General features: G+C 61.9%; 83 protein-coding genes, 1 tRNA gene and 1 other RNA gene (1 of these 85 only partly in view). 41 read left to right on the forward strand and 44 right to left on the reverse strand.

Annotation, left to right across the window (positions count from 1 at the left end; genetic code table 11):
* From wecB (AACO21_RS08200) to AACO21_RS08325, 26 genes are all read right to left on the reverse strand, one after another.
* On the reverse strand, positions 1–282 hold the 5' portion of the coding sequence (gene wecB / locus AACO21_RS08200) for a UDP-N-acetylglucosamine 2-epimerase (non-hydrolyzing) (protein ID WP_346192027.1). The gene continues 849 nt to the left of window position 1, outside the view; 282 of the gene's 1131 nt are visible here — the first part of the coding sequence; the start codon lies at positions 280–282; its stop codon lies beyond the left edge, outside the window.
* Positions 275–1339, reverse strand: coding sequence for a polysaccharide biosynthesis protein (locus AACO21_RS08205; RefSeq protein WP_346192028.1), 1065 nt, complete (start codon positions 1337–1339; stop codon positions 275–277). The genes wecB (AACO21_RS08200) and AACO21_RS08205 overlap by 8 nt, the downstream gene beginning before the upstream one ends.
* Complete coding sequence (locus tag AACO21_RS08210; RefSeq protein WP_346192029.1) at positions 1300–2160, reverse strand: SDR family oxidoreductase; 861 nt, start codon at positions 2158–2160, stop codon at positions 1300–1302. Before AACO21_RS08210 ends, AACO21_RS08205 begins: the two co-directional genes overlap by 40 nt.
* The gene (locus AACO21_RS08215) at positions 2151–3377 is read right to left on the reverse strand and encodes a glycosyltransferase family 4 protein (protein ID WP_346192030.1); all 1227 of its coding nucleotides are present in this window, start codon (positions 3375–3377) and stop codon (positions 2151–2153) included. The genes AACO21_RS08210 and AACO21_RS08215 overlap by 10 nt, the downstream gene beginning before the upstream one ends.
* Positions 3374–4408, reverse strand: a complete 1035-nt coding sequence (locus tag AACO21_RS08220; protein WP_346192031.1) for a glycosyltransferase — start codon at positions 4406–4408, stop codon at positions 3374–3376. The genes AACO21_RS08215 and AACO21_RS08220 overlap by 4 nt, the downstream gene beginning before the upstream one ends.
* Complete coding sequence (locus AACO21_RS08225) at positions 4401–6131, reverse strand: ABC transporter ATP-binding protein (RefSeq protein WP_346192032.1); 1731 nt, start codon at positions 6129–6131, stop codon at positions 4401–4403. The genes AACO21_RS08220 and AACO21_RS08225 overlap by 8 nt, the downstream gene beginning before the upstream one ends.
* An 80-nt stretch (positions 6132–6211) precedes the next feature.
* Positions 6212–6943, reverse strand: coding sequence for a hypothetical protein (locus AACO21_RS08230; RefSeq protein ID WP_346192033.1), 732 nt, complete (start codon positions 6941–6943; stop codon positions 6212–6214).
* A 1-nt stretch (position 6944) separates the two neighbouring features.
* Complete coding sequence (locus AACO21_RS08235; RefSeq protein WP_346192034.1) at positions 6945–8498, reverse strand: hypothetical protein; 1554 nt, start codon at positions 8496–8498, stop codon at positions 6945–6947.
* Positions 8495–8869 (reverse strand): HAD-IIIC family phosphatase, encoded by a 375-nt coding sequence (locus AACO21_RS08240; RefSeq protein WP_346192035.1) that lies wholly within the window; start codon positions 8867–8869, stop codon positions 8495–8497. Before AACO21_RS08240 ends, AACO21_RS08235 begins: the two co-directional genes overlap by 4 nt.
* The gene (locus AACO21_RS08245) at positions 8869–9606 is read right to left on the reverse strand and encodes a hypothetical protein (RefSeq protein WP_346192036.1); all 738 of its coding nucleotides are present in this window, start codon (positions 9604–9606) and stop codon (positions 8869–8871) included. Before AACO21_RS08245 ends, AACO21_RS08240 begins: the two co-directional genes overlap by 1 nt.
* A 12-nt stretch (positions 9607–9618) precedes the next feature.
* Positions 9619–10641 carry an NAD-dependent epimerase/dehydratase family protein gene (locus AACO21_RS08250; RefSeq protein ID WP_346192037.1) on the reverse strand — a complete coding sequence of 341 codons (1023 nt, stop codon included), beginning with the start codon at positions 10639–10641 and terminating at the stop codon, positions 9619–9621.
* A 48-nt stretch (positions 10642–10689) separates the two neighbouring features.
* Positions 10690–11103, reverse strand: coding sequence for a GNAT family N-acetyltransferase (locus AACO21_RS08255; RefSeq protein WP_346192038.1), 414 nt, complete (start codon positions 11101–11103; stop codon positions 10690–10692).
* 8 nt (positions 11104–11111) lie between these two features.
* Positions 11112–12263 carry a UDP-N-acetylglucosamine 2-epimerase (non-hydrolyzing) gene (gene wecB / locus AACO21_RS08260; protein ID WP_346192039.1) on the reverse strand — a complete coding sequence of 384 codons (1152 nt, stop codon included), beginning with the start codon at positions 12261–12263 and terminating at the stop codon, positions 11112–11114.
* Between the two features lie 8 nt (positions 12264–12271).
* A complete protein-coding gene (locus tag AACO21_RS08265) occupies positions 12272–13204 on the reverse strand; it encodes a glycosyltransferase (protein WP_346192040.1) in 933 nt (310 codons plus the stop codon).
* Positions 13146–13988: a hypothetical protein gene (locus tag AACO21_RS08270; protein WP_346192041.1), complete on the reverse strand. Its 843-nt coding sequence runs from the start codon at positions 13986–13988 to the stop codon at positions 13146–13148. Before AACO21_RS08270 ends, AACO21_RS08265 begins: the two co-directional genes overlap by 59 nt.
* 11 nt (positions 13989–13999) lie before the next feature.
* Positions 14000–15577, reverse strand: a complete 1578-nt coding sequence (locus AACO21_RS08275) for a hypothetical protein (protein WP_346192042.1) — start codon at positions 15575–15577, stop codon at positions 14000–14002.
* Positions 15564–16826, reverse strand: a complete 1263-nt coding sequence (locus tag AACO21_RS08280) for a hypothetical protein (RefSeq protein ID WP_346192043.1) — start codon at positions 16824–16826, stop codon at positions 15564–15566. The genes AACO21_RS08275 and AACO21_RS08280 overlap by 14 nt, the downstream gene beginning before the upstream one ends.
* A 53-nt stretch (positions 16827–16879) precedes the next feature.
* Positions 16880–18037 (reverse strand): dTDP-4-amino-4,6-dideoxygalactose transaminase, encoded by a 1158-nt coding sequence (gene rffA / locus AACO21_RS08285; protein WP_346192044.1) that lies wholly within the window; start codon positions 18035–18037, stop codon positions 16880–16882.
* 17 nt (positions 18038–18054) lie between these two features.
* The gene (locus AACO21_RS08290) at positions 18055–19263 is read right to left on the reverse strand and encodes a hypothetical protein (protein WP_346192045.1); all 1209 of its coding nucleotides are present in this window, start codon (positions 19261–19263) and stop codon (positions 18055–18057) included.
* Between the two features lie 401 nt (positions 19264–19664).
* A tRNA-Ala gene (locus tag AACO21_RS08295) sits at positions 19665–19740 on the reverse strand.
* Positions 19741–19810: 70 nt separating this feature from the next.
* Positions 19811–20809, reverse strand: a complete 999-nt coding sequence (locus AACO21_RS08300) for an L-threonylcarbamoyladenylate synthase (protein WP_346192046.1) — start codon at positions 20807–20809, stop codon at positions 19811–19813.
* Positions 20809–21948, reverse strand: coding sequence for a 5-(carboxyamino)imidazole ribonucleotide synthase (locus AACO21_RS08305; RefSeq protein ID WP_346192047.1), 1140 nt, complete (start codon positions 21946–21948; stop codon positions 20809–20811). Before AACO21_RS08305 ends, AACO21_RS08300 begins: the two co-directional genes overlap by 1 nt.
* Positions 21949–22020: 72 nt before the next feature.
* A complete protein-coding gene (purE, locus tag AACO21_RS08310; RefSeq protein ID WP_346192048.1) occupies positions 22021–22518 on the reverse strand; it encodes a 5-(carboxyamino)imidazole ribonucleotide mutase in 498 nt (165 codons plus the stop codon).
* A complete protein-coding gene (folD, locus tag AACO21_RS08315; protein ID WP_346192049.1) occupies positions 22515–23375 on the reverse strand; it encodes a bifunctional methylenetetrahydrofolate dehydrogenase/methenyltetrahydrofolate cyclohydrolase FolD in 861 nt (286 codons plus the stop codon). Before folD ends, purE begins: the two co-directional genes overlap by 4 nt.
* Positions 23376–23447: 72 nt before the next feature.
* A complete protein-coding gene (locus AACO21_RS08320; RefSeq protein WP_346192050.1) occupies positions 23448–24077 on the reverse strand; it encodes an indolepyruvate oxidoreductase subunit beta in 630 nt (209 codons plus the stop codon).
* A complete protein-coding gene (locus AACO21_RS08325) occupies positions 24077–25960 on the reverse strand; it encodes a thiamine pyrophosphate-dependent enzyme (RefSeq protein WP_346192051.1) in 1884 nt (627 codons plus the stop codon). The genes AACO21_RS08320 and AACO21_RS08325 overlap by 1 nt, the downstream gene beginning before the upstream one ends.
* A 263-nt stretch (positions 25961–26223) precedes the next feature.
* On the opposite strand from AACO21_RS08325, the gene aceE reads away from it, so the two are divergent.
* From aceE to lpdA, 3 genes are read left to right on the forward strand one after another with little or no spacing between them, the layout of a single operon-like run.
* Complete coding sequence (aceE, locus tag AACO21_RS08330; RefSeq protein ID WP_346192052.1) at positions 26224–28899, forward strand: pyruvate dehydrogenase (acetyl-transferring), homodimeric type; 2676 nt, start codon at positions 26224–26226, stop codon at positions 28897–28899.
* Positions 28900–28914: 15 nt separating this feature from the next.
* Positions 28915–30561: a dihydrolipoyllysine-residue acetyltransferase gene (gene aceF / locus AACO21_RS08335; RefSeq protein ID WP_346192053.1), complete on the forward strand. Its 1647-nt coding sequence runs from the start codon at positions 28915–28917 to the stop codon at positions 30559–30561.
* A gap of 12 nt (positions 30562–30573) precedes the next feature.
* Complete coding sequence (lpdA, locus tag AACO21_RS08340; RefSeq protein WP_346192054.1) at positions 30574–32355, forward strand: dihydrolipoyl dehydrogenase; 1782 nt, start codon at positions 30574–30576, stop codon at positions 32353–32355.
* 81 nt (positions 32356–32436) lie between these two features.
* On the opposite strand, the gene AACO21_RS08345 is transcribed toward lpdA, so the two are convergent.
* Positions 32437–33354: a LysR family transcriptional regulator gene (locus AACO21_RS08345; protein WP_346192055.1), complete on the reverse strand. Its 918-nt coding sequence runs from the start codon at positions 33352–33354 to the stop codon at positions 32437–32439.
* A 141-nt stretch (positions 33355–33495) separates the two neighbouring features.
* Between AACO21_RS08345 and nfsB the strand changes: the two genes are divergently transcribed.
* Complete coding sequence (gene nfsB / locus AACO21_RS08350) at positions 33496–34149, forward strand: oxygen-insensitive NAD(P)H nitroreductase (RefSeq protein WP_346192056.1); 654 nt, start codon at positions 33496–33498, stop codon at positions 34147–34149.
* A gap of 27 nt (positions 34150–34176) precedes the next feature.
* Entirely contained in the window at positions 34177–35259 is a 1083-nt protein-coding gene (locus tag AACO21_RS08355) for an L-dopachrome tautomerase-related protein (RefSeq protein ID WP_346192057.1), read from the forward strand.
* A gap of 47 nt (positions 35260–35306) precedes the next feature.
* Here the strand turns inward: AACO21_RS08355 and AACO21_RS08360 are convergent, their stop codons facing one another.
* Positions 35307–36239 (reverse strand): LysR family transcriptional regulator, encoded by a 933-nt coding sequence (locus AACO21_RS08360; protein WP_346192058.1) that lies wholly within the window; start codon positions 36237–36239, stop codon positions 35307–35309.
* Positions 36240–36343: 104 nt separating this feature from the next.
* Here AACO21_RS08360 and AACO21_RS08365 point away from each other — a divergent pair, with 104 nt between their 5' ends.
* Both AACO21_RS08365 and AACO21_RS08370 read left to right on the forward strand, forming a co-directional pair.
* Positions 36344–37276: a DMT family transporter gene (locus AACO21_RS08365; RefSeq protein ID WP_346192059.1), complete on the forward strand. Its 933-nt coding sequence runs from the start codon at positions 36344–36346 to the stop codon at positions 37274–37276.
* Between the two features lie 87 nt (positions 37277–37363).
* Positions 37364–37852 (forward strand): thioesterase family protein, encoded by a 489-nt coding sequence (locus AACO21_RS08370; protein ID WP_346192060.1) that lies wholly within the window; start codon positions 37364–37366, stop codon positions 37850–37852.
* Between the two features lie 3 nt (positions 37853–37855).
* On the opposite strand, the gene ppk2 is transcribed toward AACO21_RS08370, so the two are convergent.
* Positions 37856–38986 (reverse strand): polyphosphate kinase 2, encoded by a 1131-nt coding sequence (ppk2, locus tag AACO21_RS08375; RefSeq protein ID WP_346192061.1) that lies wholly within the window; start codon positions 38984–38986, stop codon positions 37856–37858.
* Positions 38987–39044: 58 nt separating this feature from the next.
* Positions 39045–39500 carry a histidine phosphatase family protein gene (locus AACO21_RS08380; RefSeq protein ID WP_346192062.1) on the reverse strand — a complete coding sequence of 152 codons (456 nt, stop codon included), beginning with the start codon at positions 39498–39500 and terminating at the stop codon, positions 39045–39047.
* A gap of 237 nt (positions 39501–39737) precedes the next feature.
* Here AACO21_RS08380 and AACO21_RS08385 point away from each other — a divergent pair, with 237 nt between their 5' ends.
* On the forward strand, positions 39738–42017 hold the full coding sequence (locus AACO21_RS08385) for a methyl-accepting chemotaxis protein (protein ID WP_346192063.1): 2280 nt from the start codon (positions 39738–39740) through the stop codon (positions 42015–42017).
* A gap of 51 nt (positions 42018–42068) precedes the next feature.
* Here the strand turns inward: AACO21_RS08385 and AACO21_RS08390 are convergent, their stop codons facing one another.
* The 3 genes from AACO21_RS08390 to rnpB all read right to left on the reverse strand — a co-directional run bounded on the left by AACO21_RS08390 (position 42069) and on the right by rnpB (position 44773).
* On the reverse strand, positions 42069–43121 hold the full coding sequence (locus tag AACO21_RS08390; protein ID WP_346192064.1) for a methyltransferase domain-containing protein: 1053 nt from the start codon (positions 43119–43121) through the stop codon (positions 42069–42071).
* 66 nt (positions 43122–43187) lie between these two features.
* On the reverse strand, positions 43188–44315 hold the full coding sequence (locus tag AACO21_RS08395; RefSeq protein WP_346192065.1) for a class I SAM-dependent methyltransferase: 1128 nt from the start codon (positions 44313–44315) through the stop codon (positions 43188–43190).
* Positions 44316–44379: 64 nt separating this feature from the next.
* Positions 44380–44773: RNase P RNA component class A (gene rnpB / locus AACO21_RS08400), an RNA gene on the reverse strand.
* 114 nt (positions 44774–44887) lie between these two features.
* Here rnpB and AACO21_RS08405 point away from each other — a divergent pair.
* The gene (locus AACO21_RS08405; protein WP_346192066.1) at positions 44888–45379 is read left to right on the forward strand and encodes an ankyrin repeat domain-containing protein; all 492 of its coding nucleotides are present in this window, start codon (positions 44888–44890) and stop codon (positions 45377–45379) included.
* 30 nt (positions 45380–45409) lie between these two features.
* On the opposite strand, the gene AACO21_RS08410 is transcribed toward AACO21_RS08405, so the two are convergent.
* Complete coding sequence (locus AACO21_RS08410) at positions 45410–45871, reverse strand: Lrp/AsnC family transcriptional regulator (protein WP_346192067.1); 462 nt, start codon at positions 45869–45871, stop codon at positions 45410–45412.
* Between the two features lie 131 nt (positions 45872–46002).
* Between AACO21_RS08410 and leuA the strand changes: the two genes are divergently transcribed.
* Positions 46003–47682, forward strand: a complete 1680-nt coding sequence (gene leuA / locus AACO21_RS08415; RefSeq protein ID WP_346192068.1) for a 2-isopropylmalate synthase — start codon at positions 46003–46005, stop codon at positions 47680–47682.
* A gap of 42 nt (positions 47683–47724) precedes the next feature.
* Positions 47725–48642 (forward strand): HDOD domain-containing protein, encoded by a 918-nt coding sequence (locus AACO21_RS08420; RefSeq protein ID WP_346192069.1) that lies wholly within the window; start codon positions 47725–47727, stop codon positions 48640–48642.
* On the opposite strand, the gene AACO21_RS08425 is transcribed toward AACO21_RS08420, so the two are convergent.
* Genes AACO21_RS08425 through rsmI form a run of 4 tightly spaced genes read right to left on the reverse strand, consistent with a single transcriptional unit; the run spans position 48643 to position 51787 of the window.
* Positions 48643–49440: a DUF3025 domain-containing protein gene (locus AACO21_RS08425; RefSeq protein ID WP_346192070.1), complete on the reverse strand. Its 798-nt coding sequence runs from the start codon at positions 49438–49440 to the stop codon at positions 48643–48645.
* Positions 49437–49880 (reverse strand): hypothetical protein, encoded by a 444-nt coding sequence (locus AACO21_RS08430; RefSeq protein ID WP_346192071.1) that lies wholly within the window; start codon positions 49878–49880, stop codon positions 49437–49439. The genes AACO21_RS08425 and AACO21_RS08430 overlap by 4 nt, the downstream gene beginning before the upstream one ends.
* 9 nt (positions 49881–49889) lie before the next feature.
* Positions 49890–50924, reverse strand: coding sequence for a dihydroorotase (gene pyrC / locus AACO21_RS08435; RefSeq protein ID WP_346192112.1), 1035 nt, complete (start codon positions 50922–50924; stop codon positions 49890–49892).
* A gap of 26 nt (positions 50925–50950) precedes the next feature.
* Entirely contained in the window at positions 50951–51787 is an 837-nt protein-coding gene (gene rsmI / locus AACO21_RS08440) for a 16S rRNA (cytidine(1402)-2'-O)-methyltransferase (protein WP_346192072.1), read from the reverse strand.
* Positions 51788–51798: 11 nt separating this feature from the next.
* Here rsmI and AACO21_RS08445 point away from each other — a divergent pair, with 11 nt between their 5' ends.
* The 5 genes from AACO21_RS08445 to rfaE2 are packed head-to-tail and all read left to right on the forward strand — an operon-like array spanning position 51799 to position 54346.
* Positions 51799–52161, forward strand: a complete 363-nt coding sequence (locus AACO21_RS08445) for a YraN family protein (protein WP_346192073.1) — start codon at positions 51799–51801, stop codon at positions 52159–52161.
* A complete protein-coding gene (locus AACO21_RS08450) occupies positions 52139–52501 on the forward strand; it encodes an HIRAN domain-containing protein (protein WP_346192074.1) in 363 nt (120 codons plus the stop codon). The genes AACO21_RS08445 and AACO21_RS08450 overlap by 23 nt, the downstream gene beginning before the upstream one ends.
* Positions 52502–52543: 42 nt before the next feature.
* Positions 52544–53134: a phosphoheptose isomerase gene (locus AACO21_RS08455; protein ID WP_346192075.1), complete on the forward strand. Its 591-nt coding sequence runs from the start codon at positions 52544–52546 to the stop codon at positions 53132–53134.
* Positions 53134–53799 (forward strand): BON domain-containing protein, encoded by a 666-nt coding sequence (locus tag AACO21_RS08460; RefSeq protein WP_346192076.1) that lies wholly within the window; start codon positions 53134–53136, stop codon positions 53797–53799. Before AACO21_RS08455 ends, AACO21_RS08460 begins: the two co-directional genes overlap by 1 nt.
* Before the next feature lie 58 nt (positions 53800–53857).
* Positions 53858–54346 carry a D-glycero-beta-D-manno-heptose 1-phosphate adenylyltransferase gene (rfaE2, locus tag AACO21_RS08465; RefSeq protein WP_346192077.1) on the forward strand — a complete coding sequence of 163 codons (489 nt, stop codon included), beginning with the start codon at positions 53858–53860 and terminating at the stop codon, positions 54344–54346.
* Between the two features lie 34 nt (positions 54347–54380).
* Here rfaE2 and AACO21_RS08470 read toward each other — a convergent pair whose 3' ends face one another.
* Complete coding sequence (locus AACO21_RS08470; RefSeq protein ID WP_346192078.1) at positions 54381–54974, reverse strand: hypothetical protein; 594 nt, start codon at positions 54972–54974, stop codon at positions 54381–54383.
* A 159-nt stretch (positions 54975–55133) separates the two neighbouring features.
* Between AACO21_RS08470 and AACO21_RS08475 the strand changes: the two genes are divergently transcribed.
* The 6 genes from AACO21_RS08475 (at position 55134) to AACO21_RS08500 (ending at position 62445) form a co-directional block, all read left to right on the forward strand.
* Positions 55134–56180, forward strand: coding sequence for a glyceraldehyde 3-phosphate dehydrogenase NAD-binding domain-containing protein (locus tag AACO21_RS08475; protein ID WP_346192079.1), 1047 nt, complete (start codon positions 55134–55136; stop codon positions 56178–56180).
* Positions 56181–56199: 19 nt separating this feature from the next.
* The gene (locus AACO21_RS08480) at positions 56200–57387 is read left to right on the forward strand and encodes a phosphoglycerate kinase (protein WP_346192080.1); all 1188 of its coding nucleotides are present in this window, start codon (positions 56200–56202) and stop codon (positions 57385–57387) included.
* Positions 57388–57469: 82 nt separating this feature from the next.
* Positions 57470–58903 carry a pyruvate kinase gene (gene pyk, locus AACO21_RS08485; RefSeq protein ID WP_346192081.1) on the forward strand — a complete coding sequence of 478 codons (1434 nt, stop codon included), beginning with the start codon at positions 57470–57472 and terminating at the stop codon, positions 58901–58903.
* A 41-nt stretch (positions 58904–58944) separates the two neighbouring features.
* Entirely contained in the window at positions 58945–60009 is a 1065-nt protein-coding gene (fba, locus tag AACO21_RS08490) for a class II fructose-bisphosphate aldolase (RefSeq protein ID WP_346192082.1), read from the forward strand.
* Positions 60010–60160: 151 nt separating this feature from the next.
* Entirely contained in the window at positions 60161–61474 is a 1314-nt protein-coding gene (locus AACO21_RS08495) for a DUF3422 domain-containing protein (protein WP_346192083.1), read from the forward strand.
* A gap of 38 nt (positions 61475–61512) precedes the next feature.
* Positions 61513–62445, forward strand: coding sequence for a phosphoribosylaminoimidazolesuccinocarboxamide synthase (locus AACO21_RS08500; RefSeq protein WP_346192084.1), 933 nt, complete (start codon positions 61513–61515; stop codon positions 62443–62445).
* A gap of 99 nt (positions 62446–62544) precedes the next feature.
* On the opposite strand, the gene AACO21_RS08505 is transcribed toward AACO21_RS08500, so the two are convergent.
* A complete protein-coding gene (locus AACO21_RS08505) occupies positions 62545–63399 on the reverse strand; it encodes a hypothetical protein (RefSeq protein WP_346192085.1) in 855 nt (284 codons plus the stop codon).
* Positions 63400–63541: 142 nt separating this feature from the next.
* Here AACO21_RS08505 and AACO21_RS08510 point away from each other — a divergent pair, with 142 nt between their 5' ends.
* The 7 genes from AACO21_RS08510 to AACO21_RS08540 all read left to right on the forward strand — a co-directional run bounded on the left by AACO21_RS08510 (position 63542) and on the right by AACO21_RS08540 (position 69267).
* Entirely contained in the window at positions 63542–64315 is a 774-nt protein-coding gene (locus tag AACO21_RS08510; protein ID WP_346192086.1) for a DUF2189 domain-containing protein, read from the forward strand.
* 58 nt (positions 64316–64373) lie between these two features.
* Positions 64374–66431, forward strand: coding sequence for a M3 family metallopeptidase (locus tag AACO21_RS08515; protein ID WP_346192087.1), 2058 nt, complete (start codon positions 64374–64376; stop codon positions 66429–66431).
* Positions 66432–66445: 14 nt separating this feature from the next.
* The gene (locus AACO21_RS08520; protein ID WP_346192088.1) at positions 66446–66904 is read left to right on the forward strand and encodes a glutaredoxin family protein; all 459 of its coding nucleotides are present in this window, start codon (positions 66446–66448) and stop codon (positions 66902–66904) included.
* Complete coding sequence (xth, locus tag AACO21_RS08525) at positions 66901–67665, forward strand: exodeoxyribonuclease III (RefSeq protein ID WP_346192089.1); 765 nt, start codon at positions 66901–66903, stop codon at positions 67663–67665. Before AACO21_RS08520 ends, xth begins: the two co-directional genes overlap by 4 nt.
* Before the next feature lie 7 nt (positions 67666–67672).
* Positions 67673–68341: a Crp/Fnr family transcriptional regulator gene (locus AACO21_RS08530; protein ID WP_346192090.1), complete on the forward strand. Its 669-nt coding sequence runs from the start codon at positions 67673–67675 to the stop codon at positions 68339–68341.
* A 72-nt stretch (positions 68342–68413) separates the two neighbouring features.
* A complete protein-coding gene (locus AACO21_RS08535) occupies positions 68414–68608 on the forward strand; it encodes a DUF2892 domain-containing protein (RefSeq protein ID WP_346192091.1) in 195 nt (64 codons plus the stop codon).
* Positions 68609–68889: 281 nt separating this feature from the next.
* Positions 68890–69267 (forward strand): hypothetical protein, encoded by a 378-nt coding sequence (locus tag AACO21_RS08540; RefSeq protein ID WP_346192092.1) that lies wholly within the window; start codon positions 68890–68892, stop codon positions 69265–69267.
* On the opposite strand, the gene rsmA is transcribed toward AACO21_RS08540, so the two are convergent.
* Genes rsmA through AACO21_RS08560 form a run of 4 tightly spaced genes read right to left on the reverse strand, consistent with a single transcriptional unit; the run spans position 69252 to position 74946 of the window.
* On the reverse strand, positions 69252–70040 hold the full coding sequence (gene rsmA / locus AACO21_RS08545) for a 16S rRNA (adenine(1518)-N(6)/adenine(1519)-N(6))-dimethyltransferase RsmA (protein ID WP_346192093.1): 789 nt from the start codon (positions 70038–70040) through the stop codon (positions 69252–69254). The genes AACO21_RS08540 and rsmA overlap by 16 nt on opposite strands.
* A gap of 12 nt (positions 70041–70052) precedes the next feature.
* Positions 70053–71060: a 4-hydroxythreonine-4-phosphate dehydrogenase PdxA gene (gene pdxA / locus AACO21_RS08550; RefSeq protein ID WP_346192113.1), complete on the reverse strand. Its 1008-nt coding sequence runs from the start codon at positions 71058–71060 to the stop codon at positions 70053–70055.
* A complete protein-coding gene (locus AACO21_RS08555; RefSeq protein ID WP_346192094.1) occupies positions 71060–72364 on the reverse strand; it encodes a peptidylprolyl isomerase in 1305 nt (434 codons plus the stop codon). The genes pdxA and AACO21_RS08555 overlap by 1 nt, the downstream gene beginning before the upstream one ends.
* A gap of 5 nt (positions 72365–72369) precedes the next feature.
* Complete coding sequence (locus AACO21_RS08560) at positions 72370–74946, reverse strand: LPS-assembly protein LptD (RefSeq protein ID WP_346192095.1); 2577 nt, start codon at positions 74944–74946, stop codon at positions 72370–72372.
* Positions 74947–75032: 86 nt separating this feature from the next.
* On the opposite strand from AACO21_RS08560, the gene AACO21_RS08565 reads away from it, so the two are divergent.
* From AACO21_RS08565 to purD, 12 genes are all read left to right on the forward strand, one after another.
* On the forward strand, positions 75033–76058 hold the full coding sequence (locus AACO21_RS08565; protein WP_346192096.1) for a phosphotransferase: 1026 nt from the start codon (positions 75033–75035) through the stop codon (positions 76056–76058).
* Positions 76059–76061: 3 nt separating this feature from the next.
* Positions 76062–76757 (forward strand): N-acetylmuramate alpha-1-phosphate uridylyltransferase MurU, encoded by a 696-nt coding sequence (murU, locus tag AACO21_RS08570; RefSeq protein WP_346192097.1) that lies wholly within the window; start codon positions 76062–76064, stop codon positions 76755–76757.
* Positions 76754–78061, forward strand: a complete 1308-nt coding sequence (locus AACO21_RS08575; RefSeq protein WP_346192098.1) for an aminopeptidase P N-terminal domain-containing protein — start codon at positions 76754–76756, stop codon at positions 78059–78061. The genes murU and AACO21_RS08575 overlap by 4 nt, the downstream gene beginning before the upstream one ends.
* Positions 78054–79199 carry an FAD-dependent monooxygenase gene (locus AACO21_RS08580; RefSeq protein ID WP_346192099.1) on the forward strand — a complete coding sequence of 382 codons (1146 nt, stop codon included), beginning with the start codon at positions 78054–78056 and terminating at the stop codon, positions 79197–79199. Before AACO21_RS08575 ends, AACO21_RS08580 begins: the two co-directional genes overlap by 8 nt.
* A 58-nt stretch (positions 79200–79257) precedes the next feature.
* Positions 79258–80133 carry a 1,4-dihydroxy-2-naphthoate polyprenyltransferase gene (locus AACO21_RS08585; RefSeq protein WP_346192100.1) on the forward strand — a complete coding sequence of 292 codons (876 nt, stop codon included), beginning with the start codon at positions 79258–79260 and terminating at the stop codon, positions 80131–80133.
* A gap of 63 nt (positions 80134–80196) precedes the next feature.
* A complete protein-coding gene (locus AACO21_RS08590) occupies positions 80197–81486 on the forward strand; it encodes an NCS2 family permease (protein ID WP_346192101.1) in 1290 nt (429 codons plus the stop codon).
* A 10-nt stretch (positions 81487–81496) separates the two neighbouring features.
* On the forward strand, positions 81497–82051 hold the full coding sequence (locus AACO21_RS08595) for an adenine phosphoribosyltransferase (RefSeq protein WP_346192102.1): 555 nt from the start codon (positions 81497–81499) through the stop codon (positions 82049–82051).
* A gap of 1 nt (position 82052) precedes the next feature.
* Positions 82053–82610 (forward strand): hypoxanthine-guanine phosphoribosyltransferase, encoded by a 558-nt coding sequence (locus tag AACO21_RS08600; protein WP_346192103.1) that lies wholly within the window; start codon positions 82053–82055, stop codon positions 82608–82610.
* 120 nt (positions 82611–82730) lie between these two features.
* Entirely contained in the window at positions 82731–83759 is a 1029-nt protein-coding gene (gene dusB, locus AACO21_RS08605) for a tRNA dihydrouridine synthase DusB (RefSeq protein ID WP_346192104.1), read from the forward strand.
* A complete protein-coding gene (locus tag AACO21_RS08610; protein ID WP_346192105.1) occupies positions 83756–83989 on the forward strand; it encodes a Fis family transcriptional regulator in 234 nt (77 codons plus the stop codon). Before dusB ends, AACO21_RS08610 begins: the two co-directional genes overlap by 4 nt.
* Positions 83990–84069: 80 nt before the next feature.
* A complete protein-coding gene (gene purH / locus AACO21_RS08615) occupies positions 84070–85662 on the forward strand; it encodes a bifunctional phosphoribosylaminoimidazolecarboxamide formyltransferase/IMP cyclohydrolase (RefSeq protein ID WP_346192106.1) in 1593 nt (530 codons plus the stop codon).
* Positions 85663–85743: 81 nt separating this feature from the next.
* Positions 85744–87021, forward strand: coding sequence for a phosphoribosylamine--glycine ligase (gene purD, locus AACO21_RS08620; RefSeq protein WP_346192107.1), 1278 nt, complete (start codon positions 85744–85746; stop codon positions 87019–87021).
* Positions 87022–87448: the final 427 nt, after the last annotated feature.

Consider the following 87448-nt stretch of genomic DNA (forward strand, 5'->3'; position numbering starts at 1 on the left):
GCCGTACAGCATGACCGCATCCGGCCGCTCGGCAGTCAACACCTCGTCAGCTTTCTCGATCACCCTTGCAATGGTCTGGGCTGCGTTGTCACCCACCGCTTCCAGAAAATAGTCGGGCTTGCGTATTTCAAGATCGTCGAAGAAGACCTGATTCAACTCGTAGTCATAGTTCTGACCACTATGCACCAGCACATGCCGGGTGTGGCGGTCGAATTCAGCGATCACCCGACTCATCTTGATGAGTTCTGGCCGGGTACCGACAATGGTCATGACCTTAAGCATGCAATGCATCCTGAATGTAATCGAGGGTCAGCAACAAGGATTTGACCTCATCAACGCCCAAACGGAGCGTGTTGTGCGAGGTGTAGTCATCCAGCTTGGAAATATCTGTCTCTCCCTCGCTGAAGTATTTGGCGTAGTTCAGATCTCGGTTATCTGCAGGAACGCGGTAGTAGTCGCCCATATCGATGGCATGCGCCATCTCCTCGCGGGATATCAGCGATTCATATAACTTTTCGCCATGTCGCGTGCCAATCACTTGCGTCTGCTTTTCAGGCTGACCAAACAGTTCTTTCACTGCCTGAGCGAGGTCCCCCACGGTAGAAGCAGGTGCTTTCTGTACAAAAATGTCGCCTTGCTGCCCGTGGGTAAAGGCGTACAGCACCAGATCGACCGAGTCCTCCAAAGACATCAGGAAGCGGGTCATGTTCGGGTCGGTGACGGTCAACGGCCGCCCTTCCTTGAGCTGGGACACGAACAGCGGAATGACAGACCCGCGAGAGGCCATGACGTTACCATAGCGCGTAGCGCAGAAAACCGTCTCACCCGGCTGTTGCAAACGGGCTTTGGCAACCATCACCTTTTCTGCCATCGCTTTGGAAATACCCATGGCGTTGATCGGGTAGACCGCTTTATCTGTAGATAACACCACCACACGCTCAACACCGGCGTCGGTTGCCGTGCTCAACACGTTTTCCGTACCGATCACATTGGTACGCAAGGCCTCCATCGGATAGAACTCACAGGATGGCACCTGCTTCAAGGCCGCAGCATGAAATACATAGTTTACGCCCTTCATGGCCTGGCGCAGGCTGGCCTCATCTCGGACATCGCCAATGTAAAAGCGCAACTTGGGATGATTGAGCGCAATACGCATGTCCTCTTGCTTTTTTTCATCCCGGCTGAAAATGCGGATTTCCTTCACTGCCGTATTCAGAAAGCGCTTCAGGACTGTTTGTCCAAACGAGCCGGTACCGCCGGTAATCATCAGGGTTTTGTTATTGAACACTGTTTTTCCTTTCACCGGAACGCATGCATTTGCGCGATGAGGTCCGGCCATGCAGGTGCCACATAACCCGTGGCTTGCTTGAACCGTGATGCATCAAGCGACCGGTTGATCTTCACCCGATCATCGGGCTCGATTTGAAGCGCCTTGGCGTAAACGAGGTTAACGACCTGGAGCAGATCGTGCTTGGATATAGGCTCAACGGCAACATGGTAAAGGCCATGCAGCGCGGCATTGGGTATGACGTAGTCACGCACTACCCGCGCCAACTCAACCGTCGGCAAACCGGAAAAGATGGCTTCGGTGTATCCCTTTACCCGCCCTTGCTGCGATAGAAACCAACCAATCAAGCCGCAGTCACGACCCAGTTCGTGGCCGATGATGGAGGTTCTCAAGGTGATTGCATGCCGATCACTGACCTCACCAAGCAACTTGGAACGACCATACACGTCTTCGGCATCGGGCATGTCTACTTCGCTGTACATGCCTTTGCGACCTGAAAAAACACAATCGGTACTGATATGGACAAGCCTGGCCTGGGTCAATTCACACAATCTTGCCAATCTGTGTGGCAGCAGGGCATTGATAGGAATCGCCTCCAGGGGATCCTCTGCGCTGGCTAATTGCTTGACCAGGCCCACACAGTTGATCACGACTTGCGGGCGGCTCTGTATAAAGGCAGCCAGCAGGCTATCAGGCTGGTCGGCATGAATACCGTGCAACAGTTGCGCTTTAGGTGCAAGCGCTTTCAAGACCGGGTTGGGAGAACGCAGCGTCCCATACACCGTCCAGTTGTCTTGCTCGCTCATGACTCTCAGCATGGCATTGCCAAGCATCCCGCTCGCGCCAAGCACTAAAACTCTCATCATCTGCATCCTTGTTGGCTGCGTACAGCGTGTTCGAAGTGCCCAATCAACGTATCCACAAGCTTGTCGTGGGCAAAATGCTCTTGGTAATAACGACGTCCCTGCGCGCCCATCTCGAATCTTTCACTTTCTGGCATCTTGTACAGCGTCTTAACTGCTTCCGCCAACGCTAATGCGTCCTCTGCCGGAACAGCCACACCGGCCCCCGCTTCCTCAACGATCTCTGCCCCGGCGCCATTCAAGCAGGCTATGATCGGACGACCTGCCGCCAAATATGCCTGAATCTTGCTTGGAATGGTCAGGCGGAAAATCTCCGTGTCTGCAAGTGTTACCAGCAGTGCAGCGGCTTTCTGCATCAAGGCAGGCATCGCCTCAACCGGATAACGTCCCGGGAAAATGAGATTGCTCAACCCCCGGTTTGCTGACTGTTGCATCAACCAATCACGCTGACTGCCATCTCCGACCATCACGAAGCGTACACCCTCAACATCCCTGAGCAGCGTTGCGGCTTCAAGAACCACTTCCACCGCCTGAGCACGGCCAATATTGCCAGCAAAAACAATCGGAAAATCACAGTCAAGGCCAGGGCAGACAATGGGTTCGACAGTACCTTCCGCTCTTTCGTCTATAAAAGAATTCGGGTAGTAAACAATCGGCGTGGAACCGGCAAGCGCCCTCACTTTAGGTGTGAATGCTCGCGACTGCACGAGCAGCAGGTCTACTTTTTGGTAGATCCATCTGACAACACGCGCCACCCCCTTGAGCAAGACGGGGTGGGTAACATGGCCCGTCGCAGAAAGACTCTCCGGCCACAAATCCTGCACCCAAAGGAGGGTGGGACATTGCTTGAGACGCCCGAGCCAAATTGCCGGAATTGCCTGGAGAATCGGCGAAGGCGCAAATACCAAAATCGCGTCGAATGGTCGTTTACGGAGTAAGTACGTGCCGAAAACCAACGCAGACAAAATGAATGACAGATAGTTGAGCGCAAGCCGGACAGCCCCTTTGCCACGAGGTGCGAGCGGCACGCGATGTACCGTCACCCCAAGACAGGTGTCGCGCACACAGCGCCATGCCCGATATCCCTTGAAAACAACGCCGCCAGGGTAGTTAGGCTGACCGGAGAGAACCTCGACTTCAACGCCCTTGGCATGCAATGCAGTGACCAGTTCGTTGATACGAAATCCTTCCGGCCAGAAATACTGACTCAGTACCAACACCCTCATTGCACATTCCTCTCCAGGACATGTGAGAGCAACACCCCCGCGCCGCCAGGTACGAAGATCGATGCCCCCCACTGGCGATGACGTTTGACTGCACGGGCAATGGAGAGGGGAGAACGCGGATCGAACGTCTCGTCCGGATCGGTAATATCACGCACATAGTCGAGTTCCGGTGCCAGCACCGGCAGACCGGCCTGACGCGCCTCAATCAAAGGCAGTCCGAATGACTCGAAACCGGATGGGTAAATCAACGCACCTGACATGCCATATAACGCCCGTAATTGATCGTATGGCAGGATGCCGAGGTTCTGAACATGCAGCCCTCGCGAGGCCACCTCCTGAGCAATGCGCTCGCAGAGTTCCGGTGCTGCCTGCGGGGAGAGCGTCAAGGCCAGGGACGGAAACAGTCCATCATCTGCCAACAATCCCCAGGCATCCAGAAGTGCCGCATGATTTTTATGTGGTTCGCCAGAGGCGACATAGAGAAAATCGAACTGCTGCTCAGTACCAGCACTTGCCTCGCCGCAATCGCTTGCCGGAACGAATGGCGCACAAATCACAGGCAATCCCAGTCGATTCTCGGTCAGCCTTTGCATGGATGGGGTCTGGACAACATATTGGCTGGCATTATGCCGGCACCGGCGAAGCCAGGCACGCTCAAGCCAGAGCCGGAGACGAGACTTGAGCGGCAGCGCCCCCAACGAGGCCCCCACATCGACAAGATAACGATTCTGCAAGAATACAATCGCTTTGCCGCGCAACCTGAACAGCGGTGGCAGATTGCCAAAACACAAGATCCGGTCATCGGGCCCGGCCATCCCCGCCAAGCGACGCTCAGCTCCAAATCGAGCACACAGCGTCGCGGCAACATACTCGACGTATACATGATCCGGCAGATCGACAGGCACCTGCATGCGTGCATCAACGTGCACGATGGCCTCGACATCCGGCGGGATAGCCCGTAGCAGATCGCACAGCAGGACCGCCCCGCCCCCCTGATGCACATTGATGGCGTGGATGAACAACCTAGGCATGATCGCGAACCCTGTGCGTCAGCCGGCCCTCGGGCAGGGTCAGAATCTTGTTGCAGTAGTCGAGCGTTTCAGAACGATGGGTAATCATCAGCACCGTACGCCCCTTCATGAAATCGGCAACGACATCCATGACACAGGCTTGCGTCTGCACATCCATTGCACTGGTCGCCTCATCCAGAATGAGCACCTGAGGGTTTCGATACAGCGCACGGGCAATCGCGAGTCTCTGCCGCTGGCCGCCGGACAGACGGGAGCCCCCTTCGCCAATGCTCTCGGTCGACGCCATGAGAATCTCTGGCAGTCCCAGCCGAGAGATAAGCTCACGAGCGAGCGCCGTGTCATCGGCCGAGTGAGTGGCACTGCCTAACATCACGTTCTCGATCGCACTTGCATCCATCAAGAAAGGCTCTTGAGGCACATAAGCCACACAGGACCACCAATCCAGCTCACGCCCGGCAAGCGGCGCTCCATTGAGTGCGACAAGCCCGCTCGTCGGGGGCAGCAGACCCAAAATCATGTTGATTAACGTACTCTTGCCCGATCCAGAGGCACCCACAATCGCAAGCGAATCTCCCGCATTGAGATCGAGGTCAAGCCGGTTGATGACCAGACACCCATCGTACGCAAAGCTGGCCTGTCGCAAAGACAAGGTCTCGAGAGCAGTCAGCCCGGCAGAAGCCTGCACGCTCGTCGTTCGTATCTCACTCGGCCCACACAATGCCGCTGTCACGACCTCCACTGCCGGCCGCGCGTGCTTCAAGGACTGAAGGTGGCTAACCACTTTGCTCACCGATGGCAGCAGGCGCATCGCAGCAGCACCAAAGACAGCAAACTCACCGATCACTTGCTTCAGTGGTATCCCCTGAAGCGCATAGACCAAGAAAACCAGACCCAGGCTTACGTAAATCGCCACTTCAAACACAAAGCGAGGAAGCAGGCTAATGAAAAGCGCTTCGTTGATTGCGCTACTGGATGCATCCGTAAAGGCCTCAAACCTTCTCTGAGCCCATCCCTGCAGACTGTATATCGTCAATTCCCGAAGGCCTTGAAAAGCCTGCTGAGCAGACTGAACGATGTGGCCTTCGGCCGTTTGCTGCGTCTGCCCCAAAAGGACCATACGTCGATGCGTAGCAAGGAAAACCGATACGCCAACCACTGCGAAAACCGAAATAGCCACAAAGAATGCAATTGCATTCACAAACAACAGCACACCGCATACACAGAGTGCCGGAATGATTTCACCGAGCAAAACGAGCACAGGCATTAAAAAACGCCCCTCGACCGCATTGCAATCAACAGTAATGCTCCGAACCCAGTCCGCAGAACGCTTCCCTGCCTGTTCCTCAAAGGGAGAATGAAGGAAACGCTGAAAAAGGCGGTCCTGAAAATATTTCTTCGCCGCAATCGCCGTACGATACGAATGTCGGCCAACGACAAGAATGATGCCCGCCTTTATGACAAAGACCGCAAGTGCCGCACCAAGCAGGATGCTTCCGGGCGAGACCGAGTCAAGCCCGCCCAGGTGATCACGCAGCGCCACCCAGCGCCCATCCACGACATCATTCAGGCCCACGCTGAAGAAAGCCAGCAGCGCCGACAGGGAAAACACTTCAAGCACACCGACCGTACCAACCAGAAGGACAGCCGCATAAAAGCGACGCCTAATGGTTTTAGGCATCAAATGGAAGATCGCACGGTAGGGTGACGACACGATAGTCTGCATTTAAATGGGTTCGAACTCACAACCGGGGCACAGGCACAAAGCCTGATGCACATATCGATCCTGCGCCAGATCAGGCCGGATCAACCTGGCCCCAACACGCCACACAGCGCAACATACTCATCAGGTACGCCACAAAAACCGATCTCACTCTTCGGCAGTAGCGTGTAGCTGACCGGCATACCTTGTTCGATCAGCTCGTTATAAAGAGGGGCGACATAACACTCCCCTGCTACGCCCTGGTTTTTCAGCCGATAGGTATGCAAAGCATTTTGGAAGATACGTACCGACGCGAAGTAATACAGGCCGTTGGAACACAAGTCTGAGATCCGCTCTTTCTCTACGACGCGGGCGGCATGACCGGACTGCTCATGGCTCGGCTCGACGAAGGACCAATGCACGCCTTCGCCCCTGAACACCTCCAGATAGCCAGCCACAGCACTTCTCGCTGCATCTTTCTCAAAGTTGTAAAGGACCGTATCGATATTGAAAATAAATAGTTCCTCGTCCTCCGAGGCACACGCGAGCGACAACTCAACCGATTCGGCCTGACCTCCGGTTTCACCCGCGTGCTCGATCACCTCGAAGTGCCGCACGCCGAGTGCCTGCATGCGCTCGATGAGGAAAGCCCGATCATTGGCGTCTGCCCGGCACAGCAAAACGAACAGATCGGTATCGAAGTAGCGCCGGAACGATCCCAGCACGTGGTCGAAGACGACCTGCCCCTCTCCGCCAAGCGGAAGTTTGTACTTTGGTACGGTGTAGCCGGCATTGAAAAAACGGCTGGAGCGACCCAGCATCGGAAAAACAAACATGTCAGTTCAGCCTGTCATGGAAGGTCTCGGCATACAGCCGTATCGCGTTGGCCAGCAAGGCTGTCTGGCGACGGGCCGAGTCAGCATGCAGTGGCAACATGGCAATAAACAGAAGCGGGAGGGTCTTTTCTATCGCCCCCATGCATATCCCCGGCATGAAGCTGTGCCGCCTGAACGCGCCCTGAATCTCCTCTACGTCGTCGGCACCGAAGATCCGGAACGAAAAGTGCTGACGCTCAACGGACAGCGCATACTGCCCCGCGACGATATGGTCGTACAACCCGAGAATCGAATGGGCGAGCTTGGCCACATCGTAGACTTGGCTACCGAACACCATTCTCTGGCCGTCCTCATCGGCGCCACGCGGATCGATCAGCTTGATGGCGCGCATCCGGGAGTCGTAGAGGATATTACTCAAGCACAGATCGCCGTGCACGAAAGCGGGGACATCACCCAGTGTCATCAGGTGCGCGCTCGAATCCGCCAGTATCTGCCGAAGCGATGGAAGGCGGATGCCATTGAGCAGCAGTTCGGCATCCGCATCGAACCCAGTCTGCCGGATGAAATCCTCAAGCCGGCCGTGTGCCTTTCGTACGAAGAGCGCTTCGTTTCGCGCACCTTCGGCACACACAGGGGCATCTACAGCGCGCGAAGCATCAAGAAAGCTCGAGATCTTCATGAAGACTCGCTCCCAGAAAACAACCGTCTGGCGTCCGTAGACGAAGCTTTCGTTGAGCGGAATCGCACCGAGATACTCGATCGAGTAGAAATAGGCCCCATCCTCGACGCCATCGCCCAGGTACTGGGGGATGAATCTACGCAGAGGGGCTGGCGCATGGTCAAACCAACTGGCCTCGGCACGGATTTTCTCTCCGTTGCAGCTAAATTTCTTCAACACGGTATGATCGATTTTGAGCCGGTTGAATGCACGCTCGGTGGTAAACGACGAGCGGGCGTGAAAGTAACAGGTTGCATTCGTAAGGATATAGCAGTGATCAATCCTCGAATGCGCCACTTTCTGCCCGAACGAATACCGCTTGATCGCCCTGAAATAGTCCAGGGATTCCTCTTTCAAGCAGTGAGCGAGCACCGCCGGCTGCGACACGGAAAAAATGCCGGCCCAGACGAGATCCCGCTCGGCGCCATAGGCTTCGACCGGCAGCGCCGGCTCCAGATCCGTTTCGAAAACACCGATCATGTCCGCCTCTTGTGGCATGCTCAGCGGCAGACAACCTCCCAGCAGAAAGGTGACATTCTGCTGCGGAGGGCAATACCTGGCCAGCATCTCGGCCAATTCCTCGCCTGTACTCCCGACCCCATCGAGGATGACGATATCGACCCCTTGCTCGCTCATCCAGGCCCGCTCGGCTTCCAATACCCCAAAGCCTTCGGGGAGTGTCAGCAGGATGGGACGTGCCGGAAATGCCCGTCGCAGCATCTCCACCTGATAGACATAAAGACGACGATTGGCCAATGGCACGAAGCTCACCGGCAGATCGCCAACCTCGGCACGCAGGCTCTCGCCCACATACTGCGCGGACAGGATGACGATCATTGGGCGTTGCCGATGCCGATCAGTTGGGCGACCTCTTCCGGCGTCATGCGAGCAAACTCGTCGGGGCGCAACGCTCGGTCATCCACATAGAAGCCTTCGTGCCCGCACCACGGCTTACCCACGACGACCTCGTCGAATTCGACCTTGTGCCGTTGTAGCCAGTCGAGGATCACAGGCAGCGTGTGCACGTTGATCTTGCCGATATTGCCTTCATAGGTCCGCATATTGCGGCTGGTGTGCACCACGATCTCAAATCCGAGCGCACGATACTCCCGCAACTTGTCGATGACGGCCTGGTTCGGACGCGCATTCGGATAGTCGCCTTCGGCGTCGCACAGGGTATGGTCGAGGTCGATAATGATGCGTTTCATCAGAACCACCCCCGTTGCGTCGGATCAATCTGGTACTGCTCCAGTAACGGCTCAAGCTCGACGCCATACTCGCCCAGGTTCCACTTGCCCTTGCCGATGGCGGTTGCCACATACGGATAGACATCGTTATCGAAGTGGTGCAGCCCCCTGCGCTTGCCCGAGCGATACGAGAATGCCGCCTTCAGGCCCATTTTCTTGACGACCTTCTGGCTATTGACCTCAAGTTCCCAGATATTGACCTTCAGGTTGGCTTTCAGCACATCCATGAGGACCGTGCGACGCCAGAAACTGGGCTGGATCGAAAAAATCCATTTCGACTTTGTGCTCAGACTGTAGAGCGTCGGGCACACGGGCACCGGCTCGTACTGGCAGTCTCCGCCCTTGATGAGACGGATATGGTCAAACTGTCCGGACTGCATGAGCTCATAGTATTTCGCCAGCTTCTGGTAATCCGGTGCGGCATACAGGAACATGTCCTCGTGGTCGAAGAACACGAATTCATAGCCCTCGAGCGCCTCCAGGCAGGCAAGCAATCGCTGCGGGTAGGGACGTCCTTCTTCATAAATCAGCGGCTTGACGCTCTCGGGCAGGCCCGGATGCGCCCGGTTGACTGCGACAAAGTGCGCCATGCCTACCGAGAAATGGGTACGCATCAGGGGGAAATAGAGCTTCCAGACATCGGCACAATCGGTGTGAGAGAAGGTCAGGTGACAAATCTTGTCGTCGAAAAGTTTCATGCCCGTTTCCATTCAGTACAGATCCGATTCCATGAGTTCGACCGGCGAAGTGCCGGCGTAGTAAGCCTGATACCACTTCATTGTTCGATAGAGCCCCTCGACGCTGTTGTCGCGGGGCGGAGAGAAGCGGCGGCTGTATTTCGCCACGTTCACGCTCAGATTCAGGTCTTCTTTGACCTTTTCCTCTTCGTCGATGACCTCAAGATCCGGATAGTATTCCTTGAACAGGTCAATCACATCGCGTACGCGCGCAAAACTGCTGTCTTTGGGCCCAAGATTCCAGGCCTCGCCACTGGGGATAGCACCATCGAGTGCAGCACCTGCGATCCTCGAAATCCCCTTGACCACATCGCTCACATGCTGAAATGGGCGCGTCGCATCCATGTAGCGTACCCGGAAGCTTTTAGCACCTCGCGCAGCGTGAATCAGGTCAGGAATCAGGCGGTTGATCGACCAGTCTCCCCCGCCCACCACGTTGCCAAGACGAACGGTCTGGATATTGAGCGAACGCCCCGCGCGATGTGCGTTGTTATACGCCTTGGCGATCAATTCGGAACTGGACTTCGAGACACTGTAGACGTCACCACCGCCCAGCGGATCGGTTTCTGAGAATGGGTGTCCATCGCTGTTGTTCTCGTACACCTTGTCGCTTGTAATGCACACTGCAGCGCGTACGCTCTCAGTCAGCCTGGCGGCCTCGAGCACAGCAAGCGTGCCGAGTGCATTCGAACGGTAGGTCAGGTACGGCTGCTTGAAGGCACGCGGCACGATGGCCTGACCTGCCAAGTGCACGATCAGATCGGGCTGTATCTGCGCCACCCAATCCTGCCATGCCGCGAGATCGGATACATCACACTCGCGCTCACCATCCATCAGCGTATTCAGGCCCGCGACATCGTATAAGCGCTCGCCATAGGAACTCCGGTCATCCAGCCCGTAGACGCGCCACCCTTCACGCTTGAACAAAAAAGCGGCCCAAGCACCAATGAAGCCCATATGCCCCGTCACAAGGACGCGAGATGTCGATGTATTCATTCTGTTATTCACCCAAGTTACATTACGACGCAGTACGAAGAGTGTGCGTTACAGCAGGACTCTCATTGTTTGCCCACCGACGTGAAATCCGCCTGCCTCATAAAATGCCTGCGCTGAAGCTGCTGCCTCTAGCGAAACTTTGAAGCAACCACGTGTCCGTGCTGCCGCCACCAGTGCATCGATCAGTTGCCGGCCAACACCCTGCCCACGAACATCAGGCGCAACCACCACATCCTCGATGATGCCGGAGCGGCCGCCACGCACCCGATTCAAGATAAATATCGAGCCAAAGGCGATCACTCTGCCACCCTGCGTGGCAACACAGGCATGGCAGTCTGCCTGTGCCACAAATGCCTCGGCCAAGGCCGGCACGCTTTCCACAGCAGGCCTGTAGGCACTGAGATCCTGCAAGATGTCGATAACCGCACTCATATCTTCCGGCATGAACGTGCGGATGTGCACCGGTACTGTCACTGGCAACCCTCACCCTTCAAGTAGGTCGCGATACGCTCAGCCGCATGGCCGTCGCCGAAGGGGTTGACTGCACGGGCCATCGCTTCGAAAGCCCCTGCATCGCTGATCAGGGTCTGTGTCTCACGAATCACCTTGAGCGGGTCTGTCGTCACCAACTTGGCAGTGCCGGCCTCGATGGCCTCGGGACGCTCGCTGGTATCTCGCATCACAAGCACCGGTTTGCCCAGAGCCGGTGCCTCTTCCTGAATACCGCCGCTATCGGTCAGCACGAGCAAGCAATGACGCAGCAACCACGCAAAATCCTTGTAGTCTTGCGGTGGAATCAGAACCACATTCGGCACATCGGCCAGCTTGTGCTCGACCACGTCCTTGACCTTGGGGTTCAGGTGGACCGGATAGATGAACCTCAGTGCCGGGTTGGCCTTGGCCAGCTCATGAATACTGAAGCAGATGTTGTCGAGCCCACCACCGAAGTTCTCTCGACGATGCGCCGTGATCAGCACGAAGGGCTGCGCCTCGATGTCGAAGCCGATCTGCGAAAGCAGGCGGGCTCGCAGTTGCGCAACCTCCTCAGGGCGGCCCTCCAGGGTGCGGATCGTCAGTAGCAGCGCATCGATCACCGTATTGCCGGTCACGATGATCTCTTCCGGTGCGATCCCCTCTCGTTCGAGATTGGCCTTCGCCGCCGGCGTCGGCGCAAAATGGTGCCGGGTCGCGATCGCGACAGAGCGCCTGTTGTATTCCTCGGGAAAAGGGGAGAGCAGATTACCGGTACGCAGTCCTGCTTCCACGTGCCCGACTTCGATCTGACGGTAGAAGGCGGCCAGCGCGCCAGCCATGGCAGACGTGGTGTCGCCGTGCACCAGAACCAGATCGGGCCGCGTTGCCTCGAAGTGGGCATCGAGTGCAGGCAGTAGCCGGCTCGTGAGTTCTGCCAGCGACTGGCCAGGCGTCATCACCCTCAGTTCAACGTCGGGTTTCAGATCGAATGCGGCCATCGCGCCATCGAGCATGGTGGTGTGCTGGCCGGTACTACAGATCGTGACATCAAAATCATCCGGCTGCGCACGCAGCGCAAGCACCACGGGGGCCATCTTGATGGCCTCAGGCCGCGTTCCGATTACGACACAGACTTTCTTCAAGCTCATTCCCCGCCTCAGATGTGGATGTTCTTCTCGGCCAGCTTGCGCTGGAGCGCTCGACCCCAGTTGCCCAACCGGGGGTACTTGGCGGCCAATCGCTTGATGAACCGGATACGGGTCACGCCAGGACCGATGACCAATCCCGCCGACGCCGCACCGGCACCATCCTTGCAAAGGAGAAAACCGTTCGAGGTACAATGACGCAGCGCAGTATCAAATTTTTGCAGCGCCTCATCCCCCTGGGAAACGGCCTCTTTCGATGTCCCGAGTTTCATTGCAAGCTCCGGGTCGCTGCCCCAGATGGCCGGATCCGACTCGGGGTGCGGCGGCACCATGGTGCAAATGCCCAGGTGCTTTTGCAGCATAAACGAGAAATGCATATCCTCGCCCACCAGACGGGAAGTACCCAGCGGCGGCAGTTCGCGCCAGAAGGCACCCAACCATTCGCGCTTGAAGAACCAGGCATGGCCGACGATATCGACAACCTCGGCCTTTTCATTCGGCGCATCCCAGCCAAACGACACGAAGGGATGGTAGCGCGCGGGACTCAGAAAACGCAGACCACGTGCACCGAGCAGAGCCGGCTCCCGCGCCATCTGCTGCAGACAGCTCTCAAAGAAGCGCGGAGCCGGGAAGGTGTCATCGTCCAGCATGCAGACGTACTCTGTTTCGGCATTGATGGCGTAGGCAAAGCGGGACCATACGCCCAAGTTGTGCGAATTATTGGCCACCATCACTTTGTCGCCATAGCCGTGCAAATCCAGCTCTTCGCCGTTATTCCAAATCAGCACCCGCTCTGCGGGTACCGTCTGCGACAACACACAGTCGATCTGCTGCTTGAGGTATTGCTGGCGCTTGAAGGCGTTCAAGACAACTGTAATCATACTTTCACCATTGAAGTTGATATTCCCGATGCTGACGATAGCGCCAGGCTGCAAACCGTTCACGCAGCGTACGGGGATCAATGAGCTTGTGGTATGCACGCGTCCCCAAAGGAAGACCCATCAGGTCGTTCAGGACCGTGCCGATGTCCAAGAAGGTCAGATCCGGGCGGCTGATCCGTAGACGATGTCCCAGAACATTGGAGAGCGACGAAGCGGACGACAGGATCAGCGCCGATTGAGGCGCATGTAGCAACACAGCCAGAACAGCATCGAGCGTTTGTTGGTAGGCCGAAAAGAAATCATCCGGAATCTGGACAAGCCGCCCCTTTTCCAGACACCCCTTCAATTCGCAGCGCCAATTCCCCACCACAAGCAGATTCTCGAAAGAGGCCACTAAAAAGGGGAAAAAATCCGCACGGGCACGTAGGAAATTTGAATTCAGGAACAAATCGGAGAAGGTCATTTGGGGCGTAAAGCCACCATTGAGCCGCAACATGAATTCCCGATCGCCGATCGCGTTGTTATGCCGCGTGGGAATACCTTTGAAGTAGCCCTGCTCGCGGAAAATCGCGGAAGCCAGCAGATCGCCCCGAACATCCTGACCCCGCCTCGGATCGAAGCGCTTCTGGTCGAACTCGGGAAACTGGTTCGAGAAGCGCTTGCCGCGAAACTCCGTCACGCCGCCGGCGATGACGAGTTTGCGATTGCGCAGAACCTCGATTTCGCCGTCACTGAATCTCACGAAGGTAAATGGCGAGTGCTCGCGTACCAGGCGTTCGAAACGATCCAGGTCTCCGTCTCCGGTGGGCATCACATGCGCGTCGCCGGCCATCTCAAGTTCAGGCATCGTCAGTGGATTCAAAACAGGCCCCCGTTCTTCACGACCACGGGAAATTCAAGCAGCATCCGGTCGGCACACTCACTCACGGCCCTCAGGTCAGGATCGGCCACATCGACGAAGGCTCGCATGCATGCAGCAGTCCCGAGGGCCATGTGCAGGGAGAACGCACCGCCGCCTCGCACGAGCTGAAGATCCGGAAAGTCTAAAGAAGGCTTGCCAGCCCGAGCACTTGCAAACCCCACATACCCGGTACGGCTCCAGAGCAGGAATTTCGCCAGGGCGTTCATATAGAACCAGTCGGTACACCCGAGGTATCGATCGACGCTCGGCATGATCAGAACCGGCGCCGCGTCCTCTTCGCGGCACAACGCCGCATCCAGCGCACAGGCCATGAGATCACGCGTCCCGCGTCCCACTGTCTGCAGTGTCGTTACAACCCAACCGCCCTGTCCGTCAGAAACATGCTGGCGTACACTCCCGCCCGCCATCTGATAGATGGTGCCAAGGGGCAGCGGCGATTCACTCAAAAGGCGAGCCATCGCGGCATCGTCCGCCTCATGAAGCAGCAGCACGAGCGGCTGCGGATTGATCAACTGGCCGGACTGGGCAGAAAGCTCGAAGTCCTCGTGGGTCAAAAAGCGGACACGATCCCGTAACCCCTCTGACAAAATGAAGTACTTGAGCAGGGCGTGGATATTGAGCGCCTGGAATGTGGGAAAAACCGGCGCTTTCGCCACGAATCCCGGGACACAAGAATTCTCGGCAGTCAGCGGTGGCTGCGAGAGAAAACGCTGTATCGGCAGCGTCAGTCGACGCACAACCCGCTGCGGAAGGGTATTACCCCGTGCACAATTCTGTACACCCAGCACGAATTTAGAGATCAAGGCATGAATGCGCTGTCCGACAGGATGCGAACGCCAGACTGCGAAGCGTGTCTTGATGCATGCCCGCGGCCAGCCATCTCCGGAAAACAGCGCTATATAGCAGTTTCGCCCGGCAAGGGAATCGAGCACAAAAGCGTCAAAACGGCCAAAGCGGCGTGCATCGTGCCATGGCGCCAGTACCCACATGTCGGCATACCCCTCGTCCACCTCGGAAAAATAGGACAAATAGAGGTAATCCTCCGGCAGCGAGGCATCCGCAACCAGCTGGTTGACCTGCTCACCGCCCGTCTGCCCCAGATCCCAGCGGGTGATCAGGACCTGCCCTCCCGAAGAGGGAAGTTCATCCATGAGCGCCACGGCACGTGCGCGCGATCGTGCATTACCGAGCACGGATTGGATGGAGACATTCTTCCAGGTCGACGTCAGACGGTCCAAGCCTCGCTCGAAACGGTCGGGAGGCTCTATTTGCCGCATGAACTCCGGATAGAAACAGGCCTGCTGTTCATGACGCTCAAGCTGCGGCCCGTAGACCGTGCGCGCCAGATGTGCCAGATCCGGATTCCAGCTATGAGCAACGATTTGACGAACCGGCTTACCTGCCGGCAGCTTCTTCTGCAATTCGACAAAGCCACGCCAGAATGGCCGCAGATCGGCCGATTGAGGCCTGCACAAATGCCCTGACAGTACGAGTGTCAGTTCAGTGTCGGCCATCGGTGCACTCCAACACTTGCAGAAACTGCCTCGAAATATCCAGACCCGGGGGGTTCTCCCCATGCGCCGTCCGTTCGGCAAGCAGATTGGACAAGCAAGCACGAAGCGAGTGCTTGATGGCTGCCAGATCATCGGCCTGGACGGCGTCCCCGCCGCAGGACTTGATCAACACCTGCAATTCATCGTTGTTGATCAGACCGAACACCGGCAATTTGAGATTCAGATAGTCGTAGGTCTTGTACGGAATCGTTTCTCGACTGCGTTCATCCACATGCTGCACCAGCAGCAGACAAGATGCCTGCCTAGCACGCAGAAGAGCGTCAACACGGTCGAGTGCATCGAGCGACTGAAAATCGGCGCGAGCCAGGTAACGGGACTTCGTCTCGCAATAGACTGCACCGAGGTTGACGACACGGACAGCCCGGGCTGGCTCGAAACCTTCTTGATGCAAGGCATCGAGCGCATCGAAGAACAAATCGAGGTTGCGTGAGCCGTATAGCGTGCCCAGGTGCAAAAACTCGAATACATCGCGCTTGCCACGCTCGCCGGATGATACAGGCGGCACGAATTGCCACGCCCCCGGATACACACCAACAATCTTTCCGGCATGTTCGGGGTTGCGCTCGCGCGCCAGTCGCGCCGCTTCTGCCGTCACATAGACGGCTCGGGTCGAATGTTTGGCCAGCCAAGCCTCGATCCGTGCAGAGATGCGCCGTGTCATGCTAGACCGGACCATTGTGGCACCCAGCAGCGGGTCCTGGAACTCACAGAACAGGCGCCCCCCTGTCAGACAGACGACGGCGCCCCCGATGACCTGAGCGGAAGTCGGCCCACCGGTGCAGAAGACGTCACGCACGCGATAACGCAACTTGAGGTAAAGCGCCACGGGCAAGGCGGTAATCAGCCATGACCATCGTCCCGCACTGATACCTTTTGTGATTTTGCGAAGTACAAAGTCGATGATATTGCCGAAGAGCAAAGCAAATGGCAGGAACACATGCATGCCAAGGGGAACCGTCTCCCCGCCAGCCCTCAACTCCTTGATCTCTTCTTTATAGTCATTCCAGGACAGCGAAGGCACCCTGACATAGCGAACCCCCGGCCGATTGGCGACATGGCTCCCCATCCCGGTGAGCACGACGGTTTCCCGCCCGGCCGCCTCCAGAACACGAATCTTGTCATCCGCCCACTCCGCCGGGCAATTGCCGCGGATGCCGGTGAAGAAGCTCAGAAACAGCAACGGAGTCACGTGAGGCTCACTTTGATGTGCACAGTCATTTTGTACTTCGAGTGTGTTTTGCTTCACGAGCGCGACTCGCAATCGGCCAGTTCGCAGGCAGATCTCAAGGCATCAATCACACGTACCTGATCCGACTCGCTCATCCCGATCCAGATCGGCAATCTGACGATCTGCTCCGAAAGCTGATTGGTATTGATCAAATCGCCATGAATACGGCTAAAGCGCTCACCGGCAGGCGAGGCGTGGAGCGGCACATAGTGAAACAGCGCATGGATGCCGTTACGCTTCATCTCGCTCAAAACGCGTTTGCGATCCACCCCGCTGTTAAGGAGCACATAGAACATATGGGCGTTGTGCTTGCATTCGGCCGGGACATGAGGGCGACGTAAAAATCCCGCCTGCGCCAGCGGCTCGGTTAAGAGGTGATATCGATCCCAGATCCGGCAGCGCTGCTCGGTGATTTCGGTCGCCTGCTCCAACTGCGCCAAAAGAAAGGCGGCAATCAGCTCTCCCGGCAAAAACGAGGAGCCAACGCTTTGCCAAGTATATTTATCCACCTCTCCCCTGAAGAAGCGACTGCGATCCGTCCCCTTCTCCCGAATGATTTCTGCCTGGATAGCGTACTCGGCACGATTGACCAGAAGCGCCCCGCCTTCGCCGCTGATCACATTCTTGGTCTCATGAAAACTGAATGCCCCCAGATCACCGATCCCCCCTAGCGGCATCCCCTTGTAGCTTGCCATGACGCCCTGCGCCGCATCCTCAATCACACACAGCGAGTGACGACGCGCAATATCCATGATCGAATCCATCTCACAGGCTACGCCTGCGTAATGGACAGGGACAATTGCCCGGGTTCGATCCGTTATGGCCGCCTCGATCTTGGTCTCATCGATGTTGAGCGTATCGGCACGGATATCCACGAAAACAGGCACAGCCCCGCGCAACACAAATGCGTTCGCTGTAGAGACAAAAGTGTACGAAGGCATGATGACTTCGTCACCGGGCTGAATATCGATCAGCAGCGCAGCCATTTCAAGTGCGGCGGTACAGGAGTGGGTCAACAGCGCTTTGTGGACACCCACGTTCGACTCCAGCCACTGGTGACACTGCTTGGTAAACCAACCATCGCCGGCAAGCATATTCCGCTGCTTGGCATCACGGATGTACTCGATCTCAAAACCCGTCATGTAAGGACGATTAAAAGGAATGGGATTCATACGAATATTTACGTAAGTTAAGGAGCGTGACTGCTTCCGCCGCCCTTGTTGCCGAGAGAAAAAGGTTGCGATTTCTTGACGGAAAGAGTCATTGCGAGCGAAAAAGCAAGAAGCTGCTCCAATGAAAATAAGTATGCGTCAAATCCATTATGAAAAAAGCCCAGCGTCACGAAATAGATCCAAACCGCACGCCCTGCGGTGTTGAGTTTTTTGAAAAATCGGCACAAAAAAACCATCCACGCCGCCGTTATCAAGACACCGAAATTAATGATGCTGTTGAGCGGCCAACTATGCGGACGCACCAAAGTACCATCCCCCAATAAAAAACCGGCCCCAAAATACCCCTCACCGGTCAGCAGTAGGAGGGGATTGGCGGATAGGTGAGCCATGTATGCACTCAAAATACTGATTCGCCCGCCCGGATCACCAAAAAAACCGGGGCGACCGGAAATGAAGGCTGCAGCAAAAATCACCGCCCCCCCTTCGGCAAGAGAGAAGAGGCCGATTCGTTTTAATCTCAACATAAAGCATACTGCGACGACCAGCGCCAGCAGCACCGCCCTTGCCCCCGACATTACCAACGCAAACACCAGAAACATCATGCAAGCCAGAACCTTGACACCGAGCCCGCGCGCGGCTAACAAGTAAAGCAGTGCCATACCGCAGAGATACGAGTAAGCAATTCGATCCCTGCCAAAACCTCTAAATGATTCCCCCCTAAACAGACCATCGTTACTCGCTCTGTCAATGATGAACTGAAATTTCTCCGGGAGGACATCAAGCATATTCGCCAAATGCAGCGCAAACAGGAAAAAGATTGGGGTAATTAAATAGATAAGCAGCGCAGGGAATACATATCGGTCAAACCAGTCCTCATGCTCTCCCGACAAGGCAGGCATCCACTGATTTATCCAAACAACAAAAAATATCGCTGCAAATATCCCGGGCGAAACTTTTTCAGTACTTACTTGAATTGCCGCCTCAATCAGTACAGCCACGACGGGAATCGTGAATAAATTACTTCTCTGAATGAAGTTTCGACCTGACTGCGCCAGCGACTGAGCAACCACGCATAGTGCGATCAAAGGGTAAAACACCCTTGGCAACCAAATCTCCAAGGCGTAGCTAACGGTATAGGCCTCATTAGCATGATGACCCGAAGCACTCATGGATTCGACGAATCCGACTCCTTGCACAACTGAAAATGCAAGGAGTAACAAAGCCATGAGCGAATACTCCGGCAAACAAGTCTGTTTTAAGATTACTGAGCGCAAAAAAAGCAAGACGATTTGGCAAACCAGAAAGTGGTGGTTGCACGCCCCTCGAATGACGCCAACAAGCAGAGGGCCGCCCATTAATTACCTGCACACTACCGCTCTGTCACTTCACGATCAGCAAGCGTTGCAAGAGAAATCTAACAGAGAAAGGATCAAGGCTTGTTAGAGCAGGAACTTGCCGTGAAAAGCCTAACGACGTCGCCATTTTCCCATATTGTTATATATTTGAGAAATATCGGCAACACCTCGGCTTTGTTAATGGCATGGACGCTCCCTCCCCGACCGGGTAGTCCGGTGAGATATCAAGGGGAAGGTCACCCGTAAAAACAGGCCTCTTTGGTAGTATCGGGTGGTGGACCGAAGGAGGATCGAACTCCCGACCTCCGCATTGCGAACGCGGCGCTCTCCCAGCTGAGCTATCGGCCCACGAGTGATTGATTATAGCGCACCCAAGCGGCATGCAGGCAAGGTGTCCACCTCCGGATAGCGCGCGGCATCACCCCTGCCCCGCCCCCGCCACGGCACGCCGGAGGCGGTCGACTACGGCGGTCCACTCGGGACCCGACGGGATGGCTTCGACGACGATCAGGTCGACGCCCGTATGGTCCATGTCGCGCAGGGCGGCGTAGAGGTCGTGGGCATAGCCGACCGGATCGGCGGGCATCAGGCGCCAGGCGTGGGGCATGCCGGCTTGCGGCGGTTGGTTGGCGCTGATCACGGCGCACTTGCCGCCGCGATGGCGCTGGGCGTTGAGAAAATCGAGCAGGCGGTCGGCGGCGACCATGCGCAGCGGGGTGACCGGGGCGTAATGCGCTTCCAGCGAGCCGGAGACGCGCGGGGCGCCGGCACTGGTTTCGATATCCGGCAAGCGTCCGAGCACCGCTTCAAGATGCAACGGGGAAATATGGCCGGGACGCAGGACGACCGGCGCGCCGCGCGAGCAATCGATGATGGTGGATTCGATCCCGACGGCACAGGGGCCGCCATCGAGAATGAGCGGTACGCGCTCGCCCAGCTCTTCGGCAACGTGGGCGGCAGTGGTCGGGCTGATGCGGCCGAAACGGTTGGCAGACGGGGCAGCAATCCCGGCCGGCTTGCCCGGCGAGGCCAGCGCAAAGCGGCGCAAGAGCTCAAGCGCCACCGGATGCCCCGGCACGCGCAAACCGACGGTATCTTGCCCCCCGGTCACGGTCGACGGCACCCAGGCCTGCTTTTTCAGGATCAGGGTGAGCGGACCGGGCCAGAAGGTTTCCATCAATTCCCAGGCAACCTCCGGCACCGCCTCCGCCCATTGGTCGACGGCATCGTGCCCGGCGATGTGCACGATCAGCGGGTGGTCGGCCGGGCGCCCCTTGGCCGCGAAGATTTTGGCCACCGCCGTCGGGTTGGCGGCATCCGCCCCCAAGCCATAGACCGTCTCGGTCGGCAGCCCCACGAGTTCGCCCGCGAGCAGCAGGTCGACCGCGCGACGGTAATCTTCGTCAGCGGGCGTCATCAGTCCTGAATGCCGATCGCGGCGCGTGCGGCCAGCGCAGCCTGCTGGACTTGCTCGGGATTGTCGCCAATCACCGTAAAGTGCCCCATCTTGCGGCCCGGACGGGCGTGGTGCTTGCCGTAGAGGTGCAGCTTCAGATTTGGGATGGCGTAGAGCTTGGCCCAATCCGGTTCGCGGTAGGTATCGCCGTCGTACCAGAGGTCACCCAGCAGATTGACCATGACCGAGGCCGAGTGGGCGCGCGACTCACCGAGCGGCAGGCCGCACAGGACGCGCACCTGCTGCTCGAACTGGTCGGTGACGCAGGCATCAAGGGTGTAGTGACCGCTGTTGTGCGGGCGCGGTGCCATTTCGTTGACCAGCAGTTGGCCACGGCTGACGAAGAACTCGACGCCCATGGTGCCGATGTAGCCGAGCTTCTCGGCGATCCGGGCCGCGATGTCCTCGGCGTCGCTCGTCATGCAACCCGTCGTCCGGGCCGGCACGATGGAGACATCGAGGATGCCCTTGGTGTGCTGGTTCTCACCGGTCGGGAAGCAGGCGATCTTGCCATCTGCGCCGCGCGCCAGGACAACCGAGACTTCGTAGTCGAGCGGCAGGCGCTGCTCGAGCACGCATTGCTCGCCCTTGAACTGAGCGAAGGCCAGCAGGGCTTCCTGAATGTTGTTGACCGTGGCCTGCCCCTTGCCGTCATAGCCAAAGCGGGCCACCTTGAGGATGGCCGGGAAGAGGCTTGCCGGCGCGGATTTCAGGTCATTTTCCGTGTCGACCGTCAGGAAGGGCCCATGCGGGAAACCGTTGTCGCGCAGGAAGGATTTTTCGCTGACCCGATGCTGGCAGATCGCCACCGCCCCGGCGTGCGGACGCACCGGGACGAACTTGGCGAGGTAGTCCAGCGTATCTGCGGGCACATTCTCGAACTCGGTCGTGATCGCCGCGCAGCCTTGGGCGAACTCATCCAGCGCCGCGTAATCGTCGTAGGCGACGCAGAAATGGCGCTCGGCAATCTGGCCGGCCGGGCTGTTCTTGTCCGGATCGAGGACCCAGACCTGATAGCCCATTTCGTGGGCGGCGGAAACGAAGAAGCGGCCAAGCTGGCCGCCACCGAGCATGCCCAGCGTTGCGGGCGGAAGAATCATCGTGGTGCTCAAGACATCAACCTCATCGGCACGAAGCAAATTGGCGCTATTTTGACGGTCGACCGTCGGGAATCACACTTCCGGCAGTTTCATGGCCAGCACCTTGTCGGTCTGGGCCTGACGGAAAGCCTGCAGTTTGGCGTTCAGGGCCTCATCTTCGTTGGCCAGCATGGCCACGGCGAAAAGGGCGGCATTGGCGGCACCGGCTTCGCCGATGGCGAAGGTGGCCACCGGAATGCCCTTCGGCATCTGCACGATGGAGTGCAGCGAATCGACGCCGGACAAGGCGCGCGACTGGACCGGCACACCGAGCACCGGCACCGTGGTCTTGGCCGCCAGCATGCCCGGCAGGTGCGCTGCGCCACCGGCCCCGGCGATGATCGCCTTGAGGCCGCGCGGGGCGGCTTGCTCGGCGTATTCGTAGAGCAGATCCGGCGTGCGGTGCGCGGAAACGACGCGGGCTTCGAAGGCGACGCCGAAATCCTTCAGGATGACGGCGGCGGCCTGCATGGTCGGCCAGTCGGAGTCGGACCCCATGACGATGCCGACGGAAATCTTCTTGTCAGTCATGAGCGAATCCCTGCCTTGCGTTCAGCGGCCTCGATGGTGTTGGCCAGGAGCATGGTGATGGTCATCGGGCCGACACCGCCCGGGACCGGGGTGATCTGGCCGGCAACGGCGAGGCAGTCCTCGTAATCCACGTCGCCACAGAGTTTGCCGTCCGGCAGACGGTTGATACCGACGTCGATGACGACGGCGCCCGGCTTGATCATGTTGCCCTTGACGAACTTCGGCTTGCCGACGGCGGCAACGACGATGTCGGCGCGCTGGGTGTGAAAGTTCAAATCCTTGGTCTTGGAGTGACAGACGGTGACGGTGGCGCCGGCGTTGATCAGCAGCATCGCCATGGGCTTGCCGACGATGTTGGAGCGGCCGATCACGACGGCTTCCTTGCCGGTCAGGTCGACATTGCCCTTCTCGAACATCTTCATCACGCCATACGGGGTGCAGGGGATGAAGCGCGGCGCGCCTTGCGATAGGGCACCGACGTTCTCGGCATGGAAGCCATCGACGTCCTTCTCGGCGGAAATCGCTTCCAGGACCTTTTCTTCGTCGAAATGCTTGGGCAGCGGCAACTGCACCAGAATGCCGTGGATGGCTGGATCGGCGTTCAGCTCGGCGATCTTGTCGAGCACGACCTGCTGATCGACAGCGGTGTCGTAGACGATCTTTTCGGAATGCATGCCGATGGCCAGGCAGCCATTGACCTTGTTCTTCACATACACCTGGGAGGCCGGGTCTTCACCCACCAGAATCACCACCAGACCGGGCTTGTGCCCTTGGGCAGCCAGCGTCTCAACGCGTGCCTTGAAACTCTGACGAAGTTCTTCCGCCAGGGCCTTGCCGTCGATAATTTGTGCCGTCATCGTCGCATCCACGAAAAGAAAACGGGAAAGGCAACGGCCTTTCCCTTTGATTTGCCGCGCATTTTAACAGAATCAGGCGAGGACTGCCGCAGCCTCCCCCACTGCGGCCCTGCCCGCAGCGAATGCCTGTCTGTTCAACGCAACGACGGCCTCGCCCTTGCGCGCAAAACGACGTAGCACGCAGGCGAGCAAATCCTCGGCAGCAAAGGGCAGATGATCGGCAATGGCGCCCAGCATCACGGTATTACCCAGGCGAATATCGCCCAGATCGAGCGCGATGCGGGTTGCGTCAAACGCCACCACCGGCGTACTGGCTGCGCGCATCTCGCCAACCGGGTCGGCGGGGTAATCGAACAAGCCCAACTCAACCACGGGCGGGACGAAGCGCGAATCGTTCACCAGCGCCAGCGCGCCGGCACGCAGCATATGGCGCCAGCGCAGCCCTTCCGCCGCCTCGAAGGCGAGCAGCACATCCGCGTCGCCCGGCGCAATCTGCGGCGAGAGCACACGCGGCCCAAAGCGCAGATGCGACGAGACCACACCGCCGCGCTGCGCCATCCCCGCCACTTCGGTCTTCTTGGCGTCCTGCCCGAGCGCGATGGCGGCCTCGGCCAGAATCTCCGTCGCCGTCATGACGCCCTGGCCGCCGATGCCGACCACCAGAATATTGCTTGTTCCCGCCTTCATTTGCGTCAGCGCCATCACGCACACCCTCCGCCGGTACAGCCCGGCCGCATGAAGTTGACCGGCGCGCTCGGCACCCAATGCTGGATCGCATCCGGCGCACAGGGCTGCAGACACAAGCCACAGCCGGTGCACACCGAGGACTCGATGCGCACGAAAGCAAGATCCACCGTTCGCCCATTCGGTTTGACGGCCTGATCGCGGCGCGTCACATGGATGGCCGGACAGCCGACTTCCAGGCAGTTGCCGCAACCGGTGCACTTGTCGTCCTCCACCGCGTAAGGCTTGAGCTTGTGGTAGGCCTTGGTCAGCACGCAGGGCTGGTCGGTGATGATCACAGAAACCTCGGGCACTTTGACTTCCTCGCGCACGGTCTTGAACAAAACCGGCAGTTCGTAGGGGTTGACCGTATGGATGCGCTCTTTTTTCACGCCAAGCGCTTCGCAGAGCTTGGCGAAATCGACGCGCGGCGTTTCGTCGCCATGAATATTGAAACCATTGCCCGGATTATCCTGGCCGCCGGTCATGCCGACGGCGCGGTTGTCGAGCAGGAGCACCGTGACGTTGCCCTTGTTGTACACCATGTCGAGCAGGCCCTGCATGCCCATGTGCAGGAAGGTCGAATCGCCGATCACGGCCACCACGCGCTTGTCCTGATCGGCCTCGCCGCGCCCCTTGTCCATACCGAGCGCGATGCCCATGGAGGCGCCCATCGAGACGCAAGTATCGAGCGCATTCCACGGATGGCCGGCACCCAGCGTGTAACAGCCGATATCACCGGAAATATTGAGATTGCGCACCTGGGAGAGGGTGTAATAAACCCCGAGGTGCGGGCAGGCCACGCACATCGTCGGCGGCCGCGGGAAAATCTGCGCCGCGACTGGCGGCGCAGGCGGCACCGGCTCGCCCAACAGCCGCGCGATGGCCGGACGCAGCACGGCCGGCGACAACTCACCCTGCACGGGCAGGATGGCCTTGCCGATCACGGGCAAGCCCGCCGCCTTCAATTCGGTTTCGACCAGCGGCTCGACTTCCTCGACCACCACCACCTGATCGACCAGGGCCGCCAGCGCGCGGCAACGCTCCACCGGCACCGGACAAGAAAACCCCAGTTTCAACACCGGCGCATCCGGAAAGGCTTCGCGGACATGCATGTAAGCCGGCCCGGAAGTAATGAAGCCCACGCGGCGATCCGTTCCCGTCTCCAGCACGTTATAGGGGGATATTTCGGCCTGTTCACGCAGTCGACCATCGCGCTCGAACATCAGGGGAATGCGCTTGCCGGCATTGCCCGGCACCATGACAAAGCGGCCGGGCGATTTCTGGAAGCCCTTGCCGGTGCGAGGCTGACGCTCGCCCACCGTGACCAAGGCCTTCACGTGATTGATGCGCGTGGTCATGCGCAGAATGACCGGCACCTCGAACTGCTCGGACAGCTCGAAAGCAGCCAGGGTCATCGCGTAGGCCTCCTGCGAATCCGCCGGCTCGAACACCGGCACATGCGCAAAACGCCCCCAGTAGCGCGAATCCTGTTCGTTCTGGGAAGAAGAAAGCCCGACATCGTCGGCAATGGCGATGACCAAGCCGCCAACCACACCGGTCAGCGTCAGGGTCATCAGCGCATCGGAGGCGACGTTCATGCCCACATGCTTCATGCAGCAAAAGGCGCGCGACCCCGCGTATGCGGCGCCGATGGCCACCTCCAGCGAGACCTTCTCGTTGACCGACCACTCGGCATACAGATCCGGGTAGGTCGCGATCACTTCCAGCATCTCGGTGGCCGGGGTGCCCGGATAGGCTGCCGCCACCTTGACGCCGGCCTCCCAGACCGCGCGCGCCACAGCCTCGTTACCGGACAACAACAGCCGGCTCGCCGCCGGCGCAGGCATCACTGCAGCCATCCCACTCCCCCCTCTGGAAAGCATCCATTCTAGGAAGGCCCACGCAACGCGTATTGATACAAATCAACACACAACAACAAACAAATTTGTATCACAAAAAAACACCTCACCCCATTCAAATATTATTGCACGATGCGAATTCTGTTTTTACAATGCGAAACATGCTGTAGGTGTAAACACGGGGTGCGATCCACCCTGCAACGCGTTAGAGTTGTCCTGCTCAGCGGCAGGACCCAATGAAAAACCAACGTAGGAGACTAACCATGGCCGACCAGCCGAACGCCCAGCCTGTAGATCTGGACCCGCAGGAAACCAAAGAATGGATTGACGCCCTCGAAGGCGTCATCGCCCAGGAAGGTGCCGACCGCGCGCACTACCTGATCGAGAAGCTCATTGGTCAAGCCCGCGAAGACGGCATCGACATCCCTTACTCGGCCAATACCGAGTACATCAACACCATTCCCGCCGACCGCCAGCCCAAGTATCCGGGTAACCCGGACATGGAGATCAAGATTCACTCCTATATCCGCTGGAACGCCATGGCCATGGTCGTCCGTGCCAACAAGCACACCAACGTGGGCGGCCACATTGCCTCCTTCGCCTCTGCCGCCGCCCTCTACGACGTCGGCTTTTCGCATTTCTGGAAGAGCATCGACCATGAAACCGGTGGCGACCTGATCTTCTTCCAGGGCCACTCCGTGCCGGGCGTCTATTCCCGCGCTTTCATGCTGGGTCGCCTGACCGAGTCGCAGATGGACAACTTCCGTCAGGAAACCGACGGCAAGGGCATCTCCTCCTACCCGCACCCGTGGCTGATGCCGGATTTCTGGCAGTTCCCGACCGTCTCGATGGGCCTCGGCCCGATCCAGGCCATCTACCAGGCCCGTTTCATGAAGTACCTGGCTTCGCGCGGCCTGATCGACGCCGCCAAGGCCGAACAGCGCAAGGTCTGGGCCTTCCTCGGCGACGGCGAGACCGACGAGGTCGAATCGCTCGGCGCCATCGGCATGGCCGGCCGTGAAAAGCTGGACAACCTGATTTTCGTCATCAACTGCAACCTGCAGCGCCTGGACGGCCCGGTGCGCGGTAACGGCAAGATCATTCAGGAACTCGAATCCGAATTCCGCGGTGCCGGCTGGAACGTCATCAAGCTGATCTGGGGCACCCACTGGGATGCGCTGTTCGCCCGCGACAAGAAGGGCATCCTGAAGAAGCGCATGATGGAACTCTGCGATGGCGAGTACCAGACCTTCAAGGCCAAGAACGGCGCCTACGTCCGTGAAAACTTCTTCAATACGCCGGAACTGCGTGAGCTGGTCGCAGACTGGACCGACGACGAGATCTGGAACCTGAACCGTGGCGGCCACGACATCTTCAAGATCTTCTCCGCCTACAACGCCGCCGTCACCCACAAGGGCGCACCGACCCTGATCCTGGCCAAGACCATCAAGGGCTTCGGCATGGGCCAGGCCGGTGAGGCCATGAACATTTCCCACCAGCAGAAGAAGATGGACAAGGAGCAGATCGGCCGCTTCCGTGACCGCTTCAACCTGCCGGTGCCGGACGACAAGCTCGAAGAGCTGCCCTACCTGAAGTTTGCGGAAGACAGCCCGGAATACCAGTACATGCGCGATCGTCGCCTGGCCCTCGGCGGTTTCCTGCCGAAGCGTCGCCAGAAGGCCGAGCCGCTGGCCATTCCGAGCCTCGACAAATTCGATGCCCTGCTCAAGGCCTCCGGCGAAGGCCGCGAACTGTCCACGACCATGGCCATCGTGCGCATCATGAACATGCTGTTGAAGGACAAGCAGGTCGGCCGTAACGTCGTGCCCATCGTGCCGGACGAATCCCGCACCTTCGGCATGGAAGGCATGTTCCGCGCCGTCGGCATCTGGAACCAGCAAGGCCAGAACTACGTGCCGGAAGATCATGACCAGCTCATGTTCTACAAGGAATCGAAGGACGGCCAGGTGCTCCAGGAAGGCATCAATGAATCCGGCGCCATGAGCGACTGGATCGCGGCTGCCACCTCGTACTCCGTACATGGCGTGCAGACCATCCCGTTCTACATCTGCTACTCGATGTTCGGCCTGCAGCGCGTCATGGACCTCTGCTGGGCTGCCGGCGACCAGCGTGCCCGCGGCTTCCTGATCGGCGGCACCGCCGGTCGCACCACCCTGAACGGTGAAGGCCTGCAGCACGAAGACGGCCACAGCCTGATCCTGTCGAACCTGATCCCGAACTGTGTTTCCTACGACCCGACCTTCCAGTACGAAGTCGCGGTCATCACCCAGGACGGCCTGCGCCGCATGCACGTCGAACAGGAAGACGTGTTCTATTACCTGACGGTGATGAACGAGAACTACGAGCATCCGGAAATGCCGGCCGGCGCCGAGGCTGACATCATCAAGGGCATGTATGCCTTCAAGAAGGGTGGCGCGGGCGATCTGCGCGTCCAGCTGCTGGGCTCCGGCACCATCTTCCGCGAAGTCATCGCCGCCGCCGACCTGCTCAAGAACGACTGGGGCGTCGAAGCCGACATCTGGGGCTGCCCGTCCTTCAACGAGCTGGCCCGTGACGGCCAGGATACCGCCCGCTGGAACCTGCTCCACCCGCTGGAAGCACCGAAGCTGTCGCACGTCGAGCAGAAGCTCGCTGGCAGCACCGGCCCGGTCATCGCCGCCACCGACTACGTCAAGCTCTTCGCCGAGCAGATCCGTCCCTTCGTCAAGGGCACCTATGTGACCCTGGGCACCGATGGCTTTGGCCGTTCCGACACCCGCGAGAAGCTGCGTCACCACTTCGAGGTCGATCGTCACTGGGTCACGCTGGCAGCCCTGAAGGCACTGGCTGACGAAGGCAAGATCGAGCGCGAAAAGGTTGCCGCCGCACTGGTCAAGTACAACCTGGATCCGGCCAAGCCGAATCCGATGTCGGTTTAAGGGAAGGAGACCAACATGAGCCAAATCATCGAAGTCAAAGTCCCGGACATTGGCGATTTCGACAGCGTGCCGGTCATCGACCTGTTCGTGAAAGTCGGCGACAGCATCAAGGTTGACGACGCCATCGCCACCCTCGAATCCGACAAGGCCACCATGGACGTGCCGAGCACGGTCGCCGGCACGGTCACCGAAGTGCTGGTGCAACTCGGTTCCAAAGTCAGCGAAGGGTCGCTGCTGATCAAGGTCGACACCGGCGCCGCCGGTGCCGTGGCCGCGCCTGCCGCTGCCCCCGCAGCCGCCCCGGCCCCCGCTCCGGCTGCTGCACCGGCGCCGGCCGCTCCCGCAGCCGCTGGCGCACTGGTTGAAGTCAAGGTGCCGGATATCGGCGACTTTACCGACGTGCCGGTCATCGACCTGTTCGTCAAGGTCGGCGACACGATCAAGGTGGATGACGCCATCGCCACCCTCGAATCCGACAAGGCCACCATGGATGTGCCGAGCACCGTGGCCGGCACGGTCAAGGAAGTACTCGTTCAGCTGGGTTCCAAGGTCAGCGAAGGTGCGCTGCTGATCAAGGTCGAAACGGGGGCCGCCGCGGCTGCCGTTCCGGCTGCTGCAGCACCCGCCCCGCAGGCGGCCGCACCGGTCGCTGCCCCGGCGCCGGTTTCTGCCCCTGCCGCAGCGTCGACCGCCGCCGCTCCGGTTGCGCTGGCCCCGGCCCTGCCGATCGGCGCCAAGGTCCACGCGTCGCCGTCGGTCCGTGCCTATGCCCGCGAACTGGGCGTTGATCTGTCCAAGGTGCCGGCGACCGGTCCGAAGAACCGCATCGTCAAGGAAGACCTGACCAAGTACGTCAAGGGCGTGATGTCCGGCGCCATTTCCGGCCCGGTTGCCTCCGCCTCGGGCGGTGTCACCGGCGGTGGCGTGCTCGATCTGCTGCCCTGGCCGAAGGTCGATTTCGCCAAGTTCGGCGAAATCGAGGTCAAGCCGCTGTCGCGCATCAAGAAGATTTCCGGCCAGAACCTCTCCCGCAACTGGGTGATGATCCCGGCCGTGACCTATCACGAAGATGCCGACATCACCGATCTGGAAGCCTTCCGCGTGCAACTGAACAAGGAAAACGAAAAGGGTGGCGGCGCCAAGCTGACCATGCTCGCTTTCCTGGTCAAGGCCTGCGTCAAGGCATTGCAGAAGTTCCCGGAGTTCAACGCCTCGCTCGACGGCGACAACCTGGTGATGAAGAAGTACTTCAACATCGGTTTCGCAGCCGACACCCCGAACGGTCTGGTCGTCCCGGTGATCAAGAACGCCGACAAGAAGTCGGTCTTCGAAATCGCCCAGGAGTCCGGCGATCTGGCCAAGCTGGCGCGTGACGGCAAGCTGAAGCCGGCCGACATGTCCGGCGCCTGCTTCACGATTTCTTCGCTCGGCGGCATCGGTGGCACCTACTTCGCCCCGATCGTCAATGCGCCGGAAGTCGCCATTCTAGGCGTCAACAAGTCGACCATGAAGCCGGTCTGGGACGGCAAGCAGTTCGTGCCGCGCCTGACCCTGCCGATGTCGCTGACCGCCGACCATCGCGTCATCGACGGCGCCCTGGCCACCCGCTTCAACGTCTATGTCGCCCAGCTGCTGGCCGACTTCCGCCGCGTGGCGCTGTAAGGGGAGATGAGCATGAGTCTCGTTGAAGTCAAAGTCCCGGATATCGGCGATTTCTCCGACGTGCCGGTGATCGACCTGTTCGTCAAGGTCGGCGACACGATCAAGGTGGATGACGCCATCGCCACCCTCGAATCCGACAAGGCCACCATGGATGTGCCGAGCCCGGTCGCGGGCACGGTCAAGGAAGTGCTGGTCCAGCTGGGTTCGCGCGTCAGCGAAGGCGCCCTGCTGATCAAGGTCGAGGCCGGCGCCAGCGACGCCGCTGCGGCACCTGCCGCGCAAGCCGCACCGGCCCCGGCGGCTGCCCCCGTGGCAGCGCCGACGGCCGCCAGCCATGCCGGCGGTGCCGACATCGAGTGCGACATGCTCGTGCTCGGCGCCGGCCCCGGCGGCTACTCGGCCGCCTTCCGTTCGGCCGACCTCGGCTTGAAGACGGTCATCGTCGAGCGTTACGCCACGCTCGGCGGCGTCTGTCTGAACGTCGGCTGCATCCCGTCCAAGGCCCTGCTGCATGTCGCTGAAATCATCGACGAAGCCAGTCATGCCAATGACCTGGGTGTCACCTTCGCGGCGCCGCAAGTCGATATCGACAAGCTGCGCGCCCACAAGGAAAAGGTCGTCGGCAAGCTGACCGGCGGTCTGGCCGGCATGGCCAAGGGCCGCAAGGTCGAGGTCGTGCGCGGCTACGGTGCCTTCATCGACCCGAACCACATCGAGGTCGAGGTGACCGACGGTGCCGGCCAGGACAAGACCGGCACCAAGAAGGTCGTGAAGTTCAAGCAGTGCATCATCGCGGCCGGCTCGGCCGCCGTGCATCTGCCCTTCATCCCGCGCGACCCGCGCATCGTTGACTCCACGGGCGCCCTCGAACTGCGCTTCGTACCGGAAAAGATGCTGGTCATCGGCGGCGGCATCATCGGTCTGGAAATGGCCACCGTCTATTCGACGCTGGGCGCCAAGGTCGATGTCGTCGAAATGGCCGATGCCCTGATGCAAGGCCCGGACCGCGACGCCGTCAAGGTTTGGGAAAAGCAGAATCTGCACCGCTTCGACAAGATCATGTTGAAGACCAAGACGGTTGCGGTCGACGCCAAGGAAGACGGGCTTTATGTCCGCTTCGAAGGAGCGGACGCAAATTCGGGCGCCCCGACCGAGCCGGTGAAGTACGACATGATCCTGCAAGCCGCCGGACGCGCGCCGAACGGCAAGAAGATCGCCGCCGAGAAGGCGGGCGTCATCGTCACCGACCGCGGCTTCATTCCGGTCGATGCCCAAATGCGCACCAATGTCCCGCACATCTTCGCCATCGGCGATCTGGTCGGTCAGCCCATGCTCGCCCACAAGGCCGTGCATGAAGCCCACGTTGCCGCCGAAGTCGCCGCCGGCCACAAGGCTGCCTTCGACGCGCAGGTGATTCCGGGCGTGGCCTACACCCATCCGGAAGTGGCGTGGGTCGGCTACACCGAAGATCAGGCCAAGAAGGAGGGCCGCAAGATCGAAACCGCCAAGTTCCCTTGGGCGGCTTCCGGTCGCGCCATCGCCAACGGCGCCGACTACGGCTTCACCAAGCTGATCTTCGATGCCGAAACGCACCGCGTCATCGGCGGCGCCATCGTCGGCCCGTCGGCCGGCGACATGATCGGCGAAGTCTGCCTGGCCATCGAAATGGGTTGCGATGCGGTCGACATCGGCAAGACCATTCACCCGCACCCGACGCTGGGCGAGACGGTCGGCATGGCCGCCGAAGTCGCGCACGGCTCCTGCACGGACGTTCCGCCGCCGCGCAAGAAGTAAGCACAGGTCCTCTGCGTTACGCCAAGCCTCTTGGCGTTCGTCTTTAGGCGACGGTTAACCCCGTCGCCTTTTTTTTGCCCCTCAGCGAGGCGTCAACACACCGCTCAGATGCGCCTCGCAACGGGCTGTCAAAAAGCTTCGCAAGGCCTGGACAAGCGGGCTGATCTGACGTCGGTCGGCGCAGATCAGATTGAGCGGCACCCGCTCCCCGGACCATGCCGGGCAGAGATGAATCAAGCGGCCGCTACGGATGTCATCGGCCACATCGAGCGCCGACTTGTAAGCGACACCATGCCCTGCCAGCGCCCAACGCCGCACCACGTCACCATCATCGGCCACCCGGTCGCCCCGTACGTTCACTGTCAAGGTATCGCCTGACTGAGAAAACGGCCAGCGGTCGTGCACGCTGCCATCCAGGGTAAAGCACAGGCAATTGTGCGCCGCCAGTACCTCGGGATGCGCCGGCTCGCCGGCGCGTGCCAGGTAGGCCGGGGCTGCGCACAAGATCCGCCGGTTTTGTGGCGCAATGGGAAGCGCCACCAGACTGGAATCCACCAGGCCACCATAGCGCAGGGCAAGATCAACGGGCTGACGGTAGATGTCGGTCAAGCGATCCGAGAGCAGCAAACGCAATTGCAGCCCGGGGTGTTGGCGCTGAAAGGCATCCAGCCAGGTCATCAGCGCATGGCGCCCCAAGTCAGAAGGCGCCGAGAGCTGCAATAGACCGCGCAAGGACGCGCTGCCGGTCTGCGCGGCATCCCGGCCATCCGCCAGCAACTGCAGCGCTTGTCGACACGGCTCCAGAAAAGCCTGACCTTCGTGGGTCAGGCGCAGGCTGCGGGTCGTCCGCAGAAAGAGCGGCGCATCCACCTCGGCTTCCAGACGCTTCAGCGCCAGGCTGGCCGCCGCCGGCGTCATATCGAGATGACGGGCAGCCGCAGACAGGCTGCCTGTATCGGCCGCCAGCAAAAAGACTTCCATGTCACGCCACATTTTCATGCGCAAATGCTAAGCGCCCACGCCTCGATTTTCAACATTTCGTTGAAAGTTAATGTCACTTTGCCTGCTTTTTCAATCGTCCCCGGCATCGCATCATGCGTCATCCCTGATTTCCGATATCCGCACACCAGGAGCAAGCACATGAACATCGTCCAGCACGCGCAGCAGCGTTACACCACCAAAGCCTTCGATCCGACACGGAAAATCCCGCCCGAGCAGATCGCGCAAATACGCACCCTGCTCCGCCATGCCCCTTCCTCCGTGAACTCGCAACCCTGGCATTTCATCGTCGCCAGCAGCGATGAAGCCAAGGCACGCATCGCCCAAGCCACCCAGCCGGGGTATGCCTACAACGAGGCCAAGATCAAGCACGCGTCGCACGTCATCGTTTTCTGCGCCCGCAGTGATGTCGATGCAGCCCACCTCGCCCGCCTGCTCGATCAGGAGGACCGGGATGGGCGCTTCGCCACCCCCGCTGCAAAGGAAGGGCAGCACACGGCCCGCAGTTTCTATGTCGATCTGCACCGTTTCGACCAGAAGGACGTGCAGCACTGGATGGCGAAGCAAGTCTATCTCGCCCTCGGCACGGCCCTCCTGGGCGCCGCGACACTGGGGCTGGATGCCTGTCCAATGGAGGGTTTCGATGCCCGCATCCTGGACGAGGCGCTGGGGCTGCGCCCACAGGGCCTCACCAGTCTGGTCATCCTGTCGCTCGGCTATCGCAGCCCGGATGATTTCAATGCCAGACAACCCAAGTCCCGCCTGCCCGAAGCCGCGCTGTTCACAGAACTCTGAATCCCTCCCCTGCAACAGGAATCCATCATGTCCCAAACACGAACGCTCCTTGCCACTTTACTCGTCAGCCTCTCCCAGCTGAGCATGGCCGCCCCCTCGGTGGGAACGCTGGAAGAGGTGGCCACCCTGCCCATTCGCCCAGGCAACGTGACCGCTACCCGCGACGGACGGGTCTTTGCGACCGTCCATCCACTCGACAAACCCGCCGGCCTGCAACTGATTGAAATCACCGCCCCCAACCGCTATCACGCCTGGCCCGACAGCAGCGTGCAAAGCGAGGCCGGCAACAAGAGCGAGGGCCGACTGGACACGCCACTCGGTATCGCACAGGACACACGCGGCCGCCTCTGGGTCACGGACATGGGGCTGAATCTCGGCAAAAGCCGGATCTGGGGATTCGACATCGCCAGCGGCCAAGTCCGCCACACGCTTGAACTGCCTTCCGATATCGCGCCCAAAGGGGCATTTGTGCAGGATCTGGCGGTCGACGCCGAAAAAGGGTGGATTTACCTGGCGGACATCGCGCCGCCGGGCTTGATCGCCGTCGAGATCGCCACAGGCAAGGCTCGCCGGTTTGAAGGGCATCCCGCCCTGGAGGCCGAGGCGCAGGCGGAGATGAAAGTCGACGGTCAGCCAACCCGGTTTGGCGGTGCGCCGGCGCGGGTCGGCGTCAATCCCATCACCCTCTCCCGGGATGGTCAGACGGTGTATTTCGGTGCGATGAACGGCCTGCACTGGTACAGCGTCCCCAGCGCACTGCTGCGTAGCGGCACGCATGAGGAGATTGCCCGCGCCATCCGCAGCGTGGGCGCCAAGCCGGTTTCGGATGGCGCGGCGACCGATGATGCTGGCCACCACTTCTTCACCAACCTGAATGAGAACGGCATCGACCGCCTCAGTCCGGACGGCACCCTCACGCCCCTGGTGCGAGATGCCCGCCTGCATTGGCCGGACAATGTCCAGTTCGGTCCGGATGCCTGGCTCTACATTGCCGTCAATCAACTCCATCTGACGCCCGCTTTCACCGGCGGCGACGACCTCGGCAAAGCGCCCTATCGCATCATGCGCGTCTGGACCGGCACGCCCGGACAAATGCGGCAGGCGCGCTGAGTCATCTCAAAGGAACGCCCGCTGAGGCGCTCACCGGTGCACCCCGCTCAGGGGTGTGCCGGGCCCTTCCCCAGACGGTCCGCAATCTCCAGGAGAAAGTCGACCACCACACGCACCCGCAGCGCCCGATAGCGGTCGGCGCTGTACACCAGCCAGTTGCTGCCTTGATAGCGCCCGAGCAATTGCCAGCCCGGCAATACCGGCACCAACAGACCTTGGGCCAGGGCGTGGCGCGCCGTGAAATCGGGCAGGCACGCAATGCCGAAGCCGGCTTCCGCCGCTTCGCGCCGCATTTCGCTGTGGTTACTCGCATAGCGCCCCCGGACATTGACCACCCGGCGCTCATCGCCACTGACCAGACACCACTCGTCGTCCCCGGGCATTTCCGCCAGATGGAGGCAGCTGTGCTGGGCCAGATCGGCAGGCTGCTGCGGCGTTCCGGCGCGTGCCAGATAGTCCGGGCTGGCGTACAGCAGGGTACGTACTTCGATGAAGGGACGCGCGACATAGCCCGGCGGCGGATCGCCAAAGCGCAAGGCGATATCGACCCCACCGGCAATGAAATCCACAGCATGGTCACTGACCGCCAATTCCAGGTCGAGATGGGGGTAAGCATTCAGCAAACGGGGTAATTCCGGGTGAATCAATTGCCGCAAAGCAGCCTTGGGTGCGGCGATGCGGACCCGCCCCGCCACCGTGCTGGCATGCCTGGCAGCCCCATCGCAAGCGGCATGGGCAGCATCCAGCATGCTGCGCGCGTGCCGCAACACCTCCTGCCCACCCGCAGTCAGGCGCAGACGGCGCGTGCTGCGCTCGAAAACCTTCAGGCCCAGGGCCGCTTCCAGGCGCGCCACTTGCCGACTCACTGCCGACGGGGTGCTGCCCTGGGCCCGTGCCGCCGCACTGAATGAACCCGCCTCGCTGACCGCCACGAGCGCAGCCAGGTCCGGCAGCAAGGGGAGGAGCTCATTTATTCTCATCAAGCACAAATCCTTTGCTTTTACATCCGATTATCAACAGATGGATCCAGTTTCATACTAAGCCCCTCCCGCCGCAAGCGCTTTTCGTCCCCTATCTGTCTGCCATGCCCGCATCCATCCTGAGCCGCCTCTCACCCGCCCGCCTGCCGCCAGCCCTGCTCCTCCTGCTGATTGCCGGCATCTGGGGCAGTAGCTACAGCGTGGTCAAAACCGCATTGAACTGGTATCCCGTTGCAGGCGTCATCGCCATCCGCTTTCTGCTGACCGCCGGCGTGCTGGCCCCGTATTGGCTGCGTCTGCCGGCGACGCAACGCCGTACGACGCTCCTTGTGGCCGCCCCGACCAGCCTTGGCCTGCTCGCCATCTTTTTCGCTGAAACAGCGGGCGTTGCCCAGACCACGGCAGGCAATGCCGCTTTTCTGGTCAGTCTCTGCCTACTCCTCACGCCGGGTGTGGAATGGGCCTGGCTGGGCCGTCGACCGGCAGGCCGGCTCTGGCTGGCTGCGCTGATCTCCCTGCTCGGCACCTGGCTGCTCACCGGTCTGGCTGCGGAAGGCATCAACGCCGGGGATGCCCTGATGCTCCTTGCAGCCCTGATTCGCGCTTTTCAGACCTGCCTGACCACACACCTGATGCGTCATCAGCATGTCGACAGTCTCGGGCTCACCGCCGCACAGGGCTTGATGGTCGGCAGCGGTGCGCTGGCAGTACTTGCCGTTTTGTCCCCCGCCGGCCACCTGCCACCGCTCCCGACAAGCCCGACATTCTGGGGGGCCATTACCTATCTCACCGTGCTCTGCACCTTGTTTGCCTTCTGGGCCATGAACCGGGCCCTTGGCCGCAGCAGTCCGACCCAGGTGACCCTGCTGCTCGGCAGCGAACCCTTGTGGGGCGCCCTGTTCGCCGTGTTCTGGCTGGGAGAAGCACTGGCCCCGGCTGGCTGGCTGGGCGGGTTGATGATTGCCGGTGCGGCGCTGTGGATTTCCCTGCCGCCCCGGCCAGCCCTGGCGGCGGCGGCCCCAGCGGCTGCCAGTTGATGGCGCAACGGGACGCCACGCACATTCCCATACCGAACCGTATGGCCTAGAATCGGAGCCCTGATTCAGCCATCGATGGGTTCGCTCATGCCGCACACGCCTCTTCCCCGCCGCTCTGCCGAGGAGCAAATCCGCCTTGAAGCCATATTGCGCGACGTGTTCGAGCACAAGCTGCGCTTCAACGAAGTACTCGGGCTCAAAGTGGAGTCCTTCGACCCTGTCGCGCCCAGCCTGAGTTTTGGCATGCGCCCGGAGCTGATCGGCCACTATCTGCATGGCCGTCTGCATGGCGGGGTGATCGCGGCCGCGCTGGATACGGTGGGCGGTTTTGCCGTGACGGTCGGTATCGCCGACAAGTTCTGCAACGAAACGGCCGAACAGATCGGCCATCGGTTTGGCCGCATCGGCACGATCGACTTGCGGACCGATTTCCTGCACCAGGGCATCGGGAAAAAATTTACGGCCACCGGACGGGTAACCCGTCTCGGCGGCCGTATTGCCTCGGTTCAGATGAGCCTGGAGAACGAGAGCGGGCTGCTGATCGCGACCGGCAGCGCCGCTTACGTCGTCAGCTGAGACTCAGAGGATGGGCAGCCCCTGCTGCTCGCCCAGCTCATAGACCACGTTGGCCCGGCCAACGATGAGCGGATCCAGGTTGCCGACCTGCCCGACATCCTTGTTGGCATAGGGCAGCTTGTGCAGGATGTAGCGCAAGGCATTGAGGCGCGCGCGCTTCTTGCAGTCCGACTTGATCACCGTCCAGGGCGCATCCGCCGTATCTGTGTGGAAGAACATGGCTTCCTTGGCCTTCGTGTAGTCATCCCACTTGTCGAGTGAGGCAAGGTCGATCGGCGAGAGTTTCCATTGCTTGAGCGGATGCACCTTGCGCTCGCGGAAGCGGCGGCGCTGCTCTTCGCGACTGACCGAAAACCAGAACTTGATCAGGTGAATGCCGTTACGCACCAGCATGCGCTCGAATTCCGGGCACTGACGGACAAATTCTGAATATTCGGTATCTGAACAGAAGCCCATCACGCGCTCGACACCGGCGCGGTTGTACCAGGAACGGTCGAAGAGCACGATTTCGCCATTGGTCGGCAGATGCTGCACATAACGCTGGAAGTACCACTGGCCGCGCTCGGTTTCCGTCGGCTTTTCCAGCGCGACAACGCGGGCGCCGCGCGGATTCAGGTGTTCCATGAAGCGCTTGATCGTGCCGCCCTTGCCGGCTGCATCCCGCCCTTCAAAGAGAATCACCACCTTGGCGCCGGTCTCCTTGACCCAGGCCTGCAGTTTCAGCAACTCGACCTGCAGACGGTACTTCTGCTGCTCGTAGTTGCGACGCTGCATCAGGTGTTTGTACGGATAACCGCCCTTGCGCCAGTCCGGGCACAACTCTTCGTCCGGGTTGGGCGAGGCCGGTGCCTTCAGCATGCGTTGCTGTTTGAGCAACCCTTTGAGCAGCGCGGAAGACTCCTCCGGCGACATGCCATTGATGACATCGCGCAAGGCTTGCATTTTGCTGGTCTGGGCGGCGTCGACCGCCGCCTGCACGGAAAACTGGGCGACACCGGCAGGCGTCAGCTTCGGGGGAACATCCCCTTGGGCAACCCGCCGCTGGCGCGGCGCCGGGGCCTTTCTGGCGGGGCTTGGCTTGGCCTCCACGACGGGCGGTTTCGGCGGTTGGGGATTCTCTTTTTTCGTTGTCATTGGCGCACTCCCTTTGCACAGGCAAAAGGTCTATTTCACGCCGATGCAAGACGCTTGTCTAGTCCAGCAATTCAACGGGAATCATGGCGCGCAGGACACTTTGTGTCTCACCGCGGCGCACCCGATTACTGATCCACCAGAGCGCGCCTTTCTTGATGCTCCAGTCCGCCTCCTGCCCCCCCAGGAGCAGGGAGGCCAAACGCCCCAGGCCGGGCTGATGGCCCACGATGAGCACAGCCCCTTTGGCATCAGGCCAGCCGGAAGCAGCGATCAACTCGGAAACGCAGGCATCCGGACCCAGCTTGCGCTGGGTTTCGAAAGGCATCTTGAGCGCTTCAGCCGTCTGCTGGGTACGCACTGCCGGGCTCACCAGAATCCGCAAATCTTTGGGCTGGTGGGCACGCAGCCAGGCTGCCATGGCCTTGGCCTGCTTCTCGCCGCGCGCGGTCAGACGACGCTTGAGGTCGTCCTCGCCTTCCTCGGCTTCGGCATGACGCCAGAGCAACAGGTCCATCGTGATCTCCGTGGGCAAAGCGGGCATTGTGAGTGACTCCCGTTACAAAAACATGTCAATAAAATGAAAATACAGACTTGCAAAGGAGCGGCGGCAGATGCTTTCTGCCGTGCTTTTTCTGGGCGTCACAGATACGCCACAGTTTTACAGCCGGAATAACCCTGACTGTCTTTTTTGTATCACTTTTGGCACTATGCACCATCGTTGCCCATGGCTCAGCTTATCAAAAGGGAAATCATGCTGAACTCATTGTCCATCAAGCAAAAGCTGACCTGGCTCATTATCTGCGCCGGACTCGCCCTCCTCATCGTGGGCGGCGTCGGTCTTTTTGCACTGAGCAAGCAAGGCAAGGCCACGGATGAAGTGGCCACTGTCCGCCTCCCCTCCGTGCAAGGGCTGCAAACCCTGAACGAAGCCCAAACCGCCATTCGTATGCGGACCATCGAGACCTCGATCTGGGAAAACGATTACAAAGCCCAGGCCCAGTTTGCCGACCGCCTCGTCAAACGCAAAATTGCCTGGGAGCGGGCTGAGAAGGGGTGGAAAATCTACGAGCCCCTCCCGCAAACGGACGAAGAGGCCGTCCTGTGGAAGCGTTTCGAGCAGGAATGGGCGGTCTGGAAAGCCGACGATCAGAAACTGAACCAGATCATCAGCGAACTGGCCCGCCTGCAAGGTGATCCTGCCAGCATCGAAAAGCAGCAGAAAGCACTGTTTACGCGTTTTTATGCGGAATACGAACAGATGCGCCCGCATTACAACGCAGCAGAAAAGACCCTGGGCGAGGTGATCGAACTGAACACCCGCCTGGCCGACAGCGCCCGCGAAGACGCGGATGCGCTGGCCCAGACCATGACCACCCTGATGGTCATCACGGCCGCCGCCATGCTGGCCCTCATCACCTTCATCGGCATGGCCATCGCACGCGGCATCATTCAGCCCCTGCAGCAGGCAGTCGGCACAGCGGAAGCGATTGCGCTTGGACAACTGGACAGCAGCATCACCCCGCAAACGCAGGACGAAGTCGGTCAGTTGCTCACCGCCATGGCCAACATGCAGGCCGGACTGAAGACGCTGGTCAGCGACATTCATCAAATGGCCCGTGCCGCTGAACACGGCGACCTGACGCGGCGGATCAACATGGCGGGCAAGCAGGGTTTCGGACGCGACATCAGCGATGCCCTCAATCAGCTGGTCAGCACCACCGACACCAGCTTGCAGGATATTGCCCGTGTTGCCGGTGCGCTGGCGCAGGGCGACCTTTCCCAGAAGATTCAGACGGTGTATCCCGGCACCTTTGGCCAGACCGCCGGTGCCGTCAATGTGACGGTTGAGGCTCTGAGCACGGTGATCGAGGAAGTGCGCGGCTTTGTCGACGCTGCCGCCCGCGGTGACTTCAGCACCCACATCAGCACGGCGGACAAACAGGGCTACGCCCGGACCCTGGGCGAATTGCTCAACGGCCTGGGCAACACCGCCAATGAAGCCCTGGGCGATATTGCCCGGGTCAGCCAGACCCTGGCCGACGGCAATCTGACCGAATCGATCGAGCAACGCTACCCCGGCCTCTTCGGTGAAACCGCGAACGCCCTGAACGCGACCGTCAGCAAACTGCGTGACCTGATCGGCAATATCGTCCAGGCGGTCGATGCCATCAATACCGCCTCCCAGGAAATCTCGGCCGGCAACCGCGACCTGTCTGCCCGTACGGAAGAACAAGCCTCCAGCCTGGAAGAAACCGCCGCCAGCATGGAGCAATTCACCAGCATGGTTCAGCAGAATACGGACAGTGCCAAGCATGCCAGCGTACTGGCCAGCGACGCGGCGGCCATTGCCAACCAGGGGGGCAGCGTGGTCAAGGCCAATGCGGAAACCATGCTCCAGATCCAGGCGAGTTCGCGCAAGATCGGCGACATCATTGGGGTCATCGACGGGATCGCCTTCCAGACCAACATCCTCGCGCTCAATGCCGCCGTCGAAGCGGCCCGAGCCGGCGAACAAGGCAAAGGCTTTGCGGTGGTAGCCTCCGAAGTCCGCTCCCTGGCGCAACGCTCGGCCGAGGCCGCCAAGGAAATTTCCGGACTGATTTCGGACTCCGTCGAAAAAGTGGAGCGCGGCACCCGTCAGGCAGAAGAAGCCGGCACCGCGATCGACCGGATCGTCACGGCCATCGACTCGGTCAACAGCATTGTCGCCAACATCAGCGATGCCTCGCAGGAACAAAAAACCGGGATCGAGCAGGTGGCCCAGGCCGTCACCCAGATGGACGAAACCACGCAGCAAAATGCCGCGCTGGTCGAAGAAGCCGCCGCCGCCGCCGAATCGCTCGCGCAGCAGGCGGAAGAACTGCAGCACATGGCCGGGATGTTCCGCTTGTCAGACCATGCCCGCGGAAATCAGCGTACCGCCCTGCCCTCGCCCCGCCACGCAGCGCCGGCCCCGGCCCAAGCGAGAGCCCGCCTGAGCGCGCCGACGCAAAGCGCTCCGGATGACGGGGGCGACTGGGCGACGTTCTAAAGTCATCATGTTCGCGGTCCCGTACCCCGGGGTCGCGAACATGCACCGCAATCAGCGGGTGACCTGATAGTAGTTCACGTACTGTTCGAGCTCTGCCATGCCGGCAAGTGCATACGGTGAGACCATCGTCCTGGCCTCACGCTCGAAATAAGCAGCCGGGACAGTCTGTACGGTCTGCTTCGCCAGCTGCCAGCCGCTTTCGGCAATCGCCGCCTCCATCGCGGCCGGCAAGAGCCCGTTGATTTCGTGGCAGACCCCGTCGTAGTACTTCTCCATCGGATGCAGGCGGGGATCATCGTAGTGGCGGTGATCGCAAAAATCCACGATGTGGAATCCCTGCCCGCCAGGCGCCGCACAAGCGGCCAGGCGGTCGAAATACAGCCCGATATCGTCCACATGCTCGAGAACGGAATTGCTGAAATGCACGTCGATCCCCCCCCGGGGCAGCGCGGCCATGTCGCTCACGAGGACCACACCGCCCAAGGCCAGCGATACCGTCTCCCGGCGTGCAAATGCCTGCAGCGCTTCGCTCAGCCCCGGCAACAGCAATGACCGGGCACGCGCGAGAAACTCGTCCGGCGCGATCCCGCTGAACAGGTAAGGGGCAGGCTGGTCGATCATGCCGTTAATCAGCGTCAGCCAGGCGGTCTGAACGAAAGTCGGGTGGATCGGGAATGGCTCGAAGGCATACGCACGCTCAAAACCATTGCAGTACAGCACAGCACTGGCGGTAAGGGGCGAATAGACGCCGGCCCCGAAATCGAGCACAACCTTGCCGCGCAAGTCCTCAACCTGGCTGAAGCGCGCACCAAACCGCGCGATGGCTGCCCGGTAATTGGCGATGATCTGCAGGGTCCGACGGGCAGGCAACAACACACCGTCCTCAGGACGTGCTGCCAGCGCGGCGCGAAAATAATCGCAGGCCTCGGCCCGAGCGATCCCGGCGCCCTGCCAGGCCTCACACAGGGCCTGCCAGCGCGGCAGGGCAGCGGCGTCGATCAGGCCTTGCACCTGCAGGAAGGCAAGGGCTGACGCCTTGTCATCCTCGAAGAGCAGGGCGTAAAAATTGGCGATCTCAGCGCTGCGATCGTGTTTGGGATGCATGCCCATCGTGACGTGTCCTCAAGCTCGTGTTCGAAGAATCCTGTACCCGCACGCGCCCACCCTGATTCAGAGGCCGAGCCGCCAGAGCGACGTGACCTCGGCCCGCCGCGCGGCATGGAGCAGATCGCCCCCGGCCTGAGCCTTGGGGTGCACCGGGCGGGTATCCAGACGCCCCAGCACCCGCAGCCCGGCCGCCTCGATCCAGGAGAGCAGGGTCTCCCGACTGCGCAGGCCGAGGTGCTCGGCCAGATCCGAGATGATCAACCAGCCCTCGCCGCCCGGCTTCAGGTGCGCCGCCAGGCCGGCCAAAAAGCCGCGCAACATCCGGGAATCCGGATCGTAGACCGCATATTCAATCGGCGAACTGGGCTGGGCCGGTACCCAGGGCGGGTTGCACACGACCAGATCGGCCCGCCCCGCCGGGAAAAGATCGCATTTTTGCAGGTCGACCGTCGCCGACAGGCCCAGTTGCTCAAAGTTCTCTGCGGCACAGGCAAGTGCCCGCGGATCCTGATCGGTAGCCACAAGCTGCGGCACTCCGCGGCGCGCCAGAATCCCGGCCAGGATGCCGGACCCGGTGCCGATATCGAACGCCGTCCGGCAAACCGATGGCAAGGGCGCCTCGGCCACCAGGTTCACGTACTCGCCGCGTACTGGCGAAAACACCCCGTAATGCGGGTAAAGCCGCCCCTGCAAGGCCGGCACCGGAAGGCCTTTCTTGCGCCACTCCCAGGCGCTGATCACGGCCAGCAATTCGCGCAGGGCGAGCAGGGTCGGCTGGCCGGTCGACGCGCCCCAGGCTGCCTGACAGGCTTCCGCCACGGGCTGAGCACGGCGCAGCGGAACGCGATATTGCCCATCCACCAGCACCACCAGGCGGGCCAGCAGCCCGGCCCGGCGCCCTTGGCGCACACGGTGCAGTTCAAAGGCTTCGGCCGGCGTACGCGGTTTGCTGCGAGGCCCGTCGCGCAAGCGATCGACCAGACGCGTCAACGCCTGCATGAGGTGGCGCCCCCGTACCCAGTCGCCCTGCCAGAGCAGGGTTTCCCCCGCCTGCAGGCGCGCCAGGGCTTCGTCGGGCGAACAGGCATCGTTGATCGCCACCAGTTGCTCGGGCAGCGGCAAAGCCGCCTCCGAGCGCCACAAGGCGGGATGGGTGCCGGCAGCATCCTGCCAATCGAATTCAGTGATCATCGGGGGATTTTAAGGCCTGGGCGACGGTCGACCGTCGCCCAACGGCAAAATGCAGCAAAAATCAGTGGAAAGCCGGCCGATAAGCCGGGTTCTGTTCCCCCCTTGCGGGGTTCGGCAATCATTCCTCTAGGCCTGCCGTCACCGACAGGCTCAAGCAACCTACCCGGAAGCAGCGCGGGCCACGCCTGTTGCTTCCCTATTTGGTCTTGCTCCGGATGGGGTTTAGCGTGCCGTCGAACGTTACCGCCGACGCGGTGGGCTCTTACCCCACCGTTTCACCCTTACCGGCCGGGTTGCCCCGACCGGCGGTCTACTCTCTGTTCCACTTTCCGTTGCCTTGGTTCGCTCGACTTGCGTCTTGCGACTTATAGCACCCAGCCGTTAGCTGGCATCCTGCCCAATGGAGCCCGGACTTTCCTCCCGACACTTTCGTGTCCAGCGATTGCCTGGCCGACTTTCCGGGGCGGATTATAGTCGTGCGGGGCCCGCCGGACAAAAGATGCCATTTCAATAGCCGGAATTTTGAGTACAATTCGCGGTCCACGCTTTTGCCACAAAGATCCCACCACCGCATGCGCCCCAGCCCACTTCGCCAAGCCATCGAACACGGAGACCTCGCCGCCGTTCGTCGCGCCTTGCTGGATGGCGCCGATCTCGAAGAAGCGGACATCCACGGCAAACGCGGCCTGCCGCTGCGCCTGGCCTGCTTCCATGGGCACCTGGCGATTGTGCGTGAGTTGCTCGAACTGGGCGCCGACCTGAACGCCGACAATGGCGAAGGGCCGGGCGCGCCGCTGCGCATGGCACAGCGTGGCGGCCATCCGGAAATCATCGCGCTGCTTCGCGACTATGGCGCCAAAGCCCGCCAGATGACGACCTCCAATGTGCTCACCCACTTCGACCGTCGCCTGCATGGCGAACGCCGCCGCCGCCCCGGGGCCCCGCCGCATGGCATGCGTGAGCGTCGGGCCAGTGAAGACCGGCGTGGCACGTCGATCAATGAAGTAAACCTGTCCGCAACCCAGTGGGCCGATCTCTTCGGTAGCCGCCTGCGCGGCAACTGATCCTCCCCGGGCGCCCCCCCCCCGCGCCGCTCAAACGGGCAAGGCCGTACGGTCAACCACCTTGCGCAGCACAAAACTGGTATGCACCCCGGTCACGCCCTGAATACGCGTGATCTTGTTCAGCAACAGATCCTGATAGGCATCCATGTCGCGCACCACGACCTTCAACTGGTAGTCCGACTGCTGCCCGGTAATCAGCAGGCACTCCAGTACTTCGGGAATATCGGCGATGGTCTGCTCCAGATTGGCAAAACGCTCCGGCGTGTGCTGATCCATGGAAATGCCGATCAGCGCCATCAGGCTCAAACCCAGCTTTTTCGCATCAAGCAGGGCCCGGTAGCCGCTGATCAGCCCGGACTCTTCGAGCACCCGCACACGGCGCAGACAGGGCGACGGCGAGAGGCCGATCCGGTCGGCCAGTTCCTGATTGCTGAGCCGTCCCTCGCGCTGCAGGATGGTGAGAATTTCACGGTCGTAACGATCAATTTCCATTTGATGCCAAATTAAAAATAATTTGCGCAATTATCTGCCAATAACAACGAAACTCAAGACCCAATTCGCAAGCACCTGCGGCGCACTCCGGCTTAATATTTCGCCATCGCAAATCTTCTCCGAGATCCATCATGTCGCAGACCGCCAAATACACCGCCTTCCCGCCCATCGCCCTCACCGAGCGCCAATGGCCGAGCCGCAGCATCACGCAGGCGCCGATCTGGATGAGCACCGATCTGCGCGACGGCAACCAGGCCCTCTTCGAGCCGATGAATGCCGACAAGAAGATGCGCATGTTCAAGACGCTCTGCGACATCGGTTTCAAGGAGATCGAAATCGCCTTCCCGTCCGCCTCGGAAACCGAATTCGGTTTTGTCCGCAACCTCATCGAAGGCGGCCACATTCCCGAGGATGTCACCATCGAAGTCCTCACCCAGGCCCGCGAGCACCTCATCCGCCGCACCTTCGAGTCCTTGAAGGGCGCCAAGCAGGCCATCGTGCACGTCTATAACGCGACCTGCCCGACCTTCCGCGAGACCGTGTTCAACATGAGCAAGGCCGAAGTCGTGGCGATGGCGGTCGACGCTGTCCGCTTGATCAAATCGCTCGCCGCCGAGATGCCGGAAACGAAGATCACCCTCGAATACAGCCCGGAACTCTTCACCGCCACCGAACTCGACTTCGCCAAAGAAGTCTGCGATGCCGTCACCGCCGCCTGGGGCGCGACGCCGGACAACAAGGTCATTCTCAACCTCCCGACCACGGTCGAGATCGCCACGCCGAACATCTATGCTGACCAGATCGAATGGATGCACCGCAACCTCGAGCGCCGCGACAGCGTGTTGATCAGCCTCCACCCGCACAATGACCGCGGCACCGCCGTCGCCGCCGCCGAATTGGGCTTGATGGCCGGCGCCGACCGCGTCGAAGGCTGCCTCTTCGGCAACGGCGAGCGCACCGGCAACGTCGACCTCGTCACCCTCGCCCTCAACATGCATACGCAAGGCGTCGATCCGCAGCTCGACTTCTCGGACATCAACGCCGTCGCCCGCACCTACGAACACTGTACCCAGCTCCCGATCCATCCACGCCACCCATACGTCGGGGATCTCGTTTTCACGGCCTTCTCCGGCTCCCACCAGGACGCCATCAAGAAGGGGTTTGCCGCTCAAAAGGCGGATGAGCCATGGGCAGTGCCTTACCTCCCGATCGACCCGGCCGATGTCGGTCGCAGCTACGACTCCGTGATCCGGGTTAACAGTCAGTCCGGCAAGGGCGGCATCGCCTACCTCATGGAAACGGAGTACGGCGTCGTGATGCCGCGCCGTCTCCAGGTCGAATTCTCCGGCGTGGTGCAAAAGCACACCGACACGCACGGCGGCGAAGTCAGTGCCGAAGACATCTGGTCCTTGTTCAACCAGCACTATCTCGGCGCCAGCGCCCCGCTCCAGTACCGGGAGCATCACCTCTTCGAACACGGCGAAGCCCAGGGCATCCGTCTTGCCGTCGAGATCGATGGGCAGGCCACCGTACTTACCGGCGAGGGCAATGGCCCGATCAATGCGGCGGTCCACGCCTTGCAAACAGCCGGTTTCCAGTTCCAGGTGCGCAGCTACGAAGAGCGCTCGATGGTGCCGATGGGTGAAGATGGCAATGCCCGCGCCTGTGCCATGCTTGAAGTGGCCGCCAAAGGCAGCGGTGACTGCTACGGTGTCGGCATCGACAGCAATATCGTCACCGCCTCGATCCGCGCCCTGATCAGCGGCGTCAACCGACTCGGCCACGCTGCCCGCCTCGACGCCGCAGCCTGACCCCCTCCGTCCGGACGATGTTGCGAAGCGGCGGCTTCGGGTATGATCAGCGACCAGACCCAGCCGCCCCAGGAGCCTGCCATCGAAGCCAGACTGAATCCGGATGATGTTGCCAGCCGCATGAAGCTGGAATTGCGGGACATCGGCATTCCGCCACGGCCCGCCATCCTGGAAGAGCTTGACCGCGAACTGTCCAAGGATGAGCCAGATTTCATCCGGCTCGGGCACATCATCAGTGCCGACGTGGGCCTCTCCGCCGGCCTGATCAAGATCACCAACTCCCCTTTCTTCGGCCTGGGCAAGAAAGTCGGTACCGTTCAGGAGGCCTTGTTGCTCCTGGGCCTGCGTATCGTCGTGAACACCATTGCCGGCCTCGCGCTGCGCCAGACCTTCAAGCATGTGCCGATGATGGACCGTTTCTGGTCTGCCTCTGCCGCTACCGCACGTGTTTCCGGTGCATTGGTCCACGCACTGGGCGTCAAACACCATGTGCGACCTGAAGATGCCTACACCTTCTCGCTCTTCCGCGATTGCGGCATCCCGGTGCTGATGATCCCTTTCCCCCAGGAATACCGGGAGGTGCTGATCGATGCCAATAACGACAGCGAACGCCCATTCACTGCGGTGGAAGATGGCCGTCTGGGGATCAATCATGCGGCTGTGGGAACGGAACTGGCCCGCAACTGGTGCCTGCCGGACGAGATCTGCGCAGCCATTCAAAGCCACCACAATGCGGAGCAACTGGTTGAGAGCTCAGACGACGCCCTGCCGCCGCGCACCGCCCGGTTGATCGCACTGGCCCAACTGGCCGAATACCTGCTGCAGCAGCACACCGGCATGATGAAGAGCGTCGAATGGCAGAAACTGGGGCCATCTTGCCTTGCCGTACTCGACATCACCGAGGACGACCTGCCCCGACTTGCCGAGGCCTGCCGGGAAGCCTGCGAAGCAGACTATTGATCAGCCCGCACAAGCTGCCGTCGCGGTAGCCCGTCGTCCGGGCCTGAACTGCCAGGTATCGTCGTAGTACTGCGGCTGTTCGCTCTCCGGCGTCACACCGGGAATACCGAGCAGGGGCAGCGGTTGAAAATCCCGAGGCCGGGCATAGCGGCCGCTGGACAACTCGGCGGCCAACCAGGGATCGAGTCTGGCCAGTAGCGCCCGTTCATCCTGCACCAGCCAATCCGGCGTCACCGCATGCAGGATGGCCTTGGCGGTCAACCCGCGAAATGGGCTCAAAAGCGCTTCATAGGTCGCATGACCAAATACGATGAAACGCATGCTATGCCGCACCGCCTCACGGTGCGTCACGAACAATTCCTTCCAGGCAAACGCGCGCAACAGGTCCAGCAATTCGGGCTGTGTCGAGAGCACGACGATTCCGCACTCGTCGAAATGGGTCAGCGTATCCCGTATCTGGCCCCGCGCCGCACCTTGAGGCTGCATGGCCGCCACATGGGCTGCCGTCACGGCACGCTTGGTTTTCGGGAAGGCCAGCCAGACCAGGGCGTTGAAGAAATCGTGCCAGTTATCCGGCCGGGTTTCGACCTCGCCCCGCTCCCAGACCCGGCACTCATAGGCCAGGCCATCTTCCTGCGGCGCCACAAAGCTGACGGGAAAGCCATTCCCGCAATCGACCGGATAGGCGGCTGCCAGCGCACGGAGTGCCGCACTGTCCGGCACTGGCGGCAATTGGCTCAGCCAGTGCCGCAGTGGCGCAAACAGGGGCGAGGCATACGGCGCGGACGGCAAGGTCACTGAGCGGCCTTGTCGTCCGTTTCCCCCTCGGCCTTTTCAAAAACCAGCTCGCCCTTCTTGACCCGGAACGTACCGCGCAGCTCGCCCATGCCGCCCTCGGGATCACCCTCGATCTTGGCAAAATTCACACAGTTCTGCGTTTCGGTCGCATACATGCGCTTGTTGCCGACTTTAACGATGAAGGCGCCCGACTCCACCTGCCAGACTTCGACCTTGGTGTTCGGCGTGCCGGCTCCCAGGCTATGCCGGCGCATGCAGGCCGGCATCCGGGAGACGACCAGGGACAGGTTGACCTTGTTATCCCAGAAATAAGGCTGCTCGCGGATCAGCGAGAGCACATGCTCGCGGGTGTTATCGATCTCATACGTCGCGCCATCGTTGACACAGGCGGTCAGCAAGGGGGCAGACAGCACGGCAAGCAGCAGGGCGCGGTGTCGCATGGTCGATCCTCAGCGCAGTTTCCAGGACAGGGTTTCACCGGCGCGCAACGGCACAATGTCGTCAGTCGCCAGGTAGGGATAGGTGGCCGGCACGACCCAGTCTTCCTTGACCAGGGTGATACGGTCGCTGTTACGCGGCAGACCGTACCAATCCGGACCATTGAAGCTGGCGAACGCTTCCAGCTTGTCGAGCGCCCCGACGGCCTCGAAAGCCTCGGCATAGAGTTCGATGGCGGCATAGGCCGTATAGCAGCCGGCACAGCCACAGGCAGCTTCCTTGGCGCCCTTGGCGTGCGGTGCCGAATCGGTCCCGAGGAAGAACTTGGCACTGCCGGAGGTGGCCGCAGCGACCAGCGCCTCGCGATGGGTCTCGCGCTTGAGCACCGGCAGGCAGTACCAATGCGGACGCACGCCACCGAGGAAGATGGCATTGCGGTTGTAGAGCAGATGGTGGGCCGTGATCGTGGCGGCGACGGTCGACGGTGCTGCCGCCACAAATTCCGCCGCATCCTTGGTCGTGATGTGCTCCATCACGACCTTCAGCGTCGGGAAACGCTGCAGCAGCGGCTCAAGGACCGTATCGATGAAGACCTTTTCGCGGTCAAACAAATCGATCTGCGGATCAGTCACCTCGCCATGCACGAGCAGCGGCAAGCCGGCCTCGGCCATGGCGGCGAGGGTATCGTAGGCCTTTTCAATCGCGGTCAGACCGGCGTCGGAGTTGGTCGTCGCCCCTGCCGGATACAGCTTCACCGCTTTGACAAAACCGGCATTAGCAGCCTTAGCAATCTCACTGGCCGGCGTGTTGTCCGTCAGGTAAAGCGTCATCAGCGGCTCGAAGGTCATCCCGGCCGGCAGCGCCGCCAGAATGCGATCGCGGTAGGCTGCAGCCTGTTCGACGGTGGTCACCGGCGGTTTGAGATTAGGCATGATGATGGCACGGCCAAACTGGCGTGCCGTATGCGGCAGCACAGCCGCCAGCGCCTCCCCATCACGAACGTGGAGATGCCAGTCATCGGGGCGGGTCAGGGTCAGTTGCATAATGAAAACTCTGTGAATTTTTTCTAATTTTAACTTTTCAGCGCCAACGCGCGCTCATACAACGCATTTTTTGCAGCACCCGTGATCTGCGCTGCCAGTTTGGCAGCCTGCTTGGTCGGCAATCCTTCATCCAGCAGCAGCGCCAGCACCCGCTCTCCCTCTCCGTCATCCGCAGAGGCCGGGGCACCGGAGACAATCAGCACGAACTCGCCGCGCTGACGATTCGGGTCCGCCTTGAGCCAGGCCAGCGCATCGGCCAGCGGCACGGATTCGATCGTCTCGAACAATTTGGTCAGCTCGCGCGCTACCACCAGGGTCCGCTCGCCCAGCACCCTAGCCATATCCTCGACGGTCTCCAGCACCCGGTGCGGCGCCTCGTAGAACACCAGCGCCGCGGCCTGGCTGCGCAGCGACTCGAGGGCCTGACGACGCTGCCCGCCCTTGCTTGGCAAAAAACCATAGAACAGGAAATGCTCATCCGTCAGGCCGGCGGCCGACAGGGCAGTGACGGCGGCGCAGGCGCCCGGCAGGGGCACCACTTTGCAGCCCGCAGCCCTCACCGCAGCCACGATGCGCGCACCGGGATCGGAAATCCCCGGCGTACCGGCATCGGAAATCAAGGCCACGGATTCGCCTGCCTGCAATTTTTCAACGATGCGAGCGGCCGCCTCGTGCTCATTGTGCTGATGCGCCGGCAGGGTGCGTGCGGCAGCCCCCAGATGCTTCAGGAGCGGCGCGCTATGCCGCGTATCTTCTGCGGCCACCCAGGCGACGCTACGCAAGACCTCGGCCGCGCGCAGGGTCAGATCGCCAAGATTTCCGAGCGGCGTCGGGACGACATACAATGCCGTATATTCCAATATCATAGTGAATCGCGATGCAGGCAAAGGCCAACGATACCACCGGCGCACGCGGGCGCGAAGCCGAAGACGCAGCGGCACGCTTTCTCGAAAAACAGGGGCTCCGGATCGTCGACCGTAACTACCGGGTGCGCGGCGGTGAAATCGACTTGATTTGTCAGGACGGCAGGACCCTGGTGTTTGTCGAAGTTCGTGCGCGCAGCCGGAGAGACTTCGGTGGCGCAGCGGCCAGCATCACGCCCGCCAAACAGCGCCGACTGATCCTGGCGGCACGTCACTACCTCGGTTGTCGGCCGCCACCGCCCTGCCGCTTCGATTGCGTACTCCTCGACGGTCAACGTCTGGAATGGCTGCAAAATGCGTTTTCTGGCGACGCTTAGTCTGGCCCTTGCCTGGCTATCCGCGCAGGCGGCGCCTGCGTTGCTGATCCGCCACTCGCCCCTGGCCAGGAGTCAGTTTTATGCGCTGGACGATCTCTGGCCACAAATTCGCGTTGGCGACCGCTTGGCACTGGTTCGCGAACCCAATCACCGCCACGACAAAAACGCCATTCGCATCGAGTGGCAAGGACGCCAAATCGGCTATGTGCCCCGCGCCCATAACGCCCCGCTGGCGGCGGCACTGGACCGAGGACAGCACCTGGTCGCCCGGGTCTATCGACTGAACAGCCACCCGGATCCCTGGCAGCGGGTCGAGTTCGCAGTCTATGCCCCCCTCTGATGTAGAATGCAGCTTTCTTCCCCGCTTTACGCTCAAGGACTTATGGATCTGATTGCCCGCGTTGCCAAGCACTTCGAAGACAGCGCCCAAACCAAGCTCAATGCCGTCGAGTTCCTGGCGGCACCGATTGCCGCTGCCATCGAGACGATGACCAACAGCCTGATCAATGGCGGCAAGATCCTGGCCTGTGGCAATGGCGGTTCCGCCGGGGATGCCCAACACTTTGCCGCCGAGCTGATCGGCCGCTTCGAGGCCGAGCGCCAGGAGTTGGCAGCCATCGCGCTGACCACGGACAGTTCCATCCTGACGGCCGTCGCCAACGATTACGCCTTCAGTCAAATCTTCTCCCGCCAGGTGCGCGGCCTCGGCCACGCCGGCGATATCCTGCTGGCCATCTCGACCTCCGGCAACTCCGGCAATGTCATCGAAGCCATCCATGCCGCCCACGAACACGACATGCGCGTCATCGCCCTGACCGGCAAGGGCGGCGGCCAGATCGGCGACCTGCTCCGCGACGACGACATTCACCTGTGCGTCCCGGCTGACCGCACGGCCCGCATTCAGGAAACCCATCTGGTCATCATCCATTGCCTGTGCGATGGCATCGATGCGCTCTTACTCGGAGTCGAATAATGCGTCACGCTCGCCTGACCCTGGCTGCAGCCACCTTGATCGCGGCCCTGCCGCTGCTTCAAGGCTGCTTTCCTGCCGTCGTCGCAACGGGGGCCGCTGTTGGCGTCATGAGCGCCCATGACCGCCGCTCCACCGGCACCCAGACGGACGACGAAACGACCGAATGGAAGGCCGCGAAGGCCATCCCGGCCCAGTACGAAAAAACGGCACACATCAACTTCACCTCCTACAACCGCCATGTCCTGATCACGGGCGAGGTCCCCAATGACGAAGCGAAGGCGGCCGTTGAAAGTGAAGTGCGCAAGATCGATGGTGTCCGCGAGGTCTACAATGAGTTGGGCGTTGGCCCCGCCTCCTCGCTCGGCAGTCGCAGCAACGACGCTTATATCGATTCCAAGGTCAAAGCACGCCTGGTCGACACCAAGCAAATCTCGGCCAACCACGTCAAAGTGGTCACCGAGCGCGGCATCACCCACCTGATGGGTATCGTGAACGAGCGGGAAGCGAAGATCGCCATTACCGTGGCCCGCACGACCGACGGCGTACGCAAGGTCGTCAATCTGTTCGAGATCCTGCCGGAGCAGGAAACACGCCGCATCGACAACCAGACGCTGGGCGCCCGCAAGTCAGAACCGGCCCAACCGGCGCCGGTCGAAAGCCGTTGAACCCTGACGCCCCTTGATCCGGGCGGCCGCGTGGCCGCCCGTTTTATTTGGAACTGCCATGAACTACCCCCTGCCTGGCTTTGAATCGAAAATCTGCCCGCCTGACGCGTTGACCGCCAGAAGTGCGGCCCTGGCACGCCCGCTCGTGTTTACCAATGGTTGTTTCGACATCCTGCACCGGGGACATGTCACCTATCTGGCCCAAGCTGCTGCACTGGGCGCCAGTCTGGTTGTTGCTCTGAATACCGATGCTTCGGTAAAGCGCCTGGGCAAAGGCGATGATCGCCCAGTCAACTGCCTCAACGATCGCCTGGCCGTCATGGCCTCGCTGGCTTGCGTTGCATTGGTCACCTGGTTCGATGAGGACACGCCGCTCCAACGCATTCTGGACTGCCGGCCGGAAGTCCTGGTCAAAGGCGGCGACTGGCCAGTCGACAAAATCGTCGGCTGCAACGAGGTCCGCGGCTGGGGCGGGGAGGTCCACTCGATCCCCTTCATTCACCAGAAGTCGACCACTGCCTTGCTGGAAAAAATACGGCGACTGTAAGACGTTTTGCCTGCGCCTTTCCGCCAGCCCCCCCCTACAGGCTTTGGCTGCTTACAACCAAGGGACCATCACCTGCGGCAAACGCAGCATCCATCGGCGCAAAGATAAACTCACCTCCCGCGGTGGCGGCAGCGCTGCTTTTCTGCACCGGAATCCGGCTTTCACGCAGGAAGGCCTCCTGATCCTCCGGCTCGCGTCCAAGCAAGCGTGTGCGGATACGCTCATTGATTTCAGCCTCGACGGCGGCCCGTTTCTCCGGGGGCAACTTCGCCAGATCCTCTTCGGTCAGGCCCAGTTCTTTCAAAATCGCTTCGCGCAAACGCTGAGCTGGCGACTTTTCGAGATAATCCTTGAGTTCCTGGGCCACCGCCGCATGCAGGGCTTTTTGCGCTGCCGCCTTCTCGGCGGCAATTTCCGCCGTGCTGCGTGTCCGTTTGCCGGCAGCCTGCGCTGTGGCGGCAGGTGCGGCCTCTACCTTGGTGCGGGTGTCCGATACGACCACTGCGCGCTGGCGGCCCAGTGCAGCCTGAAATTCAGCGGCGAAGGCAGGATTGTCTTCCGTGCCCACCAGCGCCTGCGTCCGCGTACTGCGCGTGCTCATGTTGGCCAAAATAAGGTCTGTCTGCATGATGCATCCTCCTGGTCAGCCAGGAAGCAAATATCACACCCGCATTAAACAGGCTGAAGCACCGAAGTGATACACACTCGATCAACGCGCGCTGCAAAACTCGGATTTATGCCGACAAACGGGTAAAATCCTGCCTTTCTTCGCTTCCAGATTGGCACCGTGCCTGGCCTGTCCCGCCCCCTTCGCATCGCCATCAACGGCTACGGCCGGATTGGTCGTTGCTTTTTGCGGGCGCTGCACGAGTCGACCGTCGCCGCCCCGTTCGAGGTCGTTGCCATCAATGAACCGGCTGACCTGGACAGCATGGCCTACCTCACCCGCTACGACTCGACGCATGGCCGCTTTCCCGGGCTGGTGGAAGCGGTGGGCGGGCAGTTGCTGATCAACGGCCATCCGATCCGCGTCACTCACGGCAAAACGCCGGAGACGGCGGACTGGTCCGACATTGATCTGGTGGTGGAATGCTCCGGTGTCTATGGCCGACGGGCCGAACTCGGCCGCTTCATCGCCGCCGGCTGCCCGCGCCTGCTGCTCTCGCATCCGGGCGCCAGCGCAGCGGATGTCGACGCGACCATCATCGCCGGCATCAATCAGGACACGTTGACCGGCAAGGAGCGCCTGGTCTCCGCTGCGTCCTGCACGACCAACGCGGTGGTCCCGATCCTCGACCTGCTCGACCGCGAACTGGGCATCGAACAGGCCCTGCTCAGCACCCTCCACTCGGTCATGAACGATCAACCGCTGATCGACGGCTACCACCATGACGACCTGCGCCGCACCCGTTCGGCCATGCAGTCGATCATTCCGGTGTCGACCGGCCTGGCCCGCGGCGTCGAGCGCCTGCTGCCGCAACTGGCCGGGCGCGTGCACGCCAAGGCGATCCGCGTGCCGACAACCAACGTCTCGGCCATCGACCTGACCCTGAACACCCGCCACCCGGTCGATGTGACCCGCGTCAATGCCCTCCTGCAGGAGGCCTCGCGCGGGCCGCTCAAGCGCCTGGTGGCCTATTCCGAGGCGGCCCACGCCTCGATCGATTTCAATCACGACCCCCATTCCGCCATCGTCGATGGCAGCCAGACCAGCACAGCGGGCGATCATCTGATCAACCTCTTTGTCTGGTTCGACAACGAGTGGGGCTTTGCCAACCGCATGCTGGAAGTGGCGGACCACTGGTCGCGCCGCTGGCCGGCCAACCCAACATAACGCACAGGAGAATCCATCCATGAACGTCATCAAGCTGACCGATCTCGACGTCGCCGGCAAGCGCGTCTTCATTCGCGCCGACCTCAACGTGCCGCAGGACGAAGCCGGCAACATCACCGAGGACACCCGCATCCGCGCCTCGCTGGCCTCGATCAAGTACTGCCTCGAGAAGGGCGCTGCCGTCATGGTCACCTCCCACCTCGGCCGTCCGACCGAAGGCGAATTGAAGCCGGAAGACACCCTGATGCCGGTCGCCGTGCGTCTCGGCCAGTTGCTGCACACGCCGGTCCGCCTGATCCAGGATTGGGTTGAGGGCGGTTTCGAGGTCAAGCCGGGAGAAGTCGTCCTGCTTGAAAACTGCCGCGTGAACAAGGGCGAGAAGAAGAACAACGACGAACTGGCCCAGAAGATGGCCAAGCTGTGCGACGTTTACGTCAATGACGCCTTCGGGACCGCCCACCGCGCCGAAGCGACCACGCACGGCATCGCCAAATTTGCCCCGATCGCCTGCGCCGGCGTGCTGATGGGTGCCGAAATCGACGCGCTGGGCAAGGCCCTGCACGAACCCAAGCGCCCGCTGGTCGCCATCGTCGGCGGCTCCAAGGTCTCCTCCAAGCTGACCATCCTCAAGTCGCTGGCCGACAAGGTCGATCAGCTGATCGTCGGCGGCGGCATCGCCAACACCTTCCTGCTCGCCTCCGGCAAGCGCATCGGTGACTCGCTGGCCGAACCGGATCTGGTCAAGGAAGCCCACGCCATCATGGACATCATGAAGGCCCGTGGCGCCGAAGTGCCGTTGCCGACCGACGTCGTCGTCGCCGACGAAGTCTCTGCCCTGGCCCGTGCCAACAAGATCTCGGTCGACGATGTGGCCGCCCATGACCGCATTCTCGACGTGGGTCCGAAGACGGCCGCCCGCCTCTCCGAAATCATCGCCAATGCCGGTACCGTGGTCTGGAACGGTCCGGTCGGCGTGTTCGAACTGCCGCAGTTTGCCGGCGGCACCAAGATGATGGCCTCCGCCATCGCCCACTCCGAGGCCTTCTCGATCGCCGGCGGCGGTGACACGCTGGCTGCCATCGCCAAGTTCCACATCGCGGACGATGTCGGCTACATCTCGACCGGCGGCGGCGCCTTCCTGGAATTCCTCGAAGGCAAGACCCTGCCGGCCATCGCCGTGCTGGAAGAACGCGCCGCGGCAAAATAAGCCGTGGCAGGCGGTTGACCGTCGGCGACGGTCAACCGCCCCCGTAATACCCAAACCAAAGACAACACAGGGAGACACCCGCATGCCGCGCCATACCAAGATCGTCGCCACCCTCGGCCCCGCTTCCTCGACGCCCGACGTGCTCGAGCGCATGGTGGAGGCCGGCATCGACGTTGTCCGCATGAATTTCTCGCACGGCACGGCCGACGACCACAAGGCCCGCGCCGCTGCCATCCGCGTTGCCGCCGCCAAGAAAGGCCGCACCGTCGGCATCCTGGGCGACCTGCAAGGCCCGAAAATCCGCGTCGGCAAGTTCGAAAACAGCAAGATCACGCTGGCCACCGGCGACGCCTTCATCCTCGACGCGGCCTGCCCGCTCGGCAATCAGGAACGCGTCGGCCTCGATTACAAGGAACTGCCCAAGGACGTGAAGAGCGGCGACATCCTCCTGCTCGACGATGGCCGCCTGAAGCTGACGGTCGACGGCGTCAAGGGCACCGAAATCCACACGCGCGTACTGGTCGGCGGCGACCTCTCGAACAACAAGGGCATCAACCGACAGGGCGGCGGCCTGACCGCGCCGGCGCTGACCGCCAAGGACATGGAAGACATCAAGACGGCCGCAGAAATCGGCGTCGATTTCGTCGCGGTCTCCTTCCCGAAAAGCGCGGCCGACATGTACATGGCCCGCCAGCTCCTGCGCGCCGCCGGCAGCCAGGCCGTGCTGATCGCCAAGATCGAGCGCGTCGAAGCCGTCGAAAACCTCGATGAAATCCTCGACGCCTCGGATGGCGTCATGGTCGCCCGCGGCGATCTGGCCGTCGAAGTTGGCGATGCCTCCGTCCCGGCCCTGCAAAAGAAGATGATTCGCCTGGCGCGCGACAAGAACAAGCTGACCATCACCGCCACCCAGATGATGGAATCGATGATCCAGTCCCCGGTGCCGACCCGCGCCGAAGTCTCCGACGTCGCCAATGCCGTGCTCGATGGCACCGATGCCGTCATGCTCTCGGCCGAAACCGCGAGCGGCAAATATCCGGTGGAAACCGTCGAAGCCATGGCCCGCGTCTGCGTCGAAGCCGAGCGCTCGGCCGACATCACGCTGGACCGCGAATTCCTCGACCGTGTTTTCACACGCATCGACCAATCCATTGCCATGGCCGCCATCTGGACGGCCCACCACCTCAAGGTCAAGGCCATCGCCGCCCTCACCCAGTCCGGCTCGACCGCGCTCTGGATGAGCCGCATGAACTGCGGCGTGCCGATCTATGCCCTGACCCCGGATGCCGGCGCCGTCGCCCGCATGGCGCTCTACCGCGAAGTCTATCCGCTGCAGATGTCGCAGGAGCACACTGACCGCGACCGCCTGCTGGCCGAGGCCGAAACCCTGCTCATCGAACGTGGCGTCGTCGACATCGGCGACCTCATCGTGCTCACCATCGGCGAACCGATCGGCACCGCCGGCGGCACCAACACGCTGAAGATCGTCCGGGTCGGCGAGCACCAAATCATTTAAAATAGACCGATTCACATTCAACGATTTACACAGGAGTCCCCATGCCGCTCGTCTCCATGCGCCAGCTGCTCGACCACGCCGCCGAAAACGGTTACGGCCTGCCCGCTTTCAACGTCAACAACATGGAACAAGTCTGGGCCATCATGGAAGCGGCCAATCAGGTCGATGCCCCGGTCATCATGCAAGCCTCGGCCGGCGCCCGCAAATACGCCGGCGAGCCCTTCCTGCGTCACCAGATTCTGGCTGCGCTCGAAGCCTACCCGCACATCCCCATCGTCATGCACCAGGACCACGGCCAGAACCCGGCTGTCTGCATGGCTGCGATCAAGTCCGGCTTCTCCTCCGTGATGATGGACGGCTCCCTGCAGGCTGACGGCAAGACCGTCGCCAGCTACGAGTACAACGTCGAAGTGACCCGCAAGGTCGTCGAGTTCTCGCACGCCATCGGCGTTTCCGTCGAAGGCGAACTGGGCGTGCTGGGCAGCCTGGAAACCATGAAGGCGGACAAGGAAGACGGCCACGGCGCCGAAGGCACGATGAGCCGCGAAGACCTGCTGACCGACGTCGAGCAGGCCGCCGACTTCGTCAAGCAGACCAACTGCGACGCGCTGGCCATCGCCATCGGCACCAGCCACGGCGCCTACAAGTTCACCAAGAAGCCGACGGGCGACATCCTCGCCATCGACCGCATCGCCGAAATCCACGCCCGCATCCCGAACACCCACCTCGTGATGCACGGCTCCTCCTCCGTGCCGCAGGAACTGCTGGCCGAGATCCGCGAATTCGGCGGCGACATGAAGGAAACCTACGGCGTGCCGGTTGAAGAGATCGTCAAGGGCATCGCCCACGGCGTGCGCAAGGTCAATATCGACACCGACATCCGTCTCGCCATGACCGGCGCCATCCGCCGCTACCTGGCCGAGCATCCGGACAAGTTCGACCCGCGCGACTTCCTGAAGCCGGCCCGCGAAGCCGCCAAGAAGATTTGCGTCGCCCGCTTCGAAGCCTTCGGCGCAGCCGGTCAGGCCAGCAAGATCAAGGCCCTGACGCTGGACAAGATGGCCGAGCGCTACGCCAAGGGCGAACTGAACCAGATCGTCAAATAAGCCCTCTTCCGACGGTCGACCGTCTGCAGCCGCCCGGATTCGTCCCGGCGGCTGTTTTCTTTTCCGGCGCCCCAAATACGCAACAATTGCGCACAATTTCGGCGAAACACTGGGCTACAATCTGCCGCAGTGCAACATTTCTGACGACGCCATGCATCCGCGCCTGCTCCTCGCCCAACTGGAAGAACACCCGCTGCGCCAGCGGCTGAACAACGAATTCCACGCCCGCCCGCCGATCCCGATCACTGGCCCGGTGCTCGTCTCGCATCTGGTCTTCAAGCACAGCGCCACGACCGGGCAGGCCGAGAAGGAAAATCTCGCCAAGCTTTGCCAAGGCCATGTGTGCACGGCCATCGACAGCTCCGACGCCCACGTCATGATCGAGACCGGCGCCTTCCGCATGCGCTGGGAGCTGCACACCGAATTTTCCAGCTACACCTTCTTCCAGTCGCTCGAGCCGGGCCAGGAACTCTCGCCAGACGCCACCGCCTTCGATGCGGTCAATCCGGAATGGCTGGCCGGCATTCCCGGCAAGCTGATGGTGGCCGCGCATGTCGAGCTACGGTCGACCGCTGAAATCAGCCCGGAATCCGTGCTCGCCAACCTGACCCCGAACGGGCGCACCATGGTTGCCTCCCGCGTGGCCGACAACGCGGCGTGGATCTTCACCGACTTCAAGATCGACAACGGGTTCTCGCGCTTCCTGATCCTGAACGAGAGCATGACCCAGCGCCAGACCGGCCGCACCGTCCAGCGCCTCGTCGAAATCGAGACCTACCGCATGATGGCCCTGCTCGGTCTGCCGGTCGCCAAAGAGGTCGGCAAATGGCTGTACAAGGGCGAAAAGGAACTGGCCGAACTGATGGACCGCATCGGCCAGGCCAAAGGGGCGGAAGACGAACGCCAGATCCTCGCCGCCATGTCGCGCCTGGCTGCGGAGGTCGAACACTCCGTGGCCCGCACCACCTTCCGTTTCGGCGCCGCCCGCGCTTACCACGGGCTGGTCATGCAGCGCATCGAAGAACTGCGCGAAGCGCGCATCTCCGGCCTGCCGACCTTTGCCGAATTCATGCAGCGCCGCCTGCTGCCCGGCATGAACACTTGCGAAGCCATCGCCCGCCGCCAGGAAGAACTCTCCGCCCGTGTCGCGCGCAACTCGCAGCTCCTGCGTACCCGCGTCGATATCGAACTGGAGCGCCAGAACCAGGAACTGCTCGGCCAGATGAACCGCCGCGCCAAGCTGCAGCTGCACCTGCAGGAAGCCGTCGAAGGCCTCTCCGTCGTCGTGCTCACCTACTATGGCTCGCAGCTCGTGCAATACCTCGCCAAGGGCACCAAGGACCTGCACCACCTCAATACCGACCTGATCACCGCCGCGTCGATCCCTGTCATCGCCGGTCTGGTCGCCTGGGGCACGCGCCGCATGCGCAAAAAGCTCGCCGCCGAAGATGCGGGCGCACACTGATTTATAATCACGCTTTTGCTTTTACCGGGACCACGATCGTGACCGCACCGCTTTTCGAATCCACCATCACCAGCCTGCCGCTCCTCTCCAAGGGCAAGGTCCGCGACATCTACGCCGTCGACGCCGACACGCTGCTGATCGTCACCACCGACCGCCTGTCCGCCTTCGACGTCATCCTGCCGGACCCGATTCCGCGCAAGGGCGAAGTCCTGCAGGCCGTCGCCAACTTCTGGTTCGAAAAGCTCGGCCACATCGTGCCGAACCAGCTGACCGGCATCGACCCGGAAACCGTGGTCGCTGACAACGAACGCGAACAAGTGCGCGGCCGCGCCGTCGTCGTCAAGCGCCTGAAGCCGCTGCCCATCGAAGCCGTCGTGCGCGGCTACGTGATCGGCTCCGGCTGGAAGGACTATCAGGAAACTGGCGCCATCTGCGGCATCCCGCTACCGGCCGGCCTCAAGATGGCCGCCAAGCTGCCGTCCCCGATCTTCACCCCGGCCACCAAGGCCGAAGTCGGCGATCACGACGAAAACATCTCCTTCGCCAAGGCCCAGGCCAACACTGCCGCCGCCTTCGCCGACGTGCTCGCCGGCACCGGCAAGAACGGCGCCGAACTCGTTGCCCAGGCCCGTGACGTCGCCATCAAGCTCTACGAAGAAGCCGCCGCCTACGCCCGCGGCCGTGGCATCCTGATCGCCGACACCAAGTTCGAATTCGGCATCGACGCCGCCGGCACCCTGCACCTGATCGACGAAGCCCTGACCCCGGACTCCTCCCGCTTCTGGCCCGCCGACCAGTACGAAGAAGGCAAGAACCCGCCTTCCTACGACAAGCAATACGTCCGCGACTACCTGGAAACCCTGGACTGGGGCAAAGTCGCCCCCGGCCCCAAACTCCCGGCCGACGTCATCGCCCGCACCAGCGCCAAGTACATCGAAGCCTTCGAAAAGCTCACCGGCAAGACGCTGTAAGCCGACGCCCCTGGCTGCAATACAAAACGCCCGCTTGATGCGGGCGTTTTTCATTGGGTGGCGGCTAGCGACCCTAAGCGGACCTTCGTAGTTGCACCGCTAGTTCACACCCTCAATCTCTTGTGGCTCAACGCCTTCAAACGCTAGAAGCCGATTAAAAAGCTCTTGTTCGAGCAAGAACGGCCCATTCATTCTCTGCGAACGAAAAAAAGCATTAAGGTATCCCGCTGCTGCATGGGAGACATCGAGCAGTATGTCGTTTACCTGCTTGGCTGTTGCTTCTCGAAAGTCTTCAGTAATTGCACTCAGCTCGGAGTGCGCCTGATAAAAGAAATTGACGCCGAACGGCGAACCATGAATTACCTCCGATGACACCGAGTAATTTAATGCGTAGGCACCTAACAAGCGACTTCCCGCTTTCTTGCCCGCAAGCTCTCCCACCCGCCTGATTCGACTTGGAGTATCCAGTTGGGACCACTCGCGACAAGCCCCCTTTGCTGTGAACTCTTCAAATTCAACAGGTGGAGTCGGGTCATTATCAGATGATGAAATACTTAGCGTAAATTCTCCACTTCCGACTTGGCGATTTACTTCTTTCCATGCTCTATACCGAACCCAGCGCACAGCCCTTTCTGCTATCAATTCGGACTCCACCAGCAGAAATGACGCATTGACAAATGATTCAACAGCACTCCGCGCTATCGGATAAAGGTCACGAACGGGGATGCCACGCCAGTCAGTACATTTCATGATGGTATGAACAGACTGACCCGCACCCAGAGCGATATGTTGCGAAGTTTTTAGCTTAGCCTCACTGAGTGAGCACTGTAACTTCTCGCCTCGAAATTCGGCTGCCCCCTGTGTGGCCACATAAAGGCTTAGGCGCAACAACTCCATTTGTTCATTAATAATTCCCTTCAGAAGGGTTTGATGCTCAGCGAGATTGCTGCTCACGGCATTTCCTTAAGGTGCATCCAATACCATTGATATGCCTGAATAATAATTCGGCAATGACCGCTTGTGGCCGAATCCCCCCCACTGAACCCCGCCCCCACTCTCCGGTCAAACAGCCGTAACCCCGACCGAGGAGACTGTCATGCATCCCCGTTTCGATTTTCCTGTGCGCGGTTTGCCTTTGCCGCGGATTCGGCACGTTGCTGCGGCGCAGCCTTTGTCCTGGCTGAAGGCGGGTTGGCAGGACCTCCGGGCGAATCCGCTGCCCTCGCTGGCGTATGGCCTGCTGTTTGCGCTGGGGGGCGATCTGATCATCCTGGCGGCGCTGGAACACCCGCACCTGATCTCGGTTGCCATCTCCGGCTTTTTCCTGGTGGCGCCGCTGCTCGCGGCGGGCTTGTATGAACTGAGCCGCAGCCATGGCGAGGGGGAGAAGCTGCTGTTCATCGACTCTTTGCGCTGCTTCCGGCGCAACGGGCAATCGCTGGCCTTTTTCGGGCTTTTTCTGGGCTTGACCATGCTTTTCTGGGAGCGCGTGTCGGCGGTGGCCTTCGCGCTCATCGCCATCGACACCCCGGCGATGGCCAGCGCCTACCTGAGCGACATCCTGCTCAACGGCGAACATCTCGCCTTCACCCTGACCTGGCTCCTGGCCGGCGGCCTGCTGGCGCTCTTTGTCTTTGCCATCAGCGTGGTGGCGGTGCCCATGATGCTCGATCACGACACCGATGCGGTCACCGCGGCAACGACCAGCCTGCGTGCTTTCAGCCAGAATCTGCCCGCGCTGCTGCTCTGGGCCGGCCTGATTGTCGGGCTGACCCTGTTTGGCTTTGCCACGCTGCTTTTCGGCCTGGTCATCATCATGCCGATTCTCGGCCACGCCTCGTGGCACGCTTACCGCGACCTAGTAGAATAGATCGTTATACGTCCCAACACGGGCGGCCTGGACCGCCCGTTTTTATTGCGCCGACACCATGACCCTCGCACAGAACCCGCTGCTCGACTTCACCGACCTGCCCCGCTTCGACCTGATCGAACCGGCCCACGTCAAACCCGCCATCACCCAGTTGCTCACCGAAGGCCGCGCCCTGGTCGAGCGCCTGATCGCCGATCCGGCGCCCGTCACCTGGGAGAATTTCGCCGGCGCCCTCTCCGATGGCCTCGAAGGCCTGGGCCGCGCCTGGGGCGTGGTGGGCCATCTGCATTCGGTCAATGACATCCCGGCCTGGCGCGATGCCTACAACGAGATGCTGCCCGACATCTCCCGCTTCTACACGGAGCTCGGGCAGAACCTGCAACTCTTCGACAAATACCGCGCGCTCAAGCAAAGCCCGGAGTACGCCGGCCTGAGCGCGGCCCGCAAGAAGATCATCGAGAACCAGCTGCGCGACTTCCGCCTGGGCGGTGCCGAACTGCCGGAAGACCAGAAGCCGCGCTTCCTGGCCATCTCCGAAGAACTCTCCCAACTGGCGGCCAAGTTCTCGGAAAACCTGCTCGATGCGACCAACGCTTTCGCCGAAATCGTCACCGACGAGGCGGAACTCGCCGGCCTGCCGGACTACGCCAAGGAAGCCGCCCGCGAGGTCGCACAGAAAGCCGGTCTCGACGGCTGGAAGTTCACCCTGCATGCGCCGTCCTACGGTCCACTCATGCAATATGCCGAAAACCGCGATCTGCGCCAGCGCATGTACCGCGCCTACGCAACGCGCGCTGCCGAGATCGATAACGGCTATTCCAAGCCGGAATGGGACAACGGCCCGATCATGCAGCGCCTGCTCGCCCTCAAGGCAGAAGATGCCGCCATGCTCGGCTTCAACAACTACGCCGAGGAATCGCTGCTGCCCAAGATGGCCGATACGCCGGCACAAGTCCTCGATTTTCTGCGCGACATGGCGAAGAAGGCCAAGCCCTTCGCCGAACGCGACATGGCCGAGCTGCTCGCCTTTGCCCGCGACGAACTCGGCATCACCGACTTCCAGCCCTGGGATGCCGCCTTCGTCTCGGAAAAGCTGCTCCAGGCCCGCTACGCCTTCTCAGAGCAGGAGGTGAAGCAGTATTTCACCGAGCCGAACGTGGTCGGCGGCCTGTTCAAGGTCATCGAAAGCCTGTTCGGCGTCCGCGTGAAGCCGGACAGCGCTCCGGTCTGGCATGAGGACGTGCGCTTCTACCGCCTGGAAACGACCGACGGCGCCCTGGTCGGCCAGTTCTACATGGATCTCTACGCCCGCGAAACCAAGCGCGGCGGCGCCTGGATGGACGAAGCCCGCTCGCGCAAGCGCACCGCAAGCGGCATCCAGACCCCCATCGCCTACCTGAACTGCAACTTCGCCCGTCCGGTTGGCGGCAAGCCGGCCACCTTCACGCACGATGAAGTGATCACCCTCTTCCACGAAGCCGGCCACGGCCTGCACCACCTGCTGGCGCGCGGCGAAGAAGCCGGGGTATCCGGGATTCACGGCGTGGAGTGGGATGCCGTCGAACTGCCCTCGCAGTTCATGGAAAACTACTGCTGGGAATGGGATGTCCTGCAAGGCATGACCGCCCATGTTGATACCGGCGCCCCGCTGCCGCGCGCGCTCTACGACAAGATGCTCGCCGCCAAGAATTTCCAGAGCGGCATGATGACCGTACGCCAGCTCGAGTTCTCGCTCTTCGACATGATCCTGCACAGCGAATTTGACCCGAACGGGCCGTCGACCGTCATGGATGTGCTGAATACGGTTCGTCAGGAAGTCGCCGTGCTGATCCCACCGGCCTGGCACCGCTTCCCCAACAGCTTCTCGCATATCTTCGGCGGCGGCTACGCGGCCGGCTACTACAGCTACAAGTGGGCCGAAGTCCTCTCAGCCGACTGCTACGCCGCCTTTGAAGAGGCGGGCAACCCGTTCGACCCGGAGGTCGGCAAGCGCTTCCTCGACGAGATTTTGTCGCGCGGTGGCGAACGTCCCGCCCTGGAGAACTTCAAGGCCTTCCGTGGCCGCGAACCCAGCCCGGATGCCCTGCTGCGCCACAGCGGCATGGTTGCCGCCTGATCGAGGAGCCCCGCATGCGCCGCCTGACTGCCGCCAGCCTCACCCTGCTGCTCACGGCCAGCGTCTTTGCCCAGACTTACCGCTGGACGGACGCCAATGGCCGCACCATGGTCACCGACACCCCGCCCCCGGCGGGCCGCTCGGCCGTGCAGAGCGGCAGCGGGCCGGTGCCCAATGACGGCCTGACGCCGGCTGCACGACAGGCAGCGGCCAATTTCCCGGTCATCCTGTACACCAGCGAGACCTGCGGCGATCCGTGCAAGCAGGCCCGCGACCTGCTGCAAGGACGCGGCGTTCCGTTCACCGAAAAGCCCGTCAAGACCGCGCAGGAATTCGATGAATTCAAGCAGTTGACCGGCGACGCCTTCGTGCCGACCCTCAAGGTGGGCCGCCAGGTCCTGCGCGGGCTCGAACCCAACTCCTGGCAAAGTCAGCTCGACTTTGCCGGCTATCCGAAAGGCAAAGGCAAATGAAGATTGCCGCCTGGAATGTCAATTCCCTCAAAGTCCGCCTCCCCCATCTGCTCGACTGGCTGGCCACCGAAAACCCCGATGTGATCTGCCTGCAGGAACTGAAGCTGGAGGACGACAAGTTTCCCCGCGCCGAAATTGAGGCCGCCGGCTATCACGCCGCCTTCTTCGGCCAAAAAACCTACAACGGCGTCGCCCTCATTTCCCGCCATCCGATCGAGGATGTCTGCCTCGGCAATCCGCATTACCCGGACGAGCAAAAGCGCCTGATCAGCGGCACGATCAACGGCGTGCGCGTCGTCTCCGCCTACATACCCAACGGCCAGGCCGTCGGCAGCGAGAAATACGCTTACAAGCTGGCCTGGCTGGACGGGCTGATCACGTGGTTGGGCGAGGAAATCAAGGCGCACCCGCAGCTGGCGCTGTGCGGCGACTACAACATCGCCCCGGACGACCGCGACGTGCATGACCCCAAGCGCTGGACCGGGGAGATCCTCTGCTCCGAACCGGAGCGGCACGCTTTCCAGCGCCTCCTCGACCTCGGCCTGACCGACTCTTTCCGCCTCTTCGAGCAACCGGAAAAAACCTTCTCCTGGTGGGATTACCGCATGCTCGGCTTCCAGAAGAACCTGGGCCTGCGCATCGACCATATCCTGCTCTCCCATCCGCTCGCCGGACGCTGTACGGCGGCGGGCGTGGACCGGGCACCGCGCAAGCTGGAGCGCCCCTCCGACCACGCCCCGGTCTGGGCCACCCTGGATTGAAAATGGCATGGTAAATACGGTCGACCGTCGGAGCCTGCTTGCGCGCTACCCGGCTTTTCAGGGGCTGCCCGATGCGCTGCTCGATGGCCTCTGCGCTCCTGGCGCCGTCATGCACATCCCGGCCGGCACCCAGCTTTTTGCCGAACAGCAGGCCTGCCCGGGCTTTCCGCTGCTGATGGCGGGCAGCATCAAGGTGCTCAAGCTCGCCGCGAGTGGCCGCGAATTGATGCTCTATCGCGTTCAGCCGGGCGGCTCCTGCATCATTTCCTCCTCCTGCCTGCTCGGCAAGGCGGATTACAACGCACGCGGCATCGCCGAAACGGCGCTCACCCTGCTCATCCTGCCGGTGGCCGAATTCAGCCGCCTGCTGGTCGAGCATCCGCCCTTCCGGGATTTCGTGTTTCACCTGTTCACCGAACGCATTGCGGAATTGATGCAACTGGTCGAAGAAGTCGCCTTCGCCCGCCTCGACCAGCGTCTGGCCAAACTCCTGCTGGCGCGTCAAAGCACTGCGCTGAACGTGACCCACCAGCAATTGGCAGATGAACTGGGCAGCGTCCGTGAAATCGTCAGCCGCCTGCTGAAAGGCTTTGCAGCACAGGGTTTGGTCACGCTTGGCCGCGAGCAGGTGACGATTACCGATCGCCCCGGCCTGCAAAAACTGGCGGCTGTGTAACCCAGGTTACAGACCTGCCCCACGGTGATGCTTAAACTGGCGCCATCTCAACACCGTAATGGAGAACGCAACATGGCAGCCAATGTGGGTGGTATCGACAAAATCCTGCGTATCGTCGGCGGTGCCGGCCTGATCGGCGCCACGGCCGCCGGCCTGCTCCCGACCTGGGGCTATATCGGCATCGTGCCGCTGGCCACCGGCTTGATGGGCTGGTGCCCGCTGTATCCGCTGCTCGGCATGAACACCTGCCCGATCAAGAAAGACTAAGGCAGCACAAGGTTTTTCCAGCTTTTTGCAGAAGGCGGCCGGGGCAACCCGAGCCGCTTTTTTTGTCTGTTTGACCCTCTTTTTGTTCATCAAAAGGGACGCAGGAGGACGGAGAGATTCCCCCCCAGCCTGGACACATCCGCAGCCCCCCCCAATCAAGGGAAAGGCATGCCTAAAGCGATACTGCACAGCGTGACCACACCACTTTTTTGACATACTTCCTGTCAGAGCACACCCGCCCTGCGTACAATGCGCACAGCCAAAACAAAACCAAGACGGGCATGCCTTTTACTCTCGAATGGACACAACGCGGCGTCATCAAGCGCTTTCACGGCCACCTGAGCGGGTACGATCTCGTTGCCAGCGCCGAGGCTGTGGGCAGCGACCCACGCTACGACCGTCTGCGCTTCATTCTGAACGATTTCACGGCAATCGGCAGTCACGCCATCGATGCCACAGATATCGAGCATTACGCCTCGCTACGCATCGGCGCCGCTTTGCATAACCGCCACGTCCTCTCGCCCTTCGTGGCGCAGGGCAATCCCGGCGAGCACATTGCCCGCTGTCTGCAAACGCCCGATTATGAAAACGGCCATCCCGTCGAGACCTTCCCGGATCTCGACAGCGCGCTGCACTGGGTGGCTCAGCGCGTCAAATAATTGGCGATCCGGACGTAGTCTTCCACCGGCACGTCTTCGGGACGCAGGGTGGGGGCAATCCCGAGCGCAGTGAACCCAGCATCATCGAGAATGCCTTTGAGGGTATTACGCAGCATCTTGCGGCGCTGGGCGAAGGCGGCCAGCACCACACTGGCCAGCTTGTCCGGATCTTTCGCGTTGAGTTCGGCGGCGGGCTTGGGGATCAAGCGGACCACGGCAGACTCGACTTTGGGCGGCGGATCGAAGCTTTCCGGCGGCACGTCGATCAGCCACTCCATCCAGAAGCGGTATTGCAGCATCACGGACAAGCGCCCGAAGTCGGCATCGCCCGGCTCAGCGACCATGCGTTCGACGACTTCCTTTTGCAGCATGAAGTGCATGTCGACGACCCGGTCCGCGTAGTCGGCCAGATGGAAGAGCAGCGGCGTGGAGATGTTGTAGGGCAGGTTGCCGACGATTTTCAGGCGCGGCCCGATCGTCGCAAAATCGAAGGCCAGCGCATCGCCTTCGTGCACGGTCAGGCGTTCGGGCGGATGTTTCTGCTTCAGGCGGGCAATCAGGTCACGGTCGATCTCGACCACGTGCAGCTGATCCACCTGCGCCATCAACGGCTCCGTCAGCGCGCCGAGGCCCGGACCGATTTCGACCACCTGGTCACCGGCCTGCGGCCGGACAGCACCAACGATGGCATCGATGATGCCGCGGTCGACAAGGAAATTCTGGCCAAAACGCTTGCGGGCGACGTGTGTCGTGCCGGCGACCGGTTTCTTCATGATGGATTCTTTCTAGCGTAGAGGCTGGCTGCAACGCGCCATGCGCGCGGCCTCAGCCACGGCTTCAAACAGGCTGCCGGGGTCGGCACGGCCGGTGCCGGCGAGTTCAAGGGCAGTACCATGATCGACCGAGGTACGGATGATGGGCAAGCCGAGCGTGACATTGATGCCATGGCCGAACGTGGCGTACTTGAGCGCCGTCAGCCCCTGGTCGTGGTACATCGCGAGCACGGCATCGCCCTGCGCGAGCACTGGCGGGGTAAACATCGTATCGGCCGGATGCGGCCCGGACAGGTCCATACCCTCGGCACGCAGCTGCGCCAGGACCGGGGTGATGACCTCGATCTCCTCGCGCCCGAGGTAGCCCCCCTCGCCGGCATGGGGATTGAGACCGGCCACGAGGATGCGCGGCCGGGCAATGCCGTACTTGGTTTTGAGGTCGGCATCGAGGATGCGCAGGGTGCGCGTCAGGACATCTGCCGTAATCGCCGCCGGAACATCCTTGAGCGGCAGATGGGTCGTCGCGAGCGCAACGCGCAGCGGACCGCGCGGCGTATCCCCGGCAAGCATCATGACGACCAGCGGCGTCCCGGTTTCGTCGGCCAGATATTCCGTATGACCGGTAAACGGGATACCGGCGGCGTTGATCACGCCCTTGTGCACAGGCGCGGTGGCCATCGCCGCAAACTCACCGGACTGACAACCCGCCAGCGCGCGATCGAGCAATTCGAGCACGTAGGGGCCGTTGACCGTCTCCAGCTCACCCGCCACAGACGCCGTACGCAGCGGCACATGGCAGACGACGAGGGCCTGCGGGGCAAGCGGCTGATCGACGGCAAGGGCCGCCTCGTAATCAATCAGGTGTACATCAAGGTCGAGTTGGGCAGCACGCTCAGCCAGCAGATGGCGATCGCCGAGTACAACGATGCGCGCATCGGCCTGCGGCCCGGCAAGGCGCAGACAGAGCTCCGGCCCGATTCCGGCCGGTTCGCCGCTGGTGACGGCGATGAGCGGCTGCATCATTGTTCCTGCAGGCGGTTTTCGACGTAGGTGCGGTCGCGCAGCTGACGCAACCAATCCTGATAGGCATCGTCCAGCTTGCGCTCACGCAGCGCCTGACGGGCCACCGCGCGCTGACGCTCGGCCGAGACATCGCGCTCGCGACGCTCCTGCACCTGGATCAGATGGAGACCGAACGGCGACTGGATGACCGTGCTGACCTCGCCCGGCTTCAGCGCATCCATGGCACGCTCGAACTCCGGCACGGTATCGCCTGGATTGAGCCAGCCCAGATCGCCGCCCTTGGGCGCCGAGCCATCCTGGGAATAGAGGCGGGCCTGTTCGGCAAAGTCGGCGCCATGGCTGATGCGCTCACGCACATTCTCCAGTTTGCGGCGGGCTTCGGACTCCGAAACAATCTCGTTGATACGGATCAGGATGTGCCGGGCACGGGTTTGTTGAACCGCAGCCGGGGCCGCGCCACCGCGCTTGGCAACCAGCTTGATGATGTGAAAACCGGCCGAGGAACGTACCAGATCGCTCACCGCGCCGAGTTGCAGGCGCGTGGCCGTTTCAGCGTACAGCGCCGGCAGACGATCCGGAGAGCGCCAGCCGAGTTCGCCACCCTGCAGCGCATCGGGTGCGTCGGAATAGGCTGCCGTCAGTTCGGCAAAATTTTCACCGGCCTTGGCCCGCTTGAGGGCCAGTTCAGCCCGCTGACGCAGTTTCTGAATCTGCTCCGGCGTGGCCGATTCCGGTGCACGCAACAGGATGTGTGCCAGCTGGAACTCTTCCTGGTTGCCCGATGCTGCCTGGTTGGCCAGGTAGTTGTCGATTTCGCTGTCGGAGATGACGAGACGGCTATCGACCTCACGCTCACGCAGACGGGCCATGGTCATTTCGCCCCGGATTTCCTCGCGGAACCGCGGATAGGCGATGCCATCCTTTTCCAGCGCCTGGCGGAACTGCTGCGGCGTCATCTTGTTGTTTGCAGCAATGCGGGTGATCGCCTGGTCGAGCTGGGCATCGTCGATGCGCAGGCCGCTTTCCTTGGCGTACAGCAACTGGGCCCGGTCCATGATCAGGCGTTCCAGCATCTGGCCTTCCAGCACGTCTTCCGGCGGCAAGGGCGTGCCCTGCTTTTGCAACTGCTTCAGTGCGGTCACCAGACGGGCCTTGAGTTCGCGATAGGTAATCACCTCATCGCCCACCACCGCCACGATGCGGTCTGCTTCGACCGGCTCACGCGCTGCTTGCGCGGTCGGGACAGCAGTCGCCAGCAGGGCGGCCAGAATGAGACAGGAGCGCAGAAAAGGAGTGAACATGGTCATTATCGATAAGAAGGCATCACGCTGGAGGTCGGCATTTCGTTGGTCTTGCCATAACCGGGAATACTGCGCCGCAGAAGGCCCATCGGGTTGGAGCCGATGCTGGCGAAGTCGAGCAATTCAAGCTGGAAAAATACCGTGGTATTCGGGGTGCCTGCAATGGCTTCCAGACGCTGGGCGACAACACGGGTCGCCCAGCAGCCGGCGTTGTACTCAAGGCCGGCGATGGCTTCGAGCAGTTGTTTGTCACGCAGGGAGTAGTTGTAACGCCCCACGGCATACCACTGCGCCGACAACGGCCACTGACCGGCCAGATCGATCTGATCAACGGTGGAGTTACCCGTTAGCGGATCGCGCACGTAGCGATAGCTGGCGCTCAGGGCTTTGCCGAGTTCGGGCTGATAGCGTATGCCGGCGGAAAAACGCTCGCTGACGCTGTCACGATAATTGTATTCCCAGGCGACATCGCCATAGGTTTTCGGTGCCACCAGGCCGTTGACCGCCGCCACCAGGTTCGAGGAATCCTCTGTCCGCAAGGTTTCGGTCGGCAAGCCGACACGTTGCGGCTTGAAGTAGTAACGCTGCCCCAGCATGGCCTTGAAACGCTCAGCCCCGGTTTCCGCATCCAGCATGCGGGTCGTCACGGCTGCCGTCAGCTGATTCGCATCGTTCAAGCGGTCGTAACCGCTATAACGGTTCTCGGCGAAAATCTGGGCGAAGTTGAAATCAGTCAGGCCAGAGTCAAATACCGGGATGTTGCTCTGATTTTTGTAGGGAATATTGACGTAATACAGACGTGGTTCCAGCGTCTGAATATAGCCCTTGCCCGCCAGCGAAGTCTCTCGCTCGAAAAAGACCGTGGAATCCAGCGTAAAGGTTGGCAGCACACGGTTGATGCGATCCGCTTCGGCCAGATTGACGGTCGCGCGATCCAGCGCATAGCTGGTCATGTGCATGCCGACTTTGGGGATAATCTGGAAGCCTGGCGCCACCACCGGCAGCGACATCTGCGGATAAAAGACCATGCGATCGCCGCGATCCTTGTTCAGGACATCATCGTGCGTAAAGCGCGTGTATTGGCCAACAACGGACATATCCGTCTTGAATACATTGGCTTTGTACCCGAAGAGGTTCAGCTGCGGCTCGATGAAGTACGGGCGCGTCACCGGATTGGCGGGGTCTGGCGAAAGCGTCTGGTAGCGCAACACCTGCATATTGGTCTGCAACCACGACGCCGGCGAATAGCCCAGCACCACCTGACGGGGCAACTGGACCTGCGAAGTCTGCAGCAGGCGGGAGGTCATATCCACCCAGTACTTATCGTCCGACACCCCTTGCCAGTTGATCGCAGCCGAGACCCCTTGCCCCAGATTCTGCTGATGCTGGATCCAGTAGCCATAGCGCGACTTCCCTGTTGCATCGTCTTCGGGCAAGTATTCCGCCCGCCAATTACTCAGCGGCGTGTTCTGGTCAAAATAACGGAATTCCCCTGCCAACTGCATCCCGTGCTTGCTCATGTAACGCGGATTCAGCGTCAGGTCATAGTTCGGCGCGATCGACCAGTAATAGGGCACCGTCACATCGAAGCCGGTGCGCGATGATGCAGACCAGAAGGGATGCAGGAAGCCGGACTGACGCTGATGGTTCAGCGGAAAAGTCGCTTTCGGCGCGTAGAACAGGGGAACCCCCTTGAAACGCAGCACGGCGTTATCGGCAACGCCCTGATCCTGATCGTAGTCCAGAAGCGTCGAGTCAGCCTCCAGATACCAGTCACGCTCGCCGGGTTTGCAGGTTGAGTAGCTGCCCGAAGTCAGCCGGATCTGATTCTCCCCTTCGAAATCGATCCGCTCCGCCTCGCCGGAAGCCTCCGAGAGGCGACGCTCGCGCAGTGTCGTCGGCAAGCCGTAATTCCCCGGGATATTGAGCATCATGGGGGCGCCAGAGTTACTCGAGGTACTGGCGTTCGAACTGGCAACCGTAACGGTCAATTGCTGCGGCGCGAAGAAGCGATTATCCACCTCACGCGTAAAGTAATAACGCGCCTTTTCGGCGTAGCCGATCTGCTCCGAGAGTTTCATGCGCAGATAGGGGGCCTCGACTTCGGCACCTTCCTGCTCCAGGCGGACATTACCCGTTGCCTCGATCTCGTCGTCCAGCGGCCAGTAGCGCAATTTATCGGAAAAAAGCAGGGAGCCCGTCTTGCGCAACTCGACATTACCCTCGGCATCGGTCACATCATCCGCGTGCCCTTCCATCTGATCCGCCACGATGAACATCGGATAGGCGTCGTCCCGCTTCAGTTCGGGGGTTGGCGCAGGCGACAGGAACGATCCGCCGCCGATCAGCGGGGCCGTCGGCTTTGGCCGGGCCAGTCGGTTGAACTTACGCTCCATGCGGAGCTTGACCGGTGTGGTATCCAGCGCCGATTCTGCGGGCTCCGCAGAGGGGGCAACACTGTTCGTAGCGGGAACAGCGGGCACCACCGGATGGCTGGCTTCGACAGCCGCGTGCGCCGTCTGCGTGCCGGCAAAGAGGCAACAGACCAGCAGGGCGAGGGGACGGCGGGCAAATCCGGGCATGGGTCAGGCTGATATCCGGGACCGGAATGGCCGATGCCCGAGTGTTAAAATCCGGGCATTTTACAACGAACACTGGCTGCCCACCCATGGAAGCTCTCTCGCGCGATCAACTGGTGACCGATTGGGTCGCCCAACGTTTCCCGAATCAATCCGTCCAGATCACCCCCGCTTCGGCCGATGCCAGCTTCCGCCGCTATTTCCGCCTGACCTGGCCGGATGGCACGACGCGCATCCTGATGGATGCCCCACCGGAAAAAGAAGACTGCAAGCCCTTCATTCACGTCGCCGGCCTGCTCGCCAAGGCCAAACTGGCCGCGCCGCGCATTCTGGACCAGGACCTCGACAACGGTTTCCTGGTGCTCACCGATCTCGGCCGTATCGGCTATCTCGACGCCCTGAATGCCGACCTCTCGCTCGCCGACACCCTGATGCGCCCGGTGCTCGACGTGCTCGTCCAGTGGCAACTCGCCTCGACGGCCGCCACCCTGCCGCCTTACGACGGCCACCTGCTGCGGCGCGAACTCGATCTTTTCCCGGAATGGTTCCTTGGCCGCCATCTGAACCTCGAGCTCTCCGAGGACGACCGCTCCATGCTCGACCGGACCTTCAAGTTCCTGATCAACAGCGCGCTGAATCAGCCCAAGGTGTTCGTGCACCGCGACTTCATGCCGCGCAACCTGATGGTCGTCGAAAGCGAAGCCACGCTGACCCCGGGCATCATCGACTTCCAGGACGCCGTCTATGGCCCGATCACCTACGACGTGGTTTCGCTGTTCCGCGACGCCTTCATCTCCTGGGATGAGGAACAGGAAATCGACTGGGTCGTCCGCTATTGGGAAAAAGCCCGCGCCGCCGGTCTGCCTGTGCGCGAGGACTTCGGTGCCTTTTTCCGCGAATACGAACTGATGGGCCTGCAGCGCCACCTCAAGGTGCTCGGCATCTTCTGCCGCCTCAAGTACCGCGACGGCAAGGACAAGTACATCGAAGACCTGCCGCGCTTCATGACTTATGCCAAGAAGACCGCCAGCCGCTACATCCAGCTGAAGCCGCTGCTCAACCTGCTCGACCGCATCGACGGCCAGACGGACCTGATCGGCTACCGCTACAAATAAACCATGAAAGCCATGATCCTGGCCGCCGGGCGCGGCGAACGCATGCGCCCGCTCACCGACCACACGCCCAAGCCCTTGCTGACGGTGGGCGGCAAGCCGCTGATCGTCTGGCACCTGGAAAAACTGGCGGCGGCCGGCTTTCGGGAGGTGGTCATCAACCACGCCCACCTCGGCGAGCAAATCGAAGCCACGCTGGGCACAGGCGAGCAGTGGGGACTCACTCTGCGTTACTCCCCGGAGCCGCCGGGCGCCCTCGAAACGGCTGGCGGCATCGCCACCGCGCTACCCCTGCTCGGCACGGCCCCCTTTCTGGTGGTGAATGGCGATGTCTGGTGCGATGTGGATTTTGGCCATTTCTGCCGGTCGACCGTCGGAAACAGACCAACATGCCCCACCGCCGGCGCCCGTCTGCTGCTCGTACCCAACCCGGCGCACCACACCCGCGGCGATTTTTCGCTGGACGGCGGGCACATCACCCTCGCCCGCGATGACGCGACCTTCACCTATGCCGGGATCGGCATCTATGACCCGGCGCTCTTCCGCGACGTTCCGGCGCACCAGCCGATGAAGCTGCGCCCGCTGCTCGACGCCGCCATCGCCGCCGGCACACTGCAGGGCGACATCCACCGCGGACGCTGGGTGGATGTCGGCACCCCGGCCCGCTTGGCCGAACTGGATCAGGAGTTGCAAAGCGCATGACCCACGCCCATTTTCTCGCCCGCCGCAAACGTCTTCTGAAGGCCATCGGCAACGGGGTCGCGGTGATCCCGACCGCGCCGGAAGTCGTGCGCAACCGCGACGCGCACTACCCCTACCGTTTCGACAGCTACTTCTGGTACCTCACCGGCTTCCCCGAACCGGAAGCCGTGGTCGTGCTCGTCGGCGCACAGCCGGGCAAGAAGGCGAAGTCCATCCTGTTCTGCCGCGACAAGCACGCAGAACGTGAAATCTGGGACGGCTACCGTTACGGGCCCAAGGCGGCCAAGACGGCCTTCGGGTTTGACGCTGCCTATTCGATCGAAGCCTTCGACAAAATCCTGCCCGAATTACTGGTCGACCGTGACAGCCTCTGGCACAGCATCGGCCACGATGCCGGCTGGGATGCCCGGATCAGCCAGGCGCTCAATGCCGTGCGCGCTCAGACCCGGGCCGGCAAACGTGCGCCGCGCGCCATCCACGACCTGCGCGCCGAACTGGATGCGATGCGCCTGATCAAGGATGGCGCCGAGCTGGACCTCATGCAACAGGCGGCCGACATCGCCAGCGCCGGCCACGCCCGCGCCATGCGCGCCTGCCGCCCCGGCATGGCCGAATACGAACTCGAAGCCGAACTGACTTACGCGTTCCGCAAACGCGGCGCCGACGCGCACGCCTACACGCCCATCGTGGCCGGCGGCGCCAACGCCTGCGTCCTGCATTACGTCGAGAACGACAAGCTGCTCAATGACCACAGCCTGGTCCTGATCGATGCCGGCTGCGAAGTGCGTGGCTACGCCGCCGACATCACCCGCACCTTCCCGGTCAATGGGCGCTTCACGCCGGCTCAGAAGGACGTCTACGAAATCGTACTGGCCGCGCAGGATGCAGCCTTTGCCGCCACCGCGCCGGGCCAGCACTTCATGGCCGGGCACGATGCGGCCGTCCGCGTCCTGACCCAGGGCCTGATCGACCTCAAGCTACTCAGCGGCAACCTCGACAACCTGATCGAAAAAAGCGATTTCCGCCGCTTCTACATGCACCGTACCGGCCACTGGCTCGGCCTCGACGTGCACGATGCCGGCGAATACAAGACAGGCGACGCCTGGGCCGTGTTGCAGCCGGGCATGACCCTGACCGTCGAACCCGGCCTCTACATCCGCCCAGGCGCCGACATCCCGCCCGAACTGGCCGGCATCGGCATCCGCATCGAAGACGACGTGCGCGTCACCGCCAGCGGCTGCGACGTCTATACCAGCGCCCCGAAAACCGTGGCGGAAATCGAAGAGGTCATGCGCCATGACTGAGACGCCGCTCGAGACCGTCGACACCCTGATCATCGGCGCCGGCCCGGTCGGCATGACCCTGCACCTGGCCCTCGCTGCGGCCGGCCGGAAATCGCTGCTCTTGGACCGTCGACCGTCGGCCGCCCTGCAGGCCGACCCGCGCGCCCTGGCCTTGTCGCACGGCGCACGCCAGTTGCTGGAACAGATCCGGAGCTGGCCGATCCACGCTGCCACCTCGATCGAGACCATCCACGTTTCGCAAAAGGACGGCTTTGGCCGCACCCTCATCGACCGCAGCGACTACGCCCTGCCCGCGCTCGGCTACGTGGTGCGTTACCGCGACCTGGCCGCCGCCCTCAGCGCCAACCTCGCCGCCGATGCCCTGCTCGCCGAGGCTGAACTGCTCGACATCGCACCGGACACGGACGGTGTCACCGTCGCCCTGCGCCAGGCCGGGCAGCTGCGCCGCCTGCGCTGCAATCTGCTGGTCCACGCGGAAGGCACACCGGGCGATGAAAACGGCGTCTCGGTGGCGGATTACGGCCAACACGCGGTGATCTGCGAAGTCACGCCGTTGGCCGGCCACCACCAGCGCGCCTGGGAACGCTTCACGCCGGACGGCCCGCTCGCCCTGCTACCGCTGGGCAAGGAATACTCCATCGTCTTCACCCTGCCGCCAGACAAAGCCGATGCGGTGATGGCGCTCGACGACGAGGCCTTCATCGCCGCCCTGGAGCGCCAGTTCGGACGCGGCATGCGCTTCGCCAAGCCGGGCAAGCGCAGCCGTTTTCCGCTCGCCCTGCGCCTGCGGGACACCCTGGTCAAGGGCCGCGAAGTCTGGGTCGGCAACAGCGCCCAGACCCTGCACCCGGTCTCCGGACAAGGCTTCAACCTCGGCCTGCGCGATGCCTGGCAGTTGGCCGAAATCCTCCACACCCACGGCACAGAGATGCCCGAACTCGACCGCTACGTGCGCGCCCGCCGCCTCGATCGCCGCGGCAGCGCCTTCTTCACCGACCAGATCGTCAAAGCATTCTCCAACGACTGCGGGCCGCTCAAGCTGGCCCGCGGCCTTGGCCTGCTGGCGCTGGATGTCTTTCCCCCGGCCCGCCACTTCGTCGCCAAACGCATGATCTGGGGCGCCCGCGCCTGGCCTTGATCGCTCTGCCTTGATCTGTCTAATGGGCAGCCGCCCGGCTGCCCATTACCCTCCCGCCATGAACACCACCACCGCCTGGCTCCTCGCCTGCCGCCCCAAAACCTTGCTGGTTTCGCTCTCGCCCGTGCTGCTCGGCGCAGCGCTGGCCTGGCATGACACGCAGCACCTGCTCATCCTGCCCCTGCTCGCCGCTGCCCTGGGCGCCGCCTTCATCCAGATCGGGACCAACCTGTTTAACGATGTCGGCGACTTCCTGCGCGGCACCGATACGCCGGATCGCATTGGCCCCCGCCGCGCCACGGCGGAAGGCTGGCTGAGCCCACGCGCCGTCGCCGCCGGGGCCTGGACCTGCTTTGCCCTGGCCTTTGCCTGCGGCATCTATCTGGTCTGGCTGGGTGGCTGGCCCATCGTGGCCATCGGCCTTGCTTCGCTGGCAGCGGGCTGGGCCTACACAAGCGGCCCCAGGCCCATCGCCTACGGTCCACTCGGCGAAAGCTTCGTTTTTGTCTTTTTCGGCCTGGTCGCCGTCGGCGGGACGTATTACCTGCAAACCGGCAGCCTGAGCACACTGGTGCTGCATGCGGCCAGCCTGCTCGGCCTGCACGCGGCGGCGGTGATCACGGTCAATAACTACCGCGACCGCGACGGCGATCAGCGCAGCGGCAAGCACACCCTGGCGGTCAGGCTTGGCCGGCCGGCCACGCGCTGGCTCTACGCCCTGGAAATGCTGCTGCCGTACGGCCTGCTGCTGCCACTCAGCGGCACGACCAGCCTGCTCTGGCTACCCACCCTCACCCTGCCGCTCGCGCTGCACCTGATCCACCGCTTCTGGCGTACCCCGCCCGGGCCGGTTTTCAACACGCTCCTGGCCCAGACTGCCGCCCTGCAATTCGTCTTTGCCAGCCTGCTCGCGACCGGTTTTTTCTTGGTGTAAACCACAATGCCGCAAGGTATTGAATTCTTGTAGAATCCAGCGCTTTTTTCCGGGAGCAGGTCCATGCTCGAACGCTTTTTCCAGCTCAAGGCCCACGGCACCACGGTTCGCACCGAAGTCCTCGCCGGCCTGACCACTTTCCTGACGATGGCCTACATCGTCTTCGTCAACCCGGATATCCTCTCGGCCGCCGGCATGCCGCGCGATGCCGTGTTCGTCGCCACCTGCCTCGCCGCCGCGCTGGGCACCGCGATCATGGGCCTCTACGCCAATTACCCGGTGGCGCTGGCCCCGGCCATGGGTCTCAACGCTTACTTCGCCTTCACCGTCGTCCAGGGCATGGGCTACACCTGGCAGGCCGCCCTCGGCGCCGTGCTCATTTCCGGCGGGCTGTTCATCCTGTTGAGCCTCTTCAAGGTGCGCGAATGGATCGTCAATGCCATTCCGACCTCGCTCAAATATTCGATTTCCGCCGGGATCGGCCTCTTTCTCGCGATCATCGGCCTGAAGAACGCTGGCCTGATCACCGCCCACCCGGCCACCCTGCTCACCCTCGGCGACATCTGCAGCCCCGGCCCGCTCCTCGCCGCATCCGGCTTCATGCTGATCGCCGCGCTGGAGTACCGCAAGGTGCCGGGCGCCATCATCATCGCCATTCTGTCCGTGACCGGCGCCTCGGTCGCGCTCGGCCTGGTGGAGTTCAAGGGCATCATCGCCGCTCCGCCGTCGCTCGCGCCGACCTTCATGCAGCTGGACCTGGCCGGCGCCTTGAATGCCGGCCTGCTTGCCGTCGTGCTCACCTTCTTCATGGTCGAACTCTTTGACGCCTCCGGCACCCTGGTCGGCGTCTGCCACCGGGCCGGCCTGCTCGACAAGGACGGCAAGCTGCCGCGCCTGAAGAAGGCCCTGCTCGCCGACTCCGTCGCCATCAGCGCCGGTGCCGTGCTCGGCACCTCCTCGACCACGGCCTACATCGAATCCGCCGCGGGTACCGCGGCCGGTGGCCGCACCGGCCTGACCGCCGTCGTCGTCGCCCTGCTCTTCCTGTGCTGCATCGTGTTCGCCCCGCTGGCCGGCACCGTGCCCGCCTACGCCACGGCCCCGGCCCTGTGCTACGTCGCCATCCTGATGTCGCGCGGCCTCGCCGAGATCGAATGGGATGACCTGACCGAAGCCACCCCGGCCGTCGTCACCGCCATCACCATCCCGTTCACCTTCTCGATCGCGCACGGCATTTCCTTCGGCTTCATTTCCTATGTCGCCATCAAGGTGCTGGCCGGCCGCGCCCGCGATGTGTCGCCAACGGTGGCGATCATTGCCGCCGCCTTCGTCGCCAAATTTGCCCTGCTCTGAGAGGTTGACCGTGGACCGAGCCCCCCTGCCCGACACCGGCTACCTGAAAGCCCGCATCCGGACCGTGCCGGACTGGCCGCAAGCCGGCGTCCAGTTCCGTGACATCACGCCCGTGCTGCAAGACCCGCGCGCCTTCCGCGTGCTCGTCGACGCCTTCGTCCTGCGCTACATGGAAACGCCGATCGACGTCATCGCCGGCATCGATGCGCGCGGCTTCATCCTGGGTGCCGTCGTCGCCCACCAGTTGAACAAGGGCTTCGTGCCGGTGCGTAAAAAGGGCAAACTGCCTTTCACCACCGTCTGCGAGGAGTACGAGCTGGAATACGGCAACGCCACCGTCGAGATGCACGTCGATGCCATCAAGCCGGGCGACCGCGTGCTCCTGATCGACGATCTGATCGCCACCGGCGGCACCATGATGGCCGGCGCCCACCTCATCCAGCGCCTCGGCGGTCAGATTGTCGAAGCCGCCGCCATCGTCGACCTGCCGGAACTCGGCGGCTCGGTGCTGCTCAAGGAGGCCGGCCTGCCCGTCTTTACCGTTTGCGAATTTGAAGGACACTGAGATGAACGAGATGCAAGAAATCAAGCAGGCCATGGCCGAAGCCGACTGCCTGGCCAGCCCCGCCGAAGTGGACGCCGCCCTCGACCGGATGGCCGCCGCCATCACCGCCGAACTGGCCGACAGCAACCCGCTGGTCTACACGGTCATGAACGGCGGCCTGATCGTCGCCGGTCGACTGCTCGCCCGCCTCGATTTCCCGCTCGAATCCGCCTACCTGCACGCCAGCCGCTACGGCCATCAACTGCAGGGCAAGAGCCTGCTCGACTGGCGCGTGCGCCCGACCCAGGAGCTCAAGGGCCGCACCGTGCTCGTCGTCGACGACATCCTCGACGAAGGCCACACCCTGAAGGCGATTTGCCAGTACCTGCTGGAAGAAGGCGCCGCCCGCGTCCTGACCGCCGTGCTGGTGCACAAGGACCACGACCGCAAGGCCGAACCCGGCATGCGCGCCGACTTTTCCGGCCTCGACATCCCGGACCGCTTCCTCTTCGGCTGCGGCATGGACTACAAGGGCTACTGGCGCAATGCACCGGGCATCTACGCGCTCAAAGGTCATTAAAAATCAATCATCAAGCAGGGGCGCCCCGATGCAAATCGCGGCGCCCCTGACTATTTTTTAAGCGCCGAATCCGCTATAATCCGGCGCTTCCCCGAACCCCAACAAGGCTCACGCTCGCCCATGGAATTTGCCGGTTTCCAACTCCGCAACAACCTCTTCGTCGCCCCGATGGCCGGTGTCACGGATCGTCCGTTCCGCCAGCTGTGCAAAAAATTGGGGGCCGGACTGGCCGTCTCGGAAATGGTCACCTCCAATTCCCTGCTCTACGGCAGCGCCAAGACCCTGCGCCGCGCCAATCACGACGGCGAAGTCGAGCCGATCTCCGTGCAGATCGCCGGGGCCGATCCGAAGATGATGGCCGAAGCGGCCAGGCACAACGTCGATAACGGCGCCCAGATCATCGACATCAACATGGGCTGCCCAGCCAAGAAGGTCTGCAATGTGATGGCCGGCTCCGCGCTGATGCAGCACGAGCAGCTGGTCGGCGAGATTCTCGATGCCGTGGTCGGCGCCGTGCCGAACACGCCGGTCACGCTGAAATTCCGCACCGGCTGGAACATCGCCAACAAGAACGCCCCGAACATCGCGCGCATTGCCGAATCGGCCGGCGTCCGCGCCGTCGCCATCCATGGCCGCACGCGCTGCCAGCAATACACCGGGGAAGCCGAATACGACACCATCGCCTATGTGAAGACGCTGGTGAAGATTCCGGTGATCGCCAATGGCGACATCACGACGCCGGAAAAAGCCAAATTCGTGCTCGACAAGACCGGCGCCGACGGCATCATGATCGGTCGCGCCGCCCAGGGCCGCCCCTGGCTCTTCCGCGAAATCGAGCACTACCTGAAAACCGGCGAGAAGCTGCCGCCGGCACCGGTCGCCGAGATCCACGCCATCCTGATGGCGCATCTCGACGACCTGTACGCCTTTTACGGCGTCGAAACCGGGGTCAAGGTCGCCCGCAAGCACATCTCCTGGTACACGAAGGGCCTGATCGGCTCGGCGGCGTTCCGCAAGGTGATGAACACCCTGCCGACCCTGGAAGAACAGCGGACTGCCGTGGACAGCTTCTTCCTGCGCTATGCGGAAGAACACGCGCACCTGCAATACGAAGACAACAAAACAGCAGAGGAGGCGTTGGCAGCATGAGCCAACATGATTTGGGGAAGTGCGTCGTGACCGCACTGGAACAATATTTTCGGGACCTGGACGGAGAAAAACCCTCCGCCATCTATGACATGGTCCTCAGAAGCGTCGAACGCCCGATGCTGGAAGTCGTGCTGGCCAAGGCCGGCGCCAACCAGACGCTGGCGGCGGAAATGCTTGGCATCAACCGCAACACGCTGCGCAAGAAACTCACCGAACACCAGTTGCTCTGAGCGGTCTGCCCGACGGTCAACCGTCGCCACGCCCTCAAAACGACCCACTTTTTCCTGACACTTCACTTCCTGGTTCGACCATGACGATCAAACAAGCGCTGATTTCCGTCTCCGACAAGACGGGTGTTCTCGAATTCGCCCAAGGCCTCGCCGCCCAGGGCGTCAAGCTGCTGTCCACCGGCGGCACCGCCAAGATGCTCAAGGACGCCGGCCTGGACGTCACCGAAATCGGCGACTACACCGGCTTCCCGGAAATGCTCGACGGCCGCGTCAAGACCCTGCACCCGAAGGTGCATGGCGGCATCCTGGCCCGTCGCGACCTGGCCGAGCACATGGCCACCATCGACGCCCACGGCATCCCGACCATCGACCTGGTCTGCGTGAACCTCTACCCGTTCGCAGCCACCATCGCCAAGGCCGGTGTCACGCTGGAAGACGCGATTGAAAACATCGACATCGGCGGTCCGGCCATGGTCCGTTCCTCGGCCAAGAACTACGCCGGCGTCGCCATCGTCACCGATCCGGAAGACTACGCCCCGCTGCTCGCCGAAATGAAGGCCAACGGCGGCGCGCTGCAATTGGCCACCCGTTTCGGCCTGGCCAAGAAGGCCTTCACGCACACCGCCCGTTACGACAGCATGATCGCCAACTGGCTGACCGGCCTGGAAGACGGTGCCGAAGCCAAGCCGGCCGACGCCGCCCCGACCCCGTCGATCTTCCCGGCCAAGCTGCAACTGGCTTTCGATCGCACCGAAATCCTGCGCTACGGCGAAAACTCCCACCAGCAAGCTGCCTTCTACCGCGACACCGTGGCGCTGCCGGGCAGCATCGCCGCCTACACCCAGTTGCAGGGCAAGGAACTGTCCTACAACAACATCGCCGACTCCGATGCCGCCTGGGAATGCGTCAAGAGCTTCGACGTGCCGGCCTGCGTCATCGTCAAGCACGCCAACCCGTGCGGCGTCGCCATTGACGGCAAGCTGCTCGGCGCCTACGAAAAGGCTTTCCAGACCGACTCCACCTCCGCCTTCGGCGGCATCATCGCCTTCAACGGCGAAGTCGGCATGGACGTTGTCGAGGCCATGAACGCCCGCAAACACTTCGTCGAAGTGCTGATCGCCCCGTCCTTCACCGCTGAAGCCCAGGCCGCCCTGGCCGCCAAGGCCAATCTGCGCGTGCTGGTCGTGCCGCTCGGCCGTGACCTCAACAAGCTGGAACTCAAGCGCGTCGGCGGCGGCCTGCTCGTCCAGACGGCGGATGACTTCACCGCCCAGGCTTCCGGCCTCAAGGTCGTGACCAAGGTGCAGCCGACTGCCCAGCAGATCGAAGACCTGCTCTTCGCCGAGCGCGTCGCCAAGTTCGTCAAGTCCAACGCCATCGTCTTCTGCGGCGGCGGCATGACCCTGGGCGTCGGCGCCGGCCAGATGAGCCGTGTCGACTCGACCAAGATCGCCTGCATCAAGGCCCAGAACGCCGGTCTCGGCCTCAAGGGCTCGGTCGTGGCATCGGATGCCTTCTTCCCGTTCCGCGACGGCGTCGATGTGCTGGCCGAAGCCGGTGCCGTCGCCGTCATCCAGCCGGGTGGCTCGATGCGTGACGAAGAAGTGATCGCGGCCGCCGACGAGCATGGCATCGCCATGGTCTTCACCGGCACCCGCCACTTCCGCCACTAAGCCTCTCCCCGCATCCGCGCACCTCTTGGGGCGCGGATGCCGCAATGAACAGCACGACAACATTTCAACAAGAGATCAGCCATGAAACTACTGGTAATCGGTTCCGGCGGCCGCGAGCACGCCATGGCCTGGAAGCTGGCCCAGACCCCCGGCCTGCAGAAGGTCTACGTCGCCCCGGGCAATGCCGGCACGGCCCGCGAGCACGAGCTGGAAAACATCAACATCACCGATCCGGAAGCCCTGGCTGATTTCGCCGAGCAGAACAAGATTCACCTCACCCTGGTCGGCCCGGAAGCCCCGCTGGCGGCCGGCGTGGTCAATGTCTTCCGCGCCCGCGGCCTGAAGATCTTCGGCCCGACCAAGGAAGCTGCCCAGCTCGAATCCTCCAAGGATTTCGCCAAGCGCTTCATGGCCCGCCACGCCATCCCGACCGCTGAATTCGAGACCTTCTCGGACGCCGCCGCCGCGCACGCCTACATTGACCGCAAGGGCGCCCCCATCGTCATCAAGGCCGATGGCCTCGCTGCCGGCAAGGGCGTCGTCGTCGCCATGAGCCTCGAAGAAGCCCACGCTGCCATCGACGACATGCTCTCCGGCAACAAGCTGGGCGATGCCGGTGCACGCGTCGTGATCGAGGAATTCCTCGACGGCGAAGAAGCCAGCTTCATCGTCATGGTCGACGGCAAGAACGTGCTCGCCCTGGCCTCCAGCCAGGACCACAAACGCATCTTCGACGGCGACCAGGGCCCGAACACCGGCGGCATGGGTGCCTACTCCCCGGCCCCGTGCGTCACGCCGGAAGTGCATGCCAAGGCCATGCGCGAGATCATCATGCCGACCGTACGCGGCATGCTGGCCGACGGCATCCCCTTCACCGGCTTCCTCTACGCCGGCCTGATGATCGGCAAGGACGGCTCGGTCAAGACCCTGGAATTCAACTGCCGCATGGGCGACCCGGAAACCCAGCCGATCCTGATGCGCCTGAAGTCCGACTTCGTCACCCTGCTCGAGCACGGCATCGCCGGCACCCTCGACCAGATCGAAGCCGAATGGGACCGCCGCATCGCGCTTGGCGTCGTCCTCGCCGCCGCCAACTACCCGGACACCCCGAAGAAGGGCGACGTCATCGGTGGCCTGCCCAAGGGCAACAGCTTTGCCGAAGACTGCCACGTCTTCCACGCCGGCACCGCTGAAAAAGACGGTCAGGTGGTCACGGCCGGTGGCCGCGTCCTCTGCGTCACCGCCCTCGGCGAGAACGTCAAGCTGGCCCAGAAAGCCGCCTACGAAGCTGCCGCCCAGATCGCCTGGGATGGCATGCAATACCGCAAGGACATCGGCTATCGCGCCATCAGCCGCTGATTCCTGAAGACGCGCATCGCATGACCGGCGTCAGGACCCAGAGTCCGGCGCCGGTTTTCTTTTGGGCGGAGGTATTTGGGGCTGAACGGTGGGTATTCATGGCGCAAGGGGCATCCCGGCGGCATGGGCGTTCCTGATGTTGCTGATGCGCTGTATTCCGCCGCTGACCGGCGGGAAGACTTTCTTTTGCCTCGCCAAAAGAAAGTCGCCAAAGAAAACGCGACCCCAGGTTGGCGCCCGCTACGCGGGTCCCTTCCGCTACTCGGCCATTCGGGGGGCTGGCTAAACTCGCCTTCGGCTCAGACAAACGCCAGCCCTCCTCCCCGAATGCCCTGCGTTGCTCAGCGCCACCCAAGGGGCCAGACCCACCACCGGGGACTTTGAATGGGTTGGCTTTGTTTTGGATTTCCTGGTTTGACAGGTGTTG

Source organism: Dechloromonas sp. ZS-1, from assembly GCF_039649255.1.
Classification (GTDB): Bacteria; Pseudomonadota; Gammaproteobacteria; order Burkholderiales; family Rhodocyclaceae; genus Azonexus.

Bases quoted from the DNA above. Each gene is read 5' to 3' on its own strand.
- folD (WP_346192049.1), bottom strand. From the start codon at position 23,375: ATGACGGCACAAATTATCGACGGCAAGGCCCTGGCGGAAGAACTTCGT.
- AACO21_RS08560 (WP_346192095.1), bottom strand. From the start codon at position 74,946: ATGCCCGGATTTGCCCGCCGTCCCCTCGCCCTGCTGGTCTGTTGCCTC.
- leuA (WP_346192068.1), top strand. From the start codon at position 46,003: ATGTCGCAGACCGCCAAATACACCGCCTTCCCGCCCATCGCCCTCACC.
- AACO21_RS08590 (WP_346192101.1), top strand. From the start codon at position 80,197: ATGCTCGAACGCTTTTTCCAGCTCAAGGCCCACGGCACCACGGTTCGC.
- AACO21_RS08520 (WP_346192088.1), top strand. From the start codon at position 66,446: ATGCGCCGCCTGACTGCCGCCAGCCTCACCCTGCTGCTCACGGCCAGC.
- nfsB (WP_346192056.1), top strand. From the start codon at position 33,496: ATGAACATCGTCCAGCACGCGCAGCAGCGTTACACCACCAAAGCCTTC.
- AACO21_RS08580 (WP_346192099.1), top strand. From the start codon at position 78,054: ATGACTGAGACGCCGCTCGAGACCGTCGACACCCTGATCATCGGCGCC.
- AACO21_RS08510 (WP_346192086.1), top strand. From the start codon at position 63,542: ATGCATCCCCGTTTCGATTTTCCTGTGCGCGGTTTGCCTTTGCCGCGG.
- pdxA (WP_346192113.1), bottom strand. From the start codon at position 71,060: ATGCAGCCGCTCATCGCCGTCACCAGCGGCGAACCGGCCGGAATCGGG.
- lpdA (WP_346192054.1), top strand. From the start codon at position 30,574: ATGAGTCTCGTTGAAGTCAAAGTCCCGGATATCGGCGATTTCTCCGAC.
- AACO21_RS08215 (WP_346192030.1), bottom strand. From the start codon at position 3,377: ATGAGGGTGTTGGTACTGAGTCAGTATTTCTGGCCGGAAGGATTTCGT.
- AACO21_RS08535 (WP_346192091.1), top strand. From the start codon at position 68,414: ATGGCAGCCAATGTGGGTGGTATCGACAAAATCCTGCGTATCGTCGGC.
- AACO21_RS08320 (WP_346192050.1), bottom strand. From the start codon at position 24,077: ATGGCGCTGACGCAAATGAAGGCGGGAACAAGCAATATTCTGGTGGTC.
- AACO21_RS08480 (WP_346192080.1), top strand. From the start codon at position 56,200: ATGAACGTCATCAAGCTGACCGATCTCGACGTCGCCGGCAAGCGCGTC.
- AACO21_RS08610 (WP_346192105.1), top strand. From the start codon at position 83,756: ATGAGCCAACATGATTTGGGGAAGTGCGTCGTGACCGCACTGGAACAA.
- AACO21_RS08515 (WP_346192087.1), top strand. From the start codon at position 64,374: ATGACCCTCGCACAGAACCCGCTGCTCGACTTCACCGACCTGCCCCGC.
- rfaE2 (WP_346192077.1), top strand. From the start codon at position 53,858: ATGAACTACCCCCTGCCTGGCTTTGAATCGAAAATCTGCCCGCCTGAC.
- AACO21_RS08600 (WP_346192103.1), top strand. From the start codon at position 82,053: ATGAACGAGATGCAAGAAATCAAGCAGGCCATGGCCGAAGCCGACTGC.
- AACO21_RS08555 (WP_346192094.1), bottom strand. From the start codon at position 72,364: ATGTTCACTCCTTTTCTGCGCTCCTGTCTCATTCTGGCCGCCCTGCTG.
- AACO21_RS08540 (WP_346192092.1), top strand. From the start codon at position 68,890: ATGCCTTTTACTCTCGAATGGACACAACGCGGCGTCATCAAGCGCTTT.
- AACO21_RS08345 (WP_346192055.1), bottom strand. From the start codon at position 33,354: ATGAAAATGTGGCGTGACATGGAAGTCTTTTTGCTGGCGGCCGATACA.
- AACO21_RS08385 (WP_346192063.1), top strand. From the start codon at position 39,738: ATGCTGAACTCATTGTCCATCAAGCAAAAGCTGACCTGGCTCATTATC.
- AACO21_RS08370 (WP_346192060.1), top strand. From the start codon at position 37,364: ATGCCGCACACGCCTCTTCCCCGCCGCTCTGCCGAGGAGCAAATCCGC.
- ppk2 (WP_346192061.1), bottom strand. From the start codon at position 38,986: ATGACAACGAAAAAAGAGAATCCCCAACCGCCGAAACCGCCCGTCGTG.
- AACO21_RS08250 (WP_346192037.1), bottom strand. From the start codon at position 10,641: ATGAATACATCGACATCTCGCGTCCTTGTGACGGGGCATATGGGCTTC.
- wecB (WP_346192039.1), bottom strand. From the start codon at position 12,263: ATGAGCTTGAAGAAAGTCTGTGTCGTAATCGGAACGCGGCCTGAGGCC.
- AACO21_RS08245 (WP_346192036.1), bottom strand. From the start codon at position 9,606: ATGAAACTTTTCGACGACAAGATTTGTCACCTGACCTTCTCTCACACC.
- purD (WP_346192107.1), top strand. From the start codon at position 85,744: ATGAAACTACTGGTAATCGGTTCCGGCGGCCGCGAGCACGCCATGGCC.
- AACO21_RS08365 (WP_346192059.1), top strand. From the start codon at position 36,344: ATGCCCGCATCCATCCTGAGCCGCCTCTCACCCGCCCGCCTGCCGCCA.
- rffA (WP_346192044.1), bottom strand. From the start codon at position 18,037: ATGAATCCCATTCCTTTTAATCGTCCTTACATGACGGGTTTTGAGATC.
- AACO21_RS08360 (WP_346192058.1), bottom strand. From the start codon at position 36,239: ATGAGAATAAATGAGCTCCTCCCCTTGCTGCCGGACCTGGCTGCGCTC.
- aceE (WP_346192052.1), top strand. From the start codon at position 26,224: ATGGCCGACCAGCCGAACGCCCAGCCTGTAGATCTGGACCCGCAGGAA.
- AACO21_RS08390 (WP_346192064.1), bottom strand. From the start codon at position 43,121: ATGCATCCCAAACACGATCGCAGCGCTGAGATCGCCAATTTTTACGCC.
- AACO21_RS08575 (WP_346192098.1), top strand. From the start codon at position 76,754: ATGACCCACGCCCATTTTCTCGCCCGCCGCAAACGTCTTCTGAAGGCC.
- AACO21_RS08225 (WP_346192032.1), bottom strand. From the start codon at position 6,131: ATGCAGACTATCGTGTCGTCACCCTACCGTGCGATCTTCCATTTGATG.
- AACO21_RS08410 (WP_346192067.1), bottom strand. From the start codon at position 45,871: ATGGAAATTGATCGTTACGACCGTGAAATTCTCACCATCCTGCAGCGC.
- AACO21_RS08450 (WP_346192074.1), top strand. From the start codon at position 52,139: ATGCGTTTTCTGGCGACGCTTAGTCTGGCCCTTGCCTGGCTATCCGCG.
- AACO21_RS08470 (WP_346192078.1), bottom strand. From the start codon at position 54,974: ATGCAGACAGACCTTATTTTGGCCAACATGAGCACGCGCAGTACGCGG.
- xth (WP_346192089.1), top strand. From the start codon at position 66,901: ATGAAGATTGCCGCCTGGAATGTCAATTCCCTCAAAGTCCGCCTCCCC.
- AACO21_RS08585 (WP_346192100.1), top strand. From the start codon at position 79,258: ATGAACACCACCACCGCCTGGCTCCTCGCCTGCCGCCCCAAAACCTTG.
- AACO21_RS08300 (WP_346192046.1), bottom strand. From the start codon at position 20,809: ATGACGCCCGCTGACGAAGATTACCGTCGCGCGGTCGACCTGCTGCTC.
- purE (WP_346192048.1), bottom strand. From the start codon at position 22,518: ATGACTGACAAGAAGATTTCCGTCGGCATCGTCATGGGGTCCGACTCC.
- AACO21_RS08325 (WP_346192051.1), bottom strand. From the start codon at position 25,960: ATGGCTGCAGTGATGCCTGCGCCGGCGGCGAGCCGGCTGTTGTTGTCC.
- AACO21_RS08230 (WP_346192033.1), bottom strand. From the start codon at position 6,943: ATGTTTGTTTTTCCGATGCTGGGTCGCTCCAGCCGTTTTTTCAATGCC.
- pyk (WP_346192081.1), top strand. From the start codon at position 57,470: ATGCCGCGCCATACCAAGATCGTCGCCACCCTCGGCCCCGCTTCCTCG.
- aceF (WP_346192053.1), top strand. From the start codon at position 28,915: ATGAGCCAAATCATCGAAGTCAAAGTCCCGGACATTGGCGATTTCGAC.
- AACO21_RS08420 (WP_346192069.1), top strand. From the start codon at position 47,725: ATGATCAGCGACCAGACCCAGCCGCCCCAGGAGCCTGCCATCGAAGCC.
- fba (WP_346192082.1), top strand. From the start codon at position 58,945: ATGCCGCTCGTCTCCATGCGCCAGCTGCTCGACCACGCCGCCGAAAAC.
- AACO21_RS08430 (WP_346192071.1), bottom strand. From the start codon at position 49,880: ATGCGACACCGCGCCCTGCTGCTTGCCGTGCTGTCTGCCCCCTTGCTG.
- AACO21_RS08495 (WP_346192083.1), top strand. From the start codon at position 60,161: ATGCATCCGCGCCTGCTCCTCGCCCAACTGGAAGAACACCCGCTGCGC.
- AACO21_RS08380 (WP_346192062.1), bottom strand. From the start codon at position 39,500: ATGGACCTGTTGCTCTGGCGTCATGCCGAAGCCGAGGAAGGCGAGGAC.
- AACO21_RS08455 (WP_346192075.1), top strand. From the start codon at position 52,544: ATGGATCTGATTGCCCGCGTTGCCAAGCACTTCGAAGACAGCGCCCAA.
- AACO21_RS08235 (WP_346192034.1), bottom strand. From the start codon at position 8,498: ATGATCGTCATCCTGTCCGCGCAGTATGTGGGCGAGAGCCTGCGTGCC.
- AACO21_RS08445 (WP_346192073.1), top strand. From the start codon at position 51,799: ATGCAGGCAAAGGCCAACGATACCACCGGCGCACGCGGGCGCGAAGCC.
- AACO21_RS08275 (WP_346192042.1), bottom strand. From the start codon at position 15,577: ATGGCCGACACTGAACTGACACTCGTACTGTCAGGGCATTTGTGCAGG.
- AACO21_RS08240 (WP_346192035.1), bottom strand. From the start codon at position 8,869: ATGAAACGCATCATTATCGACCTCGACCATACCCTGTGCGACGCCGAA.
- AACO21_RS08220 (WP_346192031.1), bottom strand. From the start codon at position 4,408: ATGCCTAGGTTGTTCATCCACGCCATCAATGTGCATCAGGGGGGCGGG.
- AACO21_RS08460 (WP_346192076.1), top strand. From the start codon at position 53,134: ATGCGTCACGCTCGCCTGACCCTGGCTGCAGCCACCTTGATCGCGGCC.
- AACO21_RS08355 (WP_346192057.1), top strand. From the start codon at position 34,177: ATGTCCCAAACACGAACGCTCCTTGCCACTTTACTCGTCAGCCTCTCC.
- AACO21_RS08530 (WP_346192090.1), top strand. From the start codon at position 67,673: ATGGTAAATACGGTCGACCGTCGGAGCCTGCTTGCGCGCTACCCGGCT.
- AACO21_RS08395 (WP_346192065.1), bottom strand. From the start codon at position 44,315: ATGATCACTGAATTCGATTGGCAGGATGCTGCCGGCACCCATCCCGCC.
- AACO21_RS08405 (WP_346192066.1), top strand. From the start codon at position 44,888: ATGCGCCCCAGCCCACTTCGCCAAGCCATCGAACACGGAGACCTCGCC.
- AACO21_RS08305 (WP_346192047.1), bottom strand. From the start codon at position 21,948: ATGATTCTTCCGCCCGCAACGCTGGGCATGCTCGGTGGCGGCCAGCTT.
- AACO21_RS08210 (WP_346192029.1), bottom strand. From the start codon at position 2,160: ATGCAGATGATGAGAGTTTTAGTGCTTGGCGCGAGCGGGATGCTTGGC.
- AACO21_RS08290 (WP_346192045.1), bottom strand. From the start codon at position 19,263: ATGGCTTTGTTACTCCTTGCATTTTCAGTTGTGCAAGGAGTCGGATTC.
- murU (WP_346192097.1), top strand. From the start codon at position 76,062: ATGAAAGCCATGATCCTGGCCGCCGGGCGCGGCGAACGCATGCGCCCG.
- rsmA (WP_346192093.1), bottom strand. From the start codon at position 70,040: ATGAAGAAACCGGTCGCCGGCACGACACACGTCGCCCGCAAGCGTTTT.
- AACO21_RS08270 (WP_346192041.1), bottom strand. From the start codon at position 13,988: ATGCCTGAACTTGAGATGGCCGGCGACGCGCATGTGATGCCCACCGGA.
- AACO21_RS08565 (WP_346192096.1), top strand. From the start codon at position 75,033: ATGGAAGCTCTCTCGCGCGATCAACTGGTGACCGATTGGGTCGCCCAA.
- AACO21_RS08205 (WP_346192028.1), bottom strand. From the start codon at position 1,339: ATGGCCGGACCTCATCGCGCAAATGCATGCGTTCCGGTGAAAGGAAAA.
- dusB (WP_346192104.1), top strand. From the start codon at position 82,731: ATGGAATTTGCCGGTTTCCAACTCCGCAACAACCTCTTCGTCGCCCCG.
- purH (WP_346192106.1), top strand. From the start codon at position 84,070: ATGACGATCAAACAAGCGCTGATTTCCGTCTCCGACAAGACGGGTGTT.
- rsmI (WP_346192072.1), bottom strand. From the start codon at position 51,787: ATGATATTGGAATATACGGCATTGTATGTCGTCCCGACGCCGCTCGGA.